The sequence below is a fragment of the Pseudarthrobacter sp. P1 genome (genome assembly GCF_050156935.1).
Classification (GTDB): Bacteria; Actinomycetota; Actinomycetes; order Actinomycetales; family Micrococcaceae; genus Specibacter.
The window spans coordinates 1,024,066-1,139,408 of record NZ_CP189584.1; the positions used below are offsets into that span (position 1 = coordinate 1,024,066).

Here is a 115,343-nt window from a genome sequence, read left to right on the forward strand (position 1 = left end):
CGTCCCCCAGCTGCCCCACGGCCGGGCGCCGGCCCTGCGGCCGACCCGGGCCCGGTGGTCGACCGAGGCCGCTTGCGGCCGTGCGGGGACCCGGCCGCACGGAGACCCGGCCGTGCGGCCGTCGAGACAGCAGCCCAGGCGACCGGCACTAAACTGGATCCGTGAATGACGCCAAGAAACCCCGCCTGTTCAACACCGCCGTCTACGCCGCAGTGGCGGACGTGGTCCTCGTCCTGGTCTTCGCCGTGTCCGGCCGGAGCAGCCACGAAGAGAGCCTGGCTGTGGCCGGCGTGCTGCGCACGGCGTGGCCCTTCCTGGCGGCGCTGGCCCTGGGTTGGCTGGCCACCCGGAACTGGCGCGCACCGGTGCGGCTGTGGCCCAACGGCGTGCTCATCTGGGTCATCACCGTCATGGCGGGCATGATCCTGCGCGTGGCGACGGGAAACACCGCCGCCGTGCCGTTCATTCTCGTCGCCGCGGTGGTCCTGGGCGTCTTCCTGCTCGGCCACCGGGCCGTGGCGGGGCTGCTGCGGCGCCGTGCGACACATAATTCGGCCCGCGGCCACGTAGGCTAGGGTCGGATCAATAGATCTCCATCACGTTTGTCCCCCGTGGACCAGACCCGAAAAGGAATCCACCAGTGATCACCGCCTTCGTCCTGATCAAGACTGACGCCTCCCGGATTCCGGAATCGGCCCAGGAAATCTCCGAGCTGGCGGGCATCAGCGAGGTCTATTCGGTCACTGGCGAATGGGACCTCATCGCCGTGGCCCGGGTGTCCAAGCACGAGGACCTGGCCGACGTGATTGCGGACAAGCTCTCCAAGGTGCCCGGCGTGCTCTCGACCACCACGCAGATCTCCTTCCGCGCCTATTCCAAGCACGACATCGACGCGGCCTTTTCCTTAGGGTTTGACCACTAGCTCCGGCTTGCAGCTGGAGATTGCCGTCCAGGATGCCGCCGTCGCCACACTGGCGGAGCTGGGCGTGGGCCGCATCCTCTCCTCCGGCGGGGCACTGCGCGCCGGCGACGGGGTGGCACGCCTGGCCGCGCTTCCCTAGCACGAGCCGCCACAGGAACCACTGGACATGGAGAAGCCCCGCCCACCTCAAAAGGTGGACGGGGCTTCTCGCCGTCGAGGGCAATTCTCAGCGTGCGGTGGAATGCTCCACCCAGGCGGACAGCACGGACGCGGCCGCCCCGCTGTCGATCGCGGTCCGGGCAATGTCCGCGGCAGCGCGCATGCGTTCCACCAGCGGGCCCTCGGCCGAGGGATCCGCCGCCACCAGTCCCGCGGCGGCATTGAGCACGACGGCGTCGCGGATGGGACCGTGTTCACCGGCCAGGACGCGCCGCACCACCTCGGCGTTGTAGGCGGCGTTCTCACCCTGCAGGTCGGCAATCGTGGCGCGGGGAATGCCCATGTGCGCCGGATCAAATTGGGACTCCGTGACGGCACCATTGCGGATTTCCCAGACGGTGGAGGACCCGGTGGTGGTGAGTTCGTCAAGACCATCGCTGCCGCGGAAAACCAGGGCACGCGCACCACGGCTGGCCAGGACGCCGGCAATGAGGGGTGCCATCCGGGCATCGGCAACGCCGATGGCCGAGGCCGACACCCGGGCGGGGTTGGTCAGCGGACCCAGGAAATTGAAGGCCGTCGGGACGCCCATCTGGCTGCGGGCCACGGCCGCGTAGCGCATTGAGGGATGGAACAGGTTGGCAAAGCAGAAGGTGATGCCGACATCCGTCGCGGCACTGGCCACCAACTCCACCGGAAGGTCCAACCGGACGCCGAGGGCCTCCAGCACATCGGCGGAACCCGCCGCGGACGACGACGCACGGTTTCCGTGCTTGACCACGCGGGTCCCGGCACCGGCACAGACCAAGGCCGCCATCGTGGAGATGTTCACGGTATTGAGCCTGTCGCCGCCGGTGCCGACGATATCCAGCGACTCGCCGGCGATCGCCAGGGGGCGGGCATTGTCCAGCATCGCCTCGGCCAACCCCTGCACCTCGGCCACCGTCTCCCCCTTGGCGCGCAACGCCACCAGGAAAGCGGCGATCTGGACGTCGGTGGCTTCACCGGCCATGATGGTGTTCATCGCCCACGCTGTGTCGGACGAGGAAAGGTCCGTTCCTGCAATGAGCGAGCTCAACAGGTTGGGCCAGGTGGGCGTTGCGGCCGTGGGTGCTGGCGAAAGGTTCACCCTCTGATGCTAGCCACCACCGGGCGGTTCATCCGAATGTGAATCCCGCGTGCCCTTCCGTGTGAAGCACACCGTGCTGGGATGAAGCTGGGGATTCCGCGGAATTTCGCGGCTTTGTAGAAAAAGATCCACGGAACGGCATTTTGCATTGGGCGCTGGCGGGTTTTATAGACATAATGTCTATGTGACAACTGCGACTCATGCCCCCAGTACCCCGGCGCATCCCACGCTGAACCGCCCCAACATGGTTTCTGTAGGAACCGTGGTCTGGCTTTCAAGCGAGCTGATGTTCTTTGCCGGCCTTTTTGCCATGTACTTCACCCTCCGCTCCACCTCGAGTGGCCTGTGGAGCGAGGAAGCAGCCAAGCTGAACTTCCCGTTCGCCCTGGTGAACACCATCATCCTGGTTTCCAGCTCCTTCAGCTGCCAGATGGGTGTCTTCGCCGCCGAGCGCCTCCAGCCCCGCCGCACCGGTGGGCTACTCACGTTCTCCCGTTGGGGAATGACGGAGTGGTTCCTGCTGACCTTCGTTCTCGGCGCCATCTTTGTGGCCGGCCAGAGCACGGAATACGCGATGCTGACGTCCGAGCACGTAACGCTCAACGCCAACGCCTACGGTTCCGCGTTCTACATGACCACCGGCTTCCACGGTCTGCACGTGATCGGCGGTCTGATTGCCTTCCTGCTGATCATCGGCCGCGGCTACGCCGCCAAGAAGTTTGGACACTTCGAGGCCACCAGCGCGATCGTCACGTCCTACTACTGGCACTTTGTCGACGTTGTGTGGATCGGCCTGTTCTTGGTCATCTACGTCCTGAAGTAAGCTGTCAAAGCCACTTCTTCTACACGAGGCAGAAATAGAATTCGCGGCCCGATCATCGGCCGCAAGAAACGATAAAAGGATCCTCTCCGTGAAGGCACTTTCGCAGAAGCGACGTCATCCACTGGCAGCAATTGCCTTGCTGCTGATGGGGCTCATGCTCACCGGTGGGCTGTACGCCGTCGCCACCACCGTCAACCAGGCCAAGGCTGAGACTACGTTCTCGGCCCAGGACACGGCGGAGGGACAGAAGCTCTTCATCGCCAACTGCGCCACCTGCCACGGCATGGGCGCCAGCGGCACCAACGACGGTCCGTCGCTGGTCGGCGTCGGCGCAGCCGCCGTCGACTTCCAGGTTGGCACCGGCCGCATGCCCATGCAGATGCAGGGTCCGCAGGCCATCAAGAAGCCCGCCCAGTTCAACGACGCGCAGACCAAGCAGTTGTCCGCCTATGTCGCCTCCCTGGGTGCCGGCCCGGCCATCCCTGATGAGAAGTACCTCGACGGCGGGGGCAATGCTGCCGCAGGTGGCGAGCTCTTCCGCGTCAACTGCGCCATGTGCCACAACGCTGCGGCTGCCGGTGGTGCACTGACCCGCGGCAAGTTCGCTCCGGCCCTGGCCGGCGTGTCCAACGCGCACATCTACGAGGCCATGGCCACCGGCCCGCAGAACATGCCGGTGTTCAACGACTCCAACGTCACACCCGAGGGCAAGCGCGACATCATCACCTTCCTGAACACCATCGAAGCCCAGGGTTCCCCCGGTGGCGCCGACCTGGGTGGACTGGGACCGGTTTCCGAGGGCCTGTTCCTCTGGATTGCCGGCCTGGGCGTGATTGTCGCCTTCACCATCTGGCTGACGTCGCGGACCTCCTAGTCCACACAAATTTTGGCCGCTTCGGCGGCCGCTTGAAACATACATTACGACCCCGGGCAGTGTCCGGGATAAGAGAAGGATGAGGGGATTATGGGCAACCATAGTGACGGCACGCCGACAAGCTCGGACGCCGTAGCTAAGGCTGGTCTGAACGAGGTGGAGAAGTTCCAAGACCCAGGACTTCCTCCGCACCGTTTGCGGCTGGCTGACACGGATCCCAGGGCAGCAAAGAGGGCTGAGCGCCAGGTCGCCATCCTCTTCGGGATTTCCGTTGTAGGCACCCTGCTGTTCTTCTTTGCCTACTTTGGCATCCGCCTGGATGACACCATTGGCACCTTGCGCATGCAGAACCTGTTCCTGGGTCTGGGCACCGCCTTCGCCATGCTCGGCATCGGCACCGGCATCGTGCACTGGGCAAAGGCACTCATGCCGGACCACGAGGTCTCCGAGGAGCGCCACGAGATCCGCAGCGAAGAGGACCGCCAGGTGGCCGTCAAGATCGTTGACGACATCATCGAGGAAACCGGCATCAAGCGCCGCCCGCTGATCCGCAACACCCTTCTGGGTGCGATGGCCCTGGCTCCGCTGCCGGCCATCGTGGTCTTCCGCGACCTGGGCCCGCTCCCCGGCGACAAGCTCCGCCACACCATGTGGGACGAGGGCGTCCGTCTGGTCCGCGACCCCACCGGAACGCCGATCAAGGCCGCAGATGTCACCATCGGTTCCGCCTTCCACGTCATTCCCGAGGGTCTGAACGAGCTCCACGAGGGCAAGCTGGAGGAGAAGGCCAAGGCCGTCGTCCTGCTCATGCGCCTGAACCCGGCGGAGCTGAACCCCTCCGCCGGCCGCGAGGACTGGGGCTACAACGGCATCGTTGCCTACTCCAAGATCTGCACCCACGTTGGCTGCCCCGTTGCCCTCTACGAGCAGCAGACGCACCACCTGCTGTGCCCCTGCCACCAGTCGACGTTCGACCTGACGCAGGAGTGCAAGGTCATCTTCGGCCCGGCCAACCGCCCGCTGCCGCAGCTGCCCATCAAGGTCGACTCCGAGGGCTATCTGGTGGCCCAGAGCGACTTCCACGAACCTGTCGGACCTAGCTTCTGGGAGCGTGGCTAAAGATGAGCGCCGCAACAGAAACCACTTACACCCCGGCGACCTCGACCGGCCGCATCACCAACTTTGTTGACCAGCGCGTCGGCGGCTCGGGCATCCTGCGCGAGTTCGGCCGGAAGGTCTTCCCCGACCACTGGTCCTTCATGTTCGGTGAAGTCGCGCTGTACTCCTTCGTCATCCTGCTGATCTCCGGCACGTTCCTGACGTTCTTCTTCGACCCGTCGATGGCCGAGACCACCTACGCCGGCAGCTATGTCCCGCTCAAGGGCGTCGACATGTCGGTCGCCATGAACTCCACGCTGAACATCTCCTTCGATATCCGCGGCGGCCTGTTCATGCGCCAGGTCCACCACTGGTCCGCGCTGCTCTTTACAGCCTCGATTGCCGTGCACATGCTGCGTGTGTTCTTCACCGGAGCCTTCCGCAAGCCGCGCGAACTGAACTGGGTTGTGGGTGGGGTCCTGCTCATCCTCTCCCTGGCTGACGGCTTCACCGGCTACTCGCTCCCCGATGACCTGCTCTCCGGCAACGGTCTGCGCATCATCGACGGCGTGATGAAGTCGATCCCGATCGTGGGCACCTACCTCTCGTTCTTCCTCTTCGGCGGCGAGTTCCCGGGCACGGCCATCATCGGCCGCCTGTACGTGCTGCACATCCTGCTGGTTCCGGCCATGATCCTGCTGATGGTTGTCGTCCACCTCTTCATGGTGGTCGTCCACAAGCACACGCAGTTCTCCGGCCCGGGCCGCAGCGACCGCAACGTCGTCGGCTACCCGCTTGGCCCGGTGTACGCAGCCAAGGCCGGTGGATTCTTCTTCATCGTCTTCGGCATCATCGCCCTGATGGCCGCAGCGTTCACGATCAACCCGATCTGGAACTACGGCCCGTACGACCCCTCCCCCGTGTCCGCCGGTACCCAGCCCGACTGGTACATCGGTTGGGTTGACGGCGCCCTGCGCCTGATGCCGGGTTGGCTGTTCGGCATTCCGCTGGAGCTGAACATCCCGCTGCCGTGGGGCCTGAACACGCTCTCGCTGAACGTGCTGCTTCCCGCACTGGTTCCGGCAGGCATCGTCTTCACGGTCCTGTTCACCTACCCCTGGATCGAACGCTGGATCACCCGCGACGACCGCGAGCACCACGTCCTGGACCGCCCGCGCAACGTTCCGACCCGCACCGCCATTGGCGTGGCCGGCGTCGTGTTCTACTGCGTGATGTGGGCCGCGGCCAGCTCGGACCTGATTGCAACGCACTTCCACGTGGCACTGAACGATGTCACCTACTGGCTGCGGGCCCTGTTCTTCCTCGGCCCTGTGCTTGCCTTCATCGTCACCAAGCGCATCGCCCTGGCGCTGCAGCGCAAGGACCGCGAGATCGCCCTGCACGGCCGCGAAACCGGCCGCATCGTGCGCCTGCCGCACGGTGAGTACCAGGAGGTGCACGCCCAGCTGGACGAGTACAAGCGCTACAAGCTGGTTGGCTTCGAGTCCCCCGTCCCCGAGGCGGGCATCCCGAACGCCAAGGGCATTGTGGACTCCAAGGAAAAGCGCCGGGCCATGCTCAGCCGCTTCTTCTTCGAGGACCGCGTTGCCCCGGCCACCCCTGCCGAACTTGAGGCATCGCACGGCCACGGCCACCACGAGGCCATCGAGGCCCACGAGGACGCCAAGGCACTCGAGCACTAGGCTCCGGCACCACAAAAGGAGCCGTTCGGCGGAACATTTCCGCCGTACGGCTCCTTTTTTGTGCCCTCCGCAGGCTCCCCGCGGGGTGCTAGACGCCGTTGATGCCCGAGCGCGGGTGTGCGGTCCTCGCGCGTCCGCCGGGGCGCTGCAGGGGCACCCAGAGCTTGTAGCGGTCCGCCCGGTAGAACGACACCGAATAGTCCACCATCGCCCGCGAGACATAGGCATGCCGTTGGATGCGCAGCACCGGTGCCCCCATCTCCACCTGGAGCAGGCGGGCAATGGATGGCGAGGCGGCAGTGGCCTCGATGGTGTCCTCGCCCCACTCCATGACCAGCCCGTAGCGTTCGCTGAGCACGTTGTACAGCGACGCGGGCGGCGGCTGGTCCAGGATCCCGGGCACCCGCCGGGCCGGGATGAAGTTCTCGTCAACGCTCATCGGCTCGTTGTCGGCCAACAAGAGCCGGCGGAAGCGGATCACGCCCTGCCCCTCCTCCATCTGCAGTTCACGGGCCAACCTGGCCGTGGCAGGGATCTGCTCGAAGCTGAGCACCCGCGCGGCAGGCGTCATGCCCCGGCGCTGCATCTCCTCGCTGTAGGAGGTCAGTTTGATCTGGAGGTCGAATTTGGGCCGGGAAACAAAGGTCCCCAGGCCCACCACGCGGTCCAGCACCTGCTCGTCCACCAGCGAATCGATGGCGTGCCGGATGGTCATCCGGGCCAGGCCGAAACGGGCCGAGAGCTCGCGCTCGGACGGAAACGGCGCACCGGGGACCAGCGAGTCCGCAATGTAGGTCCGCAGGAGTTCCCGCAGCTGCACATGCAAGGCGGTGCCCGCACCCCGGAGAATCTCCCCGGGTATGGAATCTGCCGCGTTGGCCACCCGTGCCCCTCTCAATTTATGCTCTTTCCCCAACAAGCCTGTTTCCTCAACAAGCCTGTTTCCTCAACAAGCCTGTTTCCTCAACAAGCCTGTTTCCTCAACAAGCCTAGAGTGCGGCTAGTGTTTTGACAGACACCGATCTCTAGGAGCAACGCGAATGTACACCCGGAAAGCAACAGTGAGCGCCGCCGTCGGGCTTCATGCCAGGCCGGCGGCGGTCTTTGTCCGCGCCGTCAACCAGACGAGCCTCCCCGTCACCCTCGCCAAGGCCGGCGAGGACGCCGTCGACGCGCGGTCCCTGCTGGCCGTGATGACCGCTGACTTTGGCTGCGGCTGTGAGGTGGAACTGGCCGTCAGCGGCGACGGCCACCCGGCCGAGGAGGTCAGGGCGGCACTTGACTCACTGGCCGAGCTGTTGGGCACCAACCTGACGGGCTGAACCACTTCCTCCCCTGGTCCGGGCACCGCTGTCCGGACCGGGGAAGCAAGCTGTTAAACGCCAAAGGCGGGCCGCACCATCCGGTGCGGCCCGCCTTTGGCGTACTGCGGGTGTTTCTAGTGTGCGTGGTCTCCGCGGCTGTACTCGTACACCCAGCCGACCAGGCCAACGATGGCGAAGCCACCGGCGATGAAGACGATCCACCAGCCCATGGCCAGGCCCAGGAAGCCTGTGGCGCACGCGATCCCCAGAACCAACGGCCACCAGCTCCAGGGACTGAAGTGCCCCTGCTCGCCGGCACCCTCGTGGATCTCCGCATCGACGCGGTCTTCCGGACGGTCGCCGACGCGGCGGCCGGTGTACCAGAAGTACAGGCCGATCATTTCGCTCAGGCCCACCAGCAGGAAGATGCCCAGGAAGCCCAGGGGCTCGGTCCAGTGGGTCATCAATCCGTAGACGATGCCGACCGGGGCCAGGAAGACACCCAGGAGGATGAACAGGTTGGCTTCGATTTTCACTTGGCGGAACCCTTCTCGGCGACGGCGGGGGAGGTGTAGTGCGGCGCCAGCTCCGGGTGGTGCAGGTCAAGCGCGGGGCGCTCGGAGCGGATGCGCGGCAGCGAGGTGAAGTTGTGGCGCGGCGGCGGGCACGAGGTGGCCCACTCCAGCGAGGCACCAAAGCCCCACGGGTCGTCAACTTCAACCTTCTTGCCGGAGCGCCAGGTGATGTACACGTTCCAGAAGAACGGGATCATCGAGGCACCCAGCACGAAGGAGGAGATGGTGGAGAACTGGTTCATCCAGGTGAAGTTGTCCTCCACCATATAGTCCGCGTAGCGGCGCGGCATGCCGATGACACCCAACCAGTGCTGGATCAGGAACGTGCCGTGGAAGCCCAGGAACAGAAGCCAGAAGTGGATCTTGCCCAGACGTTCGTTGAGCATCTTGCCGGTCCACTTCGGCCACCAGAAGTAGAAGCCTGCGAACATCGCGAACACCACTGTGCCGAACACCACGTAGTGGAAGTGCGCCACCACGAAGTAGGTGTCGGAGACGTGGAAGTCCAGCGGCGGGGAGGCCAGGATGATGCCGGTCAGACCACCGAAGAGGAAGGTCACCAGGAAGCCGATGCTCCAGAGCATGGGCGTTTCGAAGGTGAGCGATCCGCGCCACATGGTGCCGATCCAGTTGAAGAACTTCACACCGGTCGGAACCGCGATCAGCATCGTCATGAAGGAGAAGAACGGCAGCATAACCGAGCCTGTGACGTACATGTGGTGGGCCCACACGGTCACGGACAGGGCGGCGATGGAGATGGTGGCGAACACCAAGCCCTTGTAGCCGAAGATCGGCTTACGGCTGAAGACCGGGAAAATCTCCGAGACGATGCCGAAGAACGGCAGGGCGATGATGTACACCTCGGGGTGGCCGAAGAACCAGAACAGGTGCTGCCAGAGGACGGCACCGCCATTCTCCGGGTCGAAGATGTGTGCACCGAAGCGGCGGTCGGCACCCAGGGCGAACAGGGCGGCGGCCAGCGGCGGGAAGGCCATGAGCACCAGGATGGCGGTGATCAGGGTGTTCCAGGTGAAGATCGGCATGCGCCACATCGTCATGCCCGGGGCACGCATGCAGACAATGGTGGTGATGAAGTTCACGGCACCAAGGATGGTTCCGAAACCGGACAGCGCCAGGCCGAACACCCACAGGTCGCCACCAACGCCGGGGCTGAAGGTGGTGTTTGACAGCGGTGCGTAGGCGAACCAGCCGAAGGAGGCAGCGCCCTGCGGGGTGATGAAGCCGGAGACGGCGATGGTGGAGCCGAACAGGAAGAACCAAAAGGCCAGGGCGTTCAGCCGCGGGAAGGCGACGTCGGGCGCACCGATCTGCAGGGGCATGATCACGTTGGCGAAGCCGGCGAACAGCGGGGTGGCAAACATCAGCAGCATGATGGTGCCATGCATGGTGAAGAGCTGGTTGTACTGTTCCTTCGTCTGCAGGATCTGCATGCCGGGCTCAAAGAGCTCCGCACGGATCAGCAGGGCCATGACGCCGCCGAGGCAGAAGAAGATGAAGGAGGCAATCAGGTACATGTACCCGATCGTCTTGTGGTCGGTGGACGTGATCCAGTTGACGACGATGCGTCCCTTGGACACGGGCACCACCCGCGGGGCTACGGATGTGGCATCCGTTGCCGTGTACTCGTAAGTCGACACTTTCCGTCTCCCCTTACTTCTCTGTCAGATTCGGATTGCGGTCGTACTCTTCACCGATGTTGCCGGTGTTGCCCTTGGTCTTCAGTTCGGCCAGGTGCGACTGGAAGTCGGCTTCACTGACCACCTTGACGCGGAAGAGCATTTCGGAGTGGTATTCGCCGCAGAGTTCGGCGCACTTTCCGTCGAACGTGCCCAGAGCCGTGGGGGTCAGGGTGATGTAGTTCGTCTTGCCCGGAATCATGTCCTTCTTTTCCAGGAATGCCGGAACCCAGAAGGAGTGGATGACGTCGCGGGAGTTGAGCTGGAGTTCAACCGTGCGGTTGATCGGCAGCACCAAGGTGGGCAGCACGTCCTTGTTCAAAGGCTTGCCATCCAGCGGCGCCTGGACGCCGCTTTCGAACACGGCCTCCTTGACGTCATTGCCCTGGACGTAGTTGAAGTCCCAGGACCACTGCTTCCCGCGGACATCGATGGTGACCTGCGGGCTGTCGACGCGGGCGTCGATGGCGCGCTGGTCGCGGTCCGTGAAGTAGAAGAACACCAGGACCATGAACAGCGGAATCATCACGTAGAAGATTTCCAGCGGCAAGTTGTAGCTGGTCTGGCGGGGGAAGCCAACGGCATCCTTGCGACGGCGGTACGCGACAATGCACCAAATGATCAGGGCCCAGGTAATGAGGCCAATAATCAAGACGGTGATCCACGAATTGACCCACAGGTCGATGATTCGACCTGTCTGGTTGGTCGTATCGCGTTCGGCCGGCAACCAACCGTTCTTACTCTCTGCCGTACATCCAGACAAAGCTAACGCGCCTGCAATGGCCAATCCCGTTATGGGAATGAACTTTGCACGTCGGCTGCCGGTTCGGTCCTGCGAACTCACAGACGGCCCTTCCTCTTGTTGCTGTGCCCCAAGCGGCGACGTGGCCGCGGGTGCAAATTTAGTTTTACTACTCGATGTAGAGCTTACCGCCAGTGCACACAAAAAGCGTACAAAACCCACCGTGCGTCGGAAGGCAAACCCGAGAGTTTGGCTTCCGGCTACTACAACGAAGTGATGACGGTCTTAGTGGAATGAATCACCGCAGGCGCACGAGCCGCCGGCGTTCGGGTTGTCGATGGTGAAACCCTGCTTTGCAATGGTGTCTTCAAAGTCGATGCTCGCACCATCAAGGTACGGCACGCTCATCTTGTCGACCACTACCTCGACGCCGTCGAAATCACGCACGGCGTCGCCTTCGAGCAGACGCTCGTCGAAGTACAGCTGGTAGATCAGGCCGGAGCAACCGCCGGGCTGGACGGCCACGCGCAGACGAAGGTCGGTGCGGCCCTCCTGCTCAAGCAGGCTGCGCACCTTGGAGGCGGCGACGTCGCTGATCTGCACGCCGTGCTCGGCGATCTCTGCGGCGGTGGTCTCTTCGGGGGTAGTGGTACTCATGGCGTTTCCTTTGTGTTGGGTACACCTACATGCTACGACGCACGCGGGCCAGCTAGTAACTGTGGCAACACTGCCGCTGCCGATTATGTTCCGGTGACGGGAGCCGCGGGGACATATTCGGCCAATGCGCCTAGGCGCGCGAATCCGCGTCCAGCCTGGCCAAGAGAAGCGCCTCGGCCAGGATGGCGTGCTCGAAATCGCCCAGGTGCAGGGACTCGTTGGCGCTGTGCGCGCGTGAATCCGGATCTTCGACGCCGGTGACCAAAATCTGGGCCTCGGGGAAAAGTTCATTGAGGTCGGCGATGAACGGGATCGACCCGCCCATGCCGCTCTCCACCGGCTCCACGCCCCAGGCAGTGCCCATGGCCCACAGGGCGCTCAGCGCGGCCGGGGCGGTGGTGTCGGTGGCAAAGGACTGGCCCATCTCCCCCGGGACAAAGGTGACCTGCGCACCAAAGGGCGTATGCGTGCGCAGGTGCTCGGCGACGGCGTCCATGGCGGCCTGGGGGTCCTGGCCCGGGGCCAGCCGCAGGCTGAACTTGGCCCGCGCCACCGGCAGCAGGGTGTTGGAGCTCAGGGCGATGGAGGGGATGTCCATGCCGATGATGGACAGTGCCGGCTTGGTCCACAGGCGGGAGGTGATGCTGCCCGTGCCGGCCAGGCGGACTCCGTCCAGGACGGCGGCGTCGGCCCGGAAGGCCTCCTCCGGGTAGCCGATGGCCGCATGGTCCCCGGCGACCAGACCGGCAATGGCAACCGAGCCGTCGTCGTCGTGCAGGGTGGCGATGACCCTGGCCAACAGGGTGGGCGCGTCCAGCAGCGGCCCGCCGAACATGCCCGAGTGCACCGCGTGCGCGGCCGTGCGCACCTCGATGGTGCCGTCCACCAGGCCGCGCAGGCTGGTGGTCAGGGCCGGGACGCCCACCTTCCAGTTGCTGGAATCGGCCACGACTATGACATCGGCGCTGAGCAATTCGCGGTAGGTCTGCAGGAACGTGCGGAACGTGGGCGAGCCGGCCTCCTCCTCGCCCTCGATGAACAGGGTGACGCCGAGGCCGAAGTCCTCGCCCAGCACCTCGCGCAGCGCCCGCAGCGAGCCGACGTGGGCCAGAATGCCGGCCTTGTCGTCCGCCGCGCCGCGGCCGTACATCCGGCCGTCCTTCTCGACGGCGGTGAAGGGATCGGTCTTCCACAGTGCACGGTCCCCGGGCGGCTGGACATCGTGGTGTGCATACAGCAGCACCGTGGGCCTGCCGGGCTGGGCGGGACGGCGAGCGACGACGGCGGGGCCGCCGGGCGTGCCGTCCTCCTTGTCCACCCGCAGGATCTGGACATCGTCAATGCCGGCGCTGCGCACAAGGGCGGCGACGGCGTCGGCGCTGCGCTCCAGTTCGGCGGGGTCAAAGGCGTCCCAGGCGATGCCCGGGATGGCCACCAGCTCCACCAATTCCGCCACGGTGGCGGCAAAATTCCCCTTCACGCTGGCGCGGAGGCCCTCCACCGGGACGTCCAATGCGGGAACTCTTTTCTGCGTATCTTCGCTCATGTCCGCCACACTACCCAAGGCCCGGAGGGCCTCCAACTGCACGCCCCGCGGGTCGTGCCACGCGGCCGCGCCGTCACAGGTCGGGAGGAGCATTCTAAACAGGTATTCTGTAGGAGTGTTTGGACGTAAGAAAGATGCCCCCGCAGACCTGCCCGTAGCCAACCCGACGGATTCCGTCCGGTCAGCCGACCCGCAGGCGGGCAAGGGCGTGCCCACCCCGTCGCGGAAAGCCCAGGAAGCGGCCCGCAAGCGGCCCCTGGTGCCGAACGACCGTGCCGCGGCCAAGGAAGCCGAACGGGACGCCCGCCGTGAAGAGCAGGCGCGCATGCGCCGCGCCCTTGACACCGGCGAGGAGCGTTTCCTCCCGCTGCGCGACAAGGGGCCGCAGAAGCGCTTTGCGCGCGACTTTGTGGATTCCCGCTTCAGCCTGGGCGAGTACGTCATGTTTGCGGCCCTGGCCATCGTGGTGCTGTCCCTGGTGGTCCCGCCCACGGCCGACACGCAGATCATCGTGTTCGGCGCCTTCTGGGTGATGGTGGTGGCCGTGGCCATCGATTCCGTCTTCCTCTCCCGCCGCCTCAAGCGCCGCATCATCGAGAAGTTCGGCGCGCCGGAGCCCGGCGTCGTCTGGTACGGCACCATGCGTTCCCTGCAGTTTCGCAAGCTGCGCCTGCCCAAGCCAATGGTCAAGCGCGGCGAAACGCCGAAGTAGCCCACCACGCTCTCACTTTCGTTTGGTCGCTAGGCTGGGGGCATGGACTACCGCTACCTGGGCCGTTCGGGCCTGAAGATCACTGAAATCACCTACGGCAACTGGCTCACGCACGGCTCCCAGGTGGAGAACGACGTCGCCACGGCCTGTGTGCGCGCCGCGCTGGACGCCGGGATCAGCACCTTTGACACGGCCGATGCCTATGCGAACGGCGCCGCCGAGGAGGTCCTGGGTGCCGCCCTGAAGGGCCAGCGCCGAGAATCGCTGGAAATCTTCACCAAGGTCTACTGGCCCGTCGGTCCAAAGGGACCCAACGACACAGGCCTCTCGCGCAAGCACATCATGGAGGGCATCAACGGCTCGCTGCGCCGCCTCCAGATGGACTACGTGGATCTGTACCAGGCCCACCGCTTCGACTACGAAACCCCGCTGGAGGAGACCATCGCCGCCTTTGGCGACGTCATCCGGGCGGGCAAGGCGCTCTACATCGGCGTCAGCGAGTGGACGGCGGCCCAGCTCCGCGAGGGCCAGGCCCTGGCCCGCCAGGCCGGCTTCGCCCTCGTGTCCAACCAGCCGCAGTACTCCGCGCTCTGGCGCGTGATCGAGGCCGAGGTGGTTCCGGCCTCCATCGAGCTGGGCATGTCCCAGGTGGTCTGGTCCCCCATGGCCCAGGGCGTGCTCTCCGGCAAGTACCTGCCCGGCCAGCCCGCCCCCGCGGGTTCACGGGCCACCGACGAGCACGGCGGGGCGCGCACCATCGCCGGATTCATGGCCGACGACGTCCTCACCGGCGTGCAGAAGCTGCGTCCCATCGCCGCCGAACTGGGCCTGGAGATGTCGCAGCTGGCCATCGCCTGGGTGCTGCAGAACCCGAACGTGGCCACGGCCCTGGTGGGCGCCAGCCGGCCGGAGCAGGTGGCGGAGAATGTGAAGGCCTCCGGCGTGACGATTCCGGCCGAGCTCATGGCCGCCATCGACGACGCCCTGGGCGCCAGCGTGGAGAGCGACCCGGCCAAGACCGAAAGCCCCGCCACCCGCGTGGCCTGAACCAACAGCCTCGCTGGTTGGGCGAAGCCGAAACCAAGAGCGGCCCGCACCAATTGGTGCGGGCCGCTCTTGTGCACGCCCCAGATGGGGCCGGCAATTCGGTCAGGCGGTGTGCGGGTGGGCGGTGTGCGGGTGGACCAGGTGCGGGAACTTGCGCCGGTGGGCCGCCAGCTCCCGATTGATCCGGACCGCCCAGAAGGGGCCCTCGTAGAGGAACGCCGTGTAGCCCTGCACCAGCGCCGCGCCCGCATCCAGGCGCTCCTGCACGTCGGCCCCCGTCTCCACGCCGCCGACGGAGATGAGGGTGAGCCTGTCCCCCACGGCAGCCTTGAGCCGGCGCAGCACCTCGAGCGAGCGGGCCTTCAAGGGTGCCCCCGACAGGCCGCCGGCACCGATTTCGCGCACCATGGTGGCATCGGCGGCCAGGCCATCGCGGGAAATGGTGGTGTTGGTGCAGATGATGCCGTCCAGGCCCATGTCCAGGGCCAGCGCGGCCACGTCGTCGACGTCGTCGTCGCTGAGGTCCGGCGCGATCTTCACCAGCAGTGGCACGTGGCGTTTGGCGGCGGCGTCGGCGGCCTCGCGGACACCGGCCAGCAGGGGCCGCAGCGTCTGCACGTCCTGGAGCAGGCGCAGGCCCGGGGTGTTGGGCGAACTGACGTTGACCACCAGGTAGTCGGCGGCCGGGGCCAGGGTGCGGGCACTGAAGAGGTAGTCCTCCAGTGCATCGTCCAGCTCCACCGTCTTCGTCTTGCCGATGTTCACGCCCACCAGCGGCCGGTGGGAGCCGTAGGTCGTGCCCAACTGCGTCAGTGCGGAGGCAATGCGGGGCTCGACGGCGGCGGCGCCGTCGTTGTTGAAGCCCATCCGGTTGATGACGGCACGGTCCTCCACCAGCCGGAAAAGGCGCGGCTGTGGATTGCCGGGCTGCGCCTGCCCGGTGACGGTGCCCACCTCAATGTGGCCGAAGCCCAGATCGGCCAGAGCGTTGATGCCGTGGCCCTCCTTGTCAAAGCCGGCTGCCAGGCCGAAGGGGGTGGGGAAGACCATGCCCAGCGCCGTGGTCTTCAGCAAGGGTGACGGCGCAAACATCCGCCGCAACAAGGAACCCGCACCGATGGCGTGCGAGGCCTTGATCAGGGTGAAGCCGATTTTGTGGGCGCGCTCGGCATCCATCCAGGAGAAGCAGACACGGAAAAAGGTGGGATATAGGCGCATGCCTCTAGTTTTCCGCGTCTTCGGTCCAGCAGCAACCTACGACACCACCCGGAGCCGATTGTGTGCCGTCTCACTGGCCTGTGAGGCGGTGAGGGCTAGGACTGTGCTGAACAATTTGGGTGGTTTAAGGCGCGCCTGCTGGACTTCGGGTCCTGGTCCTTAAGACTGGATGCATGCAAGGAATTGAAGAGGCCCAGCGCGGGTATTTGGATGTGGAGGCGCTGGCCGGGGAGCTGTTGGCCCCGGGGAGTGCCTACGCGTTTCTGGCCGGGCACCGCTCGGAGCTTTTCCCGGACTCGATGATGGAGGACCTGTTTCCCTCCACCCGGGGCAGGCCCTCGATCCCGGCCGCGGTCATCGGCACCGTCCTGGTCCTGCAGGCCCTGGAGGGTCTCTCGGACCGGGCCGCCGCCGAAGCCTTGACCTTTGACCTGCGGTGGAAGGCCGCCTGCGGGTACGGGCTGACCGAGACCGCGTTCCATCCCACGGCGCTGGTGCATTGGCGCAACCGCCTGCGCGGCAGCAGCAACCCGCACCGCATCACCGAAGCCGTCGCCCAGGTCATCACCGCGACCGGTGTCCTCACCGGCCGGCACCGCCGGGCGGTGGATTCGACCGTGTTCGCCGATGCGGTGGCCCGGCAGGACACCATCACCCAGCTGATTGCCGTGATCCGCCGTTTCGGCAGGGCCATGGAGCACGGGGCCACGCTCATGGCGGTCCATGCCACCTCCTACGATTACTCGCACGTGGGCAAGCCGGACATCGCCTGGGACGACAAGGAAGCGAAGGACGCCCTGGTCTCGGGGCTGGTCACCGACGCCCTGGCCCTGCTTGGCGCGGTGGATCCCGACACCCTGGAAGAAGACTCGCCGCAGGCGCAGGCCTACGTGCTGCTGGCGTTGGTTTCGGGCCAGGACGTGGAGCCGGCCGAGGGTTCCGACGGCACCGACGGGCGGTGGCGATCGCCCGGAAGGTCGCCCGGGACCGGATGGTCTCCATCGTGGATCCCGAGGCCAGGCACGCGCACAAGTCCCGCTCGGTGATGATGGACGGGTTCAAGGGACACATCATTGCCGAACCGGAAACCGGGCTCTACACCAGCGCCGTGATGACCCGGGCCGCCGGCCCCGGTTCCAGCGACGCGGAGGCCGGAATCGGGCTGGCCGCCGCCGATCCGACCATGAAGGATACGGAGGTTGACTACCAAATGCTTGGCGATTCGGCCTACGGCTCCGGGCCCATGCTCGAACACCTCGACGGGGCCGGGCACCAGGGGCTGGTCAAGCCCAGGCCGCTGCGCCCGGCAGTGCCCGGCGGCTACGACCTGGACGACTTCACCCACGACGAAGCAAAGAACACGCTCACCTGCCCCAAAGGTGAGGTGCGCACCATCAGCGCCAGAGGCAACGTGAACTTCGGCACCGCCTGCAAGGCCTGCCCGCTGCGGGAGAAATGCACCACGGCCAAGGGCGGGCGCAAGGTCGTCATCACCGTCCACCACGCCCGCCAGCGCGCCCACCGGGCCGCCGCCCTCGAGCCCGGGTTCCGGCACGACTACCGGGCCCACCGGCCCCTGGTGGAACGGTCCATCGGCTGGCTGGTCGCCGGAGGCAACCGGGCCCTGAGATACCGGGGAGTTGAAAAGAACAACGCCTGGCTGCAGGTCCGCACCGCCGCGCTGAACCTCCGGCGACTCCTGAAACTGGGCCTCACCCGCCACAACGGGGCCTGGGCCCTGGGATAAGACCCGGAAAGGGCCCCCACCCCGGTCCTGGGCCAAATCCCAGCCGCGGGGAGCCACGAACGGAGGTACAAGGCCCGCAAAAATCACGAACCAGATCTCCGGCGATCAGAAAGGAGACCCCCAGCGGGCCGCCAAAGGCCCCGGAAAGGTGCGACAGCCAAACCCGCGGCCCCGAATTGCCCCTTGTTCAGCGCCCTCCTAGCATGGGCGCATGGCACTCACCGTGGATCCGGTCCCGTTGGCAGCCGATGTCGTCGTTGTTGGCGCGGGGCTGTCGGGACTGGTGGCCGCGGCACAGGCCTACAACGCCGGGCGCAGCGTGCTCATTCTGGACCAGGAGCCCGAGGCCTCCCTCGGCGGCCAGGCGCACTGGTCCTTCGGCGGCCTCTTCCTGGTCGGCTCCCCCGAACAGCGGCATCTGGGCGTCAGGGACAGCGCCGACCTCGCGCTCAGCGATTGGCTGGGCTCCGCCGGGTTTGACCGCGCCGAGGACCACTGGCCCCGGCGCTGGGCCGAGGCCTATGTTGACTTTGCCGCCGGCGAGAAGCGGGCCTGGCTGCATGCCCTTGGCGTGAAGTTCTTCCCGCTGGTGCAGTGGGCCGAGCGCGGCGGCTACGACGCCCAGGGGCACGGCAATTCCGTACCGCGCTTCCATGTCACCTGGGGCACCGGGCCGGGGTTGCTGGAACCGTTCCTGGCCAAGCTGGCCGAGGGCGTGGCGGCGGGCAGGGTCAGGTATGCCTTCCGGCACCGCGCCACCGGGCTGGCCATGTCCGGCGGTGCCGTGACGGGCGTCCACGGCGAGCTGCTTGAGCCCTCCGACGCCGGGCGGGGCGTGGCGAGCAGCCGCACCGTGGTGGGCAGTTTTGCGGCGGCGGCCGGCGCCGTCGTCGTGACCACCGGCGGGATCGGCGCCGACCACGAGGCCGTCCGGGCCCACTGGCCCGGCGGTGCGGCGCCGCAGTACCTGCTCTCCGGCGTGCCGGCGTCGGTGGACGGGCGGTTCCAGGCCGTGGTGGCGGGGCATGGCGGGACGTTGGCCAACATGGACCGGATGTGGCACTACCCGGAGGGCATCCACAACACCGACCCGGTCTGGCCCGCCCACGGCATCCGTATCCTGTCGGGGCCCTCGCCGCTATGGCTCGACGCCACCGGCCGCAGGCTGCCCGTGCCGCTGTTCCCGGGCTTTGACTCGCTCGGAGCGCTGCGGCACATCACCGCTACCGGCCACCGGCACTCCTGGCTGGTGCTGAACAAGACCATTCTGGCCAAGGAGTTCGCCCTCTCCGGCTCCGAACAGAACCCCGACCTGACCGGCAAGGACGTGAAGCTGCTGGCCAAACGCGCCCTGCCCGGCACCGTAAGGCCGGTCCAGCGGTTCCTGGAGCATGGCGTGGACTTCCGCCGGGCCGCCACGCCCGAGGAACTGGCGGAGAAGATGAATGCCTTGGTGGGCGAGGACCTTCTCGACGGCGGCGCGCTGCGGGAACTGCTGGTGGCCCGCGACCGCCAGGTCACCTGCGGGCTCGGCAAGGATACCCAGCTCAACGCCATCCGCGAGGCCCGGCGCTTCGCCACGGACAAGCTGATGCGCGTGGCGCCGCCGCACCAGATGCTTGCGGCCGAGCACGGCCCGCTGGTTGCCGTCCGGCTCTCCGTGCTGACCCGCAAGAGCCTGGGCGGGCTCACCACAAACCTCTCCTCGCGGGTGCTTGGATCCTCCGGTGCCCCGATCGGCGGGTTGTTTGCCGCCGGCGAGGCCGCGGGCTTTGGCGGCGGCGGAATGCACGGCTACCGCTCCCTGGAGGGCACGTTCCTGGGTGGGTGCCTCTTTTCCGGCCGCAGCGCGGGGCGTGCGGCCGCGGCGGAGACGGCCTAGCCATGGCGCATCAGATGCCCTGGGAGGCGGACGTTTTGGGGGACGGCTTCGAATCGGCCCAATTGCACGGGACCCACGATTCCGGTGCGCCGCGGGTGGCCACACTGGTGCGCTACCTGGATCCCTTCCGCCCGCCGTCCGGACCGGTGTCCAGTCCGGCGCCGCGGCAGGCCGTGCTTTTCTTGCACGGCTGGAGCGACTACTTCTTCAACACGGACCTGGCGCGCTTCATGGACTCCCTGGGCATTGCCTTCTACGCCCTGGACATGCACGGCCACGGCCGCAGCCAGCGCAGCGGAGTGCTGGGCGGCTTTGTCCGCAGCCTCAAGGACTACGATTCCGAGCTGGTCCAGGCCCACGCGGCGGTGCTGGCGGATCTGGCGCTGCGGTACCCGGCCCGGCCACACGACGGCGGCGTGCCGTCCGTCCCGCGGCTGGCCCTGATGGGGCACTCCACCGGCGGGCTGGTGGCGGCATTGTGGGCCGGCAAGAACCCCGGACTCGTCAGCCACCTGATCCTGAACAGCCCCTGGCTGGAGATGCACGGTGGCGCCTTAGTCCGCCGCACCGCCTCCCCGATGGTGGAGCCGCTGGCCCGCTGGTGGCCCACCCGCCGCATACTGCTGCCCGAACGCAACTTCTACTGGCGTTCCATCTCCGACACCACCGGCGGCGAATGGAACCTGGACCCCGAGCTGCGCCCACCGATGGCATTCCCCATCCGGATGGGCTGGATGAGCGCCATCATGGCCGGCCAGGCCGAGGTGGCCAAGGGGTTGGAGATCCAGGCGCCCATTCTGGTGATGATGTCCTCGCGCAGCATGAACGGTCCGCTGTGGAGCGAGGACATGCGCCAGGCCGACGTCGTGCTGAACATCCAGAGCATGGCCGTGCGTGCCATCGGATTGGGCCCCAGCGTGACCCTTGAACGCATCGACGGCGCCCTGCATGACGTGCTGCTCTCCGAAAAGCCCGTGCGCGACGAGGCCTACCGCCGCTTGCGCCGTTGGATCCTTGGCTATGTCCTTCTCGATCCACACGCCCCCACCCCGGCCCTGGAGGGCGAATGAGCACCACCGGCACCACTGCCACGACTGACCCGGCCTGGGTTCCGGACTTCCTGGGCCCGGCCTACCAGCAGCTGGAACTGTGGACCTGGGCAGTGACGATGAGGGCCCCGTCGTGGCCACCCTTGTCAGGCACCTGGCTCCCGCGGCGCAGCACGCCGCGGCCCGAGCCCGCTCATCCGCTGCGGCCCCTGGTGGAACGCCTGGCGCCCAAGCCGGGCCCGCCACCGTCCGCCACCGCGGCCCCGCACGCCGTGCTGTACATCCACGGCTGGGCAGACTACTTCTTCCAGACCGAAATGGCCGAATACCTCAACAGCACCGATATCGCCTTCTATGCCCTGGACCTGCGCAAGTACGGCCGCAGCCTGCGCCCGCACCCATCCGAGGGGTTCACGACGGACCTGCAGGTCTACGACGCCGACATCGACGCCGCGTTGTCGGCCATCCGGACGGACCTGCGCCTGCGGCACGGCCACACACCGGCCCCCAAGATCCGCCTCATGGCGCACTCGCTCGGCGGCCTGATCGCCCCGCTCTGGGCCAACCGGCATCCGGGCCGGCTGGCCTCGCTCATTCTGAACGGACCGTGGCTCGAGCTGCAGGGCAGCCGGTTTATCCGGCAGATTGCCACGCATCTGGTGGACCCCTTTGTCCGCAGCGATCCCAAGCGGGTGTTCCACTTCCCCGAAATGACGGCCTACTGGCAGAGCGTCAGCGTCCTGGCGCACGGCAGCTGGGACCTGAAGGAGGAATGGCGGCCCGCCGCATCCTTTCCGCTGCGCGCCGGCTGGATCAAGGCCGTGCTCAATGGGCACGCCACCGTCAGCACCGGGCTGGCCATCGATGCTCCGGTGCTGATGCTGCTCAGCGAGAAGACCATCATCCAGGCCGAGTGGAGCCCGGAGATGATGGGGGTTGACGCGGTGATCGATGTGAACGAGATGGCACGGCTGGGGTTGAAGATTGGCCATCGCGTCATGGTGAACCGGTACTCCGGGGCGCTGCACGATGTGATGCTGTCGGCACCGGCCATCGGCACGGGATCTACGCGGATCTGGCCCACTGGCTGCGCGCCTACGGCCCCGGCTGCTGACATAAGCACAATCCCGTCCTGAGCGGAGCGGCGATATGGGGACCCGGGAGTGGCTCCGGGCACCCGCGAAGCGGGCGGGGTCCCCATATCGCCGCGCAGCGACGGACGGAGGCGCGACCCGCTACTTCGCCTTGTCGACGGCGCCGCCGTAGCGGCGGTCGCGGCGGGCGTATTCGTCCACGGCTTCCCAGAGGGTGCGGCGGTCGACGTCGGGCCAGAGCTTGTCCATGAAGACAAATTCGGCGTAGGCGGACTGCCAGAGCAGGAAATTGGAGATCCGCTGCTCGCCGCTGGAGCGCAGGAACAGGTCAACGTCGGGCAGGTCGGGGGTGTACATGTGGCGCTGGATGGTCTTCTCGGAGATGGAGCGCGGGCTCAGCGTCCCCTCCGCCACCTGCTGCGCAATGGCCGCCACGGCGTCGGCGATCTCCGCCCGGCCACCGTAGTTCACGCACATGGTCAGCGTGATGGTGTTGTTGTCCTTGGTGTGCTCCTCGGCCACTTCGAGCTCCTTGATGACCGAGCCCCAGAGCCGCGGCTTGCGTCCGGCCCAGCGGATGCGCACACCCCAGGCGTCCAGCTGGTCGCGCTGGCGGCGCAGCACGTCCTTGTTGAACCCCATCAGGAAGCGCACCTCCTCCGGCGACCGCTTCCAGTTTTCCGTGGAGAAGGCGTAGACGCTCACATGCTTGATGCCCATCTCGATGGCACCGGCCATGACGTCCAGCAGCGCCGGCTCCCCCGCCTTGTGCCCCTCCACCCGCGGCAGCCCGCGCGCATTGGCCCAGCGGCCGTTGCCATCCATCACGATGGCGACGTGCGCGGGCACCAGCTCGGCCGGGATGGCGGGCATGACGGCGCCCGAGGGGTGCGGCCAGGGCGCGACGACGGGAGGCTTGGCGGGGTTCCGGGTTGGGCGGGACAGGGCCACGGTTTATACACGCTCCACGAGTTTGAAGGATTGGACGGTGCGTTCGAGGTGCCACTGGACGTAGCTGGCCACCAGTCCGGCGGCCTCGCGCCGGTGCTGGTCGGCGGACGCGTCGGCCACCGGCCACCCACCGCTGAGCAGTGCGGCCAGCAGGGACATGGTTTCCGGGGCGGGCGACGGCGATCCGGGCGGGCGGCAGTCGTGGCAGACGGCGCCGCCGAGCGCGGCGGAGAAGGCGCCGTGCGGGCCTGGGGCGCCGCAGCGCGCGCAGTCGGTGAAGCTGGGAGCCCAGCCGGCGATCGAGAGCGACCGCAGCAGGTAGGAGTCCAGGATCAGCTGCGCTGCGTGGTCGCCGCGGGCCAGCGATGCCAAGGCACCGACCAGCAGCAGGTACTGCGCGGTGGTGGTTTCGCCGTCGACGTCGGTCAGCCGCTGGGCGGTCTCGGTCATCGCCGCGGCCACGGTGTAGCGGCCGTAGTCAGCCACGATCTCCCGGCCGTAGGAGCCCTTGGCGACGGCCTGGGTGACGATGTCCAGGCTGCGCCCGGAGACCAGCTGCAGGTCCGCCACCATGAACGGTTCAAGCCGGGCGCCGAATTTGCTGCTGGTGCGCCGCACGCCCTTGGCCACGGCGCGGATCTGGCCGTGGTTGCGCGTGAGCAGGGTGATGATGCGGTCAGCCTCGCCCAGCTTGTGGGTGCGGAGCACGACGGCGTCATCACGGTAGGTGCGCGCGGCAAACGAATTTCTGGACACAGTCCCATTCTCCCACTGCCGTGCGACACCATCCGTTGCCCCGCGCCGTTCCCCGTGAATCACAGGTCCCAGAAACGCCGGAGGCCCCGGGGCGGCTCAATTGAGAGCAACCCGGGGCTTCCAGGAGGGCGTGGGTGGGCCCACGCTTGCCAGGTTCCCGGAGAATCGCGCCAGCCATTGTCCGGGCCAACAAGTGGCTGGGCCGACGCGCCCGAGGGCCCCTAAGGTGATCTCGCTTGCGAGCCCACCTTGGGAGGGCTGGGCCCACGCTTGCCAGGTTCCCGGAAAATCGCGCCAGCGATTGTCCGGGCCGGCAAGTGGGGACTACGCCCGCTGGTCCCGCACCGCGCGGTTCACGGCGGAGATGACGGCCTTCAGCGAGGACATCGAGGTGTTCGAGTCAATCCCGACGCCCCAGAGAACCCGCTCGCCCACGGCGCATTCCACGTAGGCGGCTGCCCGGGCGTTGCCGCCCTCGGACAGGGCGTGCTCGGAGTAGTCCAGCACCCGGACATCCACGCCATCTTCATGCAGGATCGCCAGCAGTGCCGCGATCGGGCCGTTGCCGGTGCCGGTGCGGCGCTGGGCCACGCCGTCGATGGTCATATTGGCCACCAGGGTCATCTCGCCGTCGTCGTCCGTGGACGTGGTCAGCGACCCCAGGCCATAGCGTCCCCAGGCGTGCTCGGCGTCGACGGCCGGCAGGTACTCATCGTTGAAGATGGTCCACAGCTGGGCGCCGGAGACTTCGCCGCCCACCGTGTCGGTGCGCTTTTGGATGACGCCGGAGAACTCCATCTGTGCCCGGCGCGGCAGGTCCAGGTTGTGCTCGTTCTTCAGCAGGTAGGCGACGCCACCCTTGCCAGATTGCGAGTTGACGCGGATCACGGCCTCGTAGCTGCGGCCCAGGTCCTTGGGGTCGATCGGCAGGTACGGAACGGCCCAGGTGAAGTCGGCAACGTCCTTGCCGGCCGCAGCGGCCTCGGCTTCGAGGGCTTCGAAGCCCTTCTTGATGGCGTCCTGGTGCGAGCCCGAGAAGGCGGTGAAGACCAGATCTCCACCGTAGGGGGACCGCTCGGGCACCGGCAGCTGGTTGCAGTATTCAACCGTGCGGCGGATGTGGTCGATGTCGGAAAAGTCGATCATCGGGTCGATGCCCTGGGTGAACAGGTTCAGGCCCAGGGTGACCAGGTCCACGTTGCCGGTGCGCTCACCGTTGCCGAACAGGCAGCCCTCGATGCGGTCCGCACCGGCCAGGTAGCCCAGCTCGGCGGCGGCGACGCCGGTGCCGCGGTCGTTGTGCGGGTGCAGCGAGAGGATGATGCCCTCGCGGGGGTGCAGGTTGCGGCTCATCCACTCGATGGAGTCGGCGTAGACGTTGGGGGTGGCCATTTCGACAGTGGCCGGCAGGTTCATGATCACCTGGTTGTCGGCGGATGCCTCGAAGATGTCGGCGATGGCATTGCAGACGCGCAGAGCGTATTCCGGCTCGGTGCCCGTGAAGGACTCCGGGGAGTACTCGTAGGTGATGTGCGTGTCGGCGAGGGTTTCCTCGTACTTCTTGCACAGGCGTGCACCCTGCAGGGCGATGTCCAGGATGCCGTCCTCGTCCTGGTTGAACACCACACGGCGCTGCAGCACGGACGTGGAGTTGTACAGGTGGACGATGGCCTGCTTGGCACCAACGAGGGACTCGTAGGTGCGCTGGATCAGGTGCTCGCGGGCCTGGGTCAGCACCTGGATGGTGACGTCCTCGGGGATGTGGCCGCCCTCAATGAGCTGGCGGACAAAGTCGAAGTCCGTCTGCGAGGCGGACGGGAAACCGACCTCGATTTCCTTGAAGCCCATTTCCACCAGAAGCGTGAACATCTTCAGCTTGCGCGCCGGGCTCATCGGGTCGATCAGGGCCTGGTTGCCGTCGCGCAGGTCCACAGCGCACCAGCGGGGGGCCTTCGTGATGACCTTGTCCGGCCAGGTGCGGTCCGGCAGTTCCACCGTGATTTGGTCCTGGAACGGGACGTAACGGTGGACGGGCATTCCGGAGGGCTTTTGTGCGTTTCGCATGGAGGTGACCTTTGGCTTTTATGTTCAGTACAGGGAAGGTCGGCCGGGCAACACAAACACCGCAGCGAGGGATCGGCCTGTACGTTGTGAAAACCATCGTTCGAAAAATTCGAACCGATCAGCTCAACGGGTGTGGGCCTCGCCGCGGCAGCTAAGAAGAAGCATTCCAGTGCGCACAAACTCACCCTAGCACGGCGCGTAGGATGATGGTGAACCAGCTCACCCCGGCACGGTGCCCGCCCGGGCCCTGCCACGCAGCGAAAAGGCGGACCTCACTTCATGGCACTTTCAGGGATCAACCGTGCAAATTTCGACCCCGCGGTGCGCCCGCAGGATGACCTCTTCAAGCATGTAAACGGCGGCTGGCTGGCCGCCGAGACCATCCCGGACGACCGCGCACTGACCGGATCCTTCACCACGCTCCGCGATGCCTCCGAGGCCGCGGTGCGGACCATCATCGAGACAGCTGCGGCGCAGGCGGCAGGCTCGGGCACCGGGTCGGTGGCGGCGAAAATCGGCGATCTCTACGCCAGCTTCATGGATGAGGCCGCCATCGAGGCGGCCGGCGCCGCACCATTGGCCGACAGGCTGGGCGCCATCTTCGACACCACCAGCGTGGCCGACCTGATCGTGCTCATGGGCCACCTGGACCGGGAGGGCAACGACGGACTCTTCGGCGGCTATGTCAACAACGACGCCGGGAATCCGGACCGGGCGCTGTTGCACCTGTACCAGAGCGGGCTGGGCCTGCCGGATGAGTCCTACTACCGCGAGGACAAGTTTGCGGACATCCGCACCGCCTATGTGAAGCACGTCGAAACCATGCTCTCGCTGGCCGCCGTGCCCGATGCCGCGGCGTCGTCGGAGCGCATCATGGCCCTGGAGACAGCTGTCGCTGCCACGCACTGGGACAACGTGACCCTGAGGGATCCGCAGAAGACGTACAACCTGCACACCCGCGCCCAGGTCGAGGAGCTGCTGCCCGTGCTGGGGCCGTGGCTGGATGCCATGGGCGTCACCGCGGCCGAGAGCGCGGAACTGGTGGTGGCCACGCCGGAGTTCTTCAGGGGCCAGGCCGCCCTGCTGGTCGAGGACAGGCTGGCGGAGTGGCAGCAGTGGCTGGCCTGGCGCTGCATCTCCGCTGCGGCGCCGTACCTTTCGGCCGCCTTTGTGGACGCCAACTTTGCCTTCCACGGCACCACCATCTCCGGCACCCCGGCCAACCGGGAACGCTGGAAGCGCGGCGTATCCCTGGTGGAGGGCTGCCTCGGCGAGGCCGTGGGCCAGCTGTACGTGGCCGAACACTTCCCCGAGGGCCACAAAGCCCGGATGGAGGCCCTGGTCGCGAACCTGATCCAGGCCTACCGGGCCAGCATCCAGACGCTGGAGTGGATGAGCGCCGAGACCATCGCCGCCGCACTGGAGAAGCTGGAGGCCTTCACACCCAAGATCGGCTACCCGGCCAAGTGGCGCGACTACTCCACCCTGGAGATTGTTCCGGGGGACCTACTGGGCAACATCGAGCGCAGCCACCGCTTTGAGCTGGCCCGCCAGCTGGCCAAGATTGGCGCCCCCATCGACCGTGCGGAGTGGTTCATGACGCCCCAGACGGTCAACGCCTACTACAACCCCACCATGAACGAGGTGGTGTTCCCCGCCGCGATCCTACAGCCGCCGTTCTTCGACGCCGAGGCCGACGACGCCGCCAACTACGGTGGCATCGGCGCAGTGATCGGCCACGAGATCGGGCACGGCTTCGACGACAAGGGCTCGCAATTCGACGGCACCGGCACCTTGCGGAATTGGTGGACCGACGCCGACCGCGCCGCCTTTGACGCCCTCACCGCCAAGCTGGTGGACCAGTACAGCGTGCTGTCGCCCGAGGCCGCCCCCGGACACACCGTCAACGGCGAGCTGACGCTGGGCGAGAACATCGGCGACCTGGGCGGGTTGGCCATTGGCTACAAGGCCTACCAGCTCAGCCTGGCCGGAGCCGAGCCGGCGGTGATCGATTCGCTCAGCGGCGCGGAGCGCTTTTTCTTCTCCTGGGCCGAGTGCTGGCGCACCAAGATCCGCACCGAGGAGGCCATCCGCCGCCTTGCCATCGACCCGCACTCCCCCGCCGAGCTGCGCTGCAACGCCGTCGTGCGCAACCTTGACGTCTTCCACGACACCTTTGGCACCGTCGCAGGCGATGCGCTGTGGCTGGACCCCGCGGAGCGCGTGAGCATCTGGTAGGAACCGGGGCCCGGCCCCGGAATGCAACAAAACAAACGGCGCGCCTTCCGCTTCTGCGGAGGGCGCGCCGTTTGCGTGGCTGCGATGCCTAGTAGGTGTAGTACCCCGGGTTGACCACCAGGCACTTCTCGGCGTCGTCCGCGGTGCTGGCCACGATGTCCGGCGGCAGCACATTGGTGCCGTACTTGGTGCCCGAGATGAAGTCCGCACCCAGGCGCAGCTGGACACCGTTGATGGTGGGATCCGCGGCAAGTGCCGTGGCAGGAATGCCGTACAGTGCCGCAACATCGGCCGCCACATCGGCAAAGTCCGCACCGTAGGCGATGGTGGTGGTGCTGGCGGTGGCCACCGGACGGCCCTCGAAGGAGTTGGTGTAGCCCGCGCCCTGGAGGACTGCCAAAATCTCGGTGGCGCGCCCCGCCAGTCCGGAGCCGTTGACCACCGTAACCGGCTGAATGGCTGTGTTGTAGGCCGGGGCGGCGGGCGGCACGGGGGCCGTGGTGGCCGGCACCGACGGAGCGGCGGACGACGGAGCGGCCGACGGCGGTGCCGTGGGGCTGGCGGATGCCGGGGCGGTGCCGGTGAAGTTTGCATCGTCGCGCAGGCCGGCAAAGAGCTGGGCGGCCTCGGGCTCCTTGAGCTGGACCCGGTTGGTGTCGCCCACAAACGCCTCGTAGGGCACGGTGATGAAGGCAACCCCGGCCAGATCCACCTTCTTCAGCCGGTCGGCCAGCGCAACCATCGACGGAATGTTGGCCAGGCCCGAGTCGATGGTGAGGTTCTTGGTGATGGTGTCGGCGATGCCATAGACCTTGGGCAGGTTGTTCAGGGTGTCATCGCTCTTGATCTTGCGGACCATCGAACCCAGGAAATACTGCTGGGCCTGGATGCGGTCAAGATCCGAGGAGGTGCCAAAGGAGTGCCGCGTGCGCAGGAACGCCAGAGCCTGCTCGCCCTGGACCAGGCTCTTGCCGGCCGGCAGCACCAGATGCGAGCCATCGAAATCGTCCATCGCATGGTCCACGCAGACCTCCACGCCACCGAGGGCGTTGGAGAGTTCCTTCACGGCGGTAAAATCGGCCAGCATGAAGTGGTCAATGTTCAGCCCGGTGGCCTCGTTGATGGCGGCCACGGTGCAGCCCGGGCCGGCCACGCTGAGCGCCCCGTTGAGCTGGCCCATCGACATGGCTTGGGTGGCCTCGCCGGTCTTGGGGTCGCGGCAGGACGGGATGGGCATCATGAGGTCCCGGGGGAAACTGGTGACCGTGACGCGCTTGTTGTCGGCGGAAATGTTCATCAGCAGCATGACGTCGGACTGGCCGTTGCCGGTGGAATCATTGGCGTTGCCATACTCGCTGTTGGCACCGTCGCGGGTGTCGGTGCCAAGGATCAGGATCTGCAGCGGATCGGTGCTGTCGTTGGCCTTCGAGGCGGCAGCGGCTGCCCCGACGCCGGCATTCAGGTCGGAGACCGTGACGTTGCCCTGCAAGCGCAGCACCAATACGGCCACCACGCCGGCCCCGGCCAGCAGGGCCACCGCCGTCGCCGTCGCCACGATCTTCAGCCACAGGGCCACTGAGCGGTGGGCCCGGAAGTGGCGGCCGGCGGGAACGGATGCATCGATCCGGGTGGCAGTGCGCGGCACCTTCACCGGCGGCTTGCTCCTCCCTGCATCCGACTCGGCACGGCGACGCCCCATGGATGGACCTTTCGATAGGCAATATAGAACTCACGCAAGTCTACGCACCGCCCCTGTGAAATAGCCCAAAAGGCGGCTTCGACCAGCGGCGGTGCGTCAAACGGCGGGTGCAACTTGCGTTGCGGCGGGATTAGAACCCCAGTTTAACCAACTGCTTGGGGTCGCGCTGCCAGTCCTTGGCCACCTTCACATGCAGGTCAAGGAAGACCTTGGTGCCCAGCAGCGCCTCGATGCCGCGGCGGGCATTGGTGCCCACCTCGCGCAGCCGCGAACCGCCCTTGCCAATGATGATGGCCTTCTGGGACGGGCGTTCGACGTAGAGGTTGACCCGCACGTCCAGCAGCTGGTGGTCCTCGTCGCGGCCCTCGCGCGGCACGATTTCCTCCACCACCACGGCCAGGGAGTGCGGCAGCTCGTCGCGGACGCCCTCCAGCGCCGCCTCGCGGACCAGCTCGGCGACCATCACGGCCTCCGGCTCATCGGTGAGTTCGCCGTCGGGGTAGAGCGCGGGCGAGAGCGGCATGTGGCTGGCCAGCACCTCCGCGACGGTTTCCACCTGGAATCCGTCCACGGCGGAGACCGGCACGACGTCGGCCCAGCCGTCGCCGCCGAGCACCTCGCGGCCCAGTGCGGCCACGGCCAGCAGCTGGTCGGTCACCGCCTGGCGGTCCACGGTGTCGGTCTTGGTGACGAGGGCGATGATCGGCTTGTTGCCGATCTGTGCCAGCTGCTTGGCGATGAAACGGTCGCCGGGGCCGATCTTCTCATTGGCTGGCAGGCAGAAGCCGATGGCGTCCACCTCGCTGAGGGTGTCGGCCACAAGGTCGTTCAGGCGCTTGCCCAGCAGGGTGCGGGGACGGTGCAGCCCGGGTGTGTCCACCAGGACCAGCTGGAACGTCTCGCGGTGCACGATGCCACGGATGGTGTGGCGGGTGGTCTGCGGCTTGGCCGAGGTGATCGCCACCTTCTGGCCGACCAACGCGTTGGTCAGTGTGGACTTGCCGGCATTGGGGCGGCCGGCCAGCACGGCAAAGCCGGCGCGGAAGCTGTCCCCGCCGTCCTTGAACGTGTCGCGCTTTGCGCCGCCGGCGCCTTTGGCCTTGGCACCATTGGCCTTGGATTCCTTCATGATGTGCTCCCTGCGGCGGCGCCGTCTTGGTCATTGTGCTCGTTGGTGTCAATGTCGCTGTTGGTGCCAGTTTCCGCCGACGACGCGGCGGTGGCAATAATATGGCTGACGCGGTTGCGGCGGCCCTCGAGCCGCTCGGCGCGCAGGTTGATCCCGGCGATGTCCACTTCGCTGCCGACGACGGGGACGCGGCCCAGATGCTTGGCCAGCAGCCCGCCCACGGTGTCCACCTCGTCGTCGTCGAGGTCCAGGCCGAAGAGCTCACCGAGGTCATCCACGCCCAGCCGGGCGCTGATGCGGTAGCGGCCGCCACCGAGCGCCTGGACCTCGGGGGTCTCGGAATCGTATTCGTCCACGATCTCCCCGACGATCTCCTCGATCAGGTCCTCCAGGGTGACCAGCCCGGCGGTGCCGCCGTACTCGTCGATCACGATCGCCAGATGCGTCGATTCGACCTGCAGCTCGCCCAGCAGCTCGGTGACGGGCTTGGACTCGGGCACATACCGCACGTTGCGGGCAATGGCCTCCACCGGCGGGGCCTGCTCCTGGGCACCGAGATGGTGCATGGTGGCCACCACATCCTTCAAATACAAGATGCCGAGGATCTCGTCCGTGTCCTCGCCGATGACCGGGATCCGGGAGAAGCCCGAGTGCAGAAAGACCTCCATCGCCTCGTCCAGGGTCGAGCCGCGCTCCAGGGCCACGATGTCGGTGCGCGGGACCATCACGGCACGCACCAGGGTGTCGCCCATGTCGATGACGCTCTGGATCAGCTCGGCCTCGGAGTTCTCGATCATCTCGGATTCGCTGGCGCGGTCGACAAACTCGCGGAACTCCTCTTCGCTGACGAATGCCTGCTCGCCGCGCGGGGCCCCGGGGGCCACGGCACTGCCCATGGCCACCAGCGCCCGCGGAATCGGACCGAGCACCCAACACAGCCAGTGGACCAGCCAGGAGGTCCGGCCCACGACGGCGGCCGAGTGCAGCCGACCCCATTGGCGCGGCGACACGCCCACCAGGACGAAGCCGACGCCGGCCATCACCACCGTGGCCAGCAGGCCGGCAAGCCAGAGGTTGTCCACCAGGTTGAGCATCAGGATGGCCACCGCCACGGCGGAGGCCATTTCAAACCAAATGCGCCAAAAACGCAGGGCATCCATATGTGGCACGGGGGCCTGGAGGATGCGCTTAAGCGACGCGCTACGGCTGTGCGCGGCCACGGTTTCGGCGTCGTGGCGGGGAAAATACATGAATGCTGCCTCCATGGCGGAGAGCAGCGCCGTGATGGCCACGAAGGCAAGCCCCATGGCCGCTAATGCGGCGGTGGTCACTGCATGGTCTCCCGCGGGGCATCCTTGCCCAGGAATCCGGAGAGCAGTGTGCGCTGCAGGCCAAACATTTCTTCCTTCTCCTCCGGCTCGGCGTGGTCGTAGCCGAGCAGGTGGAGGACGCCGTGGGTGGCCAGCAGCAGGATTTCATCCGCCGTGCTGTGTCCGGCGGTCTTGGCCTGTTCCTCGGCCACCGCGGGGCAGATGACAATGTCCCCGAGCATGCCGGCCGGCGTGGGGCGCTCGGGCGTGCCGGGACGCAGTTCGTCCATCGGGAAGGACAGGACATCGGTGGGGCCCGGCTCGTCCATCCATTCGATGTGCAGCTTTTCCATCGTGTCGACGTCGGCCATGATGATGGACAGCTCGGTCTGCGGGTGCACGTAGAGCTCGTCCAGGATATAGCGGACCAGCCGGACCAGGTTGGCCTCGTCGACCTCGACGCCGGACTCGTTGTTGACTTCAATGCTCATGCGTGTGCGTTTCCGTTCGTGGTGGGCGCCTGGCTGCCCGCGGTGGTCTGGTTGGTGTGCTCGCGGCGGCGGACCTGGTCCTCGTCCCACCGGCTGTAGGCGCTGACGATGTCGCCCACCAGCTTGTGGCGGACCACGTCGGCGGCCTCCAGGATGGAGAAGTTGACGTCGTTGACGCCGGCCAGGATGGTCCGCACGATGCGCAGGCCGGAGTTGGTTCCGGTCGGCAGGTCCACCTGGGTGATGTCGCCGGTGACCACCATCTTGGAGCCGAAGCCCAGCCGGGTGAGGAACATTTTCATTTGCTCCGGCGTCGTGTTCTGTGCCTCGTCGAGGATGATGAAGGCGTCATTGAGCGTGCGCCCGCGCATGTACGCCAGCGGAGCCACCTCGATGGTGCCGGCGGCCATCAGCCGTGGGATGGAATCGGGGTCCATCATGTCGTGGAGGGCGTCGTAGAGCGGGCGCAGATACGGGTCGATCTTGTCGCTGAGCGTGCCGGGCAGGAAGCCCAGCCGTTCGCCGGCCTCCACCGCGGGGCGGGTGAGGATGATCCGGTTGACGTCCTTCTGCTGCAGCGCCTGGACCGCCTTGGCCATGGCCAGGTAGGTCTTGCCGGTGCCCGCGGGGCCGATCCCGAACACGATGGTGTTGGCGTCGATGGCGTCGACGTAGTTCTTTTGGTTCAGCGTCTTGGGCCGGATGGTCCGGCCGCGGCTGGAGAGGATGTTGTAGGTCAGCACGTCAACGGGCGACGCCGTCTGCTGGGTCCGGAGCATTGTCACCAACTGCTGGAGCACCGCCGGGGTGACTGTGGTCTTGCGTTCCACCAGGCCGCGGACCTCTTCAAAGAGGCGCATGATGCGCGGCACGTCCCGGGCGGGGCCGGAGATCGAGAGCTCGTTGCCGCGGGCCAGGAAGCTCACCTGCGGATAGCTGGCCTCCACAAAGCGCAGGGCCTCGTCGTGGGCGCCAAGTGATTGCACCATCTGTTCCGTGGAATCAAAGGACACGATTTCCGTGCGGATGCCATCAATGGAGTGCGGGAACCGCACTGGGCCCGCGGTGTCGACCGGGAGCTCGTTGCTGCCTGCTGCTTGATCTGCCATAGGTGCGGCCAGTGGCCTGGAATCTCTCCTTGGACGGTGCTGCCTTTTTTGTGCTGCCTGTTGTGGTGCTGCGCGTGCGGATGTGCGCTTTGGACAATCCTACGGCAACGGTTGCGCGGCAGTGGGTGGATGCTGTGCCGTTCGCTGTGGGGAAACTGCCCACATCTCAAATGGGTTTCGATCCGGTTTCAGTTCGTGCAGAACGGCCGATTCCGGCGATATCGGTCCGGCCGTTATGCCAAGCTGGACAGGGGCCCAAACGTCCTATGTCCATTTTGTACCGCTGGAAGGCAGTCCCCCACAGTGCAAGTTTCCCTCCACCGCAGGGCCCGGCGCCCGTCCGCGGCCCGGCGCGTGCGTGCGCTGCTGGGCGGCGTTGCGGTGGTGGCGATGCTGGCCGGTTGCGCGGCGGCCGGGCCCATCGCCGCGGAACGGACCATGCCCGCGGCGGCCGGCACCTCGTCGTCGTCGATGGTCAGCAGTGCCCCGCTGGAGACCGCGCAGAGCGCCACCAAGGTGCCCGTCTACTGGCTGGGCCACAGCGGGAGCGAGGTCTACCTCTACCGTGAATTCCTGCCCAGCGCTTCCGACGCCGATCCCATTGAGGCCGCGCTGGCGGCCATGACCGGGCAAAAGCCGCTGGACCCTGACTACTTCAGCCCCTGGAAGCAGCCCTCCCGGCTGGGCGCCTCCATCTCCGGCAACAACCTCATCACCGTTGACATCTCCGCTGACGCCTTCACCGCCAATGTGGACCAGGGCATTGCCGAGCGGGCCATCGCCCAGCTGGTCTACACGGCCTCGGCCGCCGCTGCCGCCGCCGGGCTGATCGACGGAAACATCGGCGTGCAGGTGTCCATCCTGGTGGACGGGCACACCAACTACAACGCCTTCGGCAAGGTGGTGTTGGACAAACCGCTGACCCGCAGCGCCGCCTTCGTGGCCCCCGTCTGGATTGTCGATCCGCAGAACGGCACCAGCCCGGATGCACCCCTGACCGTCACGGGGCAGGGGATTTCAAACACCGGTAAGCTGGCGTGGAAGCTGCTCAAGCTCGGCGCGCCCGGGAGCACCGCCGCGCCGGAGAACTACCTGAGCGGCGATGTGGCCATCGGTGCCGGCCCGAACACGCTGGGCAAGTTCGCGTTCACGATCAAGCCCCCCGCCGGCCGCTACGAGCTCCAGCTCTACACGGTGGACCCCACCGGCGCGGCCAAGGTCCTGGGCCTCGATTCCAAGGTGATTGACGTCAGCTAGGGTCCCAGCGGCCCAGCATCTCGCTCAGCAGCACGACGGCGGCCGGACCGGCCGTGGAGGAGCGCAGCACATGCGGGCCCAACAGGGCCAGATGGGCGCCGGCAGCGGTGAACAGCTCCACCTCGCGGGGGCTGATGCCGCCCTCCGGCCCCACAATGACCAGGATCTCCCCCTCAACGTCCTGCCCCGGCGCCCCCAGCCGGGCCGCGACAACGCTGCGCAGCGATTCGATGGCGTCCTCGTGCATCACCAGGGCCAGCCGCGCCGCGGCAATCCGCGCCGGCAGCTCGGAGCTCTGCACGATGGAGCCGACGCCGGGAATCCAGGCCCGGCGTGCCTGCTTGGCCGCCGTGGAGACCACATTGGACCACTTCTGCACGCCCTTGGCGGCCTTGTCGCCCTTCCAGCGCACGATGGAGCGCTCGGACTGCCAGGGCAGCACCGCATCTACACCCAGCTCGGTGGAGGTCTCGATGGCCTGCTCGTCCCTGTCGCCCTTGGCCAAGGCCTGGACCAGCACCAATTGGAGGGCGGGAGCGTCTTCCCGGCTGGCGGCGTCGACCCGCACCGTCAACTCGCCCGGCGCCGCGGCGGCCACCGTGCAGGCCAGCCGCAGCCCGGCGCCGTCGGCCAGGTCCACCGGTTCGCCGGCGGCCAGGCGCTTGACGGTGGTGGCGTGGCGCCCCTCGGGCCCGCCGAGCACATAGAGCTCGCCCTCGGCCAGGGCGGCGAGTTCGGCGTGGTTGGCGTAGAAGATCGGGTTGGTCACGGGGAGCCTCGCCTAGAGGTTGCCGAGCTTGTCGCGCAGGCGGGCGAACATGCCGCCGCTGGTGACCAGCTTGCCCTCGGTGAACTGCTCGCCGCGCAGCACGGCCAGCTGCTTGAGCAGCTCCTCCTGGGCGGCGTCCACCTTGGTGGGCGTCTCGACGTGCACATGCACCTTCAGGTCGCCACGGCCGTAGCCGCGCAGGTGGGTGACGCCGAGTCCGCGCAGCGTGATGACCTCCCCGGCCTGGGTGCCGGGCTTGATGCTGATGGGCTGCTCGCCGTCGTAGGTGTCCAGCGTCAGCTCCGTGCCCAGCGCGGCGGCCGTCATCGGCACGCTCAGGGTGGCATGGAGGTCGTCGCCCTCGCGCAGGAAGGCGGGATCATTGTTGACCTTGATCTCCACGTACAGGTCCCCGGACGGTCCACCGGCCGGGCCGGCCTCGCCCTGGGCGGAGAGCTGGATGCGGGTGCCGGTGCCCACGCCGGCCGGAACCTTGATGGTGAGCGAACGGCGGCTGCGGATGCGGCCCTCGCCCAGGCACTCGTTGCAGGGATCGGTGATCATGGTGCCGAAGCCCTGGCAGCTGCCACAGGTGGCCACCGTCATGACCTGGCCCAGGATGGAGCGCATGGGGCGCTGGACCTGGCCGCTGCCGCGGCAGATGTCGCAGGTGGTGGGCGTGCTGCCCTCGCGGCAGCAGCTGCCGTGGCAGGTGGGGCAGGTGACGGCCGTGTCCACCTCGATCTTCTTGTTCACGCCGAAGACGGCCTCGCGCAGGTCGATGCGCACGGTGATCAACGCATCCTGGCCGCGGCGCACGCGCGAGGCGGGGCCGGACGCTCCGCCACCGCCGCCGAAGAAGGTCTCAAAGATGTCCTGGAAGGCGAAGCCCTGGCCGGAGAAGTTGCCGGAGCCGTTGTCCGTGCCGTTCTCGTTGCCCGTGGTGTCGTAGACGCGGCGCTTTTGCGGGTCCGAGAGCACCTCGTAGGCGTGCGTGACGGACTTGAAACGCTCCTGGGCGTCCTCGCCGTCGTTCACGTCCGGGTGGAACTTGCGCGCAAGCTTCCGGTACGCCTTCTTGATCTCTTCACCGGTGGCGTCGCGGCCCACGCCCAACACGTCGTAGTGGTTGCTCAAAGTCTTTGCTCTCTCTTACTGTTCTGCGAAAGGTGGTCGCTGGCGGCTGTGGAGCTAGCCGGCCAGAATTTTTGAAAGATACCGGGCGACGGCGCGCACCGCGGCCATGGTGGTGGGGTAGTCCATCCGGGTGGGCCCCAGGATGCCGATCTTGGCGGCGGCGTCCGGCCCGTAGCCGGTGGCAACCACGGAGGCCTCCGACAGGGAATCGTAGGGGTTCTCCCGGCCGATGCTCACGGCCACGCCACGGTTGTCGCTGGCCATCTCCGAGAGCAGGCGCAGCATGACCACCTGCTCCTCCAGGGCGTCAAGCACCGGGCCGATGCTCAGCGGGAAGTCCACATTGGAGCGCGCCAGGTTGGCCGTGCCGGCCATCACGATCCTGTCCTCGCGGGCCGCTGCGGCCAGCTGGATCAGGGCTGTGGCCAGGCGCAGCCCGGCGGCCCGCAGCACCAGCGGCAGCGTGGCCGGAACCTCGGCCAACACCCTGGGCAGCGCGGACAATACGGTGCCGCCCGCGGCGCCAAGGAACCAGTTGCGCAGCTGGGACAGGCTCTCCTCGTCCAGCTGCTGGCCCGCGTCGATCACGCACTGCTCCACCTTGCCCGAGGCGAGGATCAGCACAATCAGCACCTGGTGCGGCGCCAGCAGGACAAATTCAATGTGGCGCAGCGTCGCCGTGGCCGTGCGCGGGTACTGCACCACCGCGACCTGGTTGGTCAGCTGGGCCAGCGTGCGCACGGTGCGCTCCAGGACGTCGTCGAGGTCGTTGGAGCCGTTGAGCAATGCCTCAATGGCACGGCGTTCGGCGGCCGTGAGCGCCTTGACGGCGGACAGCTGGTCCACAAAGAGCCGGTAGCCCTTGTCCGTGGGGATGCGGCCACTGGAGGTGTGCGGGGCAGTGATCAGCCCCTCCTCCTCCAGCGCGGCCATGTCGTTGCGGATGGTGGCACTGGAAACGCCCAGATGGTGCCTGTCCACCAGGGCCTTGGACCCGACGGGCTCGCGCGAATGCACATAGTCCTCAACTATGGCGCGCAACACCTCAAGCTTGCGTGGTTCGCTCATGAGCCCACCTCCTCAACCTCTGCCTCTGACACCGCGGCGCCATTGCGCACCCGGTTCCCGGGCGCGTTAGCACTCTCCGTACCCAAGTGCTAAGTCTAATACCTTCTCCGGCACCGCTGGCGTAGGCGGCCGCCGACCCTTGTTAGCATGGGTTTTCCCGCAATGAGAGTGAGCACCGTGTCGTACAGCCATTGGGGTCCCCAGGACCTCTCCGCCCCCGCAGCACGCGTCCTGCCCAAGGTCCCCGCCAACCACGGCGTGGTCCTGGAGGATGTCCAGTCCGGTTGGGTGGGCGCGGTGGTCCGCGTCGAGAAGAGCGGCGGCATGCACATCATGGTGCTGGAGGACCGGCGCGGGAAGACCACGTCCTTCCAGCTCGGCTTCGGCTTCCTGCTCGACGGCGCCCCCGTGGAGGTGGTGGGGCCCGAGGTCCGCACCATCAAGGCCGCCGCCCAACGCACCGCGTCCGGCTCCGTCAAGGTCACCGGCCAGCGCGCCCAGGTGGCCAAGGCCAGCCGCATCTGGGTGGAAGGCAAGCACGACGCCGAACTGGTGGAGAAGGTCTGGGGAGACGACCTCCGCGTGGAGGGCATCGTCGTCGAGCCCCTCCACGGCATCGACGACCTGGCCGGCGCCGTCCGCGACTTTGCCCCCGGGCCCGGACGGCGCCTGGGCGTCCTGGTGGACCACCTCGTGCCCAATTCCAAGGAGTCCCGCATCGCGGAGGACGTACTGCGGATGCCGGGCGCGCGCTCCAATGTACTCATCGTCGGCCACCCCTATGTGGATGTCTGGCAGGCCATCAAGCCGTCGACCTTGGGCATCAAAGCCTGGCCGCAGGTGCCGCGCACCATGGAGTGGAAAGTGGGCATCCTCACGGCCTTCGGCTGGCCGCACGGCACGCCGCTGGACATTGCCATGGGCTGGAAGCGGTTGCTGGGCAGCGTCAAAAGCTACGCGGATCTTGAGCCGACACTGCTGGGGCGGGTGGAGGAAGTGATCGACTTCCTCACCGCTGACGTATCCTAAAAGGGAGATGGCCGCACCGCCCACGGCGGAGGGCCACCGTCCCCGGAACATATAGAGGAAAACACTGTGGCCAATCCAGCCGGCGGAACACCCCACCGTCCTGAGCAACACCACGAGCCATCGCAATACCAGGGGGCCTCGGCCAACGCCCTGCCCCTGACGGCCTCCGAAGACAAGCAGTGGGCCTTCATCGCGCACTGCGGCGGGATTTTGGGCTTCATCCCGTCCCTGATCGTGTACCTGGTGTTCCGCGACCGTGGCCCGTTCACGGCACAGGAGTCCAAGGAAGCGTTGAACTTCACCCTGCCGCCCACGGTGGTTGCGGCCGCGTGCAACCTGCTGGCCTTGGTGGTCTCCATCTTCCTCCCCGCGCTCGGATCGGTCTTCGCGTTCCTTGCCGTGGCCATCTGGGTGGGCCTGACGGTCTTCTCGGTGATCGCGGCCATCCACGTCAACCGCGGCCAGCCGTACCGCTACCCGGTGAACCTGCGCCGCATCCACTAATCCCCGGCGGCTCCCCGGATTCGCAAGCTCATCCGTGGGCCCTCGCCGCCGTGGGCCCAATCACCAGCTGCCACAACTCGCTTCGCTCGGCCAGGGAACCCGGTGGGCGTGGGCCCAGCCGGCGGCTCCCAAACCAACAAGAAACCGGCCGTTCCCATCATGGGAACGGCCGGTTTTTGGTTGTGTTGCCAGGGAGCCTGCGCTCAGTCGTCCAGCAGCTGGCGCACCACGGCGTCGGCCAGCAGGCGGCCCTTGAGCGTGAGCACCAGGCGGCCGGCAAATGCCGCCGCAGGCTCCACCAGTTCCCGGGCAATCAGACCAGCGACGGCGGCACGGCCGCCCGCCGGCAGCGAGGCGGTCTCGATGCCCTCGGCCAGGCGGGCCGTCAGCATGATCCGCTCCATCTCACGGGTGGAAGCATCCAGGGTTTCGCGGCCGGCGGCCGGTGATTCCCCGCGCTCCAGGCGCCCGGCGTAGGCGGTGGGGTGCTTGACGTTCCACCAGCGCACACCGCCCACATGGGAGTGCGCACCGGGGCCGATCCCCCACCAGTCGTCCCCGCGCCAATAGGCGAGGTTGTGCCGGCAGGCGTCCTGGGGTGTGCGGGCCCAGTTGCTGACCTCATACCAGCCCAGGCCGGCCGCGCTGAACATCGCATCCGCCATGGCGTACTTGGTGGCGTGGTCGTCGTCGTCGATGGCCGGAACCTGGCCGCGGCGGATCTGCGCCGCCAGCTTGGTGCCCTCTTCGACGATCAACGCATACGCGGAGATGTGGTCGGGTTCGTAGCTAAGGGCGGTGCGGACCGAGGTTTCCCAATCGGCTTCCGATTCCCCGGGTGTGCCGTAGATCAAATCGACACTGACCTTCAGGCCTGCCCCGCGGGCCCACTCGATGGCCTGTGGCACCCGCGCCGGCTCATGGGTGCGGTCAAGCACCTTGAGCACATGCGGTACGGCGGACTGCATGCCGAAGGACACCCGGGTGAATCCGCCGTCGGCGAGCTCGCGCAGCGAGTCCGGCGTCACGGAGTCCGGGTTGGCCTCGGTGGTGACCTCGGCGCCGTCGGCCAGCCCCCACTCCCCGACGGCGGCGGCCAGGATGGAGACCAGGTCGCCGGCCGGCAGCAGCGTGGGTGTGCCGCCGCCGAAGAACACCGTGTCCATCGTGCGGGCGGGCAGCCCGGAGGACTCAAGAGCCCGGGCGGCAAAGGCCACCTCTTTCGCGGCCGTGGCCGCGTAGGCATCCTGCGAGGCGCCCCCGCCCAGCTCGGTGGCGGTGTAGGTGTTGAAGTCGCAGTACCCGCAGCGCACGGCGCAGAACGGGATGTGCGCGTACAGGCTGAACTTGCGCGACGACGCGCCCTCGGCCGCTTGGGCCGGGAGCACGCCGTCGGCCGGGGCCGGATCGCCCAAAGGCAGGGCGCTAGGCACGGGCACCCTTTACAACGCGGATCACTTCTTTGACTTGTCCTTCGAGGATTCGTCGGAGGACAGTGCGGCGATGAAGGCCTCCTGGGGGACCTCCACGCGGCCCACCATCTTCATGCGCTTCTTGCCTTCCTTCTGCTTTTCCAGCAGCTTGCGCTTACGGGTGATGTCACCGCCGTAGCACTTGGCCAGCACGTCCTTGCGGATGGCGCGGATGCTCTCGCGGGCAATGATGCGCGCGCCGATGGCGGCCTGGATGGGCACCTCGAACTGCTGGCGCGGAATGAGCTCGCGCAACTTCCCTGTCATCATCACACCGTACGCGTACGCCTTGTCGCGGTGGGTGATGGCGGAGAAGGCGTCAACCTGCTCGCCCTGGAGGAGGATGTCCACCTTGACCAGATCGGCCACCTGGTCGCCGTCGGCCTTCCAGTCCAGCGAGCCGTAGCCGCGGGTCTTGGACTTGAGGATGTCGAAGAAGTCGAAGACGATTTCCGCCAGCGGCAGCCGGTAGCGGATCTCCACCCGGTCCTCGGAGAGGTAGTCCATGCCTCCGAGAATGCCGCGGCGGCTCTGGCACAGCTCCATGATGGCGCCGACAAACTCGTTCGGCGCCAGGATCGTGGCGGAGACCATCGGCTCGCGGACCTCGGCGATCTTGCCGGTGGGGTACTCGCTGGGGTTGGTCACCTGGATGACCTTCTTGTCTTCGAGCATGACCTCGTACTCCACGTTCGGAGCCGTGGAAATCAGGTCCAGGTTGTACTCGCGCTCCAGGCGCTCACGGGTGATCTCCAGGTGCAGCAGGCCCAGGAAGCCCACGCGGAAACCGAAGCCCAGCGCGGCGGAGGTCTCGGGTTCGTAGACCAGCGCGGCATCGTTCAGCGTGAACTTTTCCAGGGCATCGCGCAGCACCGGATAGTCCGTGCCGTCCAGCGGGTAAAGGCCGGAGAAGACCATGGGCTTGGGATCCTCATAGCCGCCCAGGGACTCCGCCGCCGGCTTGTGCAGCGTGGTGACGGTGTCACCCACCTTGGACTGGCGGACGTCCTTCACACCGGTGATCAGGTAGCCCACCTCGCCCACGCCCAGCCCCTTGGACGGCGTCGGCTCCGGGGAGCTCACACCGATCTCCAGCAGCTCGTGCGTGGCCCGGGTGGACATCATCTGGATCTTCTCGCGCGGGGACAGGTGCCCGTCCACCACGCGGACATAGGTGACCACGCCGCGGTAGGTGTCATAGACGGAGTCAAAGATCATTGCACGGGCCGGAGCGTTGGGATCGCCCTTCGGAGCCGGAAGCTCGCGGACGATCTGGTCCAGCAGTTCTTCCACGCCGACGCCGGTCTTGCCGGAGACCATCAGGACGTCCTCCGGCTTGCCGCCGATCAGGTTGGCCAGTTCCGCGGCGTACTTCTCCGGCTGGGCGGCCGGCAGGTCGATCTTGTTCAACACCGGAATGATGGTGAGGTTGTTTTCCATGGCGAGGTAGAGGTTCGCCAGGGTCTGCGCCTCGATGCCCTGGGCGGCGTCAACCAACAGAATGGCACCTTCACAGGCAGCCAGCGACCGGGACACCTCATAGGTGAAGTCAACGTGGCCGGGGGTGTCGATCATGTTCAGGCAGTAGGCCTGTCCATCCACTTCCCACGGAATGCGCACGGCCTGGGACTTGATGGTGATGCCGCGTTCACGCTCAATGTCCATCCGGTCCAGGTACTGGGCCTTCATGTCCCGCTGCTGGACAACGCCGGTAAGCTGCAACATCCGGTCTGCCAGGGTGGACTTACCGTGGTCGATGTGGGCGATGATGCAGAAATTCCTGATGATCGCCGGATCGGTTGCGGCGGGCACCGGGGCAGTGCGGGCCATGGGTGACACTCGCGGTTCCTAACTGTCGACTGGGTGGTGCCGGGACAACGCTTTGCCGCGCCCGTCCCAGCACGGCGGCACCGGCATGGAACAACCGGCACAACAGAGCCTTATTAGTCTCCCACGTTTGCCCGCCGGGCGGGGCACCGAAACCGCGGCAGGGCCGCACCCATGGCCTGGCGCCGACCACGGCACGGTGGAATGCACCGACGGCGGAGCGGTGCCCGGTGCCGGCCTGCTTCCAGCGGCGCCAGCCACCCCGGTCCTCTGCCTGGGCCGCCACGGCTGGCATAGGCTGGGGAAATGGCATCGACATTTGACCGCATTCTTGGCCTGCTGCGCTCCGCGGCCAAAGCATTCCTGGCCGGCAGCAGCCAAAGCACCAAGACCCGGCCGGGCACGCGGCCGCCCGGCCAGCGCCCTCAACGGCCCGCTGGCACCCCGGCACCCAAGGCGGGCTCACGCACCGCGGCCCAGCGGCCGCCGTCGGGCCCGGTCCTTGGCGGTCTCTCCTCCGCGTACCCGGGCGACTTCCGCGGCACCGGCACCGTGCGCTACTCCCCCGCGCCGGACGGAAACCCTGACCCGGGCGAAGTGGTGTGGACCTGGGTTCCCTTTGAAGAGGACTACAGCCAGGGCAAGGACCGCCCGGTCCTGCTGATCGGCGCATCCCGCGGACGGCTGCTGGGGCTCATGCTCACCTCCAAGGACCGCACCAACGACCACCGCGGCGATAACGACTACCTGGACCTAGGCACCGGCCCGTGGGACAAGCAGGGGCGTCCCAGCGACGTCAAGCTGGACCGCATCCTGCAGATCGATCCGCGCGACATCCGGCGCGAGGGATCCATCCTGGACGCCCGCCGCTTCGACACGGTTGCCACCGCCCTGCGCAGCCGGCATGGCTGGCGCTGACCACCTGCGACACGCCGCCCGCATGCCCCGTGCAAGTCTGCGTGCGGCGGCCCCCCATCTGCTAATCTTGGTACTTGTGTGTGTCCGTGCAGGTCGGCGGATGCAACAGGTTGGCCGGACGTTCACCAAATTCGAGCATCCCCACGCCGCTGTCACTGGTCAACCTACGCCCTCTACGACCGAAGTCCGCATTAACAAGAGAGTTCAAACGTGGCTAATATCAAGTCCCAGAAGAAGCGCATCCTCACCAACGAGAAGGCGCGCCAGCGCAACAACTCGGTGAAGTCCGAGCTGAAGACCGCGATCCGTGCAGTAAACACGGCGCTGGCTGCAGCCGACAAGGATGCCGCTGTGGCCGCAGTGGTGACTGCTGGCCGCAAGCTGGACAAGGCTGTCAGCAAGGGCGTCATTCACGCCAACAACGCTGCCAACCGCAAGTCGGCCATCTCCAAGAAGGTTAACGCCCTCTAAGAGAGCCGCTAGCAACACGCTCTGCGATGTTGTGGCCGGTGCCCACTGGGTACCGGCCACAACTGTTTTAAGCGCTGGTTTGGGCACTGCTTTGTGCCCTGCTTTGGGCACTGTCTTGGGCATTGGCCGCTGCGGCCGGGCATGGATGGGGCCAGCTGTGCATGGCGGGCGTGCGGGCCTGGCATGCGGGGCGGGTACGACGGCGGCGCGCGGCGGAACGCCGTCGTCGTTCGAGCGAGTGCGGAACTGCAGCCGCGGCTACCGACGGACGGCGGTTGCTATCACAGTGACGGCCCGTTCGACGGCGTAGACCGGGTCCCGGCCCTCACCCTTGACCTGGGCATCGGCCTCGGCCAGCGACTGGATGGCACGGACGAGTGACTGCTGGTCCCAGGCGCCAACATCGCGGCGCGCCTGGTCCACCTGCCACGGAGCCATCCCGGCGTCGCGGGCGATCTGGGCCGAACTGCCCCGGGCCGAATACACCTTCGCCAGCGTGCGCACCTTCATGGCCAGCGCGGCCACCAGCGGCACCGGGTCCACCCCCGTGGCCAGGGCGTGCCGGAGCGTCGACAGAGCCACCGGACCATTGCCGGCCAGCGCCGCATCGGCCACACGGAACGCCGTCGCCTCCACCCGGCCGCCATAGTATTTGTCCACCACATCCGTGGTCACCTGGCCCGAAGTGTCCGAGACCAGCTGGCTGCACGCGGCGGCTAGCTCCGACAGCGTGGCACCGACAGCCGCCACCAGCGCACGCACGGCCGCCGGATCAATCCGCCGGCCGGCCAGCTTGAACTCCGTGGACACGAATTCGGCCTTCTCGGCGTCCTTCTTCAGCGCCAGGCATTCGACCACCGGCGCACCACTGGCCTTGACGGCATCCAGCAGCTTCTTGCCGCGGGTGCCGCCGCCATGGTGGAGGGCAACGTTGACGTCCGGCTGGGCATCGGCGATGTAGGCCAGCGCGTCTGACAGGAAGGCATCATTCATGGTGGCCAGATTGGTGACTTCGATGAACTTCGCCTCGCCAAAGAGCGACGGGCTGGCGGCCATCGTGAGCTCGCCGGCCGCGTAGGTCGCGGCGTCCATCTTGGTGACTTCGAGGTCGGGATTGGCCGCCCGCAGCTTGCGCCGCAGGTTCTCCAGCGCGCGCAGGGCAATGAACTCTTCCGGCCCCTGGACCAGAACCACCGGTGCCGTCGGAACATCGCGCCAGCTGGCGGTCGACGAGCGGCCGGCGGCGCCCCGCGGAGCTGCAGGCGGGGTCATCGGGGCATCACGGAGCTAGGAAAGATCACGTCATCTAGACTCCCACGGTGCACCGACAATCCCAAGCCCGGCCCGCGGCCGGCTGTCCACGCGGCTGGGGACGTTCGCCGAGGCCTCGACCGGGCGCCGTCTTCGGTGGTCGACCCAGCGAGGAACGGGCGCGGAGACCCTGCGGGACACACGGTCGCGGGCTCTGCGCGTGGCCGTGCGGCCCTGCCGGCGTGGCCCCTGGTGGCCCGACCGGACCGGGTCAGCCGTCGTCCTTGAGCATGGCCCGGAGGCGTTCGTCACCCCAGACCTCGACCCAGTTGACGCAGTCCCGCTCGGATTCGGCCCGGAGCCGGTCCTCCGCGCCCCACAGGGCCCGGTACTCGGCCAGGGCACGGGCCCTGTCCTCCTCGCCCCAGGCCCCGGACGGGTTGCCGCGGTCCTGCCCGGACAGGGCAGCCGCGTGGGCGATCGTGTCGTCAAGCCAGTGCGGGTACGTTGGCGGAAAGGTGTCCGATGTGGCGGGGTGGTGGGCCGTCCCGGCCGGTGACGTCCAAACAGGTTGGCCGATATTTCCGTCCATTTCGGGGGTCCAGCCACGCACCTTGGGCAGGGCTGTGCCGTCAGGGCGGGTGCGCGGCCTTCTGGGTGGTTTCCCCTGCCGGTTTTTGCCGTCCTTTTCGTGTTTGAGCAGGTGGTGTTTGGGGCACTCGCTGGCGAGGTTGGCCGCGGTGGAGTCCCGCCGTCCTCCCAGGCGAGCAGGTGGTCCAGTTCGGTGTGCGCGGTGGCGGTGTTGCAGCCGGGGAACGTGCAGGTCCGGTCCCTGGCGCGCAGCCAGGCCCGCATGGCCTCGCTGACCCGGTACCGTTCCGGGGCCTGGTCCAGGGCCTCCCCGGTCACCGGGTCGGTGAGCAGGCGCAGGAACGAGGGCGCCCCGGCGGCCAGGTCCCGGGCAATGGAGGCGGGGATCGGGCCGTAGCCCTCCAGCTCGGCCGGTTCATCCGTCAGCCCAAGCAGGGCCAGCGCCGGGACGGTGACGAGGATCTGCGTGGCCGGGGCGGGCACCTGTCCGTGGCCGCCGGGGCCGCAGCCGCCCAGTGCGCCGCCGCGGCCATCTCCGGCTGGGCCGTGTCCATCACCGTCGGCTTCCCCTCCAGTGTCGATGGTGCCGGCAATGCCCCCGAGCGGGCCCAGCAGCAGGGCCGCGGCGACATCGGCGCGCAGCTGGGCCAGGGGGCGCGGTTCACCGGGTCCTTGGAGGCCGCGGGCGGCGGCGGTGCACCGGTTCCAGACCGCCTGCCCGGCCGCCGCGGAGAGCTGCAGGTGCAGGGAGGACATCCCGTCAACCTCGGGCACCAGGACCAGGGAACGCTTCTCAAACGCCATTTTCGCGCGGGTTTCGATGCTGGCCGGGTGGAGGCGTTCGCGCCGCCGCCGGGCCTTCTCGGTGAACTTGGGCACCGTCGCCCCGGCGGCCAGGGCCACGAGTTCGGCCTCGAACGCGGCCACCTCGCCCGGGTCGATGCCGGGGATGTCCCGGACGGCCTCGACGTGGTCCAGCACCGCGGTGGCGTGCCGCCAGGACAGGTCCCCGGCCTCCAGGGCGGCCAGGGTCGGCCCGTGGTCGCGGACCAGCGCGACGGAGTGGTCCATCAGCCGGTGCGCGCTCTGTTCGGGGATGGTCAGGGCGGTGGCGAGTTCGGCGACCGCGGCCGAATCGTGGACACCGGCCTGCCAGCCGTCCAGGCCCAGCGCCCAGGCCTCGGTGCGGGCCGCGGCGTGCAGACGTTCGGCCAGGGCCGCCTGGTGCGCGGCAACCCGGGCGGAGAACCGGGCCAGGGCGGCCAGGGCCGCGGCGGCGTCGTCGTAGTCGGCCCGTGCCGCGGCGAGCACCCCGTCGAGCAGGGTATCGGGGCAGGGGCCCGGACCGGGGACCGCACGGGCTGGAGGAAGCATAGGCAAGCGGACGGCGGTGATCAGTTCCGCGAGGGTGGGCCGTGCCCCCTGCGCGGGTGTCCCGGCACCGGTGCCGGGTGTCTGGTTCGGTGAACCGTCCATGAATCCATTCCACCAGAAGGCACCGACATTAACCCCTCCGAAAGGGGCCACTTGGGTGTGGTGGGGAAAGATTGTCGAAAATATTCTCCGCAGCACGGTGCGCCGACAATCACCAGCCCATCCGCCGTCAGGATCTCCACACGGCCGGTCTCCACACGGCCGGATCTCCACCCGGCCGCTAGCGACCTCGGTCGATCACCGTGGCCTGGGCCCCAGCGGCGAGGGACCTGCGGTGAGCTTGCGAGCCGTGGGAACGGCCGGGGACGGTCACCGAGGGAAGGTACACCAGACGGTGGTCCGGGCGCCTTCGTCGGTGGTCGACCGAGCGAGGAACGAGCGCACGGAGACCTCGACGAGACACGCGGCCGGGTCTCCACACGGGGCCGGGTCTCCACACGGCCGCAAGCGGCCTCGGTCGACCACGGTGGCCTGGGCCCGGGGCCGCGCGGGACCCGCTGCGAGCTTGCGGGCCGTGGGAGCGGCTGGGGAGCGGGGAACGAACGCGCGGAGACTGCGGGCATGCCACGGGGCCAGACGGTGGTCTCGGGCTCGGCCAACGGAGGCGGCCGCCATCGGGTGCCCGACGGGCCCGGCCAGCGGAAGCCGCCGTCATGGGACGCCCGGCGGGCTGCCGATCAGCCGCTGGCGGCCGAGGCGAGTATCCAGGCAACGATGCCGGCGGCAAGGGACAGCAGTGCCACCAGCAAGGGGAACCCGGCCACTGCCGCCAGGGGTGCGGGCAACCACCGCACCAGCACCACCAGCAATGGCCGCAACCGCGCAGCATTCACGCTGGCCCACAGACCCGCCACGAAGACGAGGGACAGCGCAGCCATCAGGACTGCTCCCCCGGCGCCTTCGGGCCACGGTAGGGACGCGCCGGGCAGGGCAGCCGCAAAACGGGCCGTCGATGCCACCCACCCAACGCCCAGGCCCGCCACGCCTGCGCAGCCCTCGGCCAGCCACGGCAACCACAAGGCGGCGGCGAGTCCGAGCGTGCCGACCATGGTGACCAGGGCAACCACCGGCGCCGCCACCATGTTGGCCGGCACGGCAAACACCGCCAGCCGCGGGGAGAGCAGGACAATGGCGGGCGCACAGAGCAACTGGGCCGCCACCGGGATGGCTATGGCCTGGGCCAGCCAATGCGGCATCCAGACGGCCAACCACCGCGCGCAGCGCTGTCCCACCAGCAGCAGCCCCAGGGTGGCGAGGACGGAAAGGATGAAGGCAAAGTCCGTGGCCAGCCAGGGGTCGGCAATCAACAGCCCGACGACGGCGCAGGACAGCCAGGCGCCGATCCGCCGTGGCCTGCCGGTGAGCATGGCTGCTGCGCCCAGGCCACCCATGACCGCCGCGCGAAGAACACTCGGATCCGGCCCCACGACGGCGACAAAGCCGAGGAGTCCCGCACAGGCCAGCAACGCCGCGGGCCAGCGGGGTATGCGCAGGCTGCGCGCCAGCAGCAGCAGCGTGGCCAGCACGATGGTGCAATTGGCGCCGCTGACGGCCGTCAGGTGGGTCAGCCCAACGGTTTTCATCGCGTCGGACAAATCGGCGGGAAGGGCGCTCCGCTCCCCTGTGACCATGCCGCGCAACAGGCCCACGACGTCGGACGACGCCGGGCCCCAACGCCGCTGGGCCGCCTCAGCCCAGCCCTGCCGGATCGACGCCGTCGTGCTCTCCCAGCCGGAGGGTGCCTGCCGCTCCAGCGGCGCAGTCTTGGCGGTGAGGAAGGCCACGCTTCGCTCGCCCGGGTCCGATGGGCGCAGGGTTCCGGCCAGCCGCACCCGGGTGCCCGGTGGAATGCCGGCCCAGTCGGCACCGCCGATGAGCACCACCGGCGCGTCAGCGGCAAAGCGGACCCCACCGGCCGTACCCTCCACCAGGGTTGCCGCCACCAGGATCCTCCCGTCGAAACCGCCAGCGGCCCTGGCCTCCGATGCGATGACCACCTGGGCGCCGATGGTTGCACCGGAGGCCACCGCACCGGCCAACTGCCCCCGGCCGCGCACCTCTGAGGTGGCCGCCACACCCGCGAACACTGCCGCGGCGCAGAACACCGCCACCGCAACAGGGAAGACTGCGCGGAACCGGGCATCGGATGGCCTGGCTCCCAGGATGAGCAGGGCGGCGCCCACACCAGCCAGGGCCAGCCCAGCCACCCGCGAGACGGCCGGCGGCGCGGAACACCCTAGGGTGTGTCTCCTAATCAGTGGTTTTGCGGTTTGGCATGATTGATGGGTGCCTTCTCGCTATTCCGTGTTGTCCGATGCCCAGTGGGAGTCCATTGCCCCGTTGATGCCCGATTCGTCGGGGAAACCGGGCCGACCCTTCAACGACCACCGGCTGATGACCGAGGGCATCATCTACCGCTACCGGGCAGGGATCCCATGGCGTGATCTCCCTGCCTATTTCGGGTCGTGGAAGACCGTGTGGAAGCACCACCGCCGCAACGCCGCCAACGGGACCTGGGACAAGGTCCTGGCGGCGTTGCTGACCCGCGCGGACACGGCCGGGCTGATCAACTGGGAGGTCTCGATCGACTCCACGGTCAACCGTGCCCACCAGCACGGCACGAACCTGCCCCGCCACACAGGGGGACCTGTCGAATTACAGGAATCTGCTCGACGAGCCTGAGGACCATGCCATCGGCCGGTCCCGCGGCGGGCTGACCACCAAGATCCACGCCCTGGTGGATGGCAACATGCGTCCCCTGGTCCTGCTGCTGGGGCCGGGCCAGGGCGGGGACTCGCCGATGTTTGAGAACCTCATGGAGGCCCTGAAGGTAGAAAGGCCCGGTCCCGGCCGGGCCCGCACCCGCCCGGACCGGGCCATGGCCGACAAGGCCTATTCCTCCAAAGCAATCCGGGCGTACCTGCGCGGGCGGGGCATCGAGTGCGTTATCCCGGAAAAGGACGACCAGAAGGCCAACCGGAAACGCAAGGGCTCCGCCGGGGGACGCCCCGTCAGATACGACAGGGACGCCTACAAACGGCGCAATGTGGTCGAGCGCAGCTTCAACACCCTCAAGCAATGGCGGTCCCTGGCCACCCGCTACGACAAACTGGCCCTCACCTACCGCTCAGCGGCCGTCCTGCACGCCGTCGTCATCTGGAGCGCCGCATTGGGAGACACGCCCTAGGACCGCCCCCACCCAGGCCAGTGCCACGGCGGGCACCAGCCGCAGGTCCACCGCCCGCCGGGGCTCGTCGTTGGACAGCTCCCGGCTGCGCTCCCGCGCCCAGTGGACGACGGCGGTCCCCAGCGTCCGCGCCAGGCGCCGCACGCCGTGGCGCAGCGGTGGGCCGGATTGCACCCTGCGGCGCCCGCCCATACCCACGCCCGGGGCGGCACCGTGCACCGATCCTCGGGCGGCAGCACCGCGGGCCAGCCCCGGGGCCAGCCCTACACCGCCAGCATCGCGCCCAGACCCGGGGTCCGCCGATCCGCGGACCCCTCGGACGGCTGCCCGGGCGAAGGCCTCCCATGCTGGCCGCTCCGGCATCTAGACCGTCACCAACGGCAGGAGCGCCTCGAGCATCTTGGCCCCGATGCCACTCACGGCGTCCAGCTCCTGGATGGAGTTGAATTTGCCATGTTCGGTGCGCCAATCCACAATGCGTTGGGCCAGCACGGGTCCCACCCGGGGCAGCTGCGCCAGCTGTTCGGCAGTGGCGGTGTTCAGGTTGATCTTGGCCCCGCCCGGCACCACCGCACCCGCAGCGGGCACCGGCACGCCGGAGCTGGCCTGGGCCTGGGTCGGAACCAGAATCCGGGCGCCGTCGTCCACCGCCGCTGCCAGATTGAGCGCATCCGGGGCGGCATCGGGCAGCATCCCGCCGGCCGCGTCGATGGCTTGGTAGACCCTGCTGCCCGGTGCCAACTGGACGATGCCTGGACGTGCCACGGCTCCGGCAACGTGCACCAGAATGCGGGCGTCCGCCGCTCCACCGGATTCCGGTGCAGCCATCGAGCCGGTGGCACCGGCCGCCGCCGCACTATCGGTCCCCGGGAGCGCCGCGCCACTGGTTCCGGGCGGCGGCACACCAACAGGTGCCGGTCCCGTGTCTACGGCACCGGAGTCAAATTGGACCTGCGCCTGCTGGAACCAGAGCACCGCGGTGATGCTCGCCAGGACAGCGAGCACCAGCACCACCGCCCGCAGCGTGATCCGCCACCGGATCTCCGGCAGGCCTAGGACCGTATCCGGACCATCGGCCACGGGCCCAGCTGCCGGCCCACCACCGCCGGTTCCGCCGCCGTCCCACGCCAGGCGCTGGTCAAGGCCCTGGCCGTGGTCCAAGCCATGGTCCGGGTCCAAACCAAGGAGTGCAGCCAAGCGGCGGCGGGCGGGAGCCTCCTCCCGCCGTCGTGAGCGCCTCCCCTGACCGGCCATCTTTCCAGCCTAGGAAGCCTCGGCCCCGGTGGTGCCACCGGATGCTGCGGCGTCGATGGAGCAGGCCGCCAGAGGGCCTGTGCAGGACAGCAGGCGGTTAGCGCCGTGCTCCCGGCACCGCGGACAGCCCGTCCCGCCAGGATGCAGGCCGGACCGGCCGGGCCGGCCCACGGGGCGGGTTCCCGCCGAATGCAGCACCCTCGGGCACCACTTCACCCTTCATCAGGAAGGAATCCGCCGCGATCTCGGCACCTTGGCGGATGGAGACCCCGTAGTGGATGAAGGACCCCACGCCGAGGGTGCAGTCCGGGCCAATGTCCACCGCATCCAGCTTGAAGGCACCGTCCTCCATGGAATGGCATTGGACCACGGCCACGGCATTGAGCGTGCAGTAGTCGCCAATCGCCACCAGTGTCCGTTCCGGGATGCCGCAGCCGTCGTCGAAGACCCTCCGTCCCATCCGGACGCCGAAGATGCGCCAGATGACCGGTTTGAAGGGGGTCCCGTTGAAGATCTGGACCGCGGCCGTGGCGCTGAGCTTCCAGTAGCGCTCGTGCTGCCAGAAGTGGACGTCGTAGATGGAACAGAGCCGGGGAACGAGCCGGCCGAACCCCAGGGCGGCCTTCTCCGTCACGATGCCCGTGGCCATGGTCAGGACCAGCATGGCACCCAAGGCGGCCATGGTGGCCAGGATGCCGTCGCCGCCAAGGAATGTCGTGGCCCAGATCGCCAGAATGTCCACGAAGACCGTGAACCATTGGGAGAGCAGGAAGAACACGACGGTCCACGCGTTGTGCCGGTTCTTCGCCGGCAGCCGCAACCGCACCTGTTCTGGCGACTTCCACCCAGCGAACTCCTTGTCCCGCTCGACCGTCCGGGGAATCTCGAAGGGTGGCGAGCCCAACAGTCCCACACCCTGCCTGAATGTCCCTGAAGTGGGGATCAGGACCTTGGTGCCGAAGAGGCAATGTCGCCGATGCTGGCCCCCGCCGGATAGGCAATGTTGCTCCCGAAAAAGCTGTTGGCCCCGAGCCGTATCCGCTGGATGAGGAAGGACGTGGCGGAGTAGTCGGCGTTGATGATGGAGAGGCCGTCGGAGACCATGGTCCCCCTGCCGACAGTTACCAGGTGCGGGCTGTCGTGCTTGAGGCCCACGCCAAAGTTGGATCCGGTTTGCACCACGTTGGGCTGGCGGTAGCCCAGTAGGTTCAGGTAGTGCACAATCATGGAGCTGTCACCGGTGAGGAGCAGCGGGTATTTCAGATTCGTCAGGCGGACGATGGTCCGCTGCATCCCGTAGCGCAGTCCATAGAGCGGATAGACAGTGCCGGGCGTGAGGAACGCGCCCAGCAGCCGGGGCACGGTGATCGAAACGGCGAAGCTGGCCACGATGACGCCAACCAGCAGGACAAGTGCCAGGGCAGCATCTGGGCCCAGAACTGGAGCCGGTCCGGGGCCAGGTCGCCCGAGGGCAGGACGCCCAGCACTACATTGACCAGGCTGAGGGCAAGCCCGCCCAGCAGCACCACCCGGGTAAAGACGGCCCACAGGCCAAACACCAGGCGCTTGCGTGTCCCGCACTCGGCCGGCGCGGGCGTTTCGTAGGCGGCGCCGGCCCGTTGTGCCGGCGATCCGTGCCAGCTCTGGTGGGCCGGGACACTCTGGTAGCGGTGCAGGCTGGAGGCATGTCCCAGCTGCGCGCCGTCGCCCATGGCTGTGTCAATGTCGAAAACGGTGTGCTCACCGACCACCACATGGCTGCCCAGGCTGACGGTGCCCGTTTGGATCCTGCCGGCGTAGGCGCGGTAGCAAGCGAAGCTGGCATCCTTGCGGACCACCGTCCCTGCCCCAATGGTCAAGAGGTCGGTGCAGGCCGGGATCGACGTAGAGAAAATCGAGACCCCCGGGCCGATCTTTGCCCCCAGCGCCCACAGGTACAGCGGATAGACGGGGGTCCCCACGAACAATCTGGCGGGGCTGATGACGGTCAGCGTCTTCACCAGCCAGAACCGCACGTAGCGCAGCCCCCAGAGGGGGAATTCCTCCCGCTTCCACCGTCCGATGAGGATCCATTTGAGCGCGATCGGCAGGACGGCCAGGATGGCGAATGCCAGGACGCCGACGACGGCGGAGCGCCCCAGCACGAAGGCGAGGGTAGGGGCCTGGCTGATCCAGCGGTCGCCCGCCACCGGCACCAACACGGTGATGTACAGGTACGCCATGGCCGCCAGCAGCTGCAGGAAGCCGCAGACAACCAACCCCAGCCGGCCAACCCGCAGGACCTGCGGTGCCGGGGCGGAGGGTTCCGGCACCTCGGTGTCCGCGCTCCGGCGTTCGCCGTCGACGGCGGCGGCCAGGGCGGCAACCGTCGGGTTCAGGTAGAGCGCGCGCATGGATCGCCCGGCCGTCCGGGCCCTGCTGGTCCGCCCGGACGGTGTAGTAGGCAACCAGCTCATCGCGCCCGGGCTCGGGTGCATAGGTGGCGACGATGGCCTGTTCAACCCAAGGGATCTCCGCCACACAGGATTCGATTTCGGCCAGTTCGATCCGGTAACCGCGGATCTTCACCTGGATGTCGGTGCGGCCGTGGTATTCGATGTCGCCGTCGCCGTTGACCCGGCCAAGGTCACCGGTGCGGTAGATGCGGTGGGAGGGATTGTCCGCGATGCCCAGGAAGTCCGGGATGAACGCCGCGGCGGTCAGGTCCGGCCGGTCCACGTACCCCTTGGCCAATCCGATGCCGGCAAGACCGATCTCCCCGAGTTCGCCGTCGGGCAGCACCCTGGACCCGGCAGGATCCAGGATGACGGCCGTGTAGCTGGGCAGCGGTTTGCCGAGCGTCACCGGCCGGGCGGGATCGGCAACGCCCCACGTGGCAGTCACAGTGGCCTCGGTGGGTCCATAGACATTCAGAAAGCGCCGGCCGGGCCGGTGCCAGCGGGCGACCAGTTCCTGGGGGCAGGCCTCTCCCGAGACAAGGAGGAAACGCAGCCCGGGGAGGTCCCGGTCAAGGGTGGCCAGCAGCGTGGGAACGCAGCACAGGGCCGTAATGGCGTTGTCCTCTATGAAGTCCGCCAGATCGGGCCCGAGCAGCGGGTTGCCGCGGGGTTTGGGCACCAGGGTGGCCCCGGCCATCCACGGCACCCAGATCTCCTCGACCGAAAAGCCGAAGGCGATGGTCATGCCCTGGTAGACCCGGTCCTGGGCCTGGATCCCATAGACGGCGGATGCCACGCGGACAAAGTTACAGATGCTCGCATGTTCAATCTCCACCCCCTTGGGTTGGCCCGTGGAACCGGAGGTGTAGATGATGTAGGCCAGCGTGGCCGCGCCGCTCCCGGCATCCGCCAGGCGGGAGGCATCCTGCGCGCGCACCGCGCCGTCGTCGAGGTCAAGGCAAAGGACGGGGACGGCCGGCAGCGGGGCGAGCAGGCCCCGCAACGACGAGAGCGTCAGGACCATGCCCACTCCCGCATCCGAGAGGATGTAGGCGATCCGCTCGCGGGGGAATCCGGCGTCCAGGGGAAACATAGGCCGCCCCGGCCTTCAGGACGGCCAGCATGGCCGCATAGGAGAACGCGGCATCATCAACCAGCAATGCCACCCTGCCCCCGGGGTGCAGGCCCCGGGCCAGGAGGTGGCGGGCGAGCCGGTTGGACCAGGCGTCCAGCTCCTCGTAGCTCAAGGACCTGTCCGCGGTCTCCACGGCAATCTGCCGGCTTCGGCCCTGGGCCCGCAATGTCGCACAGCGCTCCTCAAAGAGCCGGTGGAGCAGTTCCGGTACAGGCGCTCCCGCGGCCGCACCGGGCCGGGCGGGGGCGTGCAGGCGCCCTGCGTGTGCGGCGGCAGGGCCCATTCTTGCCCTGTGCCTGCCTCCGGTCAGCAGGCTTCCTGCACCGCTGTGCTTGCCCATCTGGTCCTCCCCACGAAACGGTTCCGCCGGCCTGGATCAGCGTCCGGCGGTCCCGGCAAGGGCCGTCCGCTCCTGGATGGCCTCCAGCAGAAGGTGGCACGCCATGGCCACCACTTCGGCACTGACATTCAGTGGCGGCAGCATCCGCACGACGGCATCGTTCCGCCCGCCGCACTCAAGGATCAGCCCCTTGTCCAGGGCCGTGCGCTGGATGGAACGGGCCAGCTCTCCGGCCGGTGCGCCGGTGGCGGGATCGGCCATTTCGACACCCCACATCAGGCCGCGCCCGCGCACTTCCCGCACCCAGGAGTTTCCCGCCAGCACCCCTAGCAACCCCTCGATCTGGCTCCCCCGTGCACGGACGTTGGCCAGGACATCGTCGCGCTGGAAAATGGCCACTGTTGCCGCCCCGGCCGCAAACGCCAGCTGGTTTCCCCGGAAGGTGCCCGTGTGGGCGCCGGGCTGCCAGGTGTCCAATCTGCGGTTGTACACAATGATGGCCACCGGCAGGCCGATGCCGCTGAGTGCTTTGGAGGCGACGATGACGTCGGGTTCGATGCCATATTGCTCAAAGGCGAACCAGGTGCCCGTGCGTCGCCCACCTGTCTGCACCTCGTCCACAATCAGTGGAATGTCCAGTTCGCTGGTCACCGCCCGGGCCTTGCGGACAAATTCGTACGTCGCCGGCACCACGCCACCCTCCCCCTGGACGAGCTCAAGAATGACGGCAGCCGGCAGCGCTATTCCGCCGTGGTCGTCCTTCAGCGACATCTCCAGATAGGTGGCGCAATTCGTTGAACACGTCGCCGGGTCCAGCCCCAGCGGGCACCGTGAACAGTAGGAATACGGGAAGAAGTGCACACCGGGAAGCCCGTTGCCTACGGGAGCCTTTTGGTCGACCAGGCCGCTGACGGCCATGGCCGCGGCCGAGCTGCCATGGAATCCGCACTGGAAGGCGATGACATCCCCGCGCCCTGTTGCCGTCTTGCACACTTTGATGGCGGCATCCACAGCGTTCTCCCCCGCCGGCCCGCAAAAATGGACCTTCATCTTCTCGGCGAGGCCCGGCGGCAGTATGGACAGCTGGGCATCGAGGAAGGCGTCCTTTGCGGGGGTGGGAAAGTCCAGTCCATGGGTCAACCGGCCCAACTGCTCCGCCACGGTGGCCACCAGTTCCGGGTGGCTGCGCCCCAGCGACAGGACTCCGGCGCCGGAGAGGAAGTCAATGAACACATTTTCGTCAACGTCCCAAACATACGGCCCCAAACCCGATTCAATCGCCACAGGCAGATGCCGTGGATAGGTCCGGGCGTTGGATTCGCGCCTCTCTTGCCTGGCGAGCAGTTCCGCAGGCCGAGGACCGGGCAGCGGCCCTGCCACATGCGGACGGAGTGGATTGTAGTGCTGTTGGATGGTTGTCATGGAATGCCGTCCTTACTCTGTGGAAGACCCCACAGGCCCGCCCACCGCGCCGGCGGACGAGCCGGATGGGGGTTTCCCCTGCCACTGGCTTGGGCCCTACCCCAGCCTGCGCTCACGTTCCAGGTCCAGGCCGAAGGTGAACTGCACCGCTGACAGTGCCCTGTCCAGTGCTTCGATGGGTGTGATGACGTCAATGTGCATATCCGACGTCGAAATCATGTCGACTTTGGCTCCGACGTCGGACAACGCGCGGAACAGGCGGGGAAAGATCAGTGGATCGGAGCGTATCCCCAGTCCATGGAGGGAGAGCTTCGCTATGCCGACGTCGTAGTGCAGGGCGTGGAATCCAATGGTTGGCCGTGCGGCCATGAGCCCGGCAACCACACGCCGCGCGTCGCACCGGGGCATCGCCAAAGAAATGTCCGTCGCGGTGCTGCCCGCGCCTGACGGATTCTGCACCATCATGTCAACGTTGGAGCCCTCGTCGGCAACGACCCTGAAGATCTCCGCCGCCACACCCGGGGTGGGCGGCACACCGGCGAGGGTGATTTTCGCGAGTTGGGTGTTGGCGCCAACGCCGGAGACCACTGATTGTTCCCTGGGCGACACGGTCTCGTGGCCATGGAAGCGGTGGGGTCGTGTCCGGGTGCGAAACTGATAGCTGCTGGAAATGGCCGGGCCTCCCCTTCGTTGAACAAGCAATGAAACAGGTCCGCTACCCGCGGCCGGCGGCACATCTACTCCTCACGCTTTCCGGGCCTATCGCAGGCACGGACCTTGTGTGGTGCCAGTCGTTTGACGCTTGTCAATACGACCGCGTCGGGTGGACAACGTCCCGCAGTGCAGGAACCGTTTCGCGTCCAAAACTTGAGACCGAAAAGCTTCACAACCAGCAGCGTTTTTACCACCGGGCCGGGAGCATGAACCTGCGGATCTGCTGGATTTTTCCTGAACGTCTGCGGCGCTTCGGAACTGGCAGGCACACCACAATCCCTTCACAGGCAAGCTGGATTCTTCCCGGCGTATACTCTGGCTCACATAGCGCCACACCTGTTCTTCTCCGTGAAGGGACGTAGGTCATGCCCGATCTTTCTGGATTCATCCCGCTGTTGGTCATCCTGGTGGGAATTGCCGCTGCCGCCGCCTTGATCAGGCTCGCCGTGAAGGTGATGTGGAAGGTGGCCGAACCCAACGAGGCCCTGATCATCTCCGGCTTCACCCGGGGCAGCCACGGCACGGCGGACGGCATGGACTTCAAGATCGTCACCGGCAAGGGGGCCTTTGTGGTGCCGGGCCTGCAAACGGTCCGGGCGCTGACGCTGACCTTGAACGAGACCGAGCTCAAGGTCTCCTGCGTCACCTCGCAGGGCATCCAGGTGGTGGTCGAGGGCGTGGTGATCTTCAAGATCGGAGATTCGACGCCGTTCATCGCCAACGCCGCCAGGCGCTTCCTGGGCCAGCAGCCCAAGATGGAAAGCCAGGTCTACAACGTTTTCGAGGGCCATCTGCGCTCGATCATCGGCAGCATGACCGTGGAGGAAATCATCCGTGAACGCGACAAGCTGGCCTCGCAGGTGCGCAGCGCCAGCGGCATCGAGATGGAGAAGCTGGGCCTGGTGGTCGATTCACTGCAGATCAAGGATCTGGAGGATCCCACCGGGTACATCCAGAACCTGGCCAAGCCGCACATTGCCCAGGTCAAGATGGAGGCCCGCATCGCCGAGGCCACCCGGAACCGGGAGGCCTCGGAAAAGGAAGCCGAGGCGGCTGCACTGATTGCCGATGCCCAGAGCATCTCCGCCATCAAGCAGTCCGCCGCCCAGGCCAATGCCGAGCGGGCGCGGGCCAATGCGGCCCAGGCCGGTCCGCTGGCGGACGCCACGGCCCGCCAGCAGGTGGTGGTCCAGGAGACGGAGGTGGCCAAGCTGGAGGCGGACCGTGAGGAGCAGAAGCTCCAGACCACCATCCGCAAGCCCGCCGATGCCAAGGCCTACGCGCAGCGGACCGAGGCCGAAGCCCAGAAGTCCGCCGACATCAGCGCGGCCGAGGCCCGGGCGCGCAAGACCGAGCTTGAAGCCCAGGCCAATGCCACGGCAGCGGCAGCCACGGCCGGGGCCACCAAGCTGACGGGCGAGGCCGAGGCCGCAGCCACCACGGCGCGCGGCAATGCCGCAGCCTCCGCCATCAAGGCCAAGGCGCTGGCCGAGGCGGACGGCATCAAGGCCCGCGGCGAAGCCCTGGGCACCAACCAGGACGCCGTCATCAACCAGCAGCTCGCGGAGAACATGCCCGCCATCATCGCCGCGGCGGCCGAACCGTTTGCCCACGTCGGCCAGCTGACGGTGCTCAATGGCGGCGAGGGCATCAACTCCATGGTGGGCGGCATCCTGTCCCAGGTGGGCAATTACCTCCCGGCGCTGACCGCGGCCCTGAAGAACGGGAAGGAAACGCCGCGGCAACCGCCGAAGGCACCGAATGCATAGGGATGTAGACCGCAGCCTCACCGGCAAGATCGGCCGGGTCAGCGGCCGGATCGGGCCCGGCACCGTCGGCGAGGTCATGCTGGCCTTCCACGGCGGGACCAGCGCCTTCCTGGCCCATCCCTACGACAAGGTGAGCACCTTCGCCGTGGGGGACAAGGTGCTTGTCATCTACTTTGAACCGCCCCAAACGGTCTTTGTCGACGAGCTGCCGGCGGAGCTCAAAGCCCCGGATTAGGCTCCGGTGCCCGCAGTGCTGGAGCGGGTGGAGATGACGACGCCGAGCACGCCGAGCCCGGCATGCGCGGCCAGCACGGCGGGCAGCCGGCTCAACGTGACGGACGCGATGGCACCGGAGCTGGCCTGCAGGTGGTCCGCCACGGCCTGGGCCTGGGCCTCGTTGCCGAAGTGGTGCACGCACAGCCGCGCAGTGGCCACCCCGGCCAGGCCGGCAAGATCGGCCAGGACCAGCTCCTCCAGCCTGGCAATGGCCTTGGGCGCGGTGCGCACCTTTTCCAGTGGCACCACCACGCCGTCGCGGACGGCCAGGATGGGCTTGATGGCGAAGACCGTGCCCAGCCAGGAGGCGGCGGCCCCGATCCGCCCGCCGCGGCGCAGCTGGTCCAGGCTGGGGACATAGAAGAGGATGCGCGTGCGCTCCAGCGTGGCCTCCACGGCGTCGCTGACGCCGTCCAGTTCGCCACCGGCCAGGGCCGCTGCCACGGCATCCTGCACGGCGAAACCCTGCGCCATGCCTGCCGTGCGCGTATCCACCACATGGACGGGAATGGGCGATTTTCCCGCGGCCATGCGTGCCGCCTCCACGGTGCCGGAGAGGGTGCCGGAGATGTGGAGGGAGACGACGGCCGCAAAGCCGTGCGCGGCGGCGTTGGCGTAGGCACGTTCGAACTGGCCCGGCGACGGCCGCGAAGTGGTCACCGGTGTGCCGGCGGCCAGGGCCAGGGCAATCGCCGTATCGAGCTCGACGTCGCCCTCGCTGAAGATCTCGGCCCCGATTTGGACGGGCATCGCCATCACGGTGAGCACGCCGCCGGCGGGCAGGGTGGCAACCCAGTCCGGCGGCAGGGCTGCCGCGGAATCGGTGACGACGGCGATGCGGGGAACCGGGGCATCGGCGGCACGCTGGCGCCCCAGGCGGTCGCCAAAGCGGTCACCAAACCTCTCGCGCAGCCAGGCCCGGACGGCCGTGTCGCGTTGTCCCGCACTCACCGAACGTGGTCCTCTCCCTGCGCCGCCAATGGATCCGGTGGGACCCGCACCCCCAGTCTAGGAGCTGGGCTGGACCGCCAGCGGCTACTGGTCCGCGGCGAGGACAAATTCCGCCCCGGTCCAGCCGCCCAGTGCCTCAACGCGTTCACTGAACGCGGCGTAGCCCAGTCCATCGGGAGCCCCCGACCACATCTTCTGGGCGAGGATGCCCAGCGTGGGCTTGAGCAGGCGGTACATCAGGTGCTCGTCGTAGTCCGCCAGCACCAGATCGTTCCAGAGCGCGGAGGCCGCCCCGCGGAGCTGCGGATGGCCGGGTTCCACCGTCTGGCCGTCGGCAAAGACGTGCGGTTCCCAGCTCTCGAACAGCTCCACGGCGTCAAGGGTTTCGCCGTGGTAGTAGTCAGCCAACGGGACGATGTAGAGCAGGTCGTCATTGGTGTTGATGATGGTGTAGCCGTCCGCGATGGCCTCGTTGGGCCCATACCAACCGTTGTTCCAGGAGCAGATGGTGACGCCGCGGTCGTACCCGTCGCCGCCACTGGCCGGGTCGGTGCCGGCGCCACCGTTCATGTGGGTCAGGCTCCCCCAGGCCACCGGCGCCTTGCCCAGCCCACGCAGATGGGCGGCCATGGCATTGAAGTAGTTCCGGTACACATCCTCGTGGGCCTTGGTGTATTCGTCGGCGCCGAAGTGGACGGCCGGCCCGCGGAACCACGGCACAAACTCGTCAAAGACGCTCTTGAGCACCTCGGTGGCCTCGGGCCGGGACAGGTCCAGCATGTCTGAGTTGCCGCCGTCGAGCCCCAATTCCGGGTTCCAGCGGATGAACGACCGGGAGTGCGCCGGGGCGTCGATCTCCGGCACCAGCGTCATGCCGTGGGAAGCTGCAAGGTCCTCAAAGGAGTCCCAGTCGGCGCGCGTGTAGACCCCGTCCGTGGCGGCCAGCCCGGCCAGCGCCGGATTGTCCGAGGCAAGCCGGAACGCCTGCTGGGCCGTGTCCCAGCTGCGGCCGGTGTCCTTGGCAATCTCGTTGTCGTTGAGGTGGAGGATGAACGTGTTCAGCTTGTACCAGCCCAGGACGCGGATGCAGTCGCGGATGAATTCCGGGGTGGCATAGCGCCGGCCCACGTCCAGCATGAAGCCGCGGACCGGGTAGTTGGGCCAGTCGGCGGCCGTGCCGCGCGGCAGCTCCGCGGAGCCGGCGAGCAGCTGCAGCAGAGTCCGGGTGCCGTAGAACACGCCGCGGGGCGTGGCCGCGGTGATGGTGACGGCGTCGGAGACCTCCAGCCGGTACGCCTCGCCGCGAAGCTCCGCGGCAAAGGGCAACGCCGGGTCCAGGCCGGGAGCGAAAGCCTCATCCAGCACCAGCCGGACCTCGACGGCGGGGGCAGCACCGGTGCGCGGTCCGCCCCGCAGCTCGAGGAGGTCCTGGTCCAGGACAGTCGCAAGCTCCGCGAGTCCGGGGTCGGCGGAAACGGCCAGGGCTCCAGCCGCGTTCAGCCTGCCGGCGCCGGGCAGCCAGTGCTGCAGGGACGGAACAACGGGTGGCGCGGGGGCAAATCCAGTCTGGGGCATAGCGATCCTCGGGTGGACGGCGGACATGAACGGCGAACTGGTTCCTTCGATGGGTGGCCGGGCCGGAAGCCCTGCGGCGGAACCGCACAGCCAGCACATCGGACCAACGCCGGGCCCAGGGCACATTCTTTGCAGCTTGGCGCTTGGCGTGCCGGGCTCAGAAGTGCAGACTAACCGATTCCGGTCCACACCGGGCCCAATATTCGAAGAATGACGTTATTTCGGACGGACTTTTCGGCCAAGCGTTCGGTTGGCCCAACGACGACGGCGGCCCCGCAGCACACGCTGCAAGGCCGCCGCCGGCGGTTCATTCCTGAAGGTGTCCAGGCCTAGGCCGGAACGATGTTCACCAGCTTCGGCGCCCGGACGATCACCGTGCGGATGTCGCGGCCATCCAAGGCCTTGGCCACGGCCTCGGAGGCCAGCGCCAGTTCGCGCAGCTCGTCCTCGGTGATGTCAGGGGAGACCTCCAGACGGTCGCGGACCTTGCCCTGGACCTGGACGACGGCCGTCACTGACGCCTCAACCAGCAAGGACTCCTCCACCGCGGGGAAGCCCGCGTTGGCCACGGAGGCCGGGTGGCCCAGCGTGTTCCACAGGTCCTCTGCCGTGTACGGGGCAAACAGGCTCAGGATGACGGCCACGGCCTCGGCTGCCTCGCGGACGGCCGGATCGGCACCGCCCACGCCGGAATCGATGGCCTTGCGGGTGGCATTGACCAGCTCCATCAGCTTGGCCACCACGACGTTGAACTTGTGGCTGTCCAGCAGGACCTTGGCCTCGTGGATGGTGCGGTGCGTCAGTGAGCGCAGGGCCGCATCGCCAGCGGCGAAATCAACGCCCGGGGCGCTGGCAACGTCCTTGCCCAGGCGCCAGGCGCGGGCCAGGAACTTGGCCGAGCCCGACGGCGAGACGTCCGCCCAGTCGACGTCGTCCTCCGGCGGGCCGGCGAAGACCATCGTCAGGCGGATGGCGTCAACGCCGTACTTGTCCAGCTGCAGGCCCAGGTCCACGCCATTGCCCAAGGACTTGCTCATGGCCTTGCCGCCATTGAGCACCTGGCCCTGGTTGAGCAGGGCACTGAAGGGCTCGGAGGCCTCCAGCATGCCCATGTCGTGGATGACCTTGGTGAAGAAGCGCGCGTAGAGCAGGTGCAGGATGGCGTGCTCGACGCCGCCCACGTACTGGCCCACGGGCATCCACTCGTTGATCTTCGCGGGATCGAACGGGCCCTCGGTGAAGTCCGGGGAGACGAAGCGCAGGAAGTACCAGGACGAGTCCACGAACGTGTCCATGGTGTCCGTGTCGCGCTTGGCGGGGCCGCCACAGGAGGGGCACTCCACGTTGACCCAGGCCTCGGCGGCGGCCAGCGGGGAGGTGCCCTTCGGCGACAGGTCCTCGCCGCGCAGATCCTCGGGCAGCGTGACGGGCAGTTGCTCGTCCGGCACCGGCACCTCGCCGCAGTCGGCGCAGTGGATGATCGGGATGGGCGTGCCCCAGAAACGCTGGCGGCTCAGCAGCCAGTCGCGCAGGCGGAAGTTGACGAACTTCTCGCCGGTGCCCAGCTTCTCCAGGATGGCGATGGCGGCCGGGATGGCCTCGGCCTTGGACAGGCCGTCCAGCTCGCCGGAGTTCACCAGCGTGCCCTCGCCTGTGGTGGCGGTGCCGGACACGGCAGGGTCCTCCTCGCCGGTGGCCAGGACCACGCGCACGGGCAGGTCGAAGGCCTTGGCGAAGTCCAGGTCGCGCTGGTCGTGGGCGGGCACGGCCATGATGGCGCCGGTGCCGTAGTCTGCCAGCACGTAGTCGGCGGCCCAGACCGGCAGCTTCTCCCCCGTCAGCGGGTTGATGGCGTAGCGGCCGGTGAAGATGCCCGTCTTCTCGCGCTCGGTGGACTGGCGCTCGATCTCGCTGAGGGCCTTGACCTGCTCGCGGTACTCGCTCAGCGCCTCGGCGTGCTCCGGGAGCACCAGGTCAAGGGCCAGCGGAGCGTCGGCGGCAACGACAAAGAACGTGGCACCGTACAGGGTGTCGGGGCGGGTGGTGAAGACGGTGAGCTGGTGCTCGGCCTTCTCGCCGTCGGCCTCGATCACGAAGTTGACGTGGGCACCCTCGGAGCGGCCGATCCAGTTCTTCTGCATGGCCAGCACGCGGTCCGGCCAGTGGCCCTGCAGAGCGTCCATGTCATCGAGCAGGCGGTCCGCGTAGTCGGTGATCTTGAAGTACCACTGGTTCAGGGACTTCTTGGTCACCAGCGTGCCGCAACGCTCGCAGGCGCCGTTGACAACCTGCTCGTTGGCCAGCACCGTCTGGTCCTTGGGGCACCAGTTGACCGGCGAATCCTTGCGGTAGGCCAGCCCACGCTCGTAGAAGCGCTTGAACAACCACTGGGTCCAGCGGTAGTAGCCGGGGTCCGAGGTGTGCAGGCGGCGGGACCAGTCGGCGGAGATGGCGTAGCGGCGGAAGGACGCGGCCTGGGTGTCAATGTTGGCGTACGTCCACTCGCTGGGGTGGGCGTTGCGCTTGATGGCGGCGTTCTCCGCGGGCAGGCCGAAGGAGTCCCAGCCGATCGGGTGCATGACGTCGTAGCCGAGCTGGCGCCAGTAGCGGGAGACGACATCGCCCATGGCGAAGGCCTCGGCGTGGCCCATGTGCAGGTCGCCGGAGGGGTACGGGAACATGTCCAGCACATAGCGGCGCTCCTTGGAGCCGTCGTCCACCGGCGTGAACACCTTCAGCTCGTCCCAAATGGCCGGCCACTTGGCCTCCATGGCGGCGAAGTTGTAGACGCCTTCCTCGCTGTCTTGGCCCTGCTCAGTCTGGGACTGCACGCTCACGTACCCTGCCTTTTCATTCAATATTCGGCTAACTGCACTTTAGGTTTTCTTTGAACACACAAAAGCCCCTCGACTCAGCAAGGGGCCAACCGCATGGTGCATGGCCCGCCATACGGGGCCCGTGGAACCATGCGGTTATCTAAGGAGAAGAAAACGCTGCATGAATTCACTTTAGCGCACTACGTAAAAGCGCGACGGCGTTGGGCACCGTCCGGCGCAGCCCACCAGATTTCGGCTCCCGTTCGCCAGCTACCCTCAATCACCGAGGCGGAGCGGCGAAGCGCAGTTGCGTGGGGGCCGGGAGTGGCTTCGGGCACCCGCGAAGCGGGCGGGCCCCCACACAACTGCGCTGAGCAGTAGGAAGCGAACTACTTCACGTCGTCGTCGACCCAGTCCATCGACTTCGTGACAGCCTTCTTCCACAGGCGCATCTGGCGGTCGCGCTCGGCCGGGTCCATGTTCGGCTCCCAGCGCTTGTCCTCGGCCCAGTTGGACGAGAGCTCGCCCAAATCGTTCCAGAACCCCACCGCCAGGCCCGCCGCGTAGGCAGCACCCAGCGCCGTGGTCTCCGTGACCTTCGGACGGATCACCGGCACGCCCAGGATGTCCGCCTGGAACTGCATGAGGGCATCGTTGGCAACCATGCCGCCGTCGACCTTGAGCTCCGTCAGGTCCACACCGGAGTCCGCGTTGACCGCGTCCAGCACCTCGCGCGTCTGGAAGGCCGTGGCCTCCAGGGCGGCGCGGGCAATGTGGCTCTTGTTCACGAAGCGGGTCAGGCCCACGATGGCACCGCGGGCATCCGAGCGCCAGTAGGGGGCGAACAGGCCCGAGAACGCGGGCACGATGTACACGCCGCCGTTGTCCTCCACTGACGCGGCCAGCGTCTCCACCTCGGGGGCGGAGCTGATCATGCCCAGGTTGTCGCGCAGCCACTGGATCAGGGAACCGGTGACGGCGATGGACCCTTCCAGTGCGTAGTGCGGTGCGGCGTCGCCCAGCTTGTAACCGAGCGTGGTCAGCAGCCCGTTCTTCGAGTGGACGATTTCCTCGCCCGTGTTGAAGATCAGGAAGCAGCCCGTGCCGTAGGTGTTCTTGGCCTCGCCGGCCTGGAAGGCGGCCTGGCCGAACGTGGCGGCCTGCTGGTCGCCCAGGATGCCGGCCACCGGCACCTCGCGCAGCAGCTGCGAGGTGTGGACGTGGCCGTAGACCTCGGAGGAGGACTTGATTTGGGGCATCATGGAGCGCGGGACGCCAAAGATGTCCAGGATCTCCTGGTCCCAGGCCAGCGTCTCGAGGTCCATGAACATGGTCCGGGAGGCGTTGGTGACGTCGGTGATGTGCACGCCGCCGTCCGGACCGCCGGTCAGGTTCCAGGTGACCCAGCTGTCGGTGTTGCCGAACAAAAGATCGCCGGCCTCGGCCCTGGCGCGGGCTCCCTCGACGTTGTCCAGGATCCACTTGATCTTGGTGCCGGAGAAGTAGGTGGCCAACGGCAGGCCCACCTTCTGTTTGAAGCGCTCGACGCCGCCGTCGGCCGCCAGCTCGTCAACGATGGGCTGGGTGCGGGTGTCCTGCCAGACAATCGCGTTGTAGACCGGGACACCGGTGTTCTTGTCCCAGACGACGGCGGTCTCGCGCTGGTTGGTGATGCCGACCCCCACGATGTCGTGGCGGGTCAGGTTCGCCTGTGCCAGGGCCGTGCCGATGACCTCGCGGGTGTTGTTCCAGATCTCGGCGGCGTTGTGCTCCACCCAGCCGGCCTTCGGAAAGATCTGCTCGTGCTCGAGCTGGCCGCTGGAGACGATGTTGCCGTCATGGTCGAACACGATGGCGCGGCTGGAGGTGGTTCCCTGGTCAATTGCAATCACATATTGAGACATCTTTGTTTCCTTCTGTAGGGACGGTTGCAAGAAAGGTGAGACGCGGGGACTACTTGATCATTACCGGAACCCACTGGGACATCAGGCCACCGAGCACGCCACCGATGATCGGTCCGACGACCGGGACCCAGGAGTAGGCCCAGTCGCTGGAGCCCTTGCCCTTGATCGGGAGGATTGCGTGGGCGACGCGGGGGCCGAGGTCACGCGCCGGGTTGATGGCGTAGCCGGTGGGTCCACCGAGGGAGGCGCCGATGCCGACAACCAACAGGGCCACGGCCAGCGGGCCGAGCTGGTTCGGCTGGTTGCCCAACATGAGGATGACGAAGACCAGCACGAAGGTTCCGATGATCTCAGTCACCAGGTTCCACGTGTAGTTGCGCATGGCCGGGCCGGTGGAGAAGACCGCCAGCTTCGAGGCGGCCAGGGGCTCCGCATCGAAGTGCTGCTTGTAGGCCAGCCAGCACAGGACCGCACCAATGAAGGCACCGGTCAGCTCGCCGCCAAAGTAGGTGAAGATCGATGCGCCGTCCACGGGGACTCCCGGAACAAATTCCTTGGCGCCGCTGGACACGATGCCCAGGGTCACGGCCGGGTTCAGGTGGGCGCCGGACTTGGCGGCAACAAACACACCGGCCATGACGGCCAGGCCCCATCCCCAGTTGACGAGGTGGAAACCGCCGGCGTTGCCCTTCGTTCCCTTCAGGGCAACGTTGGCCACAACGCCGCAACCCAGCAGGGTGAGCATCATGGTTCCCATCACTTCTGACAGGAAGATGATTCCAAGAGACATCTTTGACTCCTTAGTTTCTATTCTGTTGTGGGGCGGCTCGAGTGAGCACCGCCCATTCTTGTGCCGTCAGGCTTGTAGCCTCAGGCGATCAAGCTTTGGACCTGGACCCCGTGGAAGCGGTCCAGGGTGTCTTGCGCGTGCGCAATCTCCGCCGTGCGCGTTGCCGCATCCCAGCCCAGCGGTGCGGCAAGCGCCTGCGCCAGCTCGTCGAGCAGCTCGGCGGTGACCAGGCCGCGGAAGGCCAGCGACGTGCGGCGGATCAGCACGTCGACGAGGTGGCCGATCTGCTCGTTCTCCACCATGAAGGCAACCTCGCGGGTGCTCAGCTCATGCGTGGATTCGAACACCTTGTCATCGCCGGCCTGCAGGTAGTCGATGACCGCGGCGGCGCGGGTGCCATAGCGGGTCAGCAGGACAGCGACACGGGCCGCGTCAACGGTGTCGGTCGCGTGGGCCGTGATCCATGCCTCGACGGCGGCATCGGTGGCCGGGAAATCGGCACCGCCGCCGATGGCCAGCGTGGCCGTGGAAACCTGGCGCTCGACGCCCAGCAGGGCCAGGACGTCGTTGGCGAGGTGCTCGGAGAGGGCGCGGAAGGTGGTCCACTTGCCACCCACCAGGCTCAGGGCCGGGACCGGCTTTCCGGCGATGGTGTGGTCCTCGCGCTCAATGCGGTAGTCGCGGGAGACAAAACCGGGGGCCGTCTCGTCGTGGCGCGGCAGCGGGCGGACACCGGAGAAGGTGTAGACAATGGAGTCCTTGTCCACGGTGATGGCCGGGAACACATGGCCAATCAGGTCGAAGAAGTAGTCAACCTCCTCCGCGGTGCACACGGCGTCCTTGTCCATGTCGGCGTCGACATCCGTGGTTCCCACCAGCACGCGGTCGCCCATCGGGTAGATCAGCACGATGCGGCCATCGGTGTGCTCAAAGAAGATTTCGCGGCCGTTGCAGGCGGCCAGCAGTTCGGGGTGGTCCAGCACGATGTGCGAGCCCTTGGTGCCGCCCATGAAACGGGTGGCGGCCCCCATGGCCTGGTTGGTCTTGTCCACCCAGGCGCCGGTGGCGTTGACGATGACGTCGGCGGTGAAGGTGAAGCTCTCCCCCGTCAGCTGGTCCGTCAGTTCGACGCCGTCGGCCGTGATGGCGGTGACGGCCAGGTAGTTGGTGGCCCGGGCGTTGCGCGTTCCGTCGGCGGTGCGGCCGGCCTTCTCGCCGTCCTGGAGCACGTCCAGGGTCAGGCGCTCGGGGTTGTGCACCGAGGCGTCGAAGTAGCTGGCCGTGTATTTGATCCCGGCGTTCAGGGCGGGCAGCTCGGCCAGTGCCTTGGTGCGGCCCTTGAACTGGTGGCGGGGAACCGTGCCGCCGTCGCGGGAGAAGGAGTCGTACAGGCTCAGGCCCAGCTTGATCAGGAACGCGCCGCGCTCCTTCGGCTTGCCCTGCTGCTTGTGCGTGAGGAAGCGAAGCGGCGCGGACAAGACGCCGGAGACGGTGCTGAAGATCGGGATGGTGGTCTTGAGCGGCTTGACGTAGTGCGGGGCAAGATTCAGCAGGCGGTTGCGCTCCACCACGGATTCGCGCACCAGGCGGAATTCGCCGTTTTCCAGGTAGCGGATGCCGCCGTGGATCATGTGCGAGGAGGCACCCGAGGCACCTTGGCAGTAGTCGCCGCGCTCCACCAAGGCCACGTCAACGCCCTGCAAGGCCAAATCGCGGAACGTGCCGACGCCGTTGATCCCGCCGCCAATGATGAGCGCCGATGCGTTGGGGCGTTCGCGCAGCGAGAGCACTTCGGGACGGGATGAGGTGGCGGTCTCGGTGTCGGCGGCAGTGGTGGATTTGGAGCCAAGGATTCTCAATGTGACCTCTTCGAGTCCCGATTTTTCGCGCTGGTGGGCGCCTTCTTCCATTATTGTTTGAATAGCTGGAAAATATAGTCAAGCGGCATGCACAAACGTGCAAAAATGGAGTGGGTCACATGGGAAGTTCTCGCGCAAAGGCCTCGGATGCGCTCCGGGCTGCACAAATGTATTACCTTCAGGACCTCACCATGGATGCCATCGCACGCGAGCTGCGGACCTCCCGGTCCACCGTCTCCCGGCTGCTCTCCACTGCGCGGGAGACGGGATTGGTGCAGATCCAGATCCGCTCCCCCATGGACCGCGCGCCGGAGCTGGAGCGCGCCATCCGGGCCAAGTACAAGGTGGATGTCCATGTGGTTCCGGTGGCTGACACCCTCAACGAGGTGGAGGTGCTGGAGCGCGTCTGCCTGCAGGCGGCCCGCACCATCGGTCCGCTGGTGGATTCCAACGCCGTCATCGGGGTGGCCTGGGGAGCCACCATCAGCGCCGTCAGCCGGCATCTGACCCGCAAGGTCACCCACGGCAGCGTGATCGTGCAGTTGAACGGTGCCGGCAACACGCAGACCTCCGGCATCACCTACGCCAGCGAGATCATGCGCCGCTTCGGCAACGCCTACAGCGCCCGGGTGGAACAGTTCCCGGTGCCCGCCTTCTTTGACCAGGCCGAAACCAAGAAGCTGATGTGGCGCGAACGCAGCGTGCTGCGCATCCTGGGCCTGCAGGAACGGATGACGATGGCCATCTTCGGCGTCGGCTCCATCGATGCCGATGTCCCCAGCCATGTCTACTCCGGCGGCTACCTGGACGAGGGCGACATCGACTCCCTGGCCGCCAGCGCCGTCGTCGGCGACGTCGCCACGGTGTTCTTCCGCGCGGACGGCTCGAATGCGGGCATTGTGCTCAACGAACGCTCCTCCGGGCCGGACCTGGCCCTGCTGCGGCAGGTCCGGCGCCGGATCTGCGTGGTCTCGGGCGAGTCCAAACTCAACGGTCTGCGCGGCGCGCTGGCCGCCGGACTGGCCACCGACCTCATCCTGGACGAGGCCACCGCGCGCCTGCTCGTGGAGTCCGACGGCGCTGACGCGGCGGAGGCGATGGGTTTCCTGCCGCTGGGGTAGCGCGCGGGTCGGTAGAGTTGGGGCATGCATACGGCCCCCTCAGTGACCCTCAACAACGGCGTTTCCATCGGCTCGGTGGGGTACGGCCTCTACAAAGTGCCGCTGGAGGACAGTGCCCAGCTGTGCGGGCTGGCACTGGAGGCCGGCTACCGCACCCTGGACACGGCCGCCCTCTACGCCAACGAGGCCGGCGTGGGCCAGGCCGTCCGCGCGGCCACCGAGGAATGGCTGGAGCGCGAGGACATCTTCGTGACCTCCAAGGTCTGGAACGACAGCCACGGCTACGGCGCCACCCTGGCCGCGTTTGAGACCACCATGGCGACGCTGGGCCTGGACTATCTGGACCTGTACCTGATCCACTGGCCCTGCCCGGACCGCGACCTCTACATCCCCACGTACAAGGCGCTGGAGAAGCTGTACCACGACGGCCGCGTGCGGGCCATTGGCGTCTCCAACTTTGAGGCGGAGCACCTCGAGCGCCTGCTGGCGGAGACCGACGTCGTGCCCGCCGTAAACCAGGTGGAGTTGCACCCGTGGCTCCAGCAGCGCGAACTGCGCGCCCTGCATGATTCCGCCGGCATCCACACCCAGGCCTGGAGCCCGCTGGCCCGCGGCCAGGTGCTGGCCGATCCCGTGCTGGCGGCCCTGGCGGCGGCGCACGGCAAGTCCGTGGCGCAGATTGCCCTGCGCTGGCACCATCAGAGCGGCATCCTCACGGTGCCCAAGGCCAGCTCGGCCGCGCGCATTGCCGAAAACCTGAACATCTTTGACTTCAGCCTCAGCGCGGAGGAGATGGATGCCGTGGCGGATCTTGACCGCGGCCACCACTCCGGTTCCAATCCCGCCCTGATGAACTAGCACCCAACCACTGGACGGCACGGTCGTGACCCAAATTTCGCTCAGCCTTGGCCCGCGCATGCGCGAGCACACCCTGGAGCTGGACGGCGCCACCGTCCACTACTGGGAGTACGCCCCGCTGGTGGAGTCCGCCGGTACCCGGACCATGCTGGTGGTGCACGGGTTCCGCGGCGACCACCACGGCCTCGAACGTGTGGTCCAGGAGCTGCCCGGCATCCGCATCATCATGCCGGACCTGCCAGGCTTTGGACGCTCCGAGCCGTTCCGCAGCGCCCCGCACGACGTCGAACACTACGGCCGCTTCCTGGCCGCGTTCATGGCGGCGCTGGGCCTGGGCCCGGACACCGTGCTGCTGGGCCATTCCTTCGGCTCCATCGTGGCCAGCCACTTTGTGGCCGCCGATCCCACCCGGGTGTTCCCGCTGGTCCTGGTCAATCCCATCGCCGCCCCCGCGCTGGAGGGCCCCAAGGGCGTGCTGTCCAAGCTGGCCCTGTTCTACTACCTGGCCTCCGCCCGGCTGCCCGCCCGGCTGGGCAACGCCCTGCTGCGGAGCAAGCTGATTGTGAAGGTCATGTCCGTCGCCATGGCCAAGACCAAGGATAAGGACCTGCTGGAGTTCATCCACGACCAGCACAACCGCTACTTCAGCCTCTTCGCCAACCGGGAAATGCTGCTGGAATCCTTCCGCGCCTCCATCGGCGGGACCGTGCGCCAGGTGGCCGGCCGGCTGACCCTGCCGGTGCTGCTCATCGCCGGTGCAGACGACGAGATCGCCACCCTGCCCACCCAGCACAAGCTCATGGAGCTGCTGCCAGATGCCGAGCTGGTGGTCATCGACGGCGTCGGGCACCTGATCCACTATGAAACGCCGGCCCCGGCCGCCGCAGCCATCACCCGCTTCCTGGAAAGGCACCCGGCCAAGTGAACACCCCCTCCCCCGCCTTCGACGCCGCCGGCAGGCCGCTGCACCTGGTCATCGACGCCCGGTTCACCCGCACCGACCACCACGACGGGATCAGCCGCTACGGCGCCAGCCTGATGGAGGCCGTGGCCCCGTACGCCCGGGTCACCATGCTGATTTCCGACGAGCGCCAGCTCGCCCTGCTGCCGGACCTGCCCTATGTGAAGGTCACCAGCCCGCTCTCGCCGCGCGAGCTCTTTGTCGCCGGCCAGATCAACATGCTGGAGCCGGACCTGGTGTTCTGCCCGATGCAGACCATGGGCAGCTGGGGGCGGAAGTACCCGCTGGTGCTCACCCTGCACGACCTCATCTACTACGAGCACCCCACCCCTCCCGGCTTCCTGCCGGCACCGATCCGCGTGCTCTGGCGGCTGTACCACAAGGCCTACTGGCCCCAGCGGCTCCTGCTGAACCGGGCCGACGTCGTCGCCACCATCAGCAAGACCACCCGGGCCCTGATGGAACAGCACGCGCTGACCCGCAAGCCCATCCGCATTGTCGGCAACGCGCCGCAGGGTGCCCGCGTGCCGCGCAATGCCACCGTGGCGCCGGAGAAGACGCTGGTCTACATGGGCTCGTTCATGCCCTACAAGAACGTGGAGACGCTCATTGCCGGCATGGCGGAGCTGGGAGGCTTCACGCTGCACCTGCTCAGCCGGGTCAACCCCGCGCGCCGGGCCGAGCTGGAGGCTCAGATCCCCGCCGGCGCATCCGTCGTCTTCCACAACGGCGTCACGGACGCCGAATACGACGCCCTGCTGCTGCGCGCCACGGCCCTGGTGACGCTGTCCAAGGCCGAGGGCTACGGCCTGCCGCTGGTGGAGGCCATGGCCCTGGGCACCCCCGTGGTGGTGGCCGACACCGACATCTTCCGCGAAGTGGGCGGCACAGCGGCCAGCTACGTCGCGGCGGATTCTGCTTCAGAGTTTGCCGCAGCCGTGCGTGCGCTGGCCGAGCCGGGCGTCTGGCAGGCGCGTTCTGAAGCCTCGGTGGCCCAGGCGGCCACGTTCAGCTGGGATGCCTCGGCGCGGGAGCTTCTGGCCATTGCTGAGGAGCTGGTGGCGGCGAAGGGCTCTGCCGGCAAGTAGGGCGGCAGCCTGAACCTCTGGCCATTAGGTGCGGTGGCGCGGCACACTTGACCCAAGCGGCCTCCCCCGTCCCTGGCGGAGGCGGATCAAGACCCAATCGCAGGAGACGCCATGACCACCGAAGAGCATCGGTCCAATCTCGGCACACGTGAGGGCGGCTACGGCGCCCCCGAGCCCGAGGATGAAATCCCGCACGGCGACGGCGGCTCCGAACCTGGTGTTGAGCCGGCAGATGAAACCACGGCCGACGGTGACAGCGATGGGGAGAATCCGGACGGATCCTGATCCTCCTCCATCCACCGGATTCCCAGCCAGGTTCCAGGACCAGAAGTCATTGCCTGAACCGTGTTGTGCTGCCGGGCAACCGTACACTCCTCCCCGGCAACGATCTCGACGAGCGTCACCGCAGGGCTCCCCTGTGGTCTGTGCCCCCAGATCGCCGAAGTACGCCAGGATGGCCTCTCGTCCCTCCTGCGGACCGGACCGCGCATTGTTGCCGGCAACGTGCCAGAGTGCATCGTCGGCAAACAGCCTGCCCAGGGTCGCCATATCACCCACTATGAACGCCTCATCGCCGCGCCTGACCAAATCTGCATTTCCCTCGGCACCCATGGTGGGCACCTCTCCGTCATCGTTGTCGGATTGTTCCCCACGGTTCAAGGCTCTTCTTGCCGCTGTGGCCTGTCGACGACTTGGCGGGTTGGGTCGGCTGGCATGGCTCTGGCATTCGGGCGTGGTCGAGGAGACTGTTCAATGGAACACGCCAGCCCGTCCTGCCCCGTCAGCAGCTCCTGACAGCCCTCGGCCGCACCTGCACCCGGAGCGAAAGCTTCCCGCAACTTGTATCCCCGCCTGCCACGGACCAAGCCCACGGTGATGCCTCCCGCAATGGCAGTCCAGAAGACTACGGCGAGGATCGTTGGTGCCGCGTGCGGCGCCAGAGTGAAGGTGATCCAGATGCCGACGACAACAGCGATGGCTGCCAGACTCCACAGTGCTCTGGCAATGGTCGTCCTGCGATGTGCTGCCACGCGAACTTCCCCAAGATGTTGCCACAGCCTACGCCCGTGCTGGATGTTCCGCATGTGTCCCGCAGCCCCGAAGACGCACAGTGCGGGGCTGCGACTGCTTGGTCTACCGGCTCGCCAAGGCGGAACGGCAGCTCTCGCCAATCGTTTCGGAGCGGCGATGCGCTGAACTTCAGATCCTGTAACCCTATCCCTGCAGTTGCCTTCATGGCCGAATTTCGGCAATACATTGCCGAAACGGGTCGCGAGGCGGATCCAATGCCTCCAGAATCGCCAAATCGGCAGGATCCTGCCGATTTGCGCGAACGAGTTACGGCCACCACTGGCCGTCGCAGGGACTTATGTTGGCGATGGGAGTCCCCAATTGGCGCCAATATCCCGGGCGAGTTGGGCTTCGACGCTTCTTTCCAGCAGATCAACTTCGACGATGCCGTCGGTCCTGACTGTGCTGACCGGCCCGAGAGCCAGTGGTTGAGCGCCCCGAACCCACCCGGCCCATCGTTCATGCGCGTCCTCCCCTACAGGACGAATGGCATGCCGCACGCGGGCACGGCAGCGGGCCCAGGCCACCTCCGGCGCGATGTCGCACCAGACTGGCAAATACGGGATTCCCGGCTTTGGCCAGACCAGCACGCGCGTACCCGAGATCACGGCGTTTCACCCAGGACGACTCAACAATGGCTGTCCCACTGATAAGCCCGGCCACATGCCACTTCGCCTCCGATGCCAGGGCACCCAAGGGTGTCCCCGCCACGGTCATGGCCGTGATGTCGGCATAGGCGTCCATCAACGTGTCTTTTAGCACAGAACTGGAATGTCTAGAAGGTCCCCGCGTCCATTCGCCAGTGTTGTCTTGCCAGAGGCTGGGATGCCGTTGATGAGGATGAGCTGTTCGGCCATGCTTCACTCCATGTCGGTGCCAGCGGCCGCTGTCCGATGGCCTGTTAACATTGCAATGGTGCCAGACGGCGGCCGGCACCAGCCGCTGGGCAATGAAAGAGTCAGGATTGAAGCCAGAAATGTACATCAAGATCTGTGGTCTTCAGACCGCCGAAACCGTTGCCGCGGCCACCGCTGCAGGAGCCGACGCCGTCGGATTCGTCTTCGCGCCAGGCAGTCCGCGGACCATCAGCGCTGACCTCGCACTTGAGCTTGGGCGCGAAGTGCCCCAGGGAATTGAGACGGTTGGCGTTTTCCGCAACCAGTCCATCGACGAGGTCGTGGACACCGCACGCCGCGCGGCGCTGACCACCGTCCAGTTGCACGGCGATGAAACGCTGGCGGACGTGGCCCGCCTCCGGAAAGAGGGGTTCCGCACACTGCGTGCCTTCTCGGCGGCGGCCTACAGCGCCCTGGATCAGGTGGAGAAGCAGGCATGGGAATCCGAACGGATCCTGCTGGACGCCGTCGAGCCCGGAACCGGCGAGACCTTTGACGCCAGCGACCTCCACGATGGGTCGCCGTCAGGCTTCTGGCTGCTGGCTGGCGGCCTTACGCCACACAACGTTGCCCAGCTCGCCAGCACCCTGCGACCTCAGGGCGTGGACATATCCAGTGGGGTGGAATCCAGCCGCGGCGTGAAGGATGCCCAGCTCATTCGGGACTTCATCGAAGCTGCTCAGACTATTCCTTAGTGCTACCGCCCGACCCGGAGAAGACAACAGATGCCCCGATCCGAAGATCGGGGCATCTGTGCCATTCACGGGAGTTTGCCATTCGGGCTAAGCGTCCAGATCCTTTGCGATCAGAGCAGCAATTTCTTCCACTGCTTCAGCGTTCTCCGACTCCACTGTCACAGATGAGCCAAAATCGGCGCCGAGGGTCATGATCATGAGGGCGGAGGTCGCATCTACCTCGTCGTCGCCACCGATGCTGAGCAGAATCTCATCGCCGTAGGCACCAGCAGCCTTGGCAATCATGGCAGCGGGGCGGGCATGCAGGCCCACCGGGGATCCGACTAGAACCGTCTGCGTGGTCATTCTTTTACTCCTTGGAATATTTCTGGGGTGAATTATGAAAGAAAATCGAGAGCCGTGGACCTGGCCTCAAGTGCCGTGGTGCAGCCAAGAACAGCGGTCGCGGCCAACCGGCATTGCTCCAGCACCACGGTTGACAGCTGGGTCCCGACGGCGGCCACTGCGCTTGGGGCCATGGACAGGCTGCTCACGCCCAGGCCGATCAGGATGCATGCCAAAAGCGGGTCCGCAGCTGCCTCCCCACAAACTCCGACAGGCTTTTGGCTTCTGATGCCTGCCGAGGCCGCGAGGCGGATGAGTCGCAAGACCGCTGGCTGCCAGGGATCGGTCAACGCAGCCAGGGAAGGTGCCATGCGGTCAGCTGCCATGGTGTACTGGGTCAGATCATTTGTTCCGATAGACAAGAAGTCGACTTCTGCCAGGAATGCGTCGGCCAACAACGCCACCGAAGGCACCTCGACCATGAGCCCCGGTGACATTCGCCGCTCCCGGCAGGCGGCCGCAAAGGAGCGCGCCTCATCGATCGTGGCCACCATGGGAGCCATCACCTTGGCCGTGGTGCCACCGTGCGCTGTGGCGGCCAGTGCAATGGCATCGAGCTGGCGCTGCAGCAACCCTGGGTCGGCGTGGCCGAGTCGGATGCCCCGTACGCCCAACGCCGGGTTTTCCTCGCGGGCATGGGCCACAAAGGGGACCGGCTTGTCAGAGCCCGCGTCGAGGGTCCGGAAGACCACTTTCTGGCCTGGGAAGGCTGCCAAAACTTCGCCATAAATGCCGGCCTGTTCTGCAACGGCCGGTTCGTGCTGGGCCGAAAGGAAACACAGTTCCGTGCGGAACAGTCCCACACCCTGTGCCGGGAATTGTGCCGCCGCGCGTGCGCCGGCGCCGTCCTGCACATTGGCCAGGATTTCGACCGCGGTTCCATCCTGGGTGCGGCCCGGCCCCTGCCAGGACTGCACAGCGCGGCGGCGCTTGGCATCTGCCTGGACTTTGGCCTCTGCTTCGGCCGGCTCGGAGCCAAATGTGACCGTTCCGGCCGCGCCGTCAATGAGGACCATGGTGCCGTCCGCGATTTCAGCCAGTTCCACGGCAGCAACCACGCACGGAATTCCCAGCTGCCGGGCAATAATGGCGGTGTGGCTAGTGGGTCCGCCCAGGCGGGTGGCAATGCCGTGGATCAAGGCCGGGTCAAGCGTCGCCGTGTCCGCCGGGGCAAGGTCCTCGGCCAACAGGATGATGGGGCTTTCCGGCGTGGGGACGCCGGGTTCCGGCAGTCCAAGCAGCTCCGAGACGGCACGGTTGCGGATATCGCCAAGGTCGGCAACCCGCTCAGCCATCAAACCGCCCAGCTTCTCAAACTTGGCGATGAACTGCGCGATCGCGGCCACCATGGCAGCTTCTGCCGTGGACCCTGCAGAGATGAGTTTGATTGCAGTCCGCTGGAGGCCGCGGTCAGTTGCCAGGGCTGCAGTTGCTCCAAGGACTTCCGCGGCTGCTCCGGAGGCGACCGCCGCACGTGCCGTGAGCCTGGCAGCCACCGTTTCAACTGCTGCCTTCCACCGGGCAGCTTCGGCCTCCCGCGCATCATCTGGAACCAGTTTTTTAGAGCAGTGGGGCAGGACGGGCGCCGGCTTGACCCAAAGTGCGGGCGCATAGCCAAGCCCGGCCACAACCCCTGTTCCGGTGGTGGCAATAGCGTAGTCAATCATTTTGAATCCTAAGTATTGAGCATCTCGACATAGAGACGACTTGTATGCAGCGCCAGGTAGGAGACCTCGTCCGCACCGAGATCTCGGCGAAGTGCGCCACCAATGAGCTTGGCCACCTCCAGGGCGGCGTCCGCGGCGTCCGGGTACGCCTGACGGACGGAGGACAATACATCCACTCGGAGCGAGGCGGAACCCGTGGCTTCGGCCGGCCGCGCAAAGAGATAGCGCAGGTGCGTCACGAAGCGCGAAGCGCTCAGCGCGTTTTCGTCAATGTTCTTTCCCCACCGCACAGAAAGCAGCGAAAAGACCCTGGCGATGGTCTCGGTCATGGCGACTGTCTTGGAAAAATCAGCCTTGGACCATTGCTGGTTGACGAAGTGCAGGGCGAACGCCACCCACTCCTCCTCCTGCAACTGCACTCCCAGCCGCTGCATGACCAGGGCAACAACGCGCCGCCCCAGGTTTCCCTCGGCCGGGTAGAGCTGGGCCACTTCCCACCGGAGCGGGAAATCGACCTTGATGCCGTCACGGGCGCGCTGCACGGCGAAGCCTAAGTGATCCAAAATGGGGACCAGCAATGATTGTCTGGGTTCCAATTTCAGTTCTGCCTGGGCCATCGCTGTAATTTCCTGCGCCAGGTCAATCTGCTCCAGTGGAGCATCGCTGAGCACGCCGGCAACATGGCTGGCAGCATAGCTGCCATCGGGTACAAACCTTTGATCCGCCGCATCAAGATCAACAGGTTCACCAGGTTTGTGGTTAAAGCCGATTCCCTTGCCCACAAGAACCGTCTCGCTGCCGTCACTGAGCTCGGCAAGGAGAACGTTGTTGTTGTAAACCCTCTTGATGGTTGCGGATGCTCCGCGGTTCAGGTCCATGGTGATGCAATCCTGGCAGATGCTCGAGCGCAGGCAGCGCCCGTGACGGGCACCATGCTATTTCTTCCGAACGGTGATGACAGGCGAACCGTTGGCAGCGCCGATTTGAGTCTCGGCAATGGCGAAGTCGCCGCCGTTGGCCACCAGAACCGGTGTGACCATGGAGGGGACCAAAAGCGCCATCTGGGCCAGATCGCAGGTGATGATGACGTCACCTTGCTGGACACGGTCGCCCTTTGCCCGGTGGGCAGTGAAGCCTTCACCCTTCAACTTGACCGTGTCCATACCAATGTGGACCAGTATTTCCGCGCCGGCATCCGTCCGCACTGCGAACGCATGCAACGTCTTCGCAAGCAAGACCAATTCCCCGTCAACAGGACTGCGGAAGGATCCTTCGCTGGGGCTAACCGCAAAACCCTCGCCAACAGCACCACTTGCAAACACCGGGTCCGGCACTTCGCTCAGTTCCAGCACGGTTCCGGGAGCCGGGCGGAAAACCGGTTCGCCCTTCTTCTTGAACATTTTCAACATCTGATTGACTCCTAAGGTCGTTGGGCTTTGGGCGAGGGACTAGTCGTCAATGCCAAGGCTTTCATTAATAGCGTTCTTGTAGAGGACCGCTTTGCCCCCATAAACGGCTTGGACGCCGCCACTGACCTCGAATACCCCAGTAGCACCGAGCCGGCGGAGTTTGTCCTTGTCCACTTGGCTGGGGTCCTTGACGGACACACGCAACCTGGTGATGCATGCGTCAACATCGTCCAAGTTCTCCGGCCCGCCCAGCGCAACAAGAATCTGTGCAGCTTCCTGCTGAATCGGAGTACCGGCCTTGTCGCTGCCGACTGTTGCCGGCACCAGCTCAGAATCACGGTCCGAGGCGGGTTTTGCGTCGCTTTCCAATGTGTCTTCCAAGTGGCCGGGTGTGCCAAAGCGGAACTTCTTGATCAGGATTTTGAAAGTGAAGTAGTACAGGAAGAACCACACGATTCCCACCGGGATGACCAGCAGCCAGTTGGTGCGATCGTTTCCTTGGAAAACACCAAACAGCAGGAAGTCGATGAGGCCTCCGGAGAAGGTGTTGCCGATCCTGATGTTGAGGAGGTCCGCAATCAAGAAGGACAATCCGTCAAAGACTGCGTGGATCACATAGAGGATGGGTGCCACAAAGAGGAACATGAATTCAATGGGTTCAGTGATTCCCGTGATGAACGACGTCAAGGCAACGGAGGCAAAAAGGCCTGTGTACTTTGCCCTGCGGCCCTTGGGAATACAGTGCCACATGGCCAGACATGCGCCCGGGAGGCCGAACATCATGGTGTCAAAACGGCCTGCGAAGAAGCGGGTTCCTTCGGTGAACAGTCCAACGTGGTTCGGGTCTGCGAGCTGGGCGAAGAAGATCTTCTGCGCACCTGCCACTTGGACTCCGTTGACCATTTCAGTGCCGCCCAGCGGCGTGTACCAGAACATGGGATAGATCATGTGGTGCAGACCCGCTGCACCACTGAGTCGAAGCAGCGAGCCGTAAAGGAAAGTTCCAAAGGCGCCCATGCCAGCGATTCCGGTACCGGCGCTGACCAGCCCCTGCTGTACAGGCGGCCACACGATGAAGAAGACGGCGCCAACCACGATGGCCGCAAAGGCCGTGGCGATCGGTACAAATCGGGAGCCGCCAAAGAAGCCGAGAACGGCAGGCAATTGAATGTTGTTGTACCTGTTGTGCAGCATGACAGCCGCACCGCCCACGACCAGCGCCCCAACCACACCGGTGTCAATCGCTGCGGAATCAGGGCTGAAGATCCCCAACAGGGCTTTGGTCGTTGCCACCATCACCAGATATCCCACAACACCGGCAAGAGCGGCGGTTCCCTTATCTCGCTTGGCCAGACCGATGCACAGGCCAACGGCAAGAAGGATCGCCAGGTTCTCAAAGACTGTCGACCCGGCAGCCGACATGACGCCGAAAATGCCCTGCAGGACATGGTTGTCCAGCACAGGATAGGCCGCGACAGTAGTCGGATTGGAGAGGGCCCCACCGATGCCCAGCAGCAACCCGGCTGCAGGCAAAATGGCAACCGGCAGCATGAAAGCCTTGCCGAACTTTGAAAGCTGCTTGAACACTTCAGTTCCCTTCGCTCGTAGCTCGACGACGTCGTCAAGCCAGCATCTGAGCCGAAGAGGGCCGTGCATTTCCATTAGGGGCGCATATATTGCGGGGTGAGCGGCACCGTTGGCGGCCCACGCACAATGCGGTCATGGATGACTCTTCGGACAAAGACAGACGGATGGCCCCTGCAAATTGATGCGCGAGGCGTGGCGTCTCAGGTTCTTGCCGAAAGTTACAATCCCGATGACAATCGCCGGAAGTGGCGACTAGACAACAATACACGTGTGACCGGCGGGCATCAATGCCAAACGGTCCAAAAGCATGTCGATTCAGTGTCGTTGGCCGATACCTGGACGAAAGCAGCCCATCACACCAACGTTTCTACAGGCCATACAGCCGTTCCAGCGGACATGCGGACGTGCGGAGAATCAAACTTCTGGACTTTCGGTCCGAAACGCGCCGTTGGCCTGGAAGTGCCGCATGTTCTGGCTATGAGTGGAATTGCCAGCTCCCTGTCACGAACCCACTGGCTACAGCACGTCCAACCCGTCGCAGCGGACCTGGACACCGGGCAGCTTCTTGGCGGCGTTGGCAGCCTTGAGCGAACGCAAGCGGGCCGTCACCTGGCGGGCCTGGCCGAAGGGGAAGAACAACAGGGTGCGGTAGTCCTCGTCCAGGCCCAGCGGCGCGGGGCCCACCGTGCGGACGGAGTCCGGCAGATCAAGCGCAGCAACAAACCCGGCCACCGCGGACTGGGAACCGGTGATCGAGGCGATGCGCACGGCCGGGGGCAGGCCCAGCTCCGCACGGAGGGCAAACTCGCGCTCGGCATAACCGGCCGGATCCCACCGGACCAGCGCGGCCACGGCGGCGGACTCGTCGGCCGTCACCACCACCACTCCCCCGTCCTGGGCGGGGCGGACCAGGGCCGCGGCGTTGAACCAGCGGCGCAGGGTGCCCTCCTCCGCGCGCAGGGATTCACGGCGCAGCTGCGCATCGCCGTCGAGCAGCAGCGCCGCCGCATAGCCGGAGGGCGCCAACGGCTCGGCGCCCACGGTTGCCACCACCACGGCCGGCTTGTCCGGAATGCTGGCCTTGACATGCTCACCGGAGGAGGAGATCACGGGGAACTGCGGGAAGGCCTTGCCCAATTCCTCGGCGGTGCGCGTGGCGCCCACCACCACACGGCGGAGCTCGTGGCCGCCGCAGGTGGAACAGTGGAAATCCGTTTCCGGCGTGCCGCACCAGCGGCAGGCGGTCAGCGGCTCCATGCCGGAACCGTGCATCGACTGCATCAGCGGCCCGCTGCAGGCCGGGCACCGGGCAATCTCGCGGCAGCGCTGGCACGCCAACGAGGGCGCGTACCCCGTGCGGGCCACCTGGACCAGCACGGGACCGCGCGTGAGCGCCTCCTTGGCCGTGGACCAGGCACGCTCCGGCAAACGGGCGATGCGCGCCAGGGGATCCAGGGCGCTCTCGTAGGAGTCGGCGGTGCTGATGACCCGGGCGGTCAGCGACCGGGCCACGCTGCGCTCGGGGTGGATGGGCTGGGCCCAGCCGCTGTTGAGCAGCCGCTGGGCCTCGGGGCTGCGGCTGTGGGCGGCCAGCAGCATCGCCGCTCCCTGGGCTTCGGCGCGCAGCAGCAGGACGTCGCGGCTGTGCTGGTACGGCGCGCGCCGCTCCACATGGTTGTCATCGCCGTCGTCCCACAGGCAGAAGAGCCCGGGATCGGCGATGGGCGCGTAGGCGGCGGAGCGGGTGCCGAGCACCACGCGGACCTCGCCGGAGAGCACCCGGAGGAAATTGGCGTAGCGGATGCTGGGCCCGTCCTCGGCGGTCAGCCGGACAAAGCTGCCCGCGGGCAGGACATCGGCCGCGGCGGCCTCGAGCAGCAGGAGGTCGCGCTGGTCCGGAACCACCGCGATGGCGCCGCGCCCGGAGGCATGGCAATGGGCCATGGCCTGGGCCAGCTGGTGGTGCCACGAGGCGGGGCCGAAGCCCTGGAGCGCGTTGAGCACCCCGCGGGGCGAGCCGCCGGCGGCCAGATGGGAGAGGAAGGCCGCACCGTTTTGGTAGCCGGCGAGCAGGCTGGGGCCGGGCGATGCCGGGGCCTCCGGCGCGGCGCCCGCGGGCAGGCCGGAACGGGCCTCCAGATACTCCTTGTCCAGCTTGGCCACGCGCGGCGGGATGGCCACGCGCAGCACGTCGCTGACGCTGCCGGCACAGCGTTCGGCCACGGCGCGGGCCAGCGCCAGCACCTCCGGGGTCAGCACGGCGACGGCGGACAGCACCTTGGACAGCGGCGTCAGCTTAGGCGTGTCGGAGGTGGCAACGCGCTCGGCGAGGAAGCCGTTGAGGTCCTGGCCGGAGAAGCGCACCTTGACCCGCACGCCCGGTGTGGCCTCGGCGTCGAGCTCGGCGGGCACGCTGTAGTCAAAGATCCGGTCCAGGTGCGGCAGCGAGGACTCGATCAACACACGCGCGACGGGAAGCTGCGCGGCCAGCACCACACCGCTGTGGGGATCGGGGCTGCGTTCGCGCGCCACAAAGCCGCCCAGCAGCGACAACTGCACCCCTGCGTCCTCGTCCATGCGCGCTCCTCCCCTGCACCAGACACCAATCCAGAAACCAGCCTGGAACCCGGCCGCAATCCACCCCAGCAACCGGTGTCCGGCAGCCCTTCTGCTGCCACCTTCAACCCAACCACATGCCACCGACATTCCGGTTCCACCGCAAACGCCGCGTTAGCGGGAAGTGGTTAACGCCAAGGGGCCTGTGCACAATGCGTGCACAGGCCCCTTGCTGCGTTCTAGGCGTTGAAGAAGGACTTCAGGGCATCCACCCGGTCCAGGTTCTCCCAGGTGAAATCGGGATCGTCGCGGCCGAAGTGGCCGTGCGCGGCCGTCTTGGCGTAGATGGGGCGCTTGAGCTGAAGATCGTTGATGATGGCCTGCGGGCGCAGGTCGAAGATTTCCGCGATGGCATCGGAGATGCGGTCCGGATCCACCGTCTCGGTGCCGAAGGTCTCCACGTAGGTGCCCACGGGGCGTGCCTTGCCGATGGCGTAGGCAATCTGGATCTCGGCGCGGCTGGCCAGACCCGCGGCGACGACGTTCTTGGCCACCCAGCGCATGGCGTAGGCGGCGGAACGGTCAACCTTTGACGGGTCCTTGCCGGAGAAGGCACCGCCACCGTGGCGGGCCATGCCGCCGTAGGTGTCAACGATGATCTTGCGGCCGGTCAGGCCGGCGTCGCCCACCGGGCCGCCCACCACGAAGGCGCCGGCCGGGTTGAGGATGTTCTTCACGTGCGAGATGTCCAGGTCGGACATGGCCAGCACCGGGTCGATCACGAAACGGGCCAGGTCCGCGCGGAGCTGCTCGAGCGAGGTCTCCTCGGAGTGCTGGCTGGAGATGACAACGGTTTCCACGGAGACGGGGACGTCGCCCTGGTAGCCCACTGTGACCTGGGTCTTGCCGTCGGGGCGGAGGTAGGCCAGCTCGCCGTTCTTGCGGACCTCGGTGAGGCGCTCGGAGAGGCGGTGCGCCAGGAAGATCGGCGTCGGCATGTACGAGGCGGTCTCATTGCTGGCGTAGCCGAACATGATGCCCTGGTCGCCGGCGCCCTGGTGGTCGTACTCGTCGACGGCGGTGCCCTCGCGGACCTCGAGGGCGTTGAACACGCCGTCGGCGATGTCCGGGGACTGCTGGCCGATGGAGACGGACACGCCGCAGCGGGCGCCGTCAAAGCCGTTGGCCGAGGAGTCGTAGCCAATGTTCAAGATGGTGTTGCGGACAATCTGCGGGATCTCCACATAGGCCTCGGTGGTGACCTCACCGGCCACGTGCACCAGGCCCGTGGTGGCCATGGTCTCCACGGCCACGCGGGAATTGGGGTCCTCGGCCAGCAGCGCGTCCAAAATGGCATCGCTGATCTGGTCGCAGATCTTGTCCGGGTGCCCCTCCGTGACGGATTCAGACGTAAAGAGGCGCATGCGGGGGTTGGTGTTAGTCACTTAGACACTCTACTTTGTTCGTGCGTGCCAACCCCTGGGGCAGGACACGGATGGTCATACGAAGTTGCGGACCGGCGTCAGCCGTGGGCGGCGGCCAGGCGGCTGGCCACCAGGGCCACGACGGCGGCGGCCACCTGGTCCTTGGAACCGGCGGCCTGCGCCTGTTCGGTGCTGCCGCGGGCCAGGATGGTGACCTGGTTGGAGTCCTGGCCAAAGACCTTGCCCCCACCCACCTCGTTCACCACGAGGAGGTCGGCACCCTTGCGTTCCAGCTTGGCGCGCGCATAGTCCAGCACGCTGCCGCCGTCGTCGCCCGTTTCGGCGGCAAAGCCGACAATCAGCTGGCCGGCCTGGCGGGTGGCACGGGTGGCGCCGAGCTCGGCCAGGATGTCGGGGTTGCGGACCAGCGTAATGACGGGATCGGCGACGTCGTCGCGCTTCTTGATCTTGGTGGCGGCACTGGTGGCCGGGCGGAAGTCCGCCACGGCGGCGGCCATGATGACCACGTCCGCATCGGCCGCGGCAGCCAGGGTGGCCTCGCGGAGCTCCAGCGCTGTTTCCACGCCGACGACGGCGGCACCGGCCGGGGTGGGCACCTCAAGGTGGGCGGCGATCAGGGTGACCCGGGCGCCCGCGGCCAACGCCGCGGCGGCCAGGGCCACGCCCTGCTTGCCGGAGGACCGGTTGCCCAGGAAACGGACGGGATCCAGCGGTTCACGGGTGCCCCCGGCGGTGATGACCACCTGGCGGCCGTCCAGCGAACCGGGCTCGATGCCCGGCGCCACGGTGCCGTCCAGCAGTGCCATGGACGCGGCGAAGATGTCCTCGGCCTCGGGCAGCCGGCCGGGGCCGGAATCCTTGCCGGTCAGCCGACCCACGGCGGGGTCGAGCACGTGGGCGCCGTGGGCGCGCAGCCTCGCAATGTTGTCCTGCGTGGCCGGGTGGCGCCACATTTCGGTGTGCATGGCCGGGGAAAAGAGCACCGGCCCGCGGGCCATCAGCAAGGTGGTGGTCAGCAGGTCGTCGGCGCGCCCGTTGGCGGCCTTGGCGAGCAGATCCGCGGTGGCCGGAGCCACCACGATCAGATCCGCCTGCTGTCCCAATTGCACATGGTTGACCTTTTCAACCATGTCAAACACGCTGTTGGTCACACTGTGCCCGGAGAGGGCCTCCCAGGTGGCCACACCCACAAAGCGGGTGGCGGCCTCCGTGGGGACCACTGTGACGGAATGCCCGGCCTCGGTGAAAAGCCGCAGCAGGGATGCCGCCTTGTAGGCGGCGATGCCGCCGCCTACCCCCAGGACAATAGTGTGGGAAACCACGTGTGCTTACTGTGCTTCTTCGACGATCGGGGTGGAGACCAGCAGGCCTTCGTTGATCTCGCGCAGCGCGATGGAGAGCGGCTTCTCATTCAGCTTGGTGTCCACCAGCGGGCCAACGTACTCAAAGAGACCCTCGTGCAGCTGGGCGTAGTAGGCGTTGATCTGGCGGGCACGCTTGGCGCCGAAGATGACCAGCCCGTACTTCGAGTCGGCTGCCTCGAGCAGGGAATCGATCGGCGGGTTGATGATGCCTTCGAGTTGGTTCGACACTATTTCTCCAAAATCTTGTGGGGAGGTTGTCCCTCAATCGGCGTGATTGGGGGTCAGTCCCATCAATGTAACGAGCTCGGCTGCCGCGCGGCGCACATCATCATTGACGATGGTGTGGTCAAACTCCGGCTCGGCAGCAAGTTCCAGTTTAGCGGTTTCCAGACGGCGCTGCTGTTCCTCGGCCGTTTCGGTGCCGCGGCCCACCAGGCGGCGGACCAATTCCTCCCAGCTGGGCGGGGCCAGAAAGACAAACTGGGCCTCCGGCAGGGCCTCCTTGACCTGGCGGGCACCCTGCAGATCGATTTCCAGCAGCACGTGCTTGCCCTCGGCGACGGCGTTCTCCACGGTGCTGCGCAGCGTCCCGTAGCGGTTCTGGCCGTGGACCACTGCCCACTCCAGGAAATCGCCGTCGGCAATCAGTGAATCAAATTCCTCAGGGCTCTTGAAGAAGTAGTGCACACCCTCCACCTCGCCCGGACGGGCCTTGCGGGTGGTGGCCGAAACGGAGAGCCAGACCTGCGGGTAGTTGTCGCGGATGAACGTGGAGACGGTGCCCTTGCCCACGGCGGTGGGCCCGGCCAGGACCGTCAGTCCCGTGTAGGGCTTGGCGGCGGCGCTCACGCGGTGCCTTCCACGAAGTTGACCAGGGCCTTGCGCTGGTGCACACCCAATCCCCTGAGCCTGCGCGTTGACGCAATGCCCAGCTCATTCATGATCACAGTGGCACGTACCTTTCCAATGCCCGGCAGGGCTTCCAATAATTCGGTGACTTTCAACCGGCTCACGGCCGGATCACTGTCGGCGGCGTCAAGAATCCGTGCCACCGTGTCCTGGCCCGTCTTGAGCCGCGCCTTCAACTCGGCGCGCACGGTGCGTGCAGCGGCAGCCTTGGCCAGAGCGGCCGAGCGTTCTTCGGCGCTCAGGGGGCGCAAACTCACAAGGTCCTCCTCGGGCGCACGCACGGTGCACGGGTGTAATGGCGTGCTTTAGAACCTATCCGCACCGGGGCGGCAAAATCAATCCGCCCCGGTGCGATAACGGGTCCCTAGAGGCCCAGTGTGGCCAGTGTCTCCACCGTGGCGGCGCGCAGGCCGGCCACGGACGGCCCGGCGGCCAGGATTCCCCGGCTCGAGGTGCCGAGCACCTGTGGGTAGGCGGCGCCAAAGGTGCGGCGCATGTCCGCCCCCGTGGCGCCCTGGGCACCCAGGCCCGGGGCCAGGATGGGCCCCTTGAGCGTGGTGAGGTCGATGTCCAGATCCACCAGCGCGGAGCCCACGGTGGCACCGACGACCAGGCCGACGGACCCCATGCCGCCGGCGTAGCGCAGGTTCTCCGCCGCGGCGGCCTGCACAATGCGCCGGGCCACCGATTCCGCGCCACCGACATGCTGGACCGAGGCACCCTCCGGGTTGGAGGTCAGCGCCAGCACAAACACGCCGCGGCCGGCCTCCGCGGCCAGATCCAGCGCCGGGCGCAGCGACTCGAAGCCCAGGTACGGGCTCAGCGTCACCGAGTCGGCCGCTAGGGCGGAACCGTCGCGCAGCCAGGCATCGGCATAGCCGGCCATCGTGGAGCCAATGTCCCCGCGCTTGGCGTCGGCAATGCTCAGCACACCGGCGTCGGCCGAGGCGGCCAGCAGCTCCTCAAGGGCGGCCATGCCCGCCGACCCGTGGCGCTCGTAGAGCGCCACCTGCGGCTTGACGGCCGCGGCCAGCGGGGCCACGGCCTCCAGCACCGTCTGGGAGAAGGTGCGCAGTCCCGTGGCGTTGTCCGGCAGGCCCCAGGCGGCCAGCAGCGCCGGGTGCGGGTCGATGCCCACACACAGCGGACCCAACCGGTCCATGGCCGCGGCCAGCCGGGCACCAAACGGTGCCCGGCCAGCCTGGCCGGCGGAGCCGCCGTCGTTCAGGTTGGCGTCAGCCATTGGCCGCGACCGGTCCCGCCTTCAGTGCCGCGGCGTGCTCCTGCAGGGAGGTCACAGACCACTCGTAGGAGCGCATGGCCTCGATGGCCTGGACGGCCACGTTGAACTCGGCCACGGTGGTGATGCAGGGCTTGCCCACCGAGGTGGCCGCGGCACGGATCTCGTAGCCATCGCTGCGGGCCTCGCCGCCGGAGGGCGTGTTGAAGACCATGTCGATCTCGCCGTTGTTGATCAGGTCCGTGATGGTGCCCTCGCCGTCGGCGGAGGCACCCTCGGCGACCTTGCGCACCACAGTGGCCTGGATGCCATTGCGGCGCAGGACGTCGGCGGTGCCGCCGGTGGAGATGATCTCGAAGCCCAGGTCGGCAAGGCGCTTGACGGCCATGATGACGGCACGCTTGTCGCGGTTGGCCACCGAGACAAAGACCTTCCCGGAGGTGGGCAGGGCGTTGTTGGCCGCGGACTGGCTCTTGGCGAAGGCCGTGTCGAAGTGCTTGTCGATACCCATGACCTCGCCGGTGGAGCGCATTTCCGGGCCGAGCAGGGAGTCAACCACAGTGCCCTCGGGGGTGCGGAAGCGGTTGAAGGGAAGCACTGCTTCCTTCACGGCCACCGGCGCGTGGTCCGGCAGCGATCCGCCGTCGCCCTCTTCGGGGAGGATGTGGTGGACGCTGCGCAGGTGGGCGATGGAGACGCCCACACCGATCAGCGCGGCGGCCTTGGCCATCTGCACACCCGTGGCCTTGGAGACGAACGGCACGGTGCGCGAGGCCCGCGGGTTGGCCTCAAGCACGTAGAGGACGTCGGAGGCCAGTGCGAACTGGATGTTGATCAGGCCGCGCACGCCCACGCCCTCGGCGATGGCCCGGGTGGCCGTGCGGACACGGTCCTGCACGTCCTTGCCCAGCGTGATGGGAGGCAGCACGCAGGCGGAGTCGCCGGAGTGGATGCCGGCCTCTTCGATGTGCTCCATGATGCCGCCAAGGTACATGTCCGTGCCGTCGTAGAGCGCGTCCACGTCGATCTCGATCGCGTCTTCAAGGAAGCGGTCGATCAGCACCGGGTGGTCCTCGGTGATCTCGGTGGCGTTCTTGATGTAGCGGGAGAGGTTGTCCTCGTCGTAGACGATCTCCATGCCGCGTCCACCCAGGACGTAGGACGGACGGACCAGGACCGGGTAGCCGATCTCGTCGGCAATCTTCTTGGCGTCGTCGAAGGAGACGGCGGTGCCGTTCTTCGGGGCGATCAGGCCCGCCTTGTCCAGCACGCGGGAGAACATGCCGCGGTGCTCGGCCAGGTCGATGGCCTCCGGGGAGGTGCCTAGGATCGGCACACCGGAATCGGCCAGGGCCTGGGCCAGCTTCAGCGGGGTCTGGCCGCCGAGCTGGACGAAGACACCGAGCACGCCGCCGGTGCGCTCCTCGGCCGCGATGACCTCCAGCACGTCCTCGAGCGTCAGCGGCTCGAAGTACAGGCGGGTGGAGACGTCGTAGTCGGTGGAGACGGTTTCCGGGTTGCAGTTGACCATGACGGTCTCGTAGCCGGCCTTGCGCAGCGCCATGGAGGCGTGCACGCACGAGTAATCGAACTCGATGCCCTGGCCGATGCGGTTCGGGCCGGAGCCGAGGATGATGACGGAGGGCTTGGCGTGCAGCGCCACCTCGTCCTCGAGGTCGTAGGTGGAGTAGTGGTACGGGGTGTACGCGGCAAACTCGGCGGCGCAGGTGTCAACGGTCTTGTAGACCGGGCGGATGCCCAGGGCCTGGCGGACGCCGCGGACAACGGCTTCGGAGTTGTGCGTGAGCGCACCGATCTGCTCGTCGGAGAAGCCGTGGCGCTTGGCGCGGCGCAGCATCTCCGGCGTCAGGGCGGTCGCTTGGCGGATCTCGACGGCGATCTCGTTCAGCAGCACCAGCTGGTCCAGGAACCAGGGGTCGATGCCGGTGGCCTCGTAGAGCTCCTCCACGGTGGCGCCGCCCAGCAGGGCGCGCTGGACCTGGGAGAGGCGGTCAGTGGTGGGGCGCTTGGCGGCCTGGATCAGGTCCGGGACGTCCAGGGCGTTGACGGAGCCGAAGTCCAGGCTGGCACCCTTCTGCTCCAGGGAGCGCAGGGCCTTCTGCAGGGCCTCGGTGAAGTTGCGGCCCATGGCCATGGCCTCGCCGACGCTCTTCATGGTGGTGGTCAGCGTGGGGTCCGCGGCCGGGAACTTCTCGAACGCGAAGCGCGGAACCTTGACCACAACGTAGTCCAGCGTCGGCTCGAAGGAGGCCGGCGTCTTCTGCGTGATGTCGTTGGGGATCTCGTCCAGCGTGTAGCCGAGGGAGAGCTTGGTGGCGATCTTGGCGATGGCGAAGCCGGTGGCCTTGGAGGCCAGCGCAGAGGACCGCGAAACGCGCGGGTTCATCTCGATCACGACGACGCGGCCAGTGTCAGGCTCGATGGCGAACTGGATGTTGCAGCCACCGGTGTCCACGCCCACCTCGCGGATGACGGCGATGGAGATGTCGCGCAGGCGCTGGTATTCGCGGTCCGTCAGGGTCAGGGCCGGGGCCACCGTGATGGAATCGCCCGTGTGGACGCCCACCGGGTCGAAGTTTTCGATGGAGCACACGACGACGACGTTGTCGTTCTTGTCGCGCATCATCTCCAGCTCGTATTCCTTCCAACCCAGGATGCTCTCTTCGAGCAGGACCTCGGTGGTGGGGCTGTACTGCAGGCCCTGGCCGACGATGCGGTGCAGGTCTTCCTCGGTGTAGGCCAGGCCGGAGCCCAGGCCGCCCATGGTGAAGGACGGGCGGACCACCATCGGGTAGCCCAGGTCCTCGGCCGCGACGAGCGCCTCGGCCATGGTGTGGATGATGTGGCTGCGGGCGCTCTCGGCACCGCAGCGCTCCACCACGCCCTTGAACTTTTCGCGGTCCTCGCCGAGCTCGATGGCGGCGATGTTGGCGCCGATCAGCTCCACGTTGTACTTGGCCAGCACGCCGTTCTTGTCCAGCGCGATGGCCGTGTTCAGGGCGGTCTGGCCACCGAGGGTGGGCAGCACGGCGTCGGGGCGTTCCTTGGCGATGATCTTCTCAACCACCTCGGGGGTGATCGGCTCCACGTAGGTGGCGTCAGCGAACTCCGGGTCCGTCATGATGGTGGCCGGGTTGGAATTGACCAGGATGACCCGCAGGCCCTCCTCCTTGAGCACGCGCAGGGCCTGCGTTCCGGAGTAGTCAAACTCGGCGGCCTGGCCGATCACAATCGGGCCGGAGCCAATGACCAGAACGCTCTTCAGGTCTTCTCTCTTGGGCATTAGTTCTTTTCCTCAGTCTTGGTCGCGGCGGCGGCGGTGCTGGCCATCAGGTCAATGAAGCGGTCAAACAGGTACGCGGAATCGTGCGGGCCTGCGGCGGCTTCGGGGTGGTACTGGACGGAGAAGGCGGGGATGTCCAGGCAGGCCAGGCCCTCGACGACGTCGTCGTTCAGGGAGATGTGGCTGACCTCGACCCGGCCAAAGCGCTCCTCGGGGGCCGTGACAGGCCCGTCCTTGGGGGCGTCGACGGCGAAGCCGTGGTTCTGGCTGGTGATCTCCACCTTGCCGGTCCTGCGGTCCAGCACGGGCTGGTTGATGCCGCGATGGCCGTAGCGCAGCTTGTAGGTCCCAAAGCCCAAGGCGCGGCCCAGGATCTGGTTGCCGAAGCAGATGCCGAAGAACGGCGTCCCGGAATCGAGCACCTTGCGCAGCAAGGAGACCTGGGCGTCGGCCGTGGCGGGGTCGCCGGGGCCGTTGGAGAGGAACACGCCGTCGGGGTTGATGGCCTGGATGTCCTCGATGCTGGCGGTGGCCGGCAGGACGTGCACGCGCACGCCGCGCTCGGCGAAGCGCTGCGGGGTCATGGCCTTGATGCCCAGGTCGATGGCGGCGATGCCGAACTTGGCGTCGCCCTCCCAGCCGAAGTCGGCGGGCTCGACGACGTAGGACTCGGTGACGGAGACCTCCTCGGCCAGGCGTGCGCCCTCCATCGGGGCGCTGGCGGCAACGATGGCCAGCAGCTCGGCTTCGGTGGCGTTGGCATCGGCACCGGAGAAGATGCCGGCGCGCATGGCGCCGCGCTCGCGCAGGTGGCGGGTGATGGCCCGGGTGTCCACACCCTGGATGCCGATGATCCCCTGGTTGATGAGTTCCTCGTCCAGGCTGCGCTCGGAACGCCAGTTGGACGGGCGTCGGGCGGCGTCGCGGACAATGTAGCCGGCGACCCAGATGCGCCGCGATTCCGCGTCCTCATCGTTGACACCGGTGTTGCCGATGTGCGGGGCCGTCTGGACCACCAGCTGGTGGGCGTAGGAGGGATCGGTGATGGTCTCCTGGTAGCCGGTCATGCCGGTGGCAAAGACAGCCTCGCCCAGTGCGGTGCCCTGGGCGCCGTAGCTGGTGCCGCGGAAGATCCGCCCGTCTTCGAGGACCAGCAGTGCGGCACTCGGTGTGGCCTGTGCAGGCGTTGTTGATTCAGTCATTCTCTTACTCTTTCGTTCAGGCCTGCGGGGAGGGGGTGCTTGCGCCGTCGTGGGGCAAAAGTTTCTCAAGGGCCAGTCTCAGCGGGGTTTTCTCCGCCGCGGCCCGGGTGCGGAAGCCGGTGTCCACCGGGGTCTCCCCCAGCGTCCAGGACAGGACCACCAGTCCGTCTTTTTCGACGAACTTTCCGGCCATGCCGCTTTCCAGCCGGATTTCGGTCAGTGCACCGGCTCCGATGTAGACATCCGGTGCGCCGGAGCGGGTGATCAGCACGCCGTCGTCGAACACGTCCACCGTGGCATTGGTGCGAAGTCCCAGCGACTGGACGGCAATCCTGTCCAGCCAGTCGCCGGCCGAGGTGGTGGCGACGTAGGTTCCGGCCACGGAGAGCAGCGGCGTCCCCAGTATGTCCGGGACCTCGGGCAGCGCGGCGACACCGGCCTGGCGCTTGAGCCGGTTGCGCCAGCCCATGCCGATCAGGGCGAAGACCGCCAATAGAATCAGCACCGTCAGGACGGTGGGCAGGAGGCGTTCGCCCATCAGGCGCCGCTTCCCGGGTAGGGCGTGTTCAGGACACCGTCGAGGACGGTGGGGTGGCCCCGGAAGAAGGTGGCCTTGACGGCCCCCGGGAGCTCGCGGCCGGCGAAGGGCGAGTTGCGTCCCTTGGTGGCCATTGCCGCGGGGTCCACGGTCCAGCGCGCGGCCGGGTCCACCAGCACAATGTTGGCCGGCTCCCCCACGGCCAGCGGGCGGCCCTGGTCCGCCAGCCGGCCGATGGCGGCCGGGGCGAAGGAGGTGACGCGGGCAAAGTCCGCCCAGGTCATCAGGCCGGTCTCGATCATGGTCTCCTGCACCACCGAGAGGGCCGTTTCCAGGCCGGTCATGCCCATGGCGGCCTGGGCCCATTCGCAGGCCTTGGCCTCGTCCGGGTGCGGGGCATGGTCGGTGCCGACGATGTCAATGGTGCCGTCGGCCAAAGCTGCACGCAGCGCCTGGACGTCCGCGTCGGCGCGCAGCGGCGGGTTGACCTTGTAGACCGGGTTGTAGGAGCGGACCAGGTCCTCCGTCAGCCACAGGTGGTGCGGGGTGACCTCGGCGGTGACGTTGATGCCACGGGCCTTGGCCCAGCGGATGATGTCCACCGACCCCGCCGTGGAGACGTGGCAGACGTGCAGGCGCGAGCCCACGTGCTGGGCCAGCAGGACATCGCGGGCAATGATGGATTCCTCGGCGACGGCGGGCCAACCGGCCAGGCCAAGCACGGCGGAAACCTTGCCCTCGTTCATCTGGGCACCCTCGGTGAGGCGCGGCTCCTGTGCGTGCTGGGCGATCACGCCGTCGAACGCCTTCACGTACTCCAGCGCGCGGCGCATCATGACGGGGTCGGAGACGCAGATGCCGTCGTCGGAGAACACCCGGACGCGGGCGCGGGAATCGGCCATGGCGCCCAGCTCGGCCAGCTGCGTGCCGGCCAGTCCCACTGTCACGGCACCGACGGGGCGCACGTCCACCCAGCCGGCCTCCTTGCCGAGCGAGTAGACCTGCTCGACGACGCCGGCGGTGTCGGCCACGGGTGAGCTGTTGGCCATCGCATGCACGGCGGTGAAGCCGCCCAGCGCCGCGGCGCGGCTGCCGGTTTCAACGGTCTCGGCGTCCTCGCGGCCGGGCTCGCGCAGGTGGGTGTGCAGGTCCACCATGCCGGGCAGGGCCACCAGGCCGGCGGCCTCGATGACGGTGGCGCCCTCGGCCGCGGCCGAGCCGGAGAGGTCCGGGCCGAGCTCGGCGATGACGCCGTCGCGGAACAGGATGTCGGCGGCCTCGCCGCCCAGTACGGCGGCCCGGCGGATCAGGTAGGTGCCGGTGGTTGTCGTGGCGGGGCTCATGCGAATTCCTTCAGGGTGGTCGGGGCGGCGGGGGCGTTCTCGCGCAGTTCCCCGGACATCAGCAGATAGAGGGTGGCCATGCGCACGGACACGCCGTTGCGCACCTGGGCCAGCACGGTGGAGCGGGGCGAATCCGCGGCGGCGGAGGAGATCTCCAGGCCACGGTTCATCGGGCCCGGGTGCATGATGATGGTGTCCTTTAGGCCCAGCGCATCCAGCTTGGCCAGCCGCGCGTCGTCGAACCCCCAGCGGCGGGAGTACTCCCGGGTGGAGGGGAAGAACGAGGCGTTCATGCGCTCGGCCTGCACGCGCAGCATCATCACTGCGTCCACGCCGGCTTCCAGCACGGAATCGAGGTCGTAGCTGACCTTGCAGGGCCAGTATTCAACCCCCACCGGCAGCAGCGTGGGCGGGGCCACCAGCGTGACGTCCGCACCCAGGGTCTGCAGCAGCCAGACGTTGGAGCGGGCCACGCGGGAGTGCAGGACGTCCCCGGCAATCACCACGCGCATCCCGGCCAGGTCGGCCCCGATGGAGGAGGTGCCGGCCAGCTTGGCCAAGTGGCGGCGCATGGTGAAGGCATCCAGCAGCGCCTGGGTGGGGTGGGCGTGCGTGCCGTCGCCGGCATTGATGACGGCGGCGTCGATCCAACCGGAGTTGGCCAGCTGCGCCGGAGCTCCGGAGGCCCAGTGGCGGATTACGACGGCGTCGGCGCTCATGGCCTCCAGCGTCTGGGCCGTGTCCTTCAGCGACTCGCCCTTGGACACCGAGGAGCCCTTGGCGGAGAAGTTGATGACGTCGGCCGAGAGGCGCTTGGCCGCGGCCTCGAAGGAGATCCGGGTGCGGGTGGAGTCCTCAAAGAAGAGGTTCACCACCGTGCGTCCGCGCAGGGCCGGGAGCTTCTTGACCTCCCGCTCCCCCACGGCGGCCATTTCCTCGGCGGTGTCCAGGATGCGGATGGCGTTTTCCAGCGAGAGGTCCTCGGTGGAGAGCAGGTGCCTCATGCGCCTGCCTCGATGATGACGGAGTCCACGGTGTCCTGGTGTCCCTGCGTTGCTGAAGTGGCGGGCACGCCGTCGATCTCGTCCAGGCGCACGCGCACCTTTTCGGAGGACGAGGTGGGCAGGTTCTTGCCCACGTGGTCGGCCCGGATGGGAAGTTCGCGGTGGCCGCGGTCAACCAACACGGCCAGGCGCACGGCGCGGGGGCGGCCGACGTCGACCAGGGCGTCCAGGGCGGCACGGATGGTGCGGCCGGAATACAGGACGTCGTCCACCAGCACCACAACCTTGTTGTCAATGCCGGAGGCGGGAAGGGCCGTGCGCTGGGGGGCACGGGTGGGCTGGTGGGCCAGATCATCGCGGAACATGGTCACGTCCAGCTGGCCAACGATGGCCTCGGCGTCCACGGTGGGATCGGTGGCGGCCAGCTTGCGGGCCAGCCGCTGTGCCAGCGGGTATCCGCGGCGCGGAATGCCCAACAGAAGAAGGTCCTTGGAGCCTTTGTTGGCCTCAAGGATTTCATAGGCGATACGAGTGAGTGCGCGGTCAATGTCCGCCGCGGTGAGTACCACGCGCGGAGCGTTGGCCGATGCAAAGTTGCTGCTCATGGCTCGCGTCCCCTTTCCCCGCCTCACAGGACGGAATTAAAAGGTTTATTGCCCTCAAAAATACCATAGGGGCACCCCGCGGCCGTCCGGCACGGGCGCCCGGTAGCGGCCTCCCGGCGCTGCGCATAGTGTGGGTGCCATGACACAGCCAGGCCCCTGGCAAGGTACGCCGCAGGGGGCGCCCCAGCACCAGCCGTACTACGCCGCGCCGCCGCTGGGCGCCGCCGGAACTGGCCACCGGCCGGGCCCGGGCGCCGCCTCGCCGGTGCACTATTGGCAGCACGGAACCGGCGGAAACGGGGCCCCGCGGCCGCCGAGGCGCCCCGGCAAAGTGATCAACATCATCCTCATCATCGCGGTGGTGGTGGTCACCGCGATCACGCTGGCCTTTTTCGCGGCGTCGCTGGGTGCCAGCGTCTTCCTTATCTGCGGCGCCCTGGCCCTGATTCCGCTGGGCATCTGCCTGTTCACCCTTTACTGGGTGGACCGCTGGGAGCCCGAGCCCAAGGGCGCACTGCTCTTTGGCTTCTGTTGGGGTGCCGGCATGAGCGTCATCACCTCCCTGGTGGTGGGCCAGTGGGTGCAGCCGCTGCTGCTGTCCACGGCGGCGCTTGCCGATCCCGATACGGTGGGCGCCGTGGTCCAGGCACCGCTGGTGGAGGAGGCCTCCAAGGGCCTCGGCGTGCTACTGCTCTTCTTCCTGCGCCGGCGCACCTTCGACGGCCCCATCGACGGCGTGGTCTATGCGGGCACCATCGCGGCCGGCTTCGCCTTCACCGAAAACATCCTCTACTTCGGCTCCACCCTCACGGAGGACTCGGCGAACCCCGGACTGGGGCTGGTGATGATCTTCTTGATGCGCGGCCTGATGAGCCCCTTCGCGCACATCATGTTCACCGCCACGCTCGGTGCCATCGTGGGCTATGCGGCCCGCTACGGCGGCACCGGACTGGTGCTGGGCGCCTGGTTCGTGGGGCTGGTTCCGGCCATGTTCCTGCACGGCCTGTGGAACGGCAGCTCGCTGATCGGGCCCAACTTCTTTGTGGTCTATGGCCTGCTGCAGGTGCCCATCTTTGTCCTGTACGTGTTGGGCATCATTGCGCTGCGCCGTTCTGAGGCCAAACTCACCCGTACGCGGCTGGCGGACTACGTGGCCGCCGGCTGGTTCCACCCCCAAGAGGTGCCCATGCTCGGCACCTGCGCGGGACGCCGTCGTGCACTGGCCTGGGCCGGGAGCTTTGGCGCGGGCAAGGACATGCACGATTTCATCGCCCTGGCCACCCGGCTGGCCTTCACCCGGCAGCGGATCCTGGTTGGTTTGCGCCCCGGGGCCAGCGCGGGCAGCCAGGCGCGCACCGGTGCGGCCCGCAGTACCGAACTGGCGCTGCTGCAGCGCACGACAGCGGCCCGGGCCACGGTGCTCGCCCGCCAGCAGGCGGCGGTCCAAGCGGCCATGATGGCGCGCTACGCCCAGCCGCCGCGGTACTAGCCCCCGCCGTGGGGCCCGGGAGGTCTCGGCTCCGCTCGACCAACGGCTCAGCCGGTGATCGAGCGAAGTGCCTGCGGCCGTGCGGAGATCCGGCCGCGTGGAGATTCTGGTGCGTTGCCCGCTGGGTCTCCACGCGCTCGTTCCTCGTCCCCAGCCGCTCCCACGGCTCGCAAGCTCGCCGCGGGTCCCGCGCGGCCATGGGCCCCCGGTCGACCACCGAAGTCCTTAAACGCCGACGGCGGTGGTGCCGGGAACAAATCCCGGCACCACCGCCGTCGTCGTATGTACCTTGAAAGCCTTAGGCCAGCAGCGTGGGCTTGAGCTGCTGCAGGCGGCCGAGCAGTCCGTTGATGAACTGCGGCGACTCGTCGGTGGAGAGCATCTTGGCCAGTTCAACGGCCTCGCTCACCGCCACGCCGTCGGGGACGTCATCGTTGTAGAGCAGTTCCCAGGCGCCGATGCGCAAGATGATGCGGTCCACGGCAGGCATGCGCTCCAGGGTCCAGCCTTGGGAGTACGTCTGCAGGAACTCATCAATGGTCTCCTGCATGGCCGTGACACCCTCGATCACGTCAACGGTGTAGACGTTGATGATCTGGTCGGTGCTCTCCCGGCGCTGCTTGAGCGCACTGGAGACGGAGACGGAGCGCTGCTCGGATTCAAACAAGAGGTCCAAAGCCCGGCGGCGCGCCTTGCTTCTGGCCGAAATCGACCGTGTTGGATCGGCTGCCACTAGTCGCTGACACGTCCCTGGTAGCTGCCGTCGCGGGTGTCGACCTTGACGCGGGTGTTGTTCTCCACGAACAGCGGAACCTGGATCTCGTAGCCGGTTTCCAGCGTGGCGGGCTTGGTGCCGGCGGAGGAGCGGTCACCCTGCAGGCCAGGCTCGGTGTAGGTGATCTGCAGGATCACGGAGGCCGGCAGCTCGATGTACAGCGGGGCACCCTCGTGGATGGCGATGTTCACGTTCTGGTTTTCCAGCATGAAGTTCACGGCGTCGCCCACGGTCTCCGCGGGAACGGTGATCTGGTCGAAGTCCTGGGTGTCCATGAAGACGTAGTCGGCGCCGTCCTGGTACAGGTACTGGAAGTCGCGGCGGTCAACCGTGGCGGTTTCGATCTTCAGGCCGGCGTTGAACGTCTTGTCCACAACCTTGCCCGACATGACGTTGCGCATCTTGGTGCGCACAAACGCTCCACCCTTGCCCGGCTTGACGTGCTGGAACTCAATGATGTTCCAGAGCTGGCCCTCGAGCTTGAGAACCGTGCCGTTCTTGATGTCGTTAGTTGTTGCCACTGGTTTCCTCTTTTGTAGTGCCACTGCCCGCAGGAGAAGGCTATGAACCCCAGGCCACCTGCCGGTGGAACGGCGCGTTCGCGCTCCGGCTGCAGGTGAGGGGATGAAATATCAAAAATCCATTGACCATTCTACCTGCTCCGGCAATGCCGGCATAACCAGACGGCGGTGCGGCACTCGTCACACCCCCGCGGCCGCGGGAAAACTACTCCGCGCTGTCCTGCAGGTCCCGGGCCCGGCGCAGGGCCACAGTGGAGGAATAGATGGCTGCGGCATCGGCCCCGGCGGCCACCCGCTGGTCCAGGGCCAGCGCAAAGGAGTTGGCCGCGGCGGCGTAGTTGCCGGCCGAAAAATACACCTTGCCCAGCGCCTGGTGCACCCAGGATTCATTGGCCGTGTTGGCCACATCGGCGCGCAGCACCTTCAACCTGGCCAGCGCGCGCTCGGTGTCTCCGTTGGCGCGCAGGATGTCGGCGTCGAGCACCTGGAGGCTGAACGACGACGGGTCCTTCAGCCGGGCCTCGGCGGCGGCCTCGGCGGCCTCCCCCACCCGGCCCTGGGCGAGCAGCACGAAGACCTCGTCCGCCGGGTCGGTGGAGCGTTCCAGCGCCTCGGAGCAGACCTCCGGCTCCACCACCTCGGGCAGCAATGTGCGCGGATTCACCGCCGTTCCCGGGAATCCTCCGTAGGGCCAGTCCTTCAGGCCCATGGCTACGAGGCAATTTCCTGGTAGGCGGCAAACAGGAGGGATGTGTCGGGCACATCCAGGATGCCGGGCTTGGCGATGCCGTCCAGGACCACAAAGCGCAGCAGGTCGCCGCGGGACTTCTTGTCCCGGCGCATGCCGTCGAGCAGCCCCTGCCACCTGTCGCGGCGGTAGGTGACGGGCAGGCCCAGGCCCTCCAGGATGGTCCGGTGCCGGTCCGCATCGGCGTCGGTCAGCCGGCCCACGCTGCGCGCCAGCTCGGCGGCAAACATCATGCCCACCGAGACTGCGGCGCCGTGGCGCCAGGAGTAACGCTCCACCAGCTCGATCGCGTGGCCCAACGTGTGGCCGTAGTTGAGGATCTCACGCAGCCCCGATTCCTTCAGGTCCTCCGAGACCACCCGGGCCTTGACGGCGATGGCGCGCTCGATCAGCTGGCGCACGGCGTCGGATCCGGCATCCTTGACGGCCTCGGGCTGCGCCTCAATCAGGTCCAGGATGGCGGGATCGGCGATGAAACCGCACTTGACCACCTCGGCCATGCCGGAGATGAGCTCGTTCGGCGGCAAGGTGGCCAGCGTGTCCAGGTCGGCCAGCACGGCGGCGGGCGGGTGGAAGGCGCCCACCAGGTTCTTGCCCTCGGCGGTGTTGATGCCGGTCTTCCCGCCAACGGCCGCGTCCACCATGCCCAGCAGCGAGGTGGGCATGTGGATGACCTTGACCCCGCGCAGCCAGGTGGCGGCGACAAAGCCGGCCAGGTCGGTCACGGCGCCGCCGCCCACTGCCACGATGGCATCGGAGCGGGTGAAATCGTTCTGCCCCAGCACCTGCCAGCAGAAGGCGGCCACCTGGATGTGCTTGCCCTCCTCGGCGTCGGGGATCTCCGCGGTCAGCGCGGTGAAGCCGGCCGCGGCCAGCTCGTCCCGGACGGTGTCGCCGGTGAGCCGAAGTGCGCGCGGGTGGATGACCAGGACGCGGCGGACGCGCTCGCCCAGCAAGGCCGGCAGCTCCGCCAGGAGCCCGCGGCCGACGACGACGTCGTAGTTCTCCGCGGGGGCGGAGCCGGTGACCTGGATGATGGTTGAACTGCTGCTCACAATGGTCCGTTCTGGTGGTGCGGATGAATGGTCAGGGCGGCGGTCAGGGCGGCCACCAGCTCCGCGACGCTGCCGTGGCGCACGTCGAGGGTGATGTCCGCCAGCCGCCGGTAGACGGGGGTGCGGACCGTTGCCAGCTGCTGCCAACGCACCGCCGCATCGGCGCCGCCGTCCAGCAGCGGGCGCCCGGTGTTCTTGCGGATCCGGTCCCGGACCGTATCGAGGTCGGCGTCGAGGTGGACCACAGTGGCCCGGTGCAGCAGCTGCTGGGTGCCGGAATCAAGCACGGCGCCGCCGCCGAGGGAGAGCACGCACACCTTGGCCCCGCCGGCCGAGGCCGGGTCAAGGATGCCGGCGATGGTCTTGGCCTCCAGCTGGCGGAAATGCCGTTCGCCGTGGCTGGCAAAGATGCCGGCAATGGCACCGTGCTTGGCCACGATCACCGCATCGGTGTCCACGAACGGTACCCCCAGGGCAGCCGCCAGATCGGTGCCGATGGCCGTTTTGCCCACGGCCATCGGCCCGATCAGGGCGACGGGGCGGCGCAGGCTGGACCCCGCTGCGGCGCCGGCGCGGGCCGGCTCGCTGCCGCTCACTGACCCAGGGTGTCCAGGGCCGAGGGGATGTTGGCCAGGTAGTTCTTAAGGTTGCGGGAGGTCTCGGCGATGGAGTCGCCGCCGAACTTCTCGGCGACGGCGTCGGCCAGGACCAGGGCAACCATGGCCTCGGCCACCACACCGGCGGCGGGCACGGCACAGACGTCCGAGCGCTGGTGGTGGGCCTTGGCCGGCTCGCCGGTGGCCACGTCGATGGTCTTCAGCGCACGCGGCACGGTGGCGATCGGCTTCATGGCCGCGCGGACGCGCAGCACATCGCCAATGCTCATGCCGCCCTCGATGCCGCCGGCGCGGTTGGAGGTGCGGACGATGGTGCCGTTTTCGTCGCGCTCGATCTCATCGTGGGCGGCGGAGCCGCGGCGGGCCGCGGTGCGGAAGCCATCGCCCACCTCGACACCCTTGATGGCCTGGATGCCCATCAGGGCACCGGCCAGGCGGGCGTCCAGGCGGCGGTCCCAGTGCACGTAGCTGCCCAGTCCCGGCGGCAGTCCATAGGCCAGCACCTCCACGATGCCGCCGAGGGTCTCACCCTCCTTGTGGGCGGCGTCCACCTCGGCCACCATGGCGGTGGAGGTGGCGGCGTCGAAGCAGCGCAGCGGATCGGCGTCCAGCGCCTCAACGTCGCTGGGCAGCGGCAGCTCGGAGCCCTCGGGCACCTCCACGGCGGCAATCGCCGTCGTATGGCTGACCAGCTCGATGTCCAGGGACTTCAGGATGGAGGCGGCAACGGCGCCCAGGGCGACGCGGGCAGCGGTTTCGCGGGCGCTGGCGCGCTCAAGCACCGGGCGGGCCTCCTCGAAGCCGTATTTCTGCATGCCGGTGAAATCGGCGTGGCCGGGGCGCGGCCGGGTGAGGGGTGCGTTGCGGGCCTGGTCGGCCAGCACGGCGGGGTCCACCGGATCGGCGGACATGATCTGCTCCCACTTGGGCCACTCGGAGTTGGCGATCTGGATGGCGACGGGGCCGCCCTGGGTCACGCCGTGGCGGACGCCGCCGAGGATGGTGACAACGTCCTGCTCGAACTTCATCCGGGCGCCGCGCCCGTAGCCGAGCCGGCGGCGGGCCAGCGCCGCCTGGATTTGGGTGCTGGTCAGCTCGACGCCGGCCGGCACACCTTCAATAATTCCCACGAGTGCCGGGCCATGAGACTCACCGGCGGTCAACCAACGCAACATAAAATCCATCCTGCCATGAGTGGCCGCCGCGGTTAGCGCCGGGCCAAGCCTAATGAGTTGCACATCACATTGATGACGTCCAACTCCGTGCCGGGTGCGGCGAACGTGCCCGCCGGGGTGAAAAGTTTGACCTGCTCCACGGCCTGGTAAAGCAGCATCTCGATGCCGGCCACGATGGTGCCCCCGCCCGCCGTCCAGGCCGCGGCAATCGCACTGGGCCAGGGATCGTAGGCAACGTCCAACAGGAACCGTCCCGCCAGCGCCGCCCCGGCCAGCGCCTCGGCCAGCGGATCCGCGGCGCGCGGCGGCAGCGTGGAGATGACGACGTCGTAGCCGGGAAGGGCCGCGGCCGCGCCATCGAACCCGCGCAGAGTGCACGGCAGGCCGACGGCGGCGGCAACATCCGCCGTCGAGGCGGCCTTGGCCCCGTCGCGGACAAAGACGTCCACGCCGGGGGCGCCGAGCCGGGCCAGTGCCGCCACGGCGGAGACGGCCGTGCCGCCACCGCCGAGGATGGCCGCCCGTGGCGCAGGCCCCACGCCCGCGTGGCGCAGGGCGTTGACGATGCCGGCGACGTCGGTGTTGTGGCCGGAGAGGCGTGCGCCGTCGACCACCACCGTGTTGACGGCACCCAAGGTGGCCGCCGTCGCGCTCAGCTCATCCAGCGGGGCGATGATGGCGCCCTTGAGCGGCATGGTGACGGAGAGTCCGTACCAGTCCCCGTCCCGGCGCACCCGCTCGGCCAGCGCTGCCACACCGTCCTGCTCGACGTCGATGGCGGTGTAGGCGTAGTCCAGGCCCAGATGCGCATAGGCGGCCCGGTGCAGGGCCGGCGATTTGGAGTGGCCGATGGGGTGGCCCAGCACGGCGCCGTGGCGCGGGCGGCTCCCGGCGCCGGGGAGGATGCCGCTGGTTGGCAAGGTATCCACCTAGTTGCACTTCCCCGGGTTGGCGGTGCACCAGGCCGTGTACTTGGCCACGTTCTTCAGGTGCTCGGCATAGGTCGCAGCGTACAGGGTCTCCCCCGTCGAGAGGTCAACCGTGACCCAGAAGTAGTACGCGTTGCTCTGCGGATGGGCCGCGGCCGTGATGGCTGTGGACTTCGGCGAACCGATCGGCCCCGCCGGCAGTCCCGGGTTGGCGAACGTGTTGTACAGGTTCGTCTTGTCGGCCTTCTGGGCGTCGCTGATGTTGTACGTCTTGATGCCCAGCCCATAGGCCACCGTGGCATCGGACTCGAGCCGGCCACCGGTCTCGGCGTTCGGGTTGTTGAGCCGGTTTTCGATCGCCCCGGAAATCATCGCGTAGTTGGCCTCGTTGCCCTCGGCCTCGATGATGCTGGCAATCGTGAGCACGCGATACTGTTCGTTGGCGCTGGTGACGCCGGCGGCGACGAGCTCGTCCTTGGTGGTCTTGACCAATTGGGCCAGGATCTGCTGGGGCGTCATGTCCACCGGGAAGCGGTACTCGCCCGGCGCCAGGTAGCCCTCCAGGCTCTTGGCCTGGGGTGGCAGGCCGAACGACGCCGGCGCAGCGGCCAGCGCCTTGTAGGTCTCCAGCGGCGTGGAGGTGGCGGTGGCCAGCAATTGCAGCACATCGTTCTGGCGCAGGTTTTGCTCGATGGCGGCGTAGTGGACCTTGTCCCCGCCGGGTGCCACCAGCAGGGCCACGGCGTCGGACGCCTTCATCTCCAATTTCATTTGGAAGGTTCCGGGCTGGATCTTGGCGGTGGCCTGGGCGTCGGTGAGGGCGGTGAGGAAGGCCGATTCGCTGGCCACCACGCCATTCTCCTTCAACGCCGTCGCCACGGTGCGTCCGGTGGCGCCTTCGGGCACCACAAAGCTGATGGACCCGTGTCCGGGGCCGGGGAAATCATCGGAGCCGGCACCGGCAAACATGGGCTTGACGGCCTGGACCACAAAGAACACCACACCGGCAAAGAGCGCCAGCACCACCAAAAAGGCCAGGGTGCGGCGGCGCCGCTTGACGCGCTTGGACACCCGGCGCGACTTCCGGCTTGGGGCGTCCGGTGCGTAGACGGGGTGCTCGGCGTCCTCGTAGTGGTCCTCGTAGGCTTCAACGTGCCCGTCGCCGGCGTACTGGTGCTTGTCGGGGACGGCCGCGTGCTCGTCGGGGGCGTAGGCGTGCCGGTGGGCGGTGTAGGCGTGCCGGTGGGCGGTGTAGGCATGGGCGCCGTGCGGATCATGTCCGCGCGGGCCATTGGAGCGGCGGCCGGGGAACGGATGGCTCACAGAACGGATCCTGGGGATGCGATGGATGTGATCGTCTCGTCCTTAGCTTGGTCCGGGGCACCAGTGCGCCCCACGGCACCGGTTTGGGGAGCAGGAACCAAGGTCCCCACCGTTCCGCCCCGGGACTTCTCCATGTCAATGGCATGCTGGAGGATGCCGGCGGCGGCTACTTGATCCACCACTTTACGGTGGTCGCGACTGTCCATGCCAGCCGCGCGGAGGGATTGGTGGGCGGAAACGGTGCTGAGGCGCTCGTCAACCAAGCGCACCGGAACGCTTAATTCTGCCCCCACCAGTGCGCCAACCAAGAGGTTTGCGTAGGCTCTGGCCATTTCTGCAGAGGCCTTTTCAGCACCCTTGAGTGTTCGCGGAAGGCCAACAAAAATTTCCACAATGCCGCGCTCACGCACCTCCCGCAGCACGATGGCGATATCCGAGTTCTTTTTCACGTCCCGACTCAAGGTGCGCACCGGGGTGGCCAGAATGGAATCGGGATCGCAGGCCGCCAGTCCGACGCGGACGGTTCCCACGTCCACGCCCAGCTTGGCACCCTTCGGATATGCCATCGCGCTCATGCGGCAGTCCTAGGAGCGGGTGTCGATGGCCGTGGCGATGGCCGCCAGTGCGGCACCCACCTTGCCGGCATCGCTGCCGCCGCCCTGGGCGACGTCGTCCTTGCCGCCGCCGCCGCCGCCGAGGATGCCGGCGGCCAGCTTGACCAGGGCACCGGCCTTGACGCCTTCGGCGCGGGCCGCCTCGTTCGTGGCCACCAGGACCATCGGGCGGTCGTTGGCCACACCGGCAACGGCCACGGTGGCCGGGGCCGAGCCCAGACGGTTGCGCAGGTCCAGCGCCAGCACACGGAGATCCTCCGTGCCGCCGACCTGGCCGGCGTCGTGGGCGATCACGCTGACGCCGCGGGCGTCACGGGCCGTGGAAACCAGGTTCGCGGCGGCGGCCGTGAGCTGCTCCTTGCGCAGGCGCTCCAGCTCCTTCTCGGCCGTCTTCAGCTTGGACAGCGTGGCGGCGATGCGCTCCTGCAGCAGGTTGGAGGGCACCTTGAGCATGTCGGTGAGCTCGCTGACCAGGGCGCGCTCGGCGGCCAGGTGGCGGAACGCGTCCATGCCCACGAAGGCCTCCACGCGGCGGTTGCCCGAACCCACGGACCCCTCACCCAGCAGCGTCAGGCTGCCGATCCGGGAGGTGCTGTCGACGTGCGTGCCACCACACAGCTCGCGCGACCAGGCGCCGTCGATCTCCACCACACGCACCTCGGAACCGTAGTTCTCGCCGAACAGCGCAGTGGCACCCATGGACTTGGCGGCATCCAGGCCCATCACCGTGGTCTGGACCTGGTGGTTGTTGCGGATGGCGATGTTGGAGACTTCCTCGATCTCCGAGCGCGTCGCGGCGCTGAGGCCCTCGCCCCAGGAGAAGTCGAAGCGCAGGTAGCCGGCCTTGTTGAAGGAACCGCGCTGCAGCGCCTCCGGGCCCAGGATCTGGTGCAGGGCGGCGTGCACAATGTGGGTGCCGGTGTGGGCCTGCTCGGCGGCGTGGCGGCGTTCGCGGTCGACGGCGGCGCGGACCAGGGCATCGGCGGGCAGCTCGCCCTCGCGCACCACTGCCTTGTGCACGCTCAGGCCCTTGATCGGCTTCTGCACGTCCAGCACCTCGACCACAAAACCGTCGCCGGAGATCAGGCCGGTGTCGGCGGCCTGGCCGCCGGCCTCCGCGTAGAAGGGCGTCTCGGCCAGGACGATCTCCACCTCGTCGCCGGTGGAGGCGAAGCTGACCGGGCGGCCGGCGGAGAGGATGGAGCGGATGCGGGATTCGCCGTCGAGCTCCTTGTAGCCGGTGAAGACCGTCTCGCCCTGGGCCAGCAGCTCATGGAAGACCGTCAGGTCGGCGTGGCCGCTCTTCTTCTCGCGGGCATCGGCCTGCGCGCGCTGGCGCTGCTCGAGCATGAGGGAACGGAAGCCGGCCTCGTCGACGGCCAGTCCTGCCTCTTCGGCCATTTCCAGCGTGAGGTCGATCGGGAAGCCGTAGGTGTCGTGCAGGGCAAAGGCGTCGGCACCGGAGAGGTTGGTGTTGGCGGCCTTGGACTCCTTGACGGCCTCCTCCAGGCGGGCGGTGCCGCTGGCGATGGTGCGCAGGAAGGCGCGCTCCTCGGCGTAGGCGATCCGGCTGATGCGCTCGAAATCGCTCTCCACCACCGGGTAGGCACCCTTCATGGCGTCCCGCGAGGCGGTCAGCAGCTCGGGCAGGCAGGCGCGCTCCACGCCCAGCAGGCGCATGGCGCGCACCGCACGGCGGATCAGGCGGCGCAGCACATAGCCGCGGCCCTCGTTGGAGGGGGCGACGCCGTCGGCGATCAGCATCAGGGACGAACGGATGTGGTCGGCCACCACGCGCATGCGGACATCGTCCGTGTGGTGCGGGTCCTCGGCCGTTTCGGCGGAGGTGTATTCCTTGCCGGAGAGCTGGGCGGCGACGTCCAGGACGGGGCGGACCTGGTCGGTCTCGTAGAAGTTCTCCACGCCCTGCAGGATCAGCGCCAGGCGCTCCAGGCCCAGGCCGGTGTCAATGTTCTTCTTCGGCAGCTCGCCAAGGATTTCGAAGTTGTCCTTGCCGATGCCCTCGCCGCGCTGGAACTGCATGAACACGAGGTTCCAGATCTCGATGTAGCGCACATCGTCGACGGCGGGGCCGCCCTCGGGGCCGTAGGACGGGCCGCGGTCGTAGTAGATCTCCGAGCAGGGGCCGGCCGGGCCGGGCTGGCCGGTGGACCAGTAGTTGTCCTTCATGCCCATCCGCTGGATGCGCTCGGCGGGCATGCCGGCCACCTCTTCCCACAGGGCGGCGGCCTCGTCGTCGTCCTGGTAGACGGTGACCCAGAGCCGGCTCTTGTCCAGCCCGTAGCCGCCGTCGGCCACGGGGGTGGTCAGCAGCTCCCAGGCGTAGCCGATGGCCTCGCGCTTGAAGTAGTCGCCGAAGGAGAAGTTGCCGCACATCTGGAAGAACGTGCCGTGGCGGGCGGTCTTGCCCACTTCTTCGATGTCGCCGGTGCGGATGCACTTCTGGACGCTGGTGGCGCGCGGGAAGGGGGCCTCTTCGCGGGCGGTCAGGTACGGGATGAAGGGGACCATGCCGGCCACGGTGAACAGCAGCGACGGGTCAGAGGAAACCAGCGACGCGGACTCCACCGGGGTGTGGCCCTTGGAGCTGAAAAACTCAATCCAGCGGCTGGCAATTTCGTGGGATTTCATAATCCTGGTGGACCCTTCGTTGTAAATGACTTGCGTGTTGAGCAGATGCGCTGCCCGGCGGTGCTTCCAGCGGGGAGCGCCCGCCGGTGTTCCCATTCGGGAAGTGGCGCCGGGGCTAGGGGCGCGTGGCGGCCCGGTGTTCGACGGCGTCAACGCCCAGGGCGGCACGCAGCTCGGCTTCGCGCTCGGCGCTGCCCTCGCGGATGGCATCGGCAAATTCGAGGAAACTATCACTCAGTTTACCCACCGCGCGGTTCAGGCCCTCCGGGCCCAGGGAGCCGCGGACCTGGGAATACTTGCGTACGCCGACCACGCCAATGGCGATGCCGGCAGCCAGCCAGAAGATTGTCTTCATATCTGTCTTTCCTTTGTTCCTAGCGGCTGCGCGAGGGGCGCGAACGGGTGCTGCGGCGCCCGGCCAGGGCGGAGCGCACACCATAGGAGAAGGCCGCGACCTTGATCAACGGCTGGCCCAGGGTGGCGGCGAACAGCGAGGACAGGGCAGAGATGTTGGCCGTGGCGTCCGAGACATTGGTGGTCATGCCATCCACCTTCTTCAACTGCGCATTGGTGGTGGACACCGTGGCGGTGACCTCGTCGATCAGCGGCGTGGTCCCGTCGCTCAGTTGCTTGATGGTGGAGCGCATCTCGTCAAAGACATTGCCCAGTTTCAGCACGGGGACGGCCAGGATGGCCACCAGCACGGCAAACACGCCTGCGGCAATCAGGCCAGCAATATCTCCACCACTCATGGCGGCCCCCTCGTTTCCTCTGGGTAGGACTTCTCCGCTGTGGGAGATCTTCGGATAGGACGTCCTGCCATCGGCAAGGACGCATCTTTAGTACCTTACCTACAAAACAGCCCGCGGCGTGTGCCGCGGGCTGTTAGGTGGTGGTCTGCCGGCCGCCACTGGGGCGGCCGGCAAACCCTCTTAGCTAAGGAGTGCTTAGCGCGAGTAGAATTCGACGACCAGCTGCTCTTCGCAGGTCACGGGGACCTCGGAGCGCTTCGGGCGGCGCACCAGGCGGGCCTGGAGGCTTTCCAACTTGACGTCCAGGTAGGCCGGAACGTTGGGCAGCACGTCGCGGTGTGCACCGGCGGCGGCAACCTGCAGCGGGGCCATGGTCTGGCTGCGCGGGTGAACGTGGATCAGCTGACCCTCGGCCACGCGGAAGGACGGGCGGTCCACGCGGGCGCCGTCAACCATGATGTGGCGGTGCACAACCAACTGGCGGGCCTGGGCGGTGGTGCGGGCGAAGCCGGCACGCAGAACCAGGGCGTCCAGACGCATTTCCAGCAGCTCGACCAGGTTCTCACCGGTCAGGCCCTTGGTGCGCTTGGCTTCTTCGAAGGCACGGGTCATCTGTGCCTCGCGGATGCCGTACTGGGCGCGCAGACGCTGCTTTTCGCGCAGACGTACCGCGTAGTCGCTGTCCTGCTTCTTGCGGGCACGACCGTGCTCGCCGGGGCCGTACGGACGACGCTCCAGGTACTTGGCAGCCTTGGGGGTCAGAGCAATGCCGAGAGACCGCGAAAGGCGGGTCTGCCGGCGGGCACGCAGAGTGTTAGACACTTGTGTGTCCTTTCGGTAAACGTGTGGCAAAAGCCCCCGGAGGGGCTTTGTGGAATAGCTGGCCTCCATCATGGAGAGTTAGGGCTGCCACTGCCCATCGCTGCAGCCGCTGGGCATACCCGTCTCCAGCGCTTTGGCGCGGAAAAATCCGTGCCGAACCGGGAAATGCAGCGGGTATGGAGCCAAGGCTTGCCAGTGCAGCGTTAATTCTACCAGTTGTTTCCCGCGGCCTATTTACTGCCCTCGCCGCGGACAATGGCACGCAGCCGTGCCAGCCGGGTGGAAATGTCCCGTTCGGCCCCGTTGGTGGTGGGTGTGTAGTAGTCCCGGCCGATGAGATCGTCCGGCGGATATTGCTGCGGCGCCACCGAATGCGGGGCGTCGTGGGCGTAGAAGTAGCCCTTGCCGTGGCCCAGCTGCGCGGCCCCCGGATAGTGGGCATCGCGCAGGTGCGGCGGAATGGTGGTGCCGCGGCCGGCCCGGACATCGGCAATGGCGGAGTTGATCCCGTTGTAGGCCGCGTTGGATTTGGGCGCCGTCGCCAGATGCACCACCGCCTCGGCCAGGATGATCCGCGCCTCGGGCATGCCGATCAGCGCCACGGCCTGCGCCGCGGCCACCGCCGTTTGAAGTGCCGTGGGATCGGCCATCCCCACGTCCTCCGCCGCGGAAATCATGATCCGCCGGGCAATGAAGCGCGGGTCCTCCCCCGCCTCCAGCATCCGGGCCAGGTAGTGCAGCGCGGCATCGACGTCGGAGCCGCGGATGGACTTGATGAAGGCACTGATGACGTCATAGTGCTGGTCGCCCGCCCGGTCGTAGCGGACGGCCGCGGCGTCGATGGCGCGCTCGGCGTCGGCCAGCTCGACGACGGCGGGCGGCAGTTCCAGCCCCGGCAGGCCCTCGCCCTGGGCCGCCTTGGCCTTGACCCCGGGTTGTCCCGACAGGGCGACGCCGGCTGCCGCCTCAAGCGTGGTCAACGCACGGCGTGCATCCCCCGCGGCCAGCCGGACAAGATGGTCCAAGGCCTCCTCGCTGAGGACCACCTTGCCGTCCAAGCCGCGCGGATCCGCCACAGCGCGCAGCAGCAGGCCGTGGATGTCGTCATTGGTGAGCGGCTTCAAGGTGAGCAGGATGGAGCGCGAAAGCAGCGGCGAGACCACGGAGAAGGAGGGGTTTTCGGTGGTGGCGGCAATGAGCACCACCCAACGGTTTTCCACACCGGGGAGCAGGGCATCCTGCTGGGCCTTGTTGAAGCGGTGGATCTCGTCCAGGAACAGCACAGTGGTGCGCCCGTGCAGATCCCGGTTGGTGAGGGCATCGTCCATCACCTTGCGGACATCCTTGACGCCGGCGGTGATCGCGGACAGTTCGACGAACGTCCGGCCGGGCCCGCGGGCGATGACATGGGCCAGCGTGGTCTTGCCGGTGCCGGGCGGACCCCAGAGGATCACCGAGCTGGGCCCGGCCGGGCCCGCTGCGCCTGCACCGGAGGCCAGCAGGCGCAGCGGCGAACCGGCACCCAGCAGCTGCTGCTGGCCCACCACCTCGTCCAGGCTGCGCGGGCGCATCCGCACGGCCAGCGGGCTGCGCGGGCGGGCCGGCGCGCTGGTTCCGTTGCCGGCGTCGTCCCCGTCGCCGTCGTCGGCGTCCGCCAGGCCGGAGTCAAAGAGATCAGTCACTCCCCTAGGCTATCGGGCCGCCCCGACATCACCCGGCCGGCGCCATGTGGCCTCCCTATTCTCGCTCCGCCCGACCTGGGCCCCGCGGGCACTGGCGCCTTGTGGCCTCCCCACCCTCGCTCCGCTCGTTTTGGGACCCTCGGGCACTAGGCTTGTGCGCGTGAATGTAGCCAGCCGCACTGCCCGCGTGTCCGCCGCCCGACTGCCGGGCTGGGTGGAGCGCTTTGCCGCGGGCCATGGTGCCGGGCCGGGTGTTCCGCTCAAGGCCGGGGTGCACGACGACGGCGTGCTGCTGGTGGCCCCGGACGGCGCCACCGCACTGCTGCGCGCTCCGTGGCCCGTGGACGGCCGCCCCGGCCGGGGTGCCGACGAGGTGGAGCGGCTGGCCGCGCTGGCCTCACAGCCGCGCGCCCTGGGGCTGGTCCTCGTGCGCCGGGGCGGCTACGCCGTCGGGGTTTCCGCCGGTGCCGAACTGCTCAAGCACAAGGCCGGCACCCGCTACGTGCAATCGCGCTCGGCCGCCGGCGGCGGATCGCAGCAACGTTTTGCCCGGCGCCGAGCCAACCAGGCCGATGCCCTGGTGGAACGGGTCGCCTTGGACGCCGCTGCCGCGTTCGACGGGCATGCCGTGGAATACCTGGCCCTGGGCGGCGACAAGGCCCTGCTTGAACTGGTGCTGGCCGAACCGGCCTTGAAGGCCTATGCCACCCGCGCCCGGCTGCGGATCATCGACGTCCCCGACCCCCGGGCCGCCGTACTGGCGAAGGCGGCCGCGGACTTTGCCGCAGTGCAGATCCTCATCACGGACCCGCCCGCCCAACTGTGACGCAGTAGATATTCCCCGGCGGCTCCCGAAACTCGCAAGCTTGTTGCGGGGCCCTCGCCGCCGTGGGCCCACCTCTGGGCGCCCAAAGGAGCATTTACTGCCATGGGTTCAACAGCCGCCAGATGCCCTCTGGAGCGGGGCCTGGCGGTAGTGGTAGCGGGCCGCCTCGGCGAAGCCGGCTGCGGCATAGAGCTCCCGGGCACCGGCATTGGCGGCCGTGACCAGCAGGAAGAAGTCCGCCACGCCGCGCGCGGCGCCGTCGGCCAGCAGCGCGTCGAGAATCGCCGCGGCCACCCCCTGTCGGCGGGCATCGGGGCGGACGGCCATGGCGTAGATGCCGCCCCAGCGCGCGCCGGTCCGGCTGCCGTCCGAAACCGTGCCGCCGGACCCGGCTGCGACAACCGCAGATTCATCCAGTACCGCCAGGCGTCCGACGCCGGCCACCCCGCCGGTGTCGTCGTACACGGTGGCGTAGCGCGACGGCGTGGCCGCCAGGATCCGCTCGGCCACCGCCCGCTCCGCCGGACCTCCCCGACCCTCGAGCTGCCACCAGAGTTGCAGCCACTCCTCGCTGGGGTTGTCGGCCAGTTCGACGGCGTTCCCCCGCGAGGGCGACGCGGGTGACGATGCATACGACGACGCGGGTGACACCGCCGACTGCGCCGCCGGCGGAGCCGGGCGGGCCGGGCGGATCATGACAAGTGTCTCGGAGTTGCGGCTGAACCGCCTCCGGTCCAGCAGCTCCTCCAGGGCCGCGTGGCGTTCGTGGGCCAGCAGCTGGAAGATCACCGGCTGGCGGCGCGCGGCGTACCAGTCCGTGGCCCGCGCCAGTTCGGCCACGGGGTCCGGCGCGGCAAGGCGCGGCCACACCGAGTTGGCCCGCTGCGTCACCCCGCCGGCCGAGCGCAGCACCCAGGCGCCGCCGTCGTCGTGCTCGGGCGCCCGCCAGGCGGCATCCATCAAGACTTCAAACAGCAGCGGATCCGCCCCATTCATCGCGGCCATCGCAAGCTCCTCTCCACAATGTGCGTGAAAACGCCTGTGGCCTCCCGCGAATTCCGGGAGGCCACACGCGTTCAGCGGCACAGGCGCGCCGCCGTCGAACCAGTCGGACTATTGGCTAGGACTCGGCCTTCTTCGCCTCGGGCTTGAAGTCCACGCCGGCTTCCTTGCGCTGCTGCGCCGTGATGGGCGCCGGGGCAGCGGTCAGCGGGTCGTAGCCGCCGCCGGACTTCGGGAAGGCGATGACGTCGCGGATGGAGTCGGCGCCGGCCAGCAGGGACACGGCACGGTCCCAGCCGATGGCGATTCCACCGTGCGGCGGGGCACCGAACTTGAAGCCGTCCAGCAGGAAGCCGAACTTCTCGTCCGCCTCCGCCTCGGTGATGCCCATGACGGCGAACACGCGCTCCTGCACGTCCCGGCGGTGGATACGGATGGAACCGCCGCCGATCTCGTTGCCGTTGCAGACGATGTCGTAGGCGTAGGCCAGCGCGCTGTCCGGATCCGTGTCGAAGGTGTCCATGAACTCGGGCTTGGGCGAGGTGAACGCGTGGTGCACGGCGGTCCAGGCACTGTGGCCGATGGCCACGTCGCCGGAGCCCACGGCCTGGCTGGTCGGCTCGAACATCGGAGCGTCGACAATCCAGACGAAGGCCCAGTCGCTGGGGTCGATCAGGCCAGTGCGGTGGCCGATCTCCACGCGGGCGGCACCGAGCAGGGCGCGCGAGGCACCGATCTCGCCGGCGGCGAAGAAGATGCAGTCGCCGGGCTTGGCGCCGGCGGCGCCGGCCAGGCCGGCGCGCTCGAACTCGGTGAGGTTCTTGGCCACCGGGCCGGTGAGCTCGCCGTCCTCCTTGTACAGAACGTAGGCCAAGCCCTTGGCACCGCGCTGCTTGGCCCATTCCTGCCAGGCATCCAGGGTGCGGCGCGGCTGCGAGGCCCCGCCGGGCATGACGACGGCGCCGACGTAGGGGGCCTTGAAGACCCCGAACTCGGTGTCCTTGAAGAACTCGGTGAGCTCGGTCAGCTCCTGGCCGAAGCGCAGGTCCGGCTTGTCGGAGCCGTAGCGGGCCATGGCGTCCCAGTATGTCATGCGCTGGATCGGCAGCGGGATCTGGACGTCAATGAGGTTCCAGAGGGAGGAGACGATCTTCTCGCCCAGGGCGATGATGTCTTCCTGGTCCACGAAGCTGGCCTCGATGTCCAGCTGGGTGAATTCCGGCTGGCGGTC

102 protein-coding genes and 2 pseudogenes (1 of these 104 running past the window's edge) are annotated in these 115,343 nt (G+C 67.5%); 31 read left to right on the top strand and 73 right to left on the bottom strand.

Translation table 11 applies throughout. The annotated features are described in order from the left end of the window. Positions 1 to 161 precede the first annotated feature (161 nt). The 3 genes from ACQCSX_RS04870 (at position 162) to ACQCSX_RS04880 (ending at position 1,061) form a co-directional block, all read left to right on the top strand. Complete coding sequence (locus ACQCSX_RS04870) at positions 162 to 575, top strand: DUF3054 domain-containing protein (protein WP_427017946.1); 414 nt, start codon at positions 162 to 164, stop codon at positions 573 to 575. Positions 576 to 640: 65 nt separating this feature from the next. Further along, positions 641 to 922, top strand: coding sequence for an Lrp/AsnC family transcriptional regulator (locus tag ACQCSX_RS04875; RefSeq protein ID WP_427017947.1), 282 nt, complete (start codon positions 641 to 643; stop codon positions 920 to 922). Continuing rightward, positions 912 to 1,061: a hypothetical protein gene (locus ACQCSX_RS04880; protein ID WP_427017948.1), complete on the top strand. Its 150-nt coding sequence runs from the start codon at positions 912 to 914 to the stop codon at positions 1,059 to 1,061. Before ACQCSX_RS04875 ends, ACQCSX_RS04880 begins: the two co-directional genes overlap by 11 nt. Before the next feature lie 87 nt (positions 1,062 to 1,148). On the opposite strand, the gene trpD is transcribed toward ACQCSX_RS04880, so the two are convergent. After that, positions 1,149 to 2,210, bottom strand: a complete 1,062-nt coding sequence (trpD, locus tag ACQCSX_RS04885) for an anthranilate phosphoribosyltransferase (protein WP_427017949.1) — start codon at positions 2,208 to 2,210, stop codon at positions 1,149 to 1,151. 184 nt (positions 2,211 to 2,394) lie between these two features. On the opposite strand from trpD, the gene ACQCSX_RS04890 reads away from it, so the two are divergent. The 4 genes from ACQCSX_RS04890 (at position 2,395) to ACQCSX_RS04905 (ending at position 6,708) form a co-directional block, all read left to right on the top strand. After that, a complete protein-coding gene (locus ACQCSX_RS04890) occupies positions 2,395 to 3,033 on the top strand; it encodes a cytochrome c oxidase subunit 3 (protein WP_427017950.1) in 639 nt (212 codons plus the stop codon). An 88-nt stretch (positions 3,034 to 3,121) separates the two neighbouring features. Beyond that, on the top strand, positions 3,122 to 3,907 hold the full coding sequence (locus tag ACQCSX_RS04895; RefSeq protein WP_427017951.1) for a cytochrome c: 786 nt from the start codon (positions 3,122 to 3,124) through the stop codon (positions 3,905 to 3,907). Between the two features lie 90 nt (positions 3,908 to 3,997). After that, positions 3,998 to 5,026, top strand: coding sequence for a Rieske 2Fe-2S domain-containing protein (locus tag ACQCSX_RS04900; RefSeq protein WP_427017952.1), 1,029 nt, complete (start codon positions 3,998 to 4,000; stop codon positions 5,024 to 5,026). A 2-nt stretch (positions 5,027 to 5,028) separates the two neighbouring features. Then, on the top strand, positions 5,029 to 6,708 hold the full coding sequence (locus ACQCSX_RS04905; protein ID WP_427017953.1) for a cytochrome b: 1,680 nt from the start codon (positions 5,029 to 5,031) through the stop codon (positions 6,706 to 6,708). 88 nt (positions 6,709 to 6,796) lie between these two features. Here ACQCSX_RS04905 and ACQCSX_RS04910 read toward each other — a convergent pair whose 3' ends face one another. Further along, a complete protein-coding gene (locus tag ACQCSX_RS04910; RefSeq protein WP_427017954.1) occupies positions 6,797 to 7,591 on the bottom strand; it encodes a GntR family transcriptional regulator in 795 nt (264 codons plus the stop codon). Positions 7,592 to 7,748: 157 nt separating this feature from the next. Between ACQCSX_RS04910 and ACQCSX_RS04915 the strand changes: the two genes are divergently transcribed. Beyond that, complete coding sequence (locus ACQCSX_RS04915; protein ID WP_427017955.1) at positions 7,749 to 8,030, top strand: HPr family phosphocarrier protein; 282 nt, start codon at positions 7,749 to 7,751, stop codon at positions 8,028 to 8,030. A gap of 116 nt (positions 8,031 to 8,146) precedes the next feature. On the opposite strand, the gene ACQCSX_RS04920 is transcribed toward ACQCSX_RS04915, so the two are convergent. The 5 genes from ACQCSX_RS04920 to ACQCSX_RS04940 form a co-directional block, all read right to left on the bottom strand. Beyond that, the gene (locus ACQCSX_RS04920) at positions 8,147 to 8,548 is read right to left on the bottom strand and encodes a cytochrome c oxidase subunit 4 (protein WP_427017956.1); all 402 of its coding nucleotides are present in this window, start codon (positions 8,546 to 8,548) and stop codon (positions 8,147 to 8,149) included. Beyond that, positions 8,545 to 10,245: a cytochrome c oxidase subunit I gene (gene ctaD, locus ACQCSX_RS04925; protein ID WP_427017957.1), complete on the bottom strand. Its 1,701-nt coding sequence runs from the start codon at positions 10,243 to 10,245 to the stop codon at positions 8,545 to 8,547. Before ctaD ends, ACQCSX_RS04920 begins: the two co-directional genes overlap by 4 nt. Positions 10,246 to 10,258: 13 nt before the next feature. After that, complete coding sequence (gene coxB / locus ACQCSX_RS04930) at positions 10,259 to 11,128, bottom strand: cytochrome c oxidase subunit II (protein WP_427017958.1); 870 nt, start codon at positions 11,126 to 11,128, stop codon at positions 10,259 to 10,261. 183 nt (positions 11,129 to 11,311) lie between these two features. Then, positions 11,312 to 11,683: a HesB/IscA family protein gene (locus ACQCSX_RS04935; protein WP_427017959.1), complete on the bottom strand. Its 372-nt coding sequence runs from the start codon at positions 11,681 to 11,683 to the stop codon at positions 11,312 to 11,314. A 130-nt stretch (positions 11,684 to 11,813) separates the two neighbouring features. Then, a complete protein-coding gene (locus tag ACQCSX_RS04940; RefSeq protein ID WP_427017960.1) occupies positions 11,814 to 13,229 on the bottom strand; it encodes a dipeptidase in 1,416 nt (471 codons plus the stop codon). Positions 13,230 to 13,344: 115 nt separating this feature from the next. On the opposite strand from ACQCSX_RS04940, the gene ACQCSX_RS04945 reads away from it, so the two are divergent. Continuing rightward, entirely contained in the window at positions 13,345 to 13,941 is a 597-nt protein-coding gene (locus tag ACQCSX_RS04945) for a DUF3043 domain-containing protein (protein ID WP_427017961.1), read from the top strand. A 42-nt stretch (positions 13,942 to 13,983) separates the two neighbouring features. Continuing rightward, positions 13,984 to 14,988, top strand: coding sequence for an aldo/keto reductase family protein (locus ACQCSX_RS04950; RefSeq protein ID WP_427017962.1), 1,005 nt, complete (start codon positions 13,984 to 13,986; stop codon positions 14,986 to 14,988). A gap of 102 nt (positions 14,989 to 15,090) precedes the next feature. On the opposite strand, the gene ACQCSX_RS04955 is transcribed toward ACQCSX_RS04950, so the two are convergent. Beyond that, positions 15,091 to 16,206, bottom strand: coding sequence for a quinone-dependent dihydroorotate dehydrogenase (locus ACQCSX_RS04955; RefSeq protein WP_427017963.1), 1,116 nt, complete (start codon positions 16,204 to 16,206; stop codon positions 15,091 to 15,093). Between the two features lie 173 nt (positions 16,207 to 16,379). Here ACQCSX_RS04955 and ACQCSX_RS04960 point away from each other — a divergent pair. The 4 genes and pseudogenes from ACQCSX_RS04960 to ACQCSX_RS04975 all read left to right on the top strand — a co-directional run bounded on the left by ACQCSX_RS04960 (position 16,380) and on the right by ACQCSX_RS04975 (position 22,020). After that, positions 16,380 to 17,953: pseudogene (locus ACQCSX_RS04960) on the top strand (IS1182 family transposase). Positions 17,954 to 18,164: 211 nt separating this feature from the next. Beyond that, entirely contained in the window at positions 18,165 to 19,835 is a 1,671-nt protein-coding gene (locus ACQCSX_RS04965) for an FAD-binding dehydrogenase (RefSeq protein WP_427017964.1), read from the top strand. Between the two features lie 2 nt (positions 19,836 to 19,837). Next, positions 19,838 to 20,905 (top strand): alpha/beta hydrolase, encoded by a 1,068-nt coding sequence (locus tag ACQCSX_RS04970; protein WP_427017965.1) that lies wholly within the window; start codon positions 19,838 to 19,840, stop codon positions 20,903 to 20,905. Further along, entirely contained in the window at positions 20,902 to 22,020 is a 1,119-nt protein-coding gene (locus ACQCSX_RS04975; RefSeq protein WP_427017966.1) for an alpha/beta hydrolase, read from the top strand. Before ACQCSX_RS04970 ends, ACQCSX_RS04975 begins: the two co-directional genes overlap by 4 nt. Positions 22,021 to 22,119: 99 nt before the next feature. Here ACQCSX_RS04975 and ACQCSX_RS04980 read toward each other — a convergent pair whose 3' ends face one another. The 3 genes from ACQCSX_RS04980 to leuA form a co-directional block, all read right to left on the bottom strand. Continuing rightward, positions 22,120 to 22,929 (bottom strand): isoprenyl transferase, encoded by an 810-nt coding sequence (locus ACQCSX_RS04980; RefSeq protein ID WP_427017967.1) that lies wholly within the window; start codon positions 22,927 to 22,929, stop codon positions 22,120 to 22,122. Between the two features lie 3 nt (positions 22,930 to 22,932). After that, positions 22,933 to 23,685: a DNA repair protein RecO gene (gene recO / locus ACQCSX_RS04985; RefSeq protein WP_427017968.1), complete on the bottom strand. Its 753-nt coding sequence runs from the start codon at positions 23,683 to 23,685 to the stop codon at positions 22,933 to 22,935. Between the two features lie 324 nt (positions 23,686 to 24,009). After that, positions 24,010 to 25,749 (bottom strand): 2-isopropylmalate synthase, encoded by a 1,740-nt coding sequence (gene leuA, locus ACQCSX_RS04990; protein WP_427017969.1) that lies wholly within the window; start codon positions 25,747 to 25,749, stop codon positions 24,010 to 24,012. Between the two features lie 279 nt (positions 25,750 to 26,028). Between leuA and ACQCSX_RS04995 the strand changes: the two genes are divergently transcribed. Next, positions 26,029 to 27,987: a M13 family metallopeptidase gene (locus ACQCSX_RS04995; protein ID WP_427017970.1), complete on the top strand. Its 1,959-nt coding sequence runs from the start codon at positions 26,029 to 26,031 to the stop codon at positions 27,985 to 27,987. Positions 27,988 to 28,075: 88 nt separating this feature from the next. Here ACQCSX_RS04995 and ACQCSX_RS05000 read toward each other — a convergent pair whose 3' ends face one another. The 5 genes from ACQCSX_RS05000 to ACQCSX_RS05020 form a co-directional block, all read right to left on the bottom strand. Then, a complete protein-coding gene (locus tag ACQCSX_RS05000) occupies positions 28,076 to 29,686 on the bottom strand; it encodes an LCP family protein (RefSeq protein ID WP_427017971.1) in 1,611 nt (536 codons plus the stop codon). Between the two features lie 130 nt (positions 29,687 to 29,816). Continuing rightward, positions 29,817 to 30,815: a GTPase Era gene (gene era, locus ACQCSX_RS05005; RefSeq protein ID WP_427017972.1), complete on the bottom strand. Its 999-nt coding sequence runs from the start codon at positions 30,813 to 30,815 to the stop codon at positions 29,817 to 29,819. Then, positions 30,812 to 32,146 (bottom strand): hemolysin family protein, encoded by a 1,335-nt coding sequence (locus tag ACQCSX_RS05010; protein ID WP_427017973.1) that lies wholly within the window; start codon positions 32,144 to 32,146, stop codon positions 30,812 to 30,814. The genes era and ACQCSX_RS05010 overlap by 4 nt, the downstream gene beginning before the upstream one ends. Then, the gene (gene ybeY / locus ACQCSX_RS05015; protein ID WP_427017974.1) at positions 32,143 to 32,616 is read right to left on the bottom strand and encodes an rRNA maturation RNase YbeY; all 474 of its coding nucleotides are present in this window, start codon (positions 32,614 to 32,616) and stop codon (positions 32,143 to 32,145) included. Before ybeY ends, ACQCSX_RS05010 begins: the two co-directional genes overlap by 4 nt. Further along, positions 32,613 to 33,725: a PhoH family protein gene (locus ACQCSX_RS05020; RefSeq protein ID WP_427017975.1), complete on the bottom strand. Its 1,113-nt coding sequence runs from the start codon at positions 33,723 to 33,725 to the stop codon at positions 32,613 to 32,615. Before ACQCSX_RS05020 ends, ybeY begins: the two co-directional genes overlap by 4 nt. 303 nt (positions 33,726 to 34,028) lie before the next feature. On the opposite strand from ACQCSX_RS05020, the gene ACQCSX_RS05025 reads away from it, so the two are divergent. Beyond that, complete coding sequence (locus ACQCSX_RS05025; RefSeq protein ID WP_427017976.1) at positions 34,029 to 34,982, top strand: GerMN domain-containing protein; 954 nt, start codon at positions 34,029 to 34,031, stop codon at positions 34,980 to 34,982. On the opposite strand, the gene ACQCSX_RS05030 is transcribed toward ACQCSX_RS05025, so the two are convergent. From ACQCSX_RS05030 to hrcA, 3 genes are read right to left on the bottom strand one after another with little or no spacing between them, the layout of a single operon-like run. Beyond that, positions 34,975 to 35,751 carry a 16S rRNA (uracil(1498)-N(3))-methyltransferase gene (locus ACQCSX_RS05030; protein ID WP_427017977.1) on the bottom strand — a complete coding sequence of 259 codons (777 nt, stop codon included), beginning with the start codon at positions 35,749 to 35,751 and terminating at the stop codon, positions 34,975 to 34,977. The two genes, ACQCSX_RS05025 and ACQCSX_RS05030, sit on opposite strands and share 8 nt — an antisense overlap. 12 nt (positions 35,752 to 35,763) lie before the next feature. Next, positions 35,764 to 36,888 (bottom strand): molecular chaperone DnaJ, encoded by a 1,125-nt coding sequence (dnaJ, locus tag ACQCSX_RS05035; RefSeq protein WP_427017978.1) that lies wholly within the window; start codon positions 36,886 to 36,888, stop codon positions 35,764 to 35,766. A 54-nt stretch (positions 36,889 to 36,942) separates the two neighbouring features. Beyond that, a complete protein-coding gene (gene hrcA, locus ACQCSX_RS05040) occupies positions 36,943 to 37,956 on the bottom strand; it encodes a heat-inducible transcriptional repressor HrcA (protein WP_427017979.1) in 1,014 nt (337 codons plus the stop codon). Between the two features lie 177 nt (positions 37,957 to 38,133). Between hrcA and ACQCSX_RS05045 the strand changes: the two genes are divergently transcribed. Continuing rightward, entirely contained in the window at positions 38,134 to 38,985 is an 852-nt protein-coding gene (locus ACQCSX_RS05045; RefSeq protein WP_427017980.1) for a DUF3097 domain-containing protein, read from the top strand. 66 nt (positions 38,986 to 39,051) lie between these two features. After that, positions 39,052 to 39,489, top strand: coding sequence for a DUF4870 domain-containing protein (locus ACQCSX_RS05050; RefSeq protein WP_427017981.1), 438 nt, complete (start codon positions 39,052 to 39,054; stop codon positions 39,487 to 39,489). 203 nt (positions 39,490 to 39,692) lie between these two features. On the opposite strand, the gene hemW is transcribed toward ACQCSX_RS05050, so the two are convergent. After that, the gene (gene hemW / locus ACQCSX_RS05055) at positions 39,693 to 40,922 is read right to left on the bottom strand and encodes a radical SAM family heme chaperone HemW (protein WP_427017982.1); all 1,230 of its coding nucleotides are present in this window, start codon (positions 40,920 to 40,922) and stop codon (positions 39,693 to 39,695) included. Between the two features lie 21 nt (positions 40,923 to 40,943). After that, on the bottom strand, positions 40,944 to 42,800 hold the full coding sequence (gene lepA, locus ACQCSX_RS05060; protein ID WP_427017983.1) for a translation elongation factor 4: 1,857 nt from the start codon (positions 42,798 to 42,800) through the stop codon (positions 40,944 to 40,946). Between the two features lie 294 nt (positions 42,801 to 43,094). Between lepA and ACQCSX_RS05065 the strand changes: the two genes are divergently transcribed. Both ACQCSX_RS05065 and rpsT read left to right on the top strand, forming a co-directional pair. Next, positions 43,095 to 43,706: a type II toxin-antitoxin system PemK/MazF family toxin gene (locus ACQCSX_RS05065; RefSeq protein WP_427017984.1), complete on the top strand. Its 612-nt coding sequence runs from the start codon at positions 43,095 to 43,097 to the stop codon at positions 43,704 to 43,706. A gap of 210 nt (positions 43,707 to 43,916) precedes the next feature. Further along, entirely contained in the window at positions 43,917 to 44,177 is a 261-nt protein-coding gene (gene rpsT, locus ACQCSX_RS05070; protein WP_427017985.1) for a 30S ribosomal protein S20, read from the top strand. A 258-nt stretch (positions 44,178 to 44,435) separates the two neighbouring features. Here the strand turns inward: rpsT and holA are convergent, their stop codons facing one another. From holA to ACQCSX_RS05085, 3 genes are all read right to left on the bottom strand, one after another. Then, on the bottom strand, positions 44,436 to 45,449 hold the full coding sequence (holA, locus tag ACQCSX_RS05075) for a DNA polymerase III subunit delta (protein ID WP_427017986.1): 1,014 nt from the start codon (positions 45,447 to 45,449) through the stop codon (positions 44,436 to 44,438). A gap of 30 nt (positions 45,450 to 45,479) precedes the next feature. Continuing rightward, on the bottom strand, positions 45,480 to 47,495 hold the full coding sequence (locus ACQCSX_RS05080) for a DUF222 domain-containing protein (protein ID WP_427017987.1): 2,016 nt from the start codon (positions 47,493 to 47,495) through the stop codon (positions 45,480 to 45,482). A gap of 635 nt (positions 47,496 to 48,130) precedes the next feature. Beyond that, the gene (locus ACQCSX_RS05085) at positions 48,131 to 49,660 is read right to left on the bottom strand and encodes a ComEC/Rec2 family competence protein (protein ID WP_427017988.1); all 1,530 of its coding nucleotides are present in this window, start codon (positions 49,658 to 49,660) and stop codon (positions 48,131 to 48,133) included. Between the two features lie 136 nt (positions 49,661 to 49,796). Here ACQCSX_RS05085 and ACQCSX_RS05090 point away from each other — a divergent pair. Next, a protein-coding gene (locus tag ACQCSX_RS05090; protein WP_427018933.1) for an IS5 family transposase occupies positions 49,797 to 50,640 on the top strand; the annotation gives its coding sequence in 2 pieces (ribosomal slippage) (positions 49,797 to 50,102 and positions 50,104 to 50,640; 843 coding nt in all). Here the strand turns inward: ACQCSX_RS05090 and ACQCSX_RS05095 are convergent. From ACQCSX_RS05095 to ACQCSX_RS05135, 9 genes and pseudogenes are all read right to left on the bottom strand, one after another. Then, the gene (locus ACQCSX_RS05095) at positions 50,581 to 51,003 is read right to left on the bottom strand and encodes a hypothetical protein (RefSeq protein WP_427017989.1); all 423 of its coding nucleotides are present in this window, start codon (positions 51,001 to 51,003) and stop codon (positions 50,581 to 50,583) included. The genes ACQCSX_RS05090 and ACQCSX_RS05095 overlap by 60 nt on opposite strands. Further along, positions 51,004 to 51,837 carry a helix-hairpin-helix domain-containing protein gene (locus ACQCSX_RS05100; protein WP_427017990.1) on the bottom strand — a complete coding sequence of 278 codons (834 nt, stop codon included), beginning with the start codon at positions 51,835 to 51,837 and terminating at the stop codon, positions 51,004 to 51,006. It lies immediately after the preceding gene. A 154-nt stretch (positions 51,838 to 51,991) separates the two neighbouring features. After that, positions 51,992 to 52,807 (bottom strand): hypothetical protein, encoded by an 816-nt coding sequence (locus ACQCSX_RS05105; protein ID WP_427017991.1) that lies wholly within the window; start codon positions 52,805 to 52,807, stop codon positions 51,992 to 51,994. 29 nt (positions 52,808 to 52,836) lie between these two features. Then, the gene (locus tag ACQCSX_RS05110; protein ID WP_427019126.1) at positions 52,837 to 53,187 is read right to left on the bottom strand and encodes a hypothetical protein; all 351 of its coding nucleotides are present in this window, start codon (positions 53,185 to 53,187) and stop codon (positions 52,837 to 52,839) included. Then, positions 53,163 to 54,287 carry a hypothetical protein gene (locus tag ACQCSX_RS05115; protein WP_427019127.1) on the bottom strand — a complete coding sequence of 375 codons (1,125 nt, stop codon included), beginning with the start codon at positions 54,285 to 54,287 and terminating at the stop codon, positions 53,163 to 53,165. Before ACQCSX_RS05115 ends, ACQCSX_RS05110 begins: the two co-directional genes overlap by 25 nt. Before the next feature lie 151 nt (positions 54,288 to 54,438). Continuing rightward, a pseudogene (locus ACQCSX_RS05120) lies at positions 54,439 to 55,362 on the bottom strand (AMP-binding protein); the annotation flags it as partial. Then, positions 55,286 to 55,807 (bottom strand): AMP-binding protein, encoded by a 522-nt coding sequence (locus ACQCSX_RS05125; RefSeq protein ID WP_427017992.1) that lies wholly within the window; start codon positions 55,805 to 55,807, stop codon positions 55,286 to 55,288. The pseudogene ACQCSX_RS05120 and the gene ACQCSX_RS05125, both read right to left, overlap by 77 nt. A gap of 36 nt (positions 55,808 to 55,843) precedes the next feature. Further along, entirely contained in the window at positions 55,844 to 57,229 is a 1,386-nt protein-coding gene (locus tag ACQCSX_RS05130) for a diaminobutyrate--2-oxoglutarate transaminase family protein (protein WP_427017993.1), read from the bottom strand. A 96-nt stretch (positions 57,230 to 57,325) separates the two neighbouring features. After that, entirely contained in the window at positions 57,326 to 57,817 is a 492-nt protein-coding gene (locus ACQCSX_RS05135; RefSeq protein ID WP_427017994.1) for an ACT domain-containing protein, read from the bottom strand. Between the two features lie 491 nt (positions 57,818 to 58,308). On the opposite strand from ACQCSX_RS05135, the gene ACQCSX_RS05140 reads away from it, so the two are divergent. After that, the gene (locus ACQCSX_RS05140; protein ID WP_427017995.1) at positions 58,309 to 59,712 is read left to right on the top strand and encodes an SPFH domain-containing protein; all 1,404 of its coding nucleotides are present in this window, start codon (positions 58,309 to 58,311) and stop codon (positions 59,710 to 59,712) included. After that, on the top strand, positions 59,705 to 59,947 hold the full coding sequence (locus tag ACQCSX_RS05145; RefSeq protein ID WP_427017996.1) for a hypothetical protein: 243 nt from the start codon (positions 59,705 to 59,707) through the stop codon (positions 59,945 to 59,947). The genes ACQCSX_RS05140 and ACQCSX_RS05145 overlap by 8 nt, the downstream gene beginning before the upstream one ends. Here the strand turns inward: ACQCSX_RS05145 and ACQCSX_RS05150 are convergent. The 6 genes from ACQCSX_RS05150 to ACQCSX_RS05175 all read right to left on the bottom strand — a co-directional run bounded on the left by ACQCSX_RS05150 (position 59,944) and on the right by ACQCSX_RS05175 (position 69,934). Beyond that, positions 59,944 to 60,939, bottom strand: a complete 996-nt coding sequence (locus ACQCSX_RS05150; protein ID WP_427017997.1) for a DegV family protein — start codon at positions 60,937 to 60,939, stop codon at positions 59,944 to 59,946. The two genes, ACQCSX_RS05145 and ACQCSX_RS05150, sit on opposite strands and share 4 nt — an antisense overlap. 84 nt (positions 60,940 to 61,023) lie before the next feature. Continuing rightward, entirely contained in the window at positions 61,024 to 62,514 is a 1,491-nt protein-coding gene (locus ACQCSX_RS05155; protein ID WP_427017998.1) for a beta-N-acetylhexosaminidase, read from the bottom strand. 329 nt (positions 62,515 to 62,843) lie between these two features. Next, positions 62,844 to 65,351: a leucine--tRNA ligase gene (leuS, locus tag ACQCSX_RS05160; RefSeq protein ID WP_427017999.1), complete on the bottom strand. Its 2,508-nt coding sequence runs from the start codon at positions 65,349 to 65,351 to the stop codon at positions 62,844 to 62,846. Positions 65,352 to 65,719: 368 nt separating this feature from the next. Next, a complete protein-coding gene (gene glpK, locus ACQCSX_RS05165; protein WP_427018000.1) occupies positions 65,720 to 67,234 on the bottom strand; it encodes a glycerol kinase GlpK in 1,515 nt (504 codons plus the stop codon). A gap of 49 nt (positions 67,235 to 67,283) precedes the next feature. Then, a complete protein-coding gene (locus tag ACQCSX_RS05170) occupies positions 67,284 to 68,024 on the bottom strand; it encodes an MIP/aquaporin family protein (RefSeq protein WP_427018001.1) in 741 nt (246 codons plus the stop codon). A gap of 80 nt (positions 68,025 to 68,104) precedes the next feature. Then, positions 68,105 to 69,934 (bottom strand): glycerol-3-phosphate dehydrogenase/oxidase, encoded by a 1,830-nt coding sequence (locus tag ACQCSX_RS05175; RefSeq protein WP_427018002.1) that lies wholly within the window; start codon positions 69,932 to 69,934, stop codon positions 68,105 to 68,107. Between the two features lie 68 nt (positions 69,935 to 70,002). Here ACQCSX_RS05175 and ACQCSX_RS05180 point away from each other — a divergent pair, with 68 nt between their 5' ends. The 6 genes from ACQCSX_RS05180 to ACQCSX_RS05205 all read left to right on the top strand — a co-directional run bounded on the left by ACQCSX_RS05180 (position 70,003) and on the right by ACQCSX_RS05205 (position 76,573). Then, positions 70,003 to 71,004 carry a sugar-binding transcriptional regulator gene (locus ACQCSX_RS05180; RefSeq protein ID WP_427018003.1) on the top strand — a complete coding sequence of 334 codons (1,002 nt, stop codon included), beginning with the start codon at positions 70,003 to 70,005 and terminating at the stop codon, positions 71,002 to 71,004. Positions 71,005 to 71,028: 24 nt separating this feature from the next. After that, positions 71,029 to 71,862, top strand: coding sequence for an aldo/keto reductase (locus ACQCSX_RS05185; protein WP_427018004.1), 834 nt, complete (start codon positions 71,029 to 71,031; stop codon positions 71,860 to 71,862). Between the two features lie 58 nt (positions 71,863 to 71,920). After that, entirely contained in the window at positions 71,921 to 72,787 is an 867-nt protein-coding gene (locus ACQCSX_RS05190) for an alpha/beta fold hydrolase (RefSeq protein WP_427018005.1), read from the top strand. Positions 72,788 to 72,825: 38 nt separating this feature from the next. Further along, positions 72,826 to 73,911, top strand: a complete 1,086-nt coding sequence (locus tag ACQCSX_RS05195; protein ID WP_427018970.1) for a glycosyltransferase family 4 protein — start codon at positions 72,826 to 72,828, stop codon at positions 73,909 to 73,911. A gap of 111 nt (positions 73,912 to 74,022) precedes the next feature. Next, positions 74,023 to 74,196 carry a hypothetical protein gene (locus ACQCSX_RS05200; RefSeq protein ID WP_427018006.1) on the top strand — a complete coding sequence of 58 codons (174 nt, stop codon included), beginning with the start codon at positions 74,023 to 74,025 and terminating at the stop codon, positions 74,194 to 74,196. A gap of 1,762 nt (positions 74,197 to 75,958) precedes the next feature. Then, positions 75,959 to 76,573 carry a phosphoribosylanthranilate isomerase gene (locus ACQCSX_RS05205; RefSeq protein ID WP_427018007.1) on the top strand — a complete coding sequence of 205 codons (615 nt, stop codon included), beginning with the start codon at positions 75,959 to 75,961 and terminating at the stop codon, positions 76,571 to 76,573. Positions 76,574 to 76,660: 87 nt separating this feature from the next. On the opposite strand, the gene ACQCSX_RS05210 is transcribed toward ACQCSX_RS05205, so the two are convergent. The 18 genes from ACQCSX_RS05210 to pyrR all read right to left on the bottom strand — a co-directional run bounded on the left by ACQCSX_RS05210 (position 76,661) and on the right by pyrR (position 97,130). Then, positions 76,661 to 76,918 carry an HPr family phosphocarrier protein gene (locus ACQCSX_RS05210; protein ID WP_427018008.1) on the bottom strand — a complete coding sequence of 86 codons (258 nt, stop codon included), beginning with the start codon at positions 76,916 to 76,918 and terminating at the stop codon, positions 76,661 to 76,663. A gap of 32 nt (positions 76,919 to 76,950) precedes the next feature. After that, positions 76,951 to 78,624 (bottom strand): phosphoenolpyruvate--protein phosphotransferase, encoded by a 1,674-nt coding sequence (gene ptsP / locus ACQCSX_RS05215; protein ID WP_427018009.1) that lies wholly within the window; start codon positions 78,622 to 78,624, stop codon positions 76,951 to 76,953. 8 nt (positions 78,625 to 78,632) lie between these two features. Beyond that, positions 78,633 to 79,502 (bottom strand): PRD domain-containing protein, encoded by an 870-nt coding sequence (locus tag ACQCSX_RS05220; protein ID WP_427018010.1) that lies wholly within the window; start codon positions 79,500 to 79,502, stop codon positions 78,633 to 78,635. A 57-nt stretch (positions 79,503 to 79,559) separates the two neighbouring features. Then, positions 79,560 to 80,033: a PTS sugar transporter subunit IIA gene (locus ACQCSX_RS05225; RefSeq protein WP_427018011.1), complete on the bottom strand. Its 474-nt coding sequence runs from the start codon at positions 80,031 to 80,033 to the stop codon at positions 79,560 to 79,562. 39 nt (positions 80,034 to 80,072) lie between these two features. Then, positions 80,073 to 81,620 carry a PTS transporter subunit EIIC gene (locus ACQCSX_RS05230; RefSeq protein WP_427018012.1) on the bottom strand — a complete coding sequence of 516 codons (1,548 nt, stop codon included), beginning with the start codon at positions 81,618 to 81,620 and terminating at the stop codon, positions 80,073 to 80,075. 516 nt (positions 81,621 to 82,136) lie between these two features. Beyond that, positions 82,137 to 84,197 (bottom strand): primosomal protein N', encoded by a 2,061-nt coding sequence (locus ACQCSX_RS05235; RefSeq protein WP_427018013.1) that lies wholly within the window; start codon positions 84,195 to 84,197, stop codon positions 82,137 to 82,139. Between the two features lie 218 nt (positions 84,198 to 84,415). Then, the gene (gene metK, locus ACQCSX_RS05240) at positions 84,416 to 85,600 is read right to left on the bottom strand and encodes a methionine adenosyltransferase (protein WP_427018971.1); all 1,185 of its coding nucleotides are present in this window, start codon (positions 85,598 to 85,600) and stop codon (positions 84,416 to 84,418) included. A gap of 98 nt (positions 85,601 to 85,698) precedes the next feature. Then, positions 85,699 to 86,943, bottom strand: a complete 1,245-nt coding sequence (gene coaBC, locus ACQCSX_RS05245) for a bifunctional phosphopantothenoylcysteine decarboxylase/phosphopantothenate--cysteine ligase CoaBC (protein ID WP_427018014.1) — start codon at positions 86,941 to 86,943, stop codon at positions 85,699 to 85,701. Positions 86,944 to 86,949: 6 nt separating this feature from the next. Further along, entirely contained in the window at positions 86,950 to 87,213 is a 264-nt protein-coding gene (gene rpoZ, locus ACQCSX_RS05250; protein ID WP_427018015.1) for a DNA-directed RNA polymerase subunit omega, read from the bottom strand. 33 nt (positions 87,214 to 87,246) lie between these two features. Beyond that, positions 87,247 to 87,834 (bottom strand): guanylate kinase, encoded by a 588-nt coding sequence (gmk, locus tag ACQCSX_RS05255; RefSeq protein ID WP_427018016.1) that lies wholly within the window; start codon positions 87,832 to 87,834, stop codon positions 87,247 to 87,249. Further along, positions 87,831 to 88,151, bottom strand: a complete 321-nt coding sequence (gene mihF / locus ACQCSX_RS05260; RefSeq protein ID WP_427018017.1) for an integration host factor, actinobacterial type — start codon at positions 88,149 to 88,151, stop codon at positions 87,831 to 87,833. Before mihF ends, gmk begins: the two co-directional genes overlap by 4 nt. Positions 88,152 to 88,258: 107 nt before the next feature. Further along, positions 88,259 to 89,137, bottom strand: a complete 879-nt coding sequence (pyrF, locus tag ACQCSX_RS05265; protein ID WP_427018018.1) for an orotidine-5'-phosphate decarboxylase — start codon at positions 89,135 to 89,137, stop codon at positions 88,259 to 88,261. Further along, the gene (gene carB, locus ACQCSX_RS05270) at positions 89,130 to 92,438 is read right to left on the bottom strand and encodes a carbamoyl-phosphate synthase large subunit (RefSeq protein ID WP_427018019.1); all 3,309 of its coding nucleotides are present in this window, start codon (positions 92,436 to 92,438) and stop codon (positions 89,130 to 89,132) included. The genes pyrF and carB overlap by 8 nt, the downstream gene beginning before the upstream one ends. Next, positions 92,438 to 93,640 (bottom strand): glutamine-hydrolyzing carbamoyl-phosphate synthase small subunit, encoded by a 1,203-nt coding sequence (gene carA / locus ACQCSX_RS05275; protein WP_427018020.1) that lies wholly within the window; start codon positions 93,638 to 93,640, stop codon positions 92,438 to 92,440. Before carA ends, carB begins: the two co-directional genes overlap by 1 nt. A 16-nt stretch (positions 93,641 to 93,656) precedes the next feature. Continuing rightward, a complete protein-coding gene (locus ACQCSX_RS05280) occupies positions 93,657 to 94,178 on the bottom strand; it encodes a hypothetical protein (RefSeq protein WP_427018021.1) in 522 nt (173 codons plus the stop codon). Further along, positions 94,178 to 95,521, bottom strand: a complete 1,344-nt coding sequence (locus tag ACQCSX_RS05285) for a dihydroorotase (protein ID WP_427018022.1) — start codon at positions 95,519 to 95,521, stop codon at positions 94,178 to 94,180. The genes ACQCSX_RS05280 and ACQCSX_RS05285 overlap by 1 nt, the downstream gene beginning before the upstream one ends. Beyond that, positions 95,518 to 96,525 carry an aspartate carbamoyltransferase catalytic subunit gene (locus tag ACQCSX_RS05290; RefSeq protein WP_427018023.1) on the bottom strand — a complete coding sequence of 336 codons (1,008 nt, stop codon included), beginning with the start codon at positions 96,523 to 96,525 and terminating at the stop codon, positions 95,518 to 95,520. The genes ACQCSX_RS05285 and ACQCSX_RS05290 overlap by 4 nt, the downstream gene beginning before the upstream one ends. Then, positions 96,522 to 97,130: a bifunctional pyr operon transcriptional regulator/uracil phosphoribosyltransferase PyrR gene (gene pyrR / locus ACQCSX_RS05295; RefSeq protein WP_427018024.1), complete on the bottom strand. Its 609-nt coding sequence runs from the start codon at positions 97,128 to 97,130 to the stop codon at positions 96,522 to 96,524. The genes ACQCSX_RS05290 and pyrR overlap by 4 nt, the downstream gene beginning before the upstream one ends. 139 nt (positions 97,131 to 97,269) lie before the next feature. Between pyrR and ACQCSX_RS05300 the strand changes: the two genes are divergently transcribed. Continuing rightward, positions 97,270 to 98,619: a PrsW family intramembrane metalloprotease gene (locus ACQCSX_RS05300; protein WP_427018025.1), complete on the top strand. Its 1,350-nt coding sequence runs from the start codon at positions 97,270 to 97,272 to the stop codon at positions 98,617 to 98,619. A 298-nt stretch (positions 98,620 to 98,917) separates the two neighbouring features. Here ACQCSX_RS05300 and nusB read toward each other — a convergent pair whose 3' ends face one another. From nusB to ACQCSX_RS05370, 14 genes are all read right to left on the bottom strand, one after another. Beyond that, positions 98,918 to 99,328 carry a transcription antitermination factor NusB gene (gene nusB, locus ACQCSX_RS05305; protein ID WP_427018972.1) on the bottom strand — a complete coding sequence of 137 codons (411 nt, stop codon included), beginning with the start codon at positions 99,326 to 99,328 and terminating at the stop codon, positions 98,918 to 98,920. 23 nt (positions 99,329 to 99,351) lie between these two features. Then, complete coding sequence (efp, locus tag ACQCSX_RS05310) at positions 99,352 to 99,915, bottom strand: elongation factor P (RefSeq protein ID WP_427018026.1); 564 nt, start codon at positions 99,913 to 99,915, stop codon at positions 99,352 to 99,354. Positions 99,916 to 100,120: 205 nt separating this feature from the next. Further along, complete coding sequence (locus tag ACQCSX_RS05315; RefSeq protein ID WP_427018027.1) at positions 100,121 to 100,579, bottom strand: tetratricopeptide repeat protein; 459 nt, start codon at positions 100,577 to 100,579, stop codon at positions 100,121 to 100,123. A gap of 47 nt (positions 100,580 to 100,626) precedes the next feature. Continuing rightward, positions 100,627 to 101,718 carry a 3-dehydroquinate synthase gene (gene aroB / locus ACQCSX_RS05320; protein WP_427018028.1) on the bottom strand — a complete coding sequence of 364 codons (1,092 nt, stop codon included), beginning with the start codon at positions 101,716 to 101,718 and terminating at the stop codon, positions 100,627 to 100,629. Next, the gene (locus tag ACQCSX_RS05325; RefSeq protein ID WP_427018973.1) at positions 101,715 to 102,236 is read right to left on the bottom strand and encodes a shikimate kinase; all 522 of its coding nucleotides are present in this window, start codon (positions 102,234 to 102,236) and stop codon (positions 101,715 to 101,717) included. The genes aroB and ACQCSX_RS05325 overlap by 4 nt, the downstream gene beginning before the upstream one ends. A gap of 74 nt (positions 102,237 to 102,310) precedes the next feature. After that, positions 102,311 to 103,510 carry a chorismate synthase gene (gene aroC / locus ACQCSX_RS05330; protein WP_427018029.1) on the bottom strand — a complete coding sequence of 400 codons (1,200 nt, stop codon included), beginning with the start codon at positions 103,508 to 103,510 and terminating at the stop codon, positions 102,311 to 102,313. Between the two features lie 32 nt (positions 103,511 to 103,542). Continuing rightward, entirely contained in the window at positions 103,543 to 104,430 is an 888-nt protein-coding gene (locus ACQCSX_RS05335) for a shikimate dehydrogenase (protein WP_427018030.1), read from the bottom strand. 9 nt (positions 104,431 to 104,439) lie between these two features. Continuing rightward, entirely contained in the window at positions 104,440 to 105,762 is a 1,323-nt protein-coding gene (locus ACQCSX_RS05340; protein ID WP_427018031.1) for an endolytic transglycosylase MltG, read from the bottom strand. After that, positions 105,759 to 106,337, bottom strand: a complete 579-nt coding sequence (gene ruvX / locus ACQCSX_RS05345) for a Holliday junction resolvase RuvX (protein ID WP_427018032.1) — start codon at positions 106,335 to 106,337, stop codon at positions 105,759 to 105,761. The genes ACQCSX_RS05340 and ruvX overlap by 4 nt, the downstream gene beginning before the upstream one ends. A gap of 9 nt (positions 106,338 to 106,346) precedes the next feature. Beyond that, the gene (gene alaS, locus ACQCSX_RS05350) at positions 106,347 to 109,028 is read right to left on the bottom strand and encodes an alanine--tRNA ligase (RefSeq protein WP_427018033.1); all 2,682 of its coding nucleotides are present in this window, start codon (positions 109,026 to 109,028) and stop codon (positions 106,347 to 106,349) included. Positions 109,029 to 109,143: 115 nt separating this feature from the next. Further along, the gene (locus ACQCSX_RS05355; RefSeq protein ID WP_427018034.1) at positions 109,144 to 109,383 is read right to left on the bottom strand and encodes a hypothetical protein; all 240 of its coding nucleotides are present in this window, start codon (positions 109,381 to 109,383) and stop codon (positions 109,144 to 109,146) included. A 19-nt stretch (positions 109,384 to 109,402) separates the two neighbouring features. Further along, on the bottom strand, positions 109,403 to 109,780 hold the full coding sequence (locus ACQCSX_RS05360; protein WP_427018035.1) for a DUF948 domain-containing protein: 378 nt from the start codon (positions 109,778 to 109,780) through the stop codon (positions 109,403 to 109,405). A 195-nt stretch (positions 109,781 to 109,975) separates the two neighbouring features. After that, positions 109,976 to 110,602 carry a 30S ribosomal protein S4 gene (rpsD, locus tag ACQCSX_RS05365; protein ID WP_427018036.1) on the bottom strand — a complete coding sequence of 209 codons (627 nt, stop codon included), beginning with the start codon at positions 110,600 to 110,602 and terminating at the stop codon, positions 109,976 to 109,978. Positions 110,603 to 110,832: 230 nt separating this feature from the next. Beyond that, positions 110,833 to 112,284 carry a replication-associated recombination protein A gene (locus ACQCSX_RS05370; RefSeq protein WP_427018037.1) on the bottom strand — a complete coding sequence of 484 codons (1,452 nt, stop codon included), beginning with the start codon at positions 112,282 to 112,284 and terminating at the stop codon, positions 110,833 to 110,835. Positions 112,285 to 112,444: 160 nt separating this feature from the next. Between ACQCSX_RS05370 and ACQCSX_RS05375 the strand changes: the two genes are divergently transcribed. After that, entirely contained in the window at positions 112,445 to 113,110 is a 666-nt protein-coding gene (locus ACQCSX_RS05375) for an acVLRF1 family peptidyl-tRNA hydrolase (RefSeq protein ID WP_427018038.1), read from the top strand. 108 nt (positions 113,111 to 113,218) lie between these two features. Here the strand turns inward: ACQCSX_RS05375 and ACQCSX_RS05380 are convergent, their stop codons facing one another. Continuing rightward, entirely contained in the window at positions 113,219 to 114,115 is an 897-nt protein-coding gene (locus ACQCSX_RS05380; RefSeq protein WP_427018039.1) for a GNAT family N-acetyltransferase, read from the bottom strand. A gap of 115 nt (positions 114,116 to 114,230) precedes the next feature. Further along, on the bottom strand, positions 114,231 to 115,343 hold the 3' portion of the coding sequence (gene aspS / locus ACQCSX_RS05385) for an aspartate--tRNA ligase (RefSeq protein WP_427018040.1). 663 nt of this gene lie beyond the right edge of the window; the window shows 1,113 of its 1,776 coding nt (coding positions 664-1,776); its start codon lies off the right edge, out of view; it ends in the stop codon at positions 114,231 to 114,233.

Excerpts from the sequence above, each read along its gene's own strand:
- ACQCSX_RS04900 (WP_427017952.1), top strand. The coding sequence starts at position 3,998 with ATGGGCAACCATAGTGACGGCACGCCGACAAGCTCGGACGCCGTAGCT.
- ACQCSX_RS04905 (WP_427017953.1), top strand. The coding sequence starts at position 5,029 with ATGAGCGCCGCAACAGAAACCACTTACACCCCGGCGACCTCGACCGGC.
- ACQCSX_RS04915 (WP_427017955.1), top strand. The coding sequence starts at position 7,749 with ATGTACACCCGGAAAGCAACAGTGAGCGCCGCCGTCGGGCTTCATGCC.
- ACQCSX_RS04935 (WP_427017959.1), bottom strand. The coding sequence starts at position 11,683 with ATGAGTACCACTACCCCCGAAGAGACCACCGCCGCAGAGATCGCCGAG.
- ACQCSX_RS04940 (WP_427017960.1), bottom strand. The coding sequence starts at position 13,229 with ATGAGCGAAGATACGCAGAAAAGAGTTCCCGCATTGGACGTCCCGGTG.
- ACQCSX_RS04950 (WP_427017962.1), top strand. The coding sequence starts at position 13,984 with ATGGACTACCGCTACCTGGGCCGTTCGGGCCTGAAGATCACTGAAATC.
- ACQCSX_RS04955 (WP_427017963.1), bottom strand. The coding sequence starts at position 16,206 with ATGCGCCTATATCCCACCTTTTTCCGTGTCTGCTTCTCCTGGATGGAT.
- ACQCSX_RS04965 (WP_427017964.1), top strand. The coding sequence starts at position 18,165 with ATGGCACTCACCGTGGATCCGGTCCCGTTGGCAGCCGATGTCGTCGTT.
- ACQCSX_RS04970 (WP_427017965.1), top strand. The coding sequence starts at position 19,838 with ATGGCGCATCAGATGCCCTGGGAGGCGGACGTTTTGGGGGACGGCTTC.
- ACQCSX_RS04975 (WP_427017966.1), top strand. The coding sequence starts at position 20,902 with ATGAGCACCACCGGCACCACTGCCACGACTGACCCGGCCTGGGTTCCG.
- leuA (WP_427017969.1), bottom strand. The coding sequence starts at position 25,749 with ATGCGAAACGCACAAAAGCCCTCCGGAATGCCCGTCCACCGTTACGTC.
- ACQCSX_RS04995 (WP_427017970.1), top strand. The coding sequence starts at position 26,029 with ATGGCACTTTCAGGGATCAACCGTGCAAATTTCGACCCCGCGGTGCGC.
- ACQCSX_RS05000 (WP_427017971.1), bottom strand. The coding sequence starts at position 29,686 with ATGGGGCGTCGCCGTGCCGAGTCGGATGCAGGGAGGAGCAAGCCGCCG.
- era (WP_427017972.1), bottom strand. The coding sequence starts at position 30,815 with ATGAAGGAATCCAAGGCCAATGGTGCCAAGGCCAAAGGCGCCGGCGGC.
- ybeY (WP_427017974.1), bottom strand. The coding sequence starts at position 32,616 with ATGAGCATTGAAGTCAACAACGAGTCCGGCGTCGAGGTCGACGAGGCC.
- ACQCSX_RS05020 (WP_427017975.1), bottom strand. The coding sequence starts at position 33,725 with ATGGCAGATCAAGCAGCAGGCAGCAACGAGCTCCCGGTCGACACCGCG.
- hrcA (WP_427017979.1), bottom strand. The coding sequence starts at position 37,956 with ATGAGCGAACCACGCAAGCTTGAGGTGTTGCGCGCCATAGTTGAGGAC.
- ACQCSX_RS05065 (WP_427017984.1), top strand. The coding sequence starts at position 43,095 with ATGGCATCGACATTTGACCGCATTCTTGGCCTGCTGCGCTCCGCGGCC.
- holA (WP_427017986.1), bottom strand. The coding sequence starts at position 45,449 with ATGACCCCGCCTGCAGCTCCGCGGGGCGCCGCCGGCCGCTCGTCGACC.
- ACQCSX_RS05080 (WP_427017987.1), bottom strand. The coding sequence starts at position 47,495 with ATGGACGGTTCACCGAACCAGACACCCGGCACCGGTGCCGGGACACCC.
- ACQCSX_RS05095 (WP_427017989.1), bottom strand. The coding sequence starts at position 51,003 with ATGCCGGAGCGGCCAGCATGGGAGGCCTTCGCCCGGGCAGCCGTCCGA.
- ACQCSX_RS05110 (WP_427019126.1), bottom strand. The coding sequence starts at position 53,187 with ATGCAGCGGACCATCGTCCGCCTGACGAATCTGAAATACCCGCTGCTC.
- ACQCSX_RS05115 (WP_427019127.1), bottom strand. The coding sequence starts at position 54,287 with ATGCGCGCGCTCTACCTGAACCCGACGGTTGCCGCCCTGGCCGCCGCC.
- ACQCSX_RS05125 (WP_427017992.1), bottom strand. The coding sequence starts at position 55,807 with ATGGGCAAGCACAGCGGTGCAGGAAGCCTGCTGACCGGAGGCAGGCAC.
- ACQCSX_RS05130 (WP_427017993.1), bottom strand. The coding sequence starts at position 57,229 with ATGACAACCATCCAACAGCACTACAATCCACTCCGTCCGCATGTGGCA.
- ACQCSX_RS05140 (WP_427017995.1), top strand. The coding sequence starts at position 58,309 with ATGCCCGATCTTTCTGGATTCATCCCGCTGTTGGTCATCCTGGTGGGA.
- ACQCSX_RS05145 (WP_427017996.1), top strand. The coding sequence starts at position 59,705 with ATGCATAGGGATGTAGACCGCAGCCTCACCGGCAAGATCGGCCGGGTC.
- ACQCSX_RS05155 (WP_427017998.1), bottom strand. The coding sequence starts at position 62,514 with ATGCCCCAGACTGGATTTGCCCCCGCGCCACCCGTTGTTCCGTCCCTG.
- glpK (WP_427018000.1), bottom strand. The coding sequence starts at position 67,234 with ATGTCTCAATATGTGATTGCAATTGACCAGGGAACCACCTCCAGCCGC.
- ACQCSX_RS05170 (WP_427018001.1), bottom strand. The coding sequence starts at position 68,024 with ATGTCTCTTGGAATCATCTTCCTGTCAGAAGTGATGGGAACCATGATG.
- ACQCSX_RS05175 (WP_427018002.1), bottom strand. The coding sequence starts at position 69,934 with ATGGAAGAAGGCGCCCACCAGCGCGAAAAATCGGGACTCGAAGAGGTC.
- ACQCSX_RS05180 (WP_427018003.1), top strand. The coding sequence starts at position 70,003 with ATGGGAAGTTCTCGCGCAAAGGCCTCGGATGCGCTCCGGGCTGCACAA.
- ACQCSX_RS05185 (WP_427018004.1), top strand. The coding sequence starts at position 71,029 with ATGCATACGGCCCCCTCAGTGACCCTCAACAACGGCGTTTCCATCGGC.
- ACQCSX_RS05190 (WP_427018005.1), top strand. The coding sequence starts at position 71,921 with ATGCGCGAGCACACCCTGGAGCTGGACGGCGCCACCGTCCACTACTGG.
- ACQCSX_RS05200 (WP_427018006.1), top strand. The coding sequence starts at position 74,023 with ATGACCACCGAAGAGCATCGGTCCAATCTCGGCACACGTGAGGGCGGC.
- ACQCSX_RS05205 (WP_427018007.1), top strand. The coding sequence starts at position 75,959 with ATGTACATCAAGATCTGTGGTCTTCAGACCGCCGAAACCGTTGCCGCG.
- ACQCSX_RS05210 (WP_427018008.1), bottom strand. The coding sequence starts at position 76,918 with ATGACCACGCAGACGGTTCTAGTCGGATCCCCGGTGGGCCTGCATGCC.
- ptsP (WP_427018009.1), bottom strand. The coding sequence starts at position 78,624 with ATGATTGACTACGCTATTGCCACCACCGGAACAGGGGTTGTGGCCGGG.
- ACQCSX_RS05220 (WP_427018010.1), bottom strand. The coding sequence starts at position 79,502 with ATGGACCTGAACCGCGGAGCATCCGCAACCATCAAGAGGGTTTACAAC.
- ACQCSX_RS05225 (WP_427018011.1), bottom strand. The coding sequence starts at position 80,033 with ATGTTGAAAATGTTCAAGAAGAAGGGCGAACCGGTTTTCCGCCCGGCT.
- ACQCSX_RS05235 (WP_427018013.1), bottom strand. The coding sequence starts at position 84,197 with ATGGACGAGGACGCAGGGGTGCAGTTGTCGCTGCTGGGCGGCTTTGTG.
- metK (WP_427018971.1), bottom strand. The coding sequence starts at position 85,600 with ATGCGCCTCTTTACGTCTGAATCCGTCACGGAGGGGCACCCGGACAAG.
- pyrF (WP_427018018.1), bottom strand. The coding sequence starts at position 89,137 with ATGGCTGACGCCAACCTGAACGACGGCGGCTCCGCCGGCCAGGCTGGC.
- carB (WP_427018019.1), bottom strand. The coding sequence starts at position 92,438 with ATGCCCAAGAGAGAAGACCTGAAGAGCGTTCTGGTCATTGGCTCCGGC.
- carA (WP_427018020.1), bottom strand. The coding sequence starts at position 93,640 with ATGACTGAATCAACAACGCCTGCACAGGCCACACCGAGTGCCGCACTG.
- ACQCSX_RS05280 (WP_427018021.1), bottom strand. The coding sequence starts at position 94,178 with ATGGGCGAACGCCTCCTGCCCACCGTCCTGACGGTGCTGATTCTATTG.
- ACQCSX_RS05285 (WP_427018022.1), bottom strand. The coding sequence starts at position 95,521 with ATGAGCCCCGCCACGACAACCACCGGCACCTACCTGATCCGCCGGGCC.
- ACQCSX_RS05290 (WP_427018023.1), bottom strand. The coding sequence starts at position 96,525 with ATGAGGCACCTGCTCTCCACCGAGGACCTCTCGCTGGAAAACGCCATC.
- pyrR (WP_427018024.1), bottom strand. The coding sequence starts at position 97,130 with ATGAGCAGCAACTTTGCATCGGCCAACGCTCCGCGCGTGGTACTCACC.
- ACQCSX_RS05300 (WP_427018025.1), top strand. The coding sequence starts at position 97,270 with ATGACACAGCCAGGCCCCTGGCAAGGTACGCCGCAGGGGGCGCCCCAG.
- ACQCSX_RS05325 (WP_427018973.1), bottom strand. The coding sequence starts at position 102,236 with ATGGCCGTGGGCAAAACGGCCATCGGCACCGATCTGGCGGCTGCCCTG.
- aroC (WP_427018029.1), bottom strand. The coding sequence starts at position 103,510 with ATGTTGCGTTGGTTGACCGCCGGTGAGTCTCATGGCCCGGCACTCGTG.
- ruvX (WP_427018032.1), bottom strand. The coding sequence starts at position 106,337 with ATGAGCGCGATGGCATATCCGAAGGGTGCCAAGCTGGGCGTGGACGTG.
- alaS (WP_427018033.1), bottom strand. The coding sequence starts at position 109,028 with ATGAAATCCCACGAAATTGCCAGCCGCTGGATTGAGTTTTTCAGCTCC.
- ACQCSX_RS05355 (WP_427018034.1), bottom strand. The coding sequence starts at position 109,383 with ATGAAGACAATCTTCTGGCTGGCTGCCGGCATCGCCATTGGCGTGGTC.
- ACQCSX_RS05360 (WP_427018035.1), bottom strand. The coding sequence starts at position 109,780 with ATGAGTGGTGGAGATATTGCTGGCCTGATTGCCGCAGGCGTGTTTGCC.
- ACQCSX_RS05380 (WP_427018039.1), bottom strand. The coding sequence starts at position 114,115 with ATGGCCGCGATGAATGGGGCGGATCCGCTGCTGTTTGAAGTCTTGATG.